A 115,343-nucleotide genomic window follows, 5' to 3' on the forward strand; every position below is an offset into this window, starting at 1 on the left:
ATTGTTCAGTTTTCAAAGATCAACTTCGCCTTTACAACACTGTGTTGTGGCGACTAGATTATAATAACAGATTCACACTATCATGTCAACAGTTATTTTTAATCTTTTTAATTTTCTTAGTTAATAACTTTCGAGAAAATTAAAAGTGCTTGTGTCTCAAGCACTGAATGTATTATATGATATTTTTAAACATTTTGCAACCCCTTTCCCAATATTTTTTAAACAAGCATAACCACCGTATAGCTTGAGAAGAAATATATTGCTCGTTTCTAATGACACCACCAAGGAATGCCATCTTTGCGTAGAACGTTTTGCTATATCCTTATTACCTAAATGCCGAAACGCAGAAACGAGCAACATGCTCCAGAGCAAACCTAACCACTGTATCAGTTCGGGAAGGAATATGTTACTTGTTTCCAATGACACCACCAAGGAATGCCATCTTTGCGTAGAACGTTATGCTATATCCTTATTACCTAAATGCCGAAACGCAGAAACGAGCAACATGTTCCTGAACAAGCATAACCACTGTATAGCTTGAGAAGGAATATGTTGCTCGTTTCCCTTTCACCAATCAAGCATTCTAGCAAAACAGAATAGCTTTATTAGAGACGATTTCGTGCATCTTTTTTATTATTGGATTTCCAAATTGCCCACAAAGATGTAGCTACGCAAATGGATGAGTACGCACCACTGACGAAACCTACAATCATACATAGAGCAAAGTTCTTTGTTGTATCCCCGCCAAAGAAGTACAAGGAACAACATGCGAACAATACTGTGGATAATGTATAGCAGGAACGATGGATACTTTGATGGATACTTGCATTTGCAAGATCTGCAAATGTATCTGTACGCTTATGGGTATGTGTATTTTCACGAATACGGTCAAAGATTACGACAGATTCGTTCATAGAGTAACCGATAACTGTCAAAATCGCCGCCAAAAAGGAGGAATCAATTTCTAAATGGAAGAAAGAGAATATCCCCAATACCATGATAAGGTCATGGAAGATAGCTGCCAAACATGACAAGGCCACACGATACTCAAAACGATATGTAATATACAAAGCTAACGCTACGAAAGCAATTAATAAATTCGTTAATGCATGTTCTGTTACTTCAGATCCAATAACAGCGCCTACTGATTCAATACGCTTTACTGTTCCTTCCGCTAGATTTTTATTCAATGCTGCTACCACAGCTTGACTTTCACTAGCCTCGAGGTTACGAGTACGAATCATTACCGTTTTACCTTCTGATTCAGTAGCATCTGCACCAGATAATTGGATCACTGCATTTTCTAATTCAAAGGCTTTCAAATTTTCCCGTACAGCAGACACCTGTACTGGTTTGCTAAATTCCACTTCTACAATTGTACCGCCTGTAAAATCGATACCAAAGTTAAATCCATACATAAACATGGAAATAATACTTAGAATAACCGCAATGGAGGAGATACTAAACCACCAACGATGACGTTTTATTACATCAAATGTCATTATTTCTTATCTCCTTTCTTAAATGCTTCAATTGTAACAGATGGAGATACGTTAGAACCATACCAGAATGGACGATTCGTAATTTGTGCTGCAATAAGCATATGCATTAAGGTACGGCTCATGGATACAGCTGTAAACATAGATACTATAACCCCTAATGCTAAGTTGATGGCGAAACCTTTTACAGGGCCACTACCAAGAACAATGAGGATCACTGCTGTAATCATAACGGATGTATTCGCATCAAAGATCGTATCAAAAGCACGACGGAAACCAGATTCCATGGACATGCGTAATGTTTTACCTTCCACCACTTCTTCTTTGAACCGTTCAAAGATTAGGATATTCGCATCCACGGCAACCCCCATACTGAGGATAATACCAGCTACACCCGGCAAGGTCATGGTCGCATTCAAAGCATGCGGCCCTAAGATTGCTACCAAAATTAACACAAACACCAATAAAGCGATCGTCGCTACGAATCCAGACAATCTGTATAAAACAAGCATAAATACAATGATTAAGGCAATACCAACACCAAAAGCTACGACAGATTTATCTTTAGAGTCTTGACCCAAGGTAGGACCAACGGTACGCACTTCCATAACTTCTACTTTTACAGGCAATGCACCAGAACGTAGTAAAATAGCTAAGCTTTTCGCTTCTTCCAAGTCACGGCTACCAGTAATACGAGCACTACCACCAGTAATTGGTTCGTTGACCACTGGATTTGTCAATTGCTCACCATCCAAATAAATGCCGATGTGACGACCAATATTAGCTGTTGTTAAGGCGCCGAATTTTTTCGCCCCTTCATCTGTTAATTGGATATTAACGGATGCTTGTTTACCTTCTAATTGTTCTTTTGCATCTTTTAAGTCATTACCATCTAAATGGACTTTTCCATTTTCATCACGGAACTCAAGAACCGCCGTTTTACCAACTGTTTCGATGGCTTTTTGTGGATCTTTTTCACCAGGTAATTCGATAATGATACGTTTTTTACCTTCTCGTTGAATGATAGGCTCAGTTAAACCCATTTCATTAATACGACGGCCTAAGATTTGAATAACCCGTTCTACTGCATCATCTGTAACCACGTTAGGGCCAGAATCTTGCGCTTCTAATACAATGTGAGTACCACCTTGTAAATCCAACCCTTGTTTAATGGAGTTAGCAAGTGGTCCAATGAGCCAAATAAATAGGCCTAAAATCACTGCTACTACGCCGAAAAAGCGTAAAGCTGCTTTTGTGTTCAATGGATTCCCTCCTATTCTTTATAACAATGGATACTCTCTGATGGGGTCACAATGGTATGCATCCACTCATCATGAGGTGCCATGGGTAACATTTCTTCTGAAATTTGATTATCCCAGGCTATACCGATTCGGTTCTCTACAGCAATCTGTTGTAAGTATCGGTCATAATATCCAGCTCCCATTCCCATGCGGCCCCCTCTACGATCAAAGGCTAGACCAGGAACGAGAATACAATCCAATATTTGAGGTTCTACAACTACATACGGTTCTTTAGGAATCCGTATTCCCAAAGTTCCCCTATCAAGGTCTTCTAAACTCTGTATGCGAACTCCTACCATATCTGTCTTCGTCACACACACAGGCACATATACATACTTACCCTGTTGCAATGCTTCTGTAATCAACATATCTACATTGGCTTCTTTAGGCATAGCCAAGTACGCCATAATATGCTCTGCATCAGATATTGTAGGAATAGACCAAAGTCGATCATCTAATTGTTGAGACCAAATTGCAACCTCTTGGACTTGTACATTGCGACGACGTTCTAAAAACTTCTTACGCAATGCCGTTTTATCCATTACTTCTGTTCCTTTCCAAGAACTTGAGCTATGGCTGTACGAGCAAATTTCATTTCCACTTTTTCAGATACTTGTAACACTAATGTATCTTCTGTTAAGGAAACAATTTCACCATAAATACCACCAACAGTCAATACTTTTTGACCTTTTTTAAGGCTGTTCAATAACACTTGACGTTGTTTTTGTTGTTTCTTTTGCGGACGATATAACAAGAAGTAAAAAATCACGACCATAATCAACAGTGGTAGAATCGCTTGCCCTGTTTGTCCTTGGAAAAATTCTAAGAAATCCATAAGTCCTCCTATTTAGTAAAATACTGCCAGAACTCTTCGCGGAATGCTACAAAGCGATCCTCTAGGATAGCTTTACGCATTTGACGCATAAATTCTAGTAAGAAATATAAATTATGATACGACACCAATCGGAAAGCTAAAATTTCTTCTGCCTTGTATAGATGTCGAATATAAGCTCTTGAATAGTTTTGGCACGCATAACAGCCACAACCTTCTTCAATCGGACCCCAGTCACGCATGAAAGAAGCATTGCGTAAATTCAATCGCCCTTTCCATGTCATGGCCATACCATTCCGCGCTACTCGTGTTGGATATACACAGTCAAACATATCTACTCCACGAGCTACCCCTTCCACTAAGCAGTCAGCAGTACCAACACCCATCAAATAACGAGCTTTATTGGTAGGCAACAATGGTGTTGTATATTCTAGTACTTCATACATCAAATCATGTGGTTCCCCTACCGAAAGGCCACCAATGCTATACCCTTCAAAGTCCATATCCACTAACTCTTTGGCACTTCTTTCACGAAGGTCTTTATACATACCACCTTGAACGATACCAAACATGCCTTGATTCTTAGAACGACGTGCTTCTTGGCAACGTTCTGCCCAACGTGTGGTCCGTGCTGTTGATGCATCTGCATATCGATGATCCGCAGGGTATGGAATACACTCATCGAATGCCATCATAATATCAGAACCTAATTGTTCTTGTACCTTAGTGGCCACCTCAGGAGAGAGAAATTTTTTCGACCCATCTAAATGGGATCTAAAATTAACCCCTTCTTCAGTAATCTTGCGCAATTTGCCCAAGCTAAACACTTGGAATCCTCCACTATCCGTTAAAATAGCTTGATCCCAGTTCATAAATTTATGCAAGCCTCCAGCCTCTTCTACTAGTTCTGGACCTGGGCGCAAGAATAAATGATAGGTATTACTCAAGATAACTTGAGAGCCCATCGCTTTCAGCTCCTCTGGGGCTAATGTTTTCACCGTCGCCTGTGTCCCAACGGGCATAAACATCGGTGTTTCATATGTCCCATGAGGAGTATGCAATAACCCTGCCCGTGCACCTGTGTGGGGACATTGTTTTTGCAATTCATATCTAATCGCCATATACACACTCCTTTATTACTTCTGTATTATAACACAACTTTCAACTTATCGAATGAACATTGCGTCACCAAAGCTAAAAAATCTATATTTTTCACGGACTGCCTCTTCATAGGCTGCCAAACAATGCTCCCTACCAGCTAAGGCACTAATAAGCATGAGTAAGGTAGACTGTGGCAGATGAAAGTTAGTGATCAACGCATCTACCATCTTGTACTCATAGCCAGGATAAATAAAGATTTGAGTCCAATCAGACCCACTCCTTACATGACCTACCTCGGTCGCTGCTGATTCTAATGTACGCACCGATGTAGTTCCTACGGCAATCACTCTTCGTCCTTCCGCTTTGGCACGATTCACCAGCTCTGCAGTTTCTTCTGACACGTGATAAAACTCTTTATGCATATCATGGTCTTCAATGGATTCTGCCGACACAGGGCGGAATGTACCTAACCCTACATGCAATGTAACAAATCCAACTTGTACCCCTTTGCGCTGAATTTCATCCAATAATTCCGGTGTAAAATGTAAGCCTGCTGTGGGGGCTGCTGCGGATCCTTTTTCTTTGGCATATACCGTTTGATATCTATCTTTGTCTTCTAGTTTTTCATGGATATACGGAGGTAATGGCATTTCCCCAATATCATTAATAATCTCATCAAAATTACCGTTCGGCTTAAATTGAATCAGTCGACCGCCAAAATCTGTATGGTCTATAACCTCAGCCTCTAGATTAGGACCAAAGGATAAGAGTTGCCCCTTTAGACATTTTTTCCCTGGCTTTACCAGACACTCCCAAAGATGTTCTCCTTTGGGCGTTAACAGTAGTACTTCTACCTTACCACCTGTCCCTTTACGTTCTCCATACAAACGAGCAGGGATAACCTTAGTGTTATTAAAGATTAACACATCCCCTTCAGATAGTTCATCTAGTATGGAGTGAAAGGATGCTTTATGGCATATCTCTCCACTTACCTTGTCCAAGGTCATCAATCGCGACGTATCCCGTGGTTCTACCGGATGTTGTGCAATGAGTTCCTCAGGTAAATCATAATTAAAATCAGATACTTTCATACTATTCCTCATTAATTGTACAGTTTCGTAAGTGCCGTACCTTGGTAATAATGTTGTAAAATCACTTTATAATAATCAGGCTGACTTGCCTCTTTTCGGCTAGCCATTTCCGCCGCTCCCCACTGTGAAAGTCCCAAACCATGTCCCCAACCATATCCATGAATTGTCACAGTCTGATTCGCTTTACTAAACGTATGGTTAGCTTTTACAGAAGACCCCTGAATCCGACTCGGCGGTGTTTGTCCTACATAAAAATCAAATAAGGTGGACTTTAAGCCAAATATCCCTTGCACCTGTTCTCCTGTAAGCGATATAGAGCCCTTTTCACCTACAAATTTCATTGTTTTTACACGTCCTGAAACCCCTCGATCTTGTACTTTCATAGGTCGATCTGCCAATGGAGATAATTCAATTTTCTGTAAGTACCCTACCGATTTGCTAGCTGCTGCTAATTTTTGTTCTATACTTTGACGGCTGGTAATGACATTCCATACGGTTGTACCCTCATGATTCGAGTAATCTTGCACCCCTTTTAAGTAGGGCAAATCATTACCCCATAGGTTCACGCTATCCTCTGTATAGCCACCTCCATCGGAATGAAAAAGAGCATTAATCGGTTGGCCCTGATACGTGAGAACCATGCCATGTGTACGCTTTACCGCTGTATTTGTGCTTACAAACTCACTACTTTTCCCTCCATATACTTGGTCAGCTGTAGTAGTTCCAATATCATACATACTATTTTGTTTGCTCTTCATGGAGTGCAAGGCATAGGTCCTAGCTGCCACTGCTTGTGCTTCTAAGGCCGGCGTAGGCCAACTAGGTACCACTTCTTCTGGTACTACACCTTGTACATATTGTTCTAACCCCAGTACATTAATAACACTCATGGATCCTGATGTATTAGCATGTACTGTCACCGCGCCTCGATAGGTTTTTCCTAATGTTTGCAATTCAGATCCATATCTACCTTGTGTATTTTGAATAGTAATTGACTTATCAATACTATGTCCATTTATATGTACTGAACCGCCTCCACTCGAAACTGTCACAGTCTGATTTTCTTTGATAGTTTGCACTTGATGTCCACGTCTATCTAGAACAACCATAGGCATAGCACTACTAATGGAAAAAGATTGTGATCTATGCCCAAGCAACACTCGTATCACAGGCCCTCCACTAGAACCTTTCTTGACCTCTTGTACAACATTAGATACTCTTGCTTGTTTGTCAGTATTTTCTTGCACTCTGATTGTCTCTTGAGGTGTTGTTTTCGTCGCTTTCGTCACTTTAATAGCAGGCTTAAAAACCACCCGTTTTGATGCTACCGAACCTTTTCTTTCATTCGGTTTCACAAAAGTAGCTTTCACTGTTGTACGTTTCGGCACTTCCTTTTGCGATGCTGCTGCGCCTACAAAAGGTGCACTTCCTAATACAGCTGTTATAACCGCTATCGCCACATAGCGATATCCTACCTTTCTCATGCATCCACCTTTCTAGGGATTCCCAAGTGGTCATAGGCAGCAGGAGTGACAATACGCCCACGATTTGTGCGCGCCAACAAACCAAGTTGCATCAAATATGGTTCATACACATCTTCAACACTTTCACGTTCCTCACTCACAGAGGCTGCAATCGTATCCACCCCTACAGGCCCACCATCGAATTTTTCAATGATAGTGCTTAAAATGCGTCTATCTATACGATCTAGACCTAGCTTATCAATATCTAATCGCTGTAAGGCCTGATCTGCAATTTCTTTTGTAATCACACCATCACCCAATACTTGTGCTACATCACGGACACGTTTCAACAAGCGATTCGCGATACGAGGGGTTCCTCTAGAACGACGAGCGATTTCACTAGCTCCTTCTGGATCCATATGAATATCTAAAATATCAGCAGAACGGCTCACAATAAACTCTAGCTCATTTTGCTTGTAATATTCTAAACGGCTAATCACACCAAAGCGATCACGTAGCGGTGCCGCCAAAGATCCTGCTCGTGTTGTGGCACCAATCAGCGTGAATTTAGGCAATTCAATGCGCACCGATCTAGCACTCGGACCTTTACCAATAATGATATCTAAAGCATAATCTTCCATAGCAGAATATAGCACTTCTTCTACAGAGCGAGATAAACGATGGATTTCATCGATAAACAGTACATCTCCCGGCTGCAAATTACTCAATAAAGCTGCCAAATCGCCAGCTCGTTCTATGGCTGGTCCAGAGGTAACTCGGAAGTTTACGCCCAATTCATTAGCAACAATTCCTGCCAAGGTGGTTTTCCCTAACCCTGGAGGTCCATAGAGTAAGACATGGTCCAAAGTATCTCCTCGCAGCTTGGCCGCTTCAATAAAAATATGAAGATTCTCCTTTGCCTGTGTTTGTCCAATATATTCTTTTAAATAGCGAGGACGAAGACTAAATTGCCAATTGTCTTCCTCCCGTTCTTGCATGGTTACAATTCGATTTTCTTGATCCATTCTTATCGCCCTTTACCCAATGCCGCTAATACTTGTTTTAATAAGACTGGTACTTCTTGTGTGCCATCGTAAACTTCTTGGATTACCGGCTGCACTTCTTGTGCGCTGTATCCTAATGCCATAAGTGCTTCTAGCACTTCTTCGGTAGTACCTACAGGCACTTGTTCTACTGGTGAAATTCTTCCCGTTGGTGTGAAAGTTCCTGCAATACCGAGGCTTTCAATTTTATCTTTTAACTCTAGCACCAATCGCTCTGCTGATTTTTTACCAATACCAGGCAATTTCTGAAGACCTTTTGTATCACCACTAATGATGAGTCCTACAAAATGTTCTGGACTTATGGCCGATAAAATGCCAAGCCCCAATTTAGGTCCCACTCCTGATACGGAGATGAGCAGTAAAAACAACTCATAATCTTCCATCGTCAAAAAGCCATATAACTGAATAGCATCTTCACGAACATTAGTATACGTGAATAAACAAGTTTCTTCACCTACTTGCAACTGACTTTGCACTGAACTAGGTACGTACACACGATAGCCCACATCATGGACATTCACGTACACCGAATCTAGCAATCGATGGGTGACAACCCCTTTTATATATGCAATCATAAACTCCTCACAATTGTAAAATTTGCTTCAATGTATCTGTATGGGAACTATGGGCTGTACATATAGCAATCGCTAAGGCATCAGCCGCATCATCAGGCTTAATTTTTTCACGAATCCCCAATAAGTTCATTGTCATATACGTGACCTGCTCTTTTGTAGCTTTTCCATAGCCCACCACAGATTGTTTCACCTGCAATGGTGTATATTCGTAAATTGGTAAGTCTTGTTGACTCGCCGCCAATAAGGTAACACCTCTTGCTTGTGCTACGCCGATACCCGTCGTTACATTGCGGGCAAAGTACAATTTTTCTATACCAAACTTTTGAGGGCGAAATTCTTCTAAAATATCGCTTAGTTCATTAAATATAATTTCTAACCGGCTTGCTTCTGGCGTTTTTGCCTCTGTGGTTATCACTCCATAGGTAACAGGTTTTAAAGAGCTTCCAATGACATCGATGATACCATATCCACAAATCGCATAGCCTGGATCTATTCCAATAATTCGCACGCTATAACCTCTGATTTCTTTTCATTGTTCCAATCATTTAATTATAGCAAATTTATAGAACATCTGCACCTATAGTATCCCTTTTTCTAATAAGCTTACATAGATACCATCACCAATAATGATATGATCTAACACAGGGATACCCATCACCTCACCAGCTCTAGCAAATATTTTTGTCACCCGTACATCATCACTACTCTCGGTAGGATCTCCTGATGGATGGTTATGCATCAAAATAATAGCCGCCGCATTGGCATCGATAGCTTGACGGAATACTGCTCTTTGCTCCGCCGTACTACTAGTCAATCCTCCTTTAGAAATCAGAACAGGCTTAATCAATTTATTTTTTACCGTCAGTAATAAGACATAAAAGTGTTCTTCTGTTTTATGACGAAGACGTTCCATCATGTAATTAGCCGCCGCCTCCGGAGTGCTAAAATCTTCCCAATCTCGTTTCACTTTCATCTGTCCTAGACGTCTGCCCAGTTCGATAGCCGCACAAATAGTCACCGCCTTGTCTTGCCCAATGCCATCAATTTCTCGCAAAGCATCTACGGTAACATTGTTCAAGCCTCCTACCAATCCTTCCATGCGTTTCACCACTTCATGAGCCACTTCTAAGACGGTGAAACCTTTGCATCCCGTACGCAATAAAATGGCTAATAATTCTTCTAATTCTAACGCTTCAGCTCCTAAGGCAATGAATTTTTCTCGTGGCATTTGATATGATTGTAAATCCAACATAATTCCTCCAACATTTGAAAGTACATCCTTTAGCCCTATAAACGACAACACGCCACACTCCAAAGAGTGTGACGCATCACTATGTACCCATCGTGGGCACTCATATATCTTTCTTTATACTATAAATTCTCTATAGATTAGAAAAATCCTTTTATTTTGTTCAAACTTTATCCAACTTCTCCCACAGATTCCACCTCAGTCGAGGTCTAATGATAACAATCTGCTTAGGGTAAACTCCCTTTCTAACCTATACTAAGAAAAGCTTATTCTTTCACATCCTCTGCACCCGCTTGACCTTGCCCATATACATTGGCTGCATAGATCGCAAAATCTTCTCCATGTTTGAAAGCATCTTCTCTTAGATACGCATGAAAGACAACTTGGTCTTCTTTCACCTGTATCAAATTCGGTACATGCTGCGCTAAAACATCAAACAACTCTTGTTCTGCTTTTAATAACACACGGCCATGTTTTAACTTTTTCCCTTCTACCACTGAGTAAGCTAAGGCCCATACAGGGCGATCATCAGTGGACGATAATTTACGATATTTATAGCGGAATTTCAATGGGGGCATCATGGATTGTTTAAATTGGTAGACCCCGTTGATCATTGCATACGGAATGACCATTCGTTTCTTTCCTAACAAGCCTACCTCATCAATGATGAGATCCGATTCGGTCAACCTAAATGTATAGGTCCCCACTGCCTGCGATACAAGGACAAATAAAATCATTCCTTCTATTAATATTTCCGCTAAGGCTATACTACCTAACTCCACATAGCGCCATACACTATATGCCAACGCTCCCAATGCTATCACAATAAATACAGTAACTAATGCAATGCCAGCTTTGGATCGTTTCGATTGTTCTTGATATTGTATAGACATGATCTCATCCTTTCATCAACAGTATCATCATCCTACTGTTAGAATAACAACCGATGAAAGCATTTGTCAACAAAAAAGAGCCCCCTCATAGAGGAGACTCTTTCACAAGTAATCAAAGATTACCAGTTTTTCATCACTAATGGAGCTGTAATACGTTTTGTATCACGAGCGATCATGATTTCTTCATTTGTAGGGATTGCAAAGATTTTAACTTTGGAACCTTCTGCACTGATTTCCGCTTCTTTACCACGAACATTGTTGCGTTCAGGGTCAATACGAGTACCTAAGTATTCTAAACCATTGCAGATTGCGTCACGGTTGCCAATACCATTTTCACCGATACCAGCTGTGAATACGATAGCATCAACGCCACCCATAACAGCCACGTAAGCACCGATTGTAGCACGTACTTTGTAATGGAACATATCCAATGCTAATTGAGCACGTTTATTGCCTTCTTCAGCAGCTTCTTCGATAACGCGGAAGTCATTGGAAACGCCAGAAATACCGAATACGCCAGATTTTTTATTCATGATAGCATCGATTTCATGGTATGTCATATCCCATTTTTCCATCAAGTAAGGTACGATAGCTGGGTCAATATCACCACAACGAGTACCCATGATTAAACCGGACAATGGAGTGAAACCCATGGAAGTATCGATGGAACGACCACCTTTGATTGCAGTAACAGAAGAACCATTACCTAAGTGACAGGATACGATACGAAGATCGGACATGTGTTTACCCATCAATTCAGCTACACGTTGTGCCACATATTTGTGGGAAGTACCATGGAAACCATAACGGCGAACACCTAAATCAGTGTATGCTTCGTATGGAAGACCATATAAGAATGCCTCAGCTGGCATTGTTTGATGGAATGCTGTATCAAATACACCAACTTGTGGTACATTTGGCATAATTTTTTGGCATGCTTCGATACCTTGGATATTTGGAGGATTGTGAAGTGGAGCGATTTTTGCGCATTCTTCCAAAGCTTCCATCACTGCTGGTGTAATTAATACGGAATCAGCAAATTTTTCAGCACCATGTACTACACGATGACCTACAGCGTCGATTTCATCCATGGAACCAATCACGCCATGTTCTGGATCAACTAAAATATCCAATAAGACTTGTAACGCCACTTTGTGGTCAGCTACTGGTTCGATGCGTTCTAATTTGTCAGCATCTGGACGGCGATGAGTGAAAATAGCATCATCGGAACCGATTTTTTCAAATTGACCTTTCGCCAATACAACTTCATGCTCCATATCAATTAATTGATACTTCAAGGAGGAGCTACCGCAGTTTACAACTAAAACGTTCATGTCTTATCCCTCTTTCTTAGTAACTTGAATGTGCCCATTCACACGTTGATTGATTTCTTCTCCTTGTGGGGAACTATCACTGTATGAATAGCGTATATTCCACAGTACACCTTTATTAATGAAAGTATACTGAGTAAACCTAATTTTTTGTCCATTAGCACCTGCTAGCATCGTAGATTTCACAGCCTGTACGCCGTCCACCTGCACTTGCTCTTGGTCCCATGGTATATTAGCACCCGTTTGGCCTAATTCTTTCACCAAAGCTTGTTGTCCTAATTTTGCGCCCTCTTCTAGCGTTGGCAATGGTGCTCCTGTAGAAGCCTGTGTAGCACTTACATAGACACCATAATTTTTATCTAGTCCTGCATAGATGGTCAAAGGTTGTCCCTTTTCATTAGCTGTAATTCTATCCAACTGACCGAAGTCAAAAGGAGAATCCACAATCACTTCAGATTGACCTACATTGATGACTTTCTGACCAAAACTATAGGTATCGATGGCTTGTTGACTACCACAGCCACCCAAGAACAACACCATCCCTAAACCAAGGGCTATGATATATTGTTTCATATAATTACCTCTAATAGACACATTTTCTACACCCAATTATAACATTAAATTCACGTTTTTTTCTACCCTTTTTTACGACTTCTTCCATGCATAGCACTTCTATCGCATATAACTATTGCGCATATCAATCAAATAGATAGTCTGTTATACTATACATAAGAGGAGGTACTAAACCATGAATACCATCGGAATTATTGCAGAATATAATCCCTTTCATAAAGGACATGCACACCAACTAGAAGGTTTACGACAAAAGTATCCAGAAGCAACTTTACTCGTTGTGATGAGTGGCGACTTTGTGCAACGGGGGACACCTGCCATATTTTCTAAATTTCACCGCGCCCAATGGGCTCTTATGGGCGGTGCTGATATCGTCTTTGAACTACCTTCTATGTTCGCCGTTAGTTCTGCAGAATATTTTGCATCCAGTGGTGTCAGATTATTACATGCCCTAGGGTGTGACGCTATCTCATTTGGTGCCAACCATACACAAGTAGAGGAACTTGTATCCATCGCCAAAGCTCTCGATCATCCTAGCACGCAAAAATCGTTGGGTACTCTTTTAGGGCAAGGGTACTCTTATGGCACAGCTCTTCGTAAAGCAGTGCAAGGACTTCACTTAGAAATCAATGGATTAGAAACCTCAAACCATATGTCTATATTGGACTCTGACCCTAATACTATCCTAGGTATTGAATACATACGCGCCTTACATCGCTATCATATCGGGTTAGACATCATTCCCGTGAAACGGACTAGTTCCCATCACAATCCAACCTTAGATAATTCGTTTCCATCTGGTACAGCCTTACGAAACGCTATTTATTCCTCTAAGCAAACCTCTTCTAGTCTATTTCGTTCTCAGGACAAGCAGCAAGTATTGGATACTGCTTACCCACCTTATGCATCATTAGGAATTGATTCATCCATCTCATTAGATAAATTAGATATCGATACCTCTTCTTTAGAAGAAGACACTTTCAAGTGGCATCACTACTTGCCCCCTATGGTAGCACCTCTCGCTATGGATATTGTAGAATCCAACTATTACGCTAGCTTAGAGCGCTATTATGACATGATTCATTTCGCTAGCCGTATATCAAGCAAAGAAGATTTGCAAACTCTGCAAGATATGAGCGACGGTTTAGAGGAGGCATGGCTCACTGCGAGCGCCCTCGCCTCTTGGGACCAAGTCCGTGAAAGTTTAAAATCAAAACGCTATACCTACGCTCGTCTCGATCGTATCGCTACCTACAGCCTATTCCGTCGCACCAAAGAGATATTCCAAAAGTGCCACCAACAAGGACCTACCTATGGGCGACTGCTCGCTTTCAACGACCGAGGTCGTCAATATCTAAAAGAAAAGCGCGCCTCTATCCCTATCGTCCAAAAATGGGCTCCTTTTTGCCAAAGTGCAACAGGTACTACTAAAGTACTGTGTGAGCAAGATCAACTAGCTAGTAAACTATGGCGAATGACTGTAGATAATCCTAATTATCGAGGTAGTCATTATGATTTCACCACCAGTCCTATATATGTATAAAACCACAAAAAGTCCCCTGTACTGAACGCATCATTGCACTCAGTACAAGGGACTTTTCTATTACAACCATTCTGGAGGATCTACGATCATCTTACCACCTTCAATATCAATGGTTAATACCACTGTTTTCAAAGCTGGTAATAATAAATCTGGCTCCCCCTCTTTAGCGACTACATACACATCGTTTGCACCAGGTTGTAGTACTTCTTTTACAATGCCTAAATCATTACCTTCTGTATCTTCTACGGCAAGGCCTTCGATTTCAAAGATATAATATCTATCTTCTGGCAATTCCACCAAATCTTTTCTTGGCACTTTAATTTCTTGCTTACCTAAACGCTCCACAGCTGTACGATCAGGTAACTCCTTAAAAGTAGCCAAGATAAACTGTTTATGAAATTTTGCAGATGTAATATGGTATAGTTGACCATTGATGTAGCATCCATCCATTTTCATAAACCGCTCAGGAAAATCTGTTCTCGGTAATATACGAACATCGCCCCGCACACCGTGCGGAGCGACGATCACACCGATGGTAATCAGTTCTTGTGTATCCATTATTGACGGAATGCCACAACTTTGCCATCTTCTAGCAAAATTTCAGATCCCATAAGAGCATCTAAATTATCACCGATTTTCACAGTAATAGTTTGCTCCATTTGACCTTGGGCAATTTCAGAACCAATTTCAAGCTTTTCTGCTTCTTTCAAACGCTCTGCTACTTGAGCTTTGAAAGCTACGCGTTGTTGCTTTTCTTCCTCGATTTGTTGACGCAATTGGATTAAACCTTGTGCATCAATTTTTGCTTGTTCACTTAACAAACGTTTAGCTTGGAATTCGATTTGTTGTAAATCTTGATCTACCATATCCATTTGTTGTTGTAAATCAGCAATAATTTTGTTTTTTAAAGTGTCCGTAACCTTAGACTTAATTGCCACGGGTACGCGTAATGTCATTTCTTCCATGTTACCACCCTTTTAGACAATATCAACGGATATCTTCTTGTTCTCTTTAATAGCCGCTGCTTTAGCCACAGCGCGAATCGCTTTCGCAATCTTACCTTGCTTTCCAATTACTTTACCCATATCATCAGGAGCGACACGGATTTCATAGACTTCCACTTGATCGCGAACCTCCATAGTAACAGAAACGGCTTCAGGTTGCTTAACTAATGATTGAACAATTAATGTAATTAATTCTTGCATCACAGTACGCCTCTCTATTAATTATTTTTTAGCGTCAGCAAATTTTTGCATAACACCATGTTTTTTGAACAAGGAGCGAACAGTATCAGTAGGTTGTGCACCTTTACCCAACCATTCTAATGCTTTCTCTTCGTCAATATTAACGATTGCTGGGTTTTTAGTAGCATCGTATTGACCTACTGTATCAACTGGACGACCTTCGCGTGGAGCGCGGGAGTCAGCAACAACGATACGATAGAAAGGAGCTTTTTTAGCACCTAAACGAGTTAAACGGATTTTTAACATTCTTCTTTCACCTCCTTAAATAGAATATTATCCCATGAACGGTAATTTAGGGAACATCCCCTTCTTACCTTTGCTCATAGACTGCATCTGCTTCATAAACTTACGAGCATCCTCGAACTGTTTAATCAGTTGATTTACTCGCTGCACTGTAGTGCCAGATCCTGCCGCAATACGTTTGCGCCGAGATCCATTCAATATATTAGGATTCGTACGTTCTGCCATCGTCATAGATTTGATGATAGCTTCAATTTGACGCACTTCTTTATTATCTAAATCAAAACCTGCTAATTGGTCCTTCAATTTCCCCATACCTGGTAACATGCCTAAGATATTTTGCAAGGGCCCCAATTTGCGTATTTGGTTCATTTGCGCTAAGAAATCATCTAAAGTAAAGCTATTTTTGGCCATTTTCTCTGCCATTTTTTTCGCTTCTTCTTCATCGATAGAACTTTGCACATTTTCAATCAACGTTTTGAAATCGCCTAAATCAAGAATACGAGATGCCATACGATCTGGATGGAATACTTCTAAACCATCCATTTTTTCGCTAGTACCGGTAAACTTAATTGGCGTACCTGTGACAGCTTTAATAGAAAGTGCTGCACCACCACGGGCATCGCCATCCATTTTTGTTAGAATGACACCATCAAGGCCTAAGTAATTATTAAATGCTTCGGCTGTGCCTACCGCATCTTGACCAATCATGGCATCCACCACTAGCAAGATTTCATGCGGTTTTACTTCACCCTTGATATTGGCTAGTTCATCCATCAAGGTTTCATCAATGGCTAAGCGACCTGCTGTATCGATGATAACAATGTCTTTGAATAAGCGTTTTGCCTCTTCAATACCCGCTTTAGCAATCTCCACAGGATTCGCACCTGGCGTTTCATTTGCAAATACAGGAACATCGATTTGAGCTCCCACTACTTGCAATTGCTTAATCGCTGCTGGACGATACACATCGGCTGCTACTAGCATTGGATTCTTACCTTGTTTACGAAGATGTACAGACAACTTACCAGCCGTAGTCGTTTTACCTGCCCCTTGTAAACCTACCAACATAATGATTGTGGGAGGTTTCGGAGAAATCATAATACGACTTTCAGTGCCACCTAATAACTCGGTTAATTCGTCATTCACAATTTTAATGACCGTTTGCGCTGGGTTCAAGGAACCAAACACTTCCTCACCCAAGGCTTTATCCTTGATACGGGCAATGAAATCTTTCGCTACTCCAAAGTTTACGTCAGCTTCTAACAAAGCAAACCGAACTTGTCGTAACGCTAGGTTAACATCTTCTTCAGAAATTTTACCTTTTCCTTTTAAGGATGCAAAGGCTTCTTGTAATTTATGTGTTAAATTTTCAAAAGCCATACTAGCCCTCCAATTGTGTTAATAATGATTGAATCGATTCAGATGTAATGGCAGCAGATACCAGCTCTTCTCTAATCTGTTTCACAATCTTTCGCCGTAGTAAATATTGTTCAATGAGGTGTAACTTTTGTTCATACCCCTCCATACTAGCTTTTGCTCGTTCAATATTATCATGAACAGCTTGCCTAGAGATATGCATTTCTTCTGCAATTTCACCTAATGACATATCATCTTCATGATGCAAAGTATAACACTCTCGTTGCCGCTCCGTCAGTAAGGCTCCATAAAAATCTAACAACAAACTAATTGTCATTCGTTCTTCCATGGTCCCTCCTTCTAAGCGTTTTGAAAGTATTATCTGTCAAGCAAAAAATATTTACACCCTATATTACCAATATTTACCTAACTTGTCAATAGTTGTAAAGTGAATTGCCTTTACACACAAAATAATCTATACCACAACATCTTATATTTTGTATTGCATCGCGTCTTATGGTAACTCATTTTTTATATTCTGTTTCCAATTTTCCAGCATACATGTTTCACCTATTCCTCAACAGGTACTGTAATTTTAGATAAATAGTCTTCACGTTTTGTCTCTGTCCAATAATTCCGTACTGGTTCTATATATACGGAACCTGCAATTTGTAATCCCTCATAAGATAAATAATTACTTACTTTATCGTACATCCACTGAGCCTGTTCTTCATAAAGACCCGTATAAAACATTTCCAGATACATCCCTCTAGGACGAGTAACAATCTCCATGTCTCCTTCATAATCAAATCCTACATCTGTACAATAATGGCTGTACTTGATGATATCTCCCTGTTCATAGTCTTCTCCATCGATAGCCATACCAATTTGAATAGCTTTAAAAGGCACTTCCTCTATAAGCCTAGCTTGATGTTCTAATAAAGTAAATAACTTTTTCTTTCCTTTTTCTGTTGCATCATAAGGAGTTAGTGCATAGAAAGATTCTTCTTTCATACCAAAGAACAATCGATTTTTAGGTATTTTTAAATATCGTTCTAAGTTAAATAAGGTTCTCTCTAAATTCATTTTATTTGTATATAAATCATTAATCTCCCGATCAAAGCCATAGCGTGCATCTTCTAATAAGGTTTTCAACATATGCGGACCTCGATGTTCCACATAGTCTTGGATATCTTTCAAGGATAGATTCAATTTTTTCAGTGTCAAAATGATTTCTAACCGATAGCACTCTTCTAATGTGTAATAACGGTATCCATTATCTTCAATCTTAGCGGGTGGAAACAAGCCTAATTTTTCATAATATAGAATTGTTTGTTTCGATATACCATAGATTTTCGACACATCCCCAATGGTCATGTAAATATCTCGCATAAATACTATCCTCTCTACTGTATTTCCAACAGGCATTTAGGTCTTCTAATAGATTTAATACATGTAACGCCTTTAATCCTCTTAATACTTGTATTGCTTATAATACATTTACAATATTTGCAATCTCTGTATTATCTGTAATCTTTATAATACTTCTTTTATTTCATTTCCTGTAATACATAAGTATTTTGCCAAAACTAAACTATAGGTATATAGTTTTAACTACACCTATACTATAGCATAACTATGGGCTTTTTAATATATTGAGTTTCATTCATATATTTTTATCTATTATTAAATTAATTCTCATAAAAAAGTCTAGTCCAGAACCTTTTAAGTTCTATAAACCTTATACTATCAATAGTTAATGACAGATATGAGAAATTTTAAAAATAATTCTTTTTATTTGTTGACTCCACCACAACCATATACTTTATTATAATAACAGAGGACAGGTACTAGATGTACAGGAGTTCTCAATGAGCAAGTTAATAAGTATAAACTATATTGTAAAAGGAGGCTATTCCTATGGCATGTGGACACAAAGGTCGCGAATTTTACGCGAACGATCCAGAAAAATTAGCACGCTACGATATGGCAATGCGTCATATTGAAGCAGCTCGTGAAGAAGGTCAATCTTCCGAGGAAATCCATGCTATGTTCAACCGCATTATGAGCGGCAACACAGCTGGTAAATGTAAGCACAAAAAAGGTTGATTCAAATACGTACGCCCATACTATTAGAATATACCCCAACCTTTGAGTGAAATAGATAGGACGATGTCCGAAACAAAACCCCAACTCTTCTTCCCTTGAGTTGGGGTTCTATTTTTGTGTTAAAACTATGACTGACCACTCGCGTATACATAGTCTCAACATTTGGTATCATATTTCTAAAAAAGACTATAACAAATCGTACCTAAATCGTATTTGTTATAGTCCTTTTTTATTGTAGATCATACGTTGAATATCCATGTATGTCCTATTCCATAGATATTACAATAAAGTTATGAACTTCTCCGGATCATCATATAGGCTGATGATTACACTTTTGCACGTTTTAACCGCAATGCATTACTTACCACAGTAACAGAGCTAAATGCCATGGCGGTTCCGGCAATGATAGGGCTCAAATACCCTATGGCTGCCAATGGAATACCAATGCAGTTAAAGATCAATGCCCAGAATAAATTTTGTTTAATATTTGTCATCGTTTTACGACTAATCGTCACGGCTTGTACTAAGGTACGCAAATCATTTCGCACTAATACGATATCCGCCGCCTCAATGGCTACGTCCGTACCATGACCGATACCAAATCCAATATCTGCTAGCGCTAAGGCTGGTGCATCATTAATACCATCTCCCACCATGCCAACGGATTTCCCTTGACTTTGTAATGTGGCGATGGTATTTGCTTTATCTTGTGGCAGTACTTCCGCTACTACGTGAGTAATTCCTGCTTGGGCAGCTATATAGTTCGCTGTGCGCGCATTGTCTCCTGTGACCATCCACACATCGATGCCTTGCTCTTGTAAAGCCTTTACAACCTCAGGAGTTTCTGGACGCAATGTATCTGCTACAGCCCAAATACCGTGTACTGTGCCGTCTACTAACAAGACGGATACAGAATTGCCTTGTTCTTCCAGACTGTGGATCTCCGCTTGCCATGGCGTGATATCAACACCTAGTTCTTGCATCCAGCGAGTATGACCAACCCGAATCAATTTATCCGCTATACGTCCTTCCAATCCTTTTCCTGGAATATCTTGGAAGTCTTTCACGATCATTTGTGGCACGCCTTTGCTAGCACCGTATTTAGCAATGGCTTGTGCAATAGGGTGAGTAGAACCTTTTTCAAGATTCACTGTGAAAGCTAAGTTATACATTTCATCACCTGCTGTATATATCACTTTCGTAACAGATAGCTTTCCTTCTGTTAAAGTCCCAGTTTTATCCATGATGATGGCATTGATATGACCTGCTTTTTCTAAAAATTCTGCGCTTTTAATAAGCACACCATGTTCTGCCCCAAGGCCTGAACCTACCATGATGGATGTGGGTGTCGCCAAGCCCAAGGCGCACGGGCAGGCAATTACAAGCACAGCTGTGCCATATAATAAAGCCTCTCCTACCGTAGATCCTAATACAAAATACCAAATAATCATGGTAAGAATGGCAATACCGATAACTACCGGCACAAAATAGGATGCTACCACATCCGCGATACGCTGAATGCTCGCTTTAGATGCTTGTGCTTGTTCCACTACTTTGATGATTTGGGATAACATAGTTTCCTCCCCAATAGCAGTGGCTTTCATAATAAATGTGCCCGACATGTTAACTGTGGCGCCTATGACTTGACTAGACTGACCTTTTTCTACAGGTACGCTTTCACCTGTCAACATAGCTTCATCCACTGTGGAATGACCTTCTAAAATAATTCCATCTACTGGCACTTTTTCGCCGGCCCGTACTTGGATTTTGTCACCTAGGACAATCTCCTTCGTAGGAATGTCCATCCACTCCCCATTGCGTTCCACATGGGCCACGCTAGGTTGTAATGCCACTAATTTTTGAATAGCCTCAGACGTACGACCCTTAGCGATATCCTCTAATAATTTACCTAGCAAAATAAATGTAATAAGCCACGCAGAGGTTTCAAAATAGAGATCATGATTCCCTACCGCCATTTGGTAAATACTAAATCCATATGCTACAGAAGTCCCCAATGCTACTAGTACATCCATAGTAAGTGTACCACTCCGAATCGCCGCAAAAGCACCCGTGTAAAAAATCCAACCTGTACCAAATTGAGCGATCGTAGCTAAGACTAATTCAATTTCATGAGATAACATCGGCCAATGCCATAGATAGTGTCCCACCATGGATACCATCATAGGGATAGACATGAGCGCTGCTACGCCTAGTCGTATATATTGTTTTTTATGGGATGGCGGTTCTACCATCACGCCTTCATCCGCAGCCACATGCGCACCAAAGCCTATTTTTTCAATGGCTGCGATGACTTCTGTAGCACCTATTGTGCTATCTTCTGTATACGTTACAGTTCCTTTATTGGTGAGCAAATTGACTTTCACATCTTCTACACCATCTAATTTGCTAACTGCTTTTTCTACACGCCCTACGCAAGCAGCGCAGTGCATGCCAATAATAGAAAATTCTTCTTTACGCATGATTCCTCCTAATGATATATGGTTCTATATGAAAGATATTTAAATTTCTCAATATAAATATATTAACATATATCCAACCTATTTCATAGTACATGGACTATACAAATCTCGCAGTATATGGCTTACACCGATTTAATAGCTATCGATTGTCTAACCCACCGTGTTTACACAAACTATTGTATCCTGTCCGTATTATGCTGTCCGATTATACAGATCTAACACTCTATATTTCGTATAGCAACAGTGTTCCACTAACTTATGTTATACTATAGGTATTCAACGATTGTAAGCTCATTTTTATTATTCTTATCCAGGAGTTCCTATGTCAGACATTCCACAATCTTATATCACCATAGCTAATGAATTTAGAACTGAATATATCATAGAAAAGTCACGTTTCATTTCTACTATCGCTCCTGTTACTACTGAAGCAGAAGCACAAACATTTATCCAACGTATATCCAAAGAATTTTGGGATGCTACTCACAACTGCACCGCCTATGCTATCGGCCCTCGCCAAGAACAACAGCGTTCCTCTGACAATGGAGAGCCCTCAGGGACGGCAGGAAAACCGATGCTAGAAGTATTAAAAAAAACAGGCATTACAAACGTAGCTGTCGTAGTTACTCGTTATTTCGGAGGTATTAAGTTAGGTGCAGGAGGACTCATTCGTGCGTACTCTCATAGTGCAGCCAAGGCTGTCCAAGAAGGACCTAAACTACTCATTGCACCTCGTCAAATTGTGACTATCTCCATAGATTATTCTAACTTTGGAGCCATAGAGCGCCAACTACAAACTCTAGGGCTTCACTATACAGCATCGTTTACAGATCTAGTATCTATTGAAATCTATGTAGAACCAGAAGCTGTGGCCTCCTTAGAAGCTGATTTGACGAATCTAACTGGTGGTAACTTAACTTGGCAATTGCAAGATGTTCGTATGGTAGAATTGCCCTATACCGCAAATATATCTGAAGAGTAAGGGTTACATCTCACATATACACGATTGCTAATCATCAAATAAGGCTTCTGACTTAAACCTTTTAACTAAAGGATACTCAGTTTCTAACATAAGCAACAAAAAACCACGGTGTCTTCCTTCACCGTGGTTTTTTGTGCTTCTTGTTGGAGTCCTCTATATAAAGGGAAAGTACGCTAAATTAATGGCTGCAGCATTCTGCTACAAACACTTCTACAACTTCTTCATCTTGTAATTCAGAAGTCCAAGGATGTGGCCAGCCTTTAATGCTATTATCTTTACATTGACTTGCTTCACATGCTTCTAAACGATGTTTTTTTAAATTTTCTATCCATGCTGTTACTAAACTCATATTAGTTACTTCCTTCCTTGTGATAACACTCTACTCTTCCTGTTAAGTGTACTCTTATTGCATGTCTGTAGTATACAAGAGTCCAGAACATTTGTGAAATGACAGATAGTTATTATCTCATAAACTATTTTTTATAACACTTTTTATAGTATTTTTATTAAATCAAATTTAATCATAACTAACAAGCATGTTAGATATAACTTTTTGACGTTTATTTGACGATTTTTGATAAAATAGAAAACAAAAAGCACACATGTATAACATATGTGCTCTTGTCCTGTGGCGGAGGATTAGGGATTCGAACCCTAGCGCCGGTAACCCGACCTAACGATTTAGCAAACCGTCCTCTTCAGCCTCTTGAGTAATCCTCCATGATACTTACTAAGAATACCATAGAAAGATTCAATTTGTCAATTCTTTTTTAAAGTTCATAGCCAACTTCTACAACTTCTACTTCTCCAGAATTTGGATGCATCATTAATCCATGAACTGCCACATCTTTGGGTATCAACGGATTCATTCGAAGCATGCTCACCGTTTCTTGTACATTATCTACTGGGTGAGAAAATCCATCGGCCCAATGCTCTAATTCGTGACGCACCATTTGAATCGCCTCAGGTGCTACACCACGCGATAACATGGCTGTAGTCAAACTTTCAGAAGTAGTTTTCGCCATACCGCACTCATAATGACCGATCACAAAAATTTCAGATACTCCTAGCTCATAGATGCAAACTAACAAACTACGTACCACGCTATCAAACATACCTGAAATGGAGTTACCCGCCGATTTAATCACCTTTGCATGACCCCGTTCAATGCCGAGAGCCTGCTCCATAAAGTTTACTAATCTCGTATCCATACACGTCAAAATCGCAATTTCACGAGTTGGCACCTTACTTACTGTTGGTGGCTCATCCCCATGTTCTTTGGTCGTACTGTCTAGAAATTCTCGATTATGTCGTAATATTTCATTTAATAAATTCATCAGTCACCTCACATAAAATTATCGAATTCGTTTTTTATAATGTTGTGAATTACCTTGCTGTTTCCAACCTACACGATCACCAATAGACATAACGCGACGAGTTAAACACTCTTTACATTGGTCTGCATTATCATCCACACATGGCTTATTATCATATAATAAATACTTCGCACGATGCTCTGGTACTGTAATGATAGGCATTAAGATATTCGCTCCAGCCGCCAATCCTTTTTCACGACCTAGTTTGTCTAAAGCTTGCAATGCTGTGGTAGCTGCAATATTAACATCTTTTAAGAATAGACGTGTTAAGGCAATCATTTTTAATCCTAACTGCACCCGCTCTAGTTTACCCTCTTGTGAGTCTATGCCTAACTCCAAAGCACGTTGCCCTAGAGGAGTATCATGGTGTACCACATACGGTCCCATACCAATCATATCGATATCCATGTCACGATAGAATAAAATGTCGTTGACAAGATCATCTAGTGTTTGTCCTGGTAAACCAATCATAACCCCTGTACCTACCTGAAATCCTACCTTGCGCAAAGACTTCAAGCAATTCACACGTGTCTCAAAGGAGTGTAAGGCATCCTTAGGATGGATCATCTCAAATAAGTCTTTATTCGTCGTTTCAATGCGAAGAAGATACCGGTCTGCACCTGCTTCACGCATACGTCGGTATGCGGCTTCCGATTGCTCCCCTACACACATGGTGATGCCTAGCTCATTGTTGCTTAACTTTTTAATATCACGAATTAAATCCACCACATAATCTACAAAGGCATCATCCGTGCGTTCTCCGGACTGTAATGTTAAAGAGCCATACTCATGGTCATAGGCCCATTGTGCCATTTTTAATACGTCATCACGAGACATATCAAAGCGCTCCGTTTTACTGTTTTCATGACGGATACCACAATATAAACAGTTTTTGATACAACGATTGGAAAACTCAATGAGTCCACGGTAATAGGCTACCTTATCTACATAAGCAGCTTTTACTTCATAGGCTTTTTTATATATTCTTTGTAATGTCTCCTCATCCGTAATGGTCATGAGAAATCGTAACTCCTCTTCCGTTAACCACTCGTCGCCGACAAGGTCTTTTTGTAAAATACTATCTACTGTCATAATTCCTCTATTAGAACACATGTAATACTTATAATTCCTTACGATAGGCAATGGTAATTGACCCATCTATAGCTGTAGGCAATGGATCCAATACAAATCCTTTTAATTCTTTTGGTAACTGTGAAAGTTCTGTCACTTGATGTTCACAGATATAATGTGCCAATGAACCACGCATCTGTTTTGACGATGTACTAAGCTGCTTCCACACACCATTACGATGCTCTAAAAATTCTATGGTTACCATCTTAGGATGGTTAATCCATTTAGAATATTCCTTAGATGCCAAATTGAGTATCCAATCTTCCTCACCTACAGCGGCATCCACTAAAGGTTGCCACCAGGCATAGAGATTTGTTTTTTCCTCTTTCAATACAGGATCAATTAAATCCAGCCGATATCCTTTGATACCACTGTTAGGGGCTACTAAGCCATACAAGGCAGACCCTATCCATACATGGGTATTGGCGAATGCTTTTCCTTCCTCTGAAAGTCCATCATAATCAAAATTTTTGAAAGATAGCCCGTCATAGCTAAGCGCTGCCATACCTTCTACTTCTTTGTCATAATTTTGATAAAAATCATATACTTCATCTAAAACTGTATCTTTTATTTTTAAAGCCTTCCCTAGACCTTCTTTTGATACACCTTGCATGTGTTTCACAATTTGCTCCGTCATATATGATGCAAACATAGGTCCACTAGGAGTGCCTTTTATATCTTTTGTTTTACTAGGGGATATAATTAGTTTCATAGTCTCCTCTATTCTAACAGTACTATTCTATCGTTTAATATATCTATTTATTTAATACCCAATAATCATGATATTATCTATTTTCAATCTTGTTAGTATTCATAGTATTGTTGTAGACTTATATAGTATATAGTATATCATACATCGAATAAAATGGATATGGACTCCATCATACATATGTAAGTATCTTTTTTAATACCCATGATGCATTCCACAATCTTATCCTATTCCTCTCATATATTATAGACAAAGACCGTATCATATCAAGAATATTAGAAGAATTATACGTAAAGAAAACCCCTCAAACACAAGTGTTTAAGGGGCTTTGTTATACGCTTATCGATTATTTCAATTCGATTGTAGCGCCAGCTTCTTCTAATTTAGCTTTTAAAGCTTCAGCGTCAGCAGCAGCTACGCCTTCTTTAACAGCAGCAGGAGCGCCGTCAACGATAGCTTTAGCTTCTTTTAAGCCTAAACCAGTAGCTTCACGTACAACTTTGATTACGTTGATTTTGGAAGCACCAGCGTCTTTAAGAATTACGTCGAATTCGGATTTAGCGTCAGCACCGCCAGCAGCAGCACCAGCAGCAGCTACAGCTACAGGAGCAGCAGCAGTTACGCCGAATTTGTCTTCGATTGCTTTTACAAGATCATTAAGTTCTAAAATAGTTGCAGTTTCTAATTCAGCAACGATGTTTTCGATGTTCAATGCCATGATTGATATCCTCCATTTTTGATATATGTTTTCTTAGTTAATTGTGTTGCTATTATGCAACAGTTTCGTCTTTTGCTTCCGCAACAGCTTTTACTGCGTAAGCTACATTGCGAACTGGAGCTTGAAGCACGGAAAGAAGCATGGAAAGCATACCTTCGCGGTTCGGCAAGTTTGCAATTTCTTGTACTTTTGCAGCGTCAAGAACTTCACCTTCCACAATACCAGCTTTAACAGTTAAAGCTTCAGTTTTTGTGTCTTTAATGAAGTTTTCAAGAATACGAGCTGGAGCTACAGCGTCTGTGCTAGAAGTTGCTAATGCAGTAGGACCTTCTAAATGCTCAGAGAAAGCTTCGTAACCTAATTCGTTAGCAGCGATGCGAGTCAAAGTATTTTTGATTACTTTGTATTCTACACCTTCAGCCAAGAATTTACGACGAAGATCTGTTACTTGAGCAACAGTCAAACCGCTATAACCAACTAATACAGCACCTTTCGCTTCAGAAAGAGTTTCTTTCATTTGAGCTACAACTGCTTGTTTTTGTTGAGTGACAGCCATTAGAATACCTCCTTGTAGATTTTTGGTGATTTTCTATGTACTATCTTAGCGTAAAAACGACCCCAACGAAGACGTTGAGGTCGAGAACCATTCCATAATAGATTGGATTCAGCCTCAGCGGGCGAGTTTCCTCATTAAATCAAATGATGCCAGCCGTCTACAGCTAAGAGAACATATATAATTATTGTTCCTTGCTAGTGCTTGTTAATTTAAACACGTTCATAGGAACGCCAGGACCCATAGTGGAGCTAAGTGTCACAGTTTTAATGTATTGACCTTTAGCTGCTGCAGGTTTAGCTTTAACAATAGTATCAACGATTGTACGGAAATTGTCAAGTAATTTCGCATCATCAAAAGATGCTTTACCGATAGGACAAGCAATGATACCAGCTTTGTCTGTACGGTATTCGATTTTACCTGCTTTAATTTCGCTAACAGCACGAGCTACGTCAGGTGTTACAGTACCAACTTTAGGGTTTGGCATTAAGCCTTTAGGGCCTAAAATTTTACCTAAACGACCAACTTGGCCCATCATGTCAGGAGTAGCTACAACAACGTCGAAGTCGCTGAAACCACCTTGTACTTTTGCTACTAATTCTTCGGAACCAACGATATCTGCGCCAGCATCCTCAGCTTCTTTAATTTTGTCGCCTTTCGCAAATACGAGTACGCGTTGAGTTTTACCTGTACCATGTGGTAATACAACGGCACCACGAACTTGTTGATCAGCGTATTTAGGATCGACGTTCAAATTGAAAGCGATTTCGATTGTTTCGTCGAATTTTGCAGTGGCAGTTTTCTTAACTAATTCAATACCTTCTACTGGTTCGTAGAATTTATCTGCTTCGATAAGTTTTACTGCTTCAGCATATTTCTTACCTACTTTTGCCATTTTTATTCCTCCTTATGTGGTGTAACGGGATGTCCCTCCCACCGATATGTGAGTCACATACCGTACGCTAATTAATCAACGATTTCAATGCCCATGCTGCGTGCAGTACCTTCTACCATACGCATAGCTTGCTCAACAGTGTTAGCATTTAAGTCAGGCATTTTAAGTTCAGCGATTTCACGAACTTTATCGCGACCAACTTTAGCTACTTTATCACGGTTAGGTACTCCAGATCCTTTTGGGATACCTGCTGCTTTTTTCAATAAAACTGCAGCTGGTGGAGTTTTTGTGATGAAAGTGAAGCTTCTATCTTCGTATACAGTAATAACAACTGGGATGATAAGACCAGCTTGTTGAGCTGTTCTTTCGTTAAATTCTTTAACGAAGCCCATGATGTTAACACCTGCTTGACCCAAAGCTGGACCAATCGGTGGCGCTGGACTCGCTTTACCAGCCTCGCACTGTAATTTCACAACTTTACTAACTTTTTTAGCCATGGTGATTACACCTCCTTGCGTCAAAATGTGGTGGTAACGGAGCGAAATTGCCCCTCCCACTGGCAACCTCCCGGCCGCCTAAAAAGGTTAGAGTTATATAATATATTAAAGAATTTTCTCAACTTGAGAATATTCTACCTCTACTGGGGTTTCACGATTAAACATCTCTACATTTAAACGTAGTTTTGCATGATCATGATTGATTTCAGTAATAACGCCTGTTCTATCTTCAAAGGCACCGGATGTAATTCGGACAGTTTCTCCTACTTCAACATCAAGAGTTTGTACTGGTTCTTGATCCAAACCTTGAGACTTCAAGATATAGGCTACTTCAGAATCAGATAGTGGCACTGGTTTTGTTACAGAACCAACAAATCCTGTAACACCTGGTGTATTACGCACCACATACCAAGATTCGTCATTTACTTCCATTTCTACCAGCACATAGCCTGGAAAGACTTTGCGTTTTACTACTTTTTTTACGCCATCTTTTTCGTCGATTTCATCTTCCATTGGAATTAAGATGCGTGAAATCACATCTTCCATTCCCATAGCTTGAACTTTCAACTCCAAAGTGGTTTTTACTTTATTTTCGTAGCCTGAGTAAGTATGTAAGACATACCACTTTTTATCTGTTCCCATTAAAAAAGCCTCCTACTTTACAGCACTCTTTAACAACTTAAAAAGTTCTGCAAATACTGTGTCAACGATACCAATAATAACAGAAATTAAAATTACTGCTATAAATACGGCAATCGTATAGTTCACAAGCTCTTTTTTTGTAGGCCAGACTACTTTCTTGAGCTCAGATCGCACTTCACGAACGAATTTACCGTTACCATTTTGTTGTGCTTGAGCTTTTGAATTAGTTCCTGCCATGATATCACATCCTCACGTCAACAAATAATTAACAATTATTTTGTTTCACGGTGTAACGTGTGTTTACCACAGAATTTACAGAATTTATTCATTTCAATACGATCTGGGTTATTTTTTTTGTTTTTGTTTGTCTGATAGTTACGTTGCTTGCATTCAGTACAAGCCATTGTTACTGCGTTACGCATCAGTTTACACCTCTCTTTAAAGTGCCTAGACGGCTATTACTTCATAAACATACTAATATAGACTACCACAAGTGGAAGCCTATGTCAAATGCAATCTAAAAAAGCCAGGTTTTTCCTGACCTCTATATTATTACATAGAACATCTTAAATAGCAAGTAGTTTCCTATGTTATTTATAAATTTTTCATTTACAAAATTGAATGATAGGACTATAATAAAACCATAATTTACCATCATGTATGGAACACTAGCTCAGTTGGCAGAGCATCTGACTCTTAATCAGAGGGTCCAGGGTTCGAACCCCTGGTGTTCCACCACAGTTAGAACCGCACAACAGTGCGGTTCTTTTGTTTTGCAATATTAAAATTGATTGTTGTAACTTTTTAAAGTTGACCCCATTTTGACCCCACTTTGACCCCAGCTTACTTGATTTCTTGAAAAATGCACGCAGTTCACGGAGTATCCCTTATGTTCAAATTTTTCTTATCTACACTTATCTCTTTCATCGATGCCGTATTTATGTTATTCGAATCTATCGGCATTTTTGTTTTTTCTTTAATTTTTTTCATTATTGTTCTCATTGTACTGGGATGTTTCTTTCTCGCTTTATTCAACTAATTATTATTTACATCACTCAATTCTTCACTCCGCTTAATGCGTAATAGAATCACAAATATTCATTATAATTTTATACGATAAAGGACTGTCACAAAATGTAGAAATACATTTTAGGACAGTCCTTTTACTTTTATAATACCAGCGCCCCTATGACACCACCCACAAGCAAGGTAATGTCATAGAATATAAATGTTGGCACGCAAGTATCCCATATATGATTGTGTTGTCCATCTGCATTGAGTCCTGATGTAGGCCCTAATGTAGAATCCGATGCTGGCGAACCTGCATCTCCTAAGGCTGCTGCGATACCGATTAATAAGATGATAGCCGGTACTGAAAAACCTAAATGCAAACCCATAGGAATATATATGGATGCAATCACTGGAATGGTACCAAAGGAAGTACCTATTCCCATAGTAATTAACAATCCCACAATAAGCATCACGATGGCACCTACTAATTTTGAATCAATAATAGTCACTGTGGCTGATACTAAATGTTCTACAGAGTTTGTTTCTCGCAATACATTCGCATAGCCTGCGGCAATTAACATGACAAATGCTATAGTCCCCATCATGCGAATACCACCATCCACATCTTCATCCATTTTAGACCATTTGATGAGGCCTGTAGCAAAGAATACGGCCAATCCTGCTAACGCTCCTATGGGCAAAGATTTAAAATACAGCTGTGCTACAAAAGCCACTGCTGCCCCTGCTAATCCTTTCCAACAATCTGCCGTCATACGAGTTGTATGCTCTGTAGATTCTTCTTGCACCACCGCAATATCTTCATACTCACGACTTCGACTATAGTACACAATGGCAAGCAATAATCCTACCACCATGGATATACCACCAATCCACATGACAGAAGCTATATCAGAAATCGATACATTCACACCGTTCGCTACCATTTGATCTTTTATAATAGTCATAAACAGCAATCCAAAGCCAACTGGCAAAGATACATACGGTGCTTTCAACCCAAATGTTAAGGCACATGCCACCGCTCTACGATCTAATTTCATTCGATTCATCACCACCAATAGGGGCGGAATCAAAATAGGAATGAAGGCAATATGCACAGGAATTAAGTTTTGTGAAAAACATGCTACGAAAGCGATGAGCAAGGTAAATGCTACTTTTTTCGTACCTACAATATTAGTAATCTTTTTGGTAACAACTGTAGCTAGCCCAGACCGTCCAATGACAATGGCTAAGGCTCCCAGTAAAATATAACTAAATGCAGTTTCCGAATTGCCACCCATACCACCGATTAATGACTCAATCGTAGTAGTTACCGTCATCCCTCCTGCTAGGCCTGCCACCAAGGAAGCTACGATAACCGATAACAACACGTTAAATCGTAGCAAACATAGGATCGACATGGCGATGACTGATAACACTATAGGGTTTAACACTATATCCATTTAGGATCTCCTTCTTTTGTACTTACTCAGCTTGGAGCAACTGTTCTAGGTACGTTCGTTCCCATACATCTCCATAGCCATCTAATTGTTGCAATGCTATTGTACCATAGGTAGCCAAACTTTTAGAAAAAGCTTGATCCACCTCTGCACTAGGATACTCAGTTTTGAGGAAACAAATAGCCCAATGCACACGACCAACTTCTTGTCCATGTTGCTCTACTACACCATGAGATTGGGCAGATTCCAAATAGGATACAGCTGTCTGCGTATCTCCTTTAATTCGGGCTAACAAACCAAGGTATGCCTCAATAGTCGGTCTTCGTCGACTTATGGTATATTGCAAGCATAATTCATAGGATTTTTGAAAATAGGTAAATGCTAATTCATATTGCTGCAATGCAAAAGCTGTCATACCTGCATTGGTGGCAAATACAATCCATGAACTATATAGTTCCGTTTGATCACAATAGTTCAGTGCTTTTTGGTACATCTCTAATGCCGACTCCAGACGAGACCGACTTTTTTCAATATCTCCTAAGTAGTTATAGGCCGCCCCGATATTAATAGCATATCTGCGAGCCACAGTTTGGGTTACCGAGAATAAGCGTATAGATTCCTCTAGGAGAGGAATGGCCTGTTCTGGCTGACCTTCCATCATGAAAGCCAACGCTTTCAGTCTTAATATAACCCCAATCTCCTTTTTGAAATGGTACTGCTCTGCCAACGCAAGAGCCTTTGTGGTATATTGATGTATCTCTAGAATATGACGCATTTGCAAGTGATAATAAATCATCTCTTTATAGGCTTTCAACTTATAATTCGATGCTTCTTGTTCCGTACTTTCCTCTAATAATTCTTGAAAGTATCCTAAACCTCGCTCCTTATCACCGATACTCATGTAATATTTACCTGCTCCGTATAGGTAAGGCAATTCTAGGGCCCGCACCTCTGGCACATCTCCATACAATGTGTACACATGAGCTAACTCATCTTCTATTTCCTGCAAGGCTTTACCCGTTACTTCTCCCATAAAATACCCTGCATAGACAGAGGATAATTCCCCTACCCCAAGTTCTGGAGAGGCATCTTTATTAAAGTTTAAATAATGCATAAAAGATTTTAATTTATACATTAAAGCTTTTTGGTATTGTCCTGCTTCACGGAAATGAAATTCTAGTTGCTTATAGCGAATCATATCTTCCTTGGAGTGTGTTAACCGTTTTTCCCAGGCTTCTCCCAAATAGGCATGCAAAATTTGACGGCGATCGATAGCCATTTGATCTCGTAAATACTCTTTGCACTTGAATTGCTTTAAACTATATTGCACTTCACCATGTTGTGTACGGTAATCAATGAATCCTTTTCTTTCCAACTCCACTAAAGTTTGCAACAGACGTAGTTTGTCCAAGCCCATATATTGTTCAATCATCCCTAATGGTGCTTCATTATAAAATAAACTGATAAACTCCGCCAATTTACGTTCTTCTTCAGATAAAGTATCGCATTTCTTGCTATAGAGCAGTTCCATATCTTTAGTCAAACCATAAATAGAACCATATTCTTTCCATAGTTGCATACTTTCTATCAGCACTAACAGATTGCCTCGACTGACTTCTACTAATTGATCCACTATATCTGTGTCCTGTAACGTAGGTTCTCGGTCTAAGATAAAAGCTCGCATCCGTTCATCTGGCAAAGGCAATAAGGAAATACTTTGCAATGCTTTCTGCTGTTCTAAACTTTGCAAGGTTCGTTGATGCATGCCTTTTACTTCCTCTACGTCAGTGACAATAATCATAAGACGTTCAGACCTATGATGTAACAGCAATAAACTCAATAAAGAAAAACTTAAGGAGTCCATCCATTGCACATCCTCAAAAATCAATGTAAAAGGAATTTCTTCCGACACCTGTTCTAGCAGATTTGATACTGCTTGGTACACTACATCAAAAGGCAATGCTTCCGTTACTTCTAAAAAGCCCAAGTCTCGAGCCATACGTCGATCTAACTGTGGAAAGATTTCATAAATACGCCGTAATTCGATGTTTTCCAGACCTTGTAATTCGATTTCTTCCAGTATCTTTCCCACAATAGGAATCCACGCATGCAATAGCAAGCCTTGTTCCTCTTCATAACATTGGCTATCTAACACACATCGGTAGGGCTCTACTTTATCTCGTATATATTCTACGAGGCTCGTTTTACCGCTTCCAGTGTCTCCTGTAATACGCAAAGCTAAGGGAGCATCTTCAAAGAAGTGCAAATACTTCTGCACCTCTCCTGCTTCTGCATCACGGCCCTTCAACATCGTATGTTCTACAAAGGACACTGCCTCTTGCTTTTGTACTTTTGATAAATGCATGGCTTCTCGAAGAAAGTTAGGTACACTTTCATCTAAATCATCTGCGTAAATACATTGTAGTTGATGGTATAACTGTTTCCCCATGGTCGTGAAACCTTGGCTCATAATCAGTTCCAAAATCGCACTAAACCGCTCTTCGTTATAGGGGTCATAGGACAATAGGACAGGAATATATCGCTCAATACAGGCGATATTTTTTTCCTCAATCCCTGCATCCACTAAATCATAGACCGCCTCCATGTACATAGATTTAAGACGACTTCGTTCCCCTAAATACCAATCTTCATAAGCCACTGCATCTTTTACATAAAATCCTTGTAAAAATTCCCCTTTGTAAATATCTATATATTGTTTAGGGTTCCTTTGAAATTGATGTACATCCACATAGATATGTGCCGTAGGATTCCATTGTAATACAGCATTCCTCGGTGATACAAATACATCTGCCCCCAATAGCTTTTTTGCCTCATAAATGGCATTTCTTAAGTTTTTTCTGGCATTGACCTCCGATTTTTCCGGCCACAATAAACCGCTAATTTCATCCCGGAGGGCTACTCCTTTTACCACCATATAATAAATGAGCGCTTGTACTTTTCCATAGGTAAAAAAGATATCTTTCCCATCTACTTGTATCCGTGGTGTCCCTAATAAATGAATTTCTATCCCCATATGATTTCCTTCATTCCATTATGATGGGTCTTATACCTTAGCAAGACCTAACAATCGTTGTTCCTCTGCATCTAACACAGCTTCTATCTCTTCCATGCTATCTGCCAATTGTTTCACAAACTCTGCATCTTGTATAGAACCTAAATTGATTTTCACATTTAAAAAGGCACTCTTTACAGCAGCTCTTACATTAATCACAGCAATCATCCCATCTGTAATGGCATTGGTATTTCCTTTTACAATGACTGTTTCCGTCAAGGGTAATAAAGTATATGCTAATTTACCAATTTCATAAGGCACTAAGGCTGCTTGTTTCGTGGTACGTTGTATTTCAGCTTTACGAAATACTTTTTCTTCATCTGTTTCTTTTGGTAATTTGAAAGCTCCCATTAACTCCATAAAAGCAGCACTATCTTTATTAATATAGTAAACAAAGTCTTCTTTGACTTGGCTTACTTCTTTTTGAATAGCCTTCATCTCCTCATGGACCGCTTCGTATTTTGCATTCCCAATTGTTAAATTCGCTACCATTTCAATTAAAGCGGCCGCCATAGCGCCATTCATCGCCGCCACACTGCCACCTCCTGGGGCTGGTGCGCTAGAACCAAGGTCACGAATAAACTCTAATACAGATGCGTTATGTAATTCCATCATTCCTCCTAAAACAATCCTTTAATATCCCCTTCTGCTGTTACATCCATACCAAGAGCTGCTGGTTGTTTCGGTAACCCTGGCATGACCATAATATTGCTTGTTTGACACACAATAAATCCAGCCCCATTGGCAATTCGTACATCTTGCACAGTAATCGTAAAGTCTGTAGGAGCTCCTAGTAACTCCGGATTATCACTTAAGGAATATTGTGTTTTTGCCACACATACCGGTAAGTCTGCCAATCCCCATGCTTCCAATTGAGCAATTTGCTTTTTCGCTGCACTGGTAAATTCTACACCATTGCCACCATAAATTTCTTTTACAATAGCTGTTAACTTATTAGGAATACTATCTTTCACGTCGTATAAAGAAGTTGGCTTGATATCTGTTCCTTCAAGCATACCCATCACTTGTTTCGCCATATCAATACCGCCGGCTCCACCTTTTTCCCAGCATTCATTAAGGCTTACATCTACACCGTAATGATCACATAATTGCAATAATGCATCGATTTCAGCTGGTGTATCCGTAGCAAATTTATTAATACTCACTAATACTGGTAACCCAAAGGCTCTCATATTGGCGATTTGTTTCCCTAAATTCACAAAGCCTCGTTCTAGTGCTTTTACATTTTCTTTGGTCAACTCTGATTTTGGCACTCCTCCATGCATTTTTAAGGCACGGATAGTGGCTACGATGACCACTGCATCAGGGAAGATATCTCCATAATGGCACTTAATATGTAAGAATTTCTCTGCTCCTAAATCGGCCCCAAATCCCGCTTCTGTAATGACTACATCACCTAATTTTAATCCTAGCTTGGTAGCAATGATAGAGTTACATCCATGAGCAATATTCGCAAATGGACCACCATGGATCAATACTGGTGTATGTTCTAAGGTTTGTACTAAGTTAGGTTTGATAGCATCTTTCATGAGTAACGCCATCGCTCCTTCACAACCTAATTGATGAACAAATACAGGGTCTCCAGATAGGTTTGTACCAATTACAATACGACCAAATCGTGCTTTTAAATCTTCTAAATCACGAGCCAAGCATAAAATAGCCATGATTTCAGAGGCTACTGTAATCATGAAATGATCTTCCCTTGGTACACCACTCATAGGGCCACCCATGCCAATGACCACATTACGTAAAGCACGATCATTCATATCTAATACGCGTTTCCAACTAATACGACGCACATCGATTTGTAGTGCATTACCTTGGAAAATATGATTATCAATCATTGCTGATAACAAGTTATTAGCCGCCGTTATGGCATGCATATCCCCTGTAAAATGAAGATTAATATCTTCCATTGGCACTACCTGAGCATAACCACCACCAGCAGCACCACCTTTGACACCAAATACTGGTCCTAAGGATGGTTCGCGCAATACAGCAATACTGTTCACACCAATTTGTTGTAAAGCTTGTGTCAATCCAATAGTAGTGGTAGACTTGCCTTCTCCTGCTGGTGTAGGTGTGATGGCTGTAACTAGTACCAGCTTACCATTCGGCGTATCCTGTAATCGTTCCATCGCATCAAAGGACACTTTTGCTTTATATTTTCCATATAATTCTAATTCATCTTCTGCTAAATTGCATCGTTTTGCAATTTCCACAATAGGTTCCATTTGTGCCTGTTGGGCAATTTCAATATCACTTAACATGAGTCTCCCTCCTTATACATCGCTATGCACTTGCATGACCATAACGCAGGTTACAGCAATTCTTTACTGTTCAAAAATTCCAACACTTTTCACTAGTACTATAGTAAAGAAATAGTCTATTACGAACATCATACAACGATTTACCATATTTCGTCTATCAATAATTACACTTAAAGCACTTTCCTTTTCTATAACAAGTTATAAAAAAACACCATATATCCATAACTGGTATATATGGTGTTTATTTACATTCTATTATGCATGCGCATCTGCCATAGCTTCCAAATGTTTTTGTTCTAGAGCCGATACTTCTTCATCTGTTAGTGGGTGATCTATATATCGTTTTAAATCTTCTGCAGATACTTCTTGTTCCCATCGCCCCACAATAGCTGCAGCGATGCAATTACCTAACAAGTTACATACGGTACGACCCATATCTAACACACGGTCTATCCCCAAAATTAAAGCTAAGCCTTCCACTGGCAGTCCAAAGGCTGCACTTGTAGCTGCCACCACAATTAAGGAGCCACCTGGTACCCCTGCAATTCCTTTAGTGGACAACATCAACGTAATCATCATTAAAATTTGTTGATCAATCGGAAATGGAACACCATAGACTTGTGCAATAAAGACAACCGCCAATGCAGAGTACAACGTAGAGCCATCTAAATTAAATGTATATCCCAAGGGAAGTACGAAGCTTACAATATGATTGGGAATCCCCATCTTTTTCAATTTCTCCATAGCAATTGGTAATGCTGCCTCTGATGCGGCTGTGGTAAACGCTAAGATAGTAGGCTCTTTCAATGCGATGAATAATTTAAATAAGTTCACTTTTGTTAAAGCCGATGCGATACCCAATACGATGGCAAGGAACACAATTAGCCCCGCATATAAAGTAAATACTAATTTTAATAATGGAATCAGCATTTCAATCCCAAAGGCACCAACTGTATACGCAATAGCACCAAAAATACCGATAGGAGAAATATACATGACATAATGGGTTACTCTAAACATGATGTGGGCTATACTTTTTGATAAGTCTACAATTTGTTTTCCCTCTTTACCCAAACTTGCTGCTGCAATAGCAAACATACAGCTAAAGAAGATAATTTGTAACATATCTCCACGAGCCATGGCGTCAATAATATTTGTTGGAATAATATTCACTAACATTTGCACATGGTCCATTTGACCTTTAGAGGCTGCTTTGTTAACGATATCCGTAGCGCCACCACTAGCTGTCAAATTCACACCCACTCCGGGTTCTACTACATTCACAGCAAACAATGCAATAAATAACGCCAACGTAGTAGCTAATTCAAACCATAGAATCGCTTTTCCCCCAAGACGACCTAATTTTTTAAAATCCCCTGTCCCAGCGATACCCATTACTAGGGAGCTAAAAATTAAAGGGACTACAATCATTTTAATCATGCGAATAAATACATCACCTAAAGGTTTTAATTGTTTCGCAAAATCTGGTGCCACTGCACCTACTAGCACACCAGCCAAAAGACCAATGCCTATCCACCCGGACAGTCCAATTTTCTTTAACATAGTATAGAATCTCCTTTTTATATACCAATACTTGCTTAGGTTATATAAAAAGAGGCGATGGTGTACAAGTACAGAATGTCTCTTTCAGAACCTATTCTAAAATTCTATAGAAAGCATTATAACAAATCCTTTACAGAGATACAATAGTACAATTAATGTATACAAAAAATATAAAAATCTTTTTTCAAAAAATTTTTAATAAAAAGTTTTATATTTTGACATTCTTTTGACGCTTCTAGTTTATACTACACATAAAGAGTAGCAACACTATGATACTCTCTTTCTTGTGAAGTGATGTACGTATATTATAAACTCCTCAACTCCTTTATAGGGCCTAATAATATATGTATGCGACATAACCAGCTACCTCTACCATGCTACCTCTACGGTATGTCGCACATAAATACACATCCTTCATTCACATCTTTAGGTCTTCTCCTCTACTCTTCCCTACAGATGGCCTAAAGAACTCTATCAACGAATACCATGAGCATCTATTAGATGTACATGGTATTTTTTCTTTTTTGCTGCACTTATACTATTATATAATCTAAGTATTTCGACAACATTAATACTCTCATCACCATATAGTTAAACACAAAAAAAGACTGCTTACATAATAAATGTAAACAGTCTCTTTTTTTGTATTGCAACGATTTCAGTGAAACTAATTATGCTTGTTGTCCGCCTACGTGTTCAAAGCTTGCTTGTTCTAAGGCTTCCACTTCTTCATCAGTCAAAGGATGTTCTATTAATTCTGACAAACGATCCGCAGATACTTCGTTTTCCCAACGCCCTACTACAGCAGCTGCTAAACAGTTACCAGATAAGTTACATACAGTACGAGCCATATCTAATATACGGTCTACACCAAGGATTAATGCTAAGCCTTCTACTGGCAATCCAAAGGCCGCTGCTGTACCAGCAATAACAATCAATGATGCTCCTGGCACTGCTGCAATCCCTTTCGTGGACAACATCAACGTTAATACCATTAATAATTGCTGCTCTAATGGAAATGGCACACCGTACACTTGAGAGATAAATACTACCGCTAAGGAAGAGTACAACGTGGAACCATCCAAGTTAAATGTATATCCCAAAGGTAGTACGAAACTTACGACTTGGTTAGGAATACCGACCTTTTTCAATTTTTCCATGGCAATTGGTAATGCTGCTTCAGACGCCGCTGTAGAGAAAGCCAACACGATTGGCTCTTTCAATACTTTACCTAATTTAAATAAGTTTACTTTTGTAAAGAAAGAAGCGATAGCAATGATAAGGATTAAGAATAACGCCAAACCACCGTACAAGGTGAATACTAACTTCATCAATGGCACTAGCATACCCAAGCCAAAGTTACCTACTGTATACGCAATGGCACCAAAGATACCGATAGGAGACACATACATAACATAGTGCGTCACTTTGAACATAATATGAGCCAAGTCTTTGGAAAGTTCAACAATTTGTTTCCCTTCTTTACCAATACTTGCTGCTGCAATAGCAAACATACAGCTAAAGAAGATAATTTGTAACATATCACCACGAGCCATAGCGTCTACAATGTTCGTTGGAATGATATTTACCAACATTTGTACGTGGTCCATCTCGCCTTTTGCTGCTGCTTTATTAGCAATGTCTACGGCATTACCTGTAGCTGTTAAGTTCACTCCTACGCCCGGTTCAAATACATTAACTACGAATAACCCTACAAATAATGCCAGTGTAGTAGCAACTTCAAACCATAGAATAGCTTTGCCCCCTAAACGGCCTAATTTTTTAAAGTCCCCCGTACCAGCGATGCCCATGACAAGGGAACTGAAAATCAATGGTACTACGATCATTTTAATCATACGAATAAATACATCGCCTAATGGTTTTAATTGTTTTGCAAAATCTGGTGCTACTGAACCTACTAATACCCCTGCTAGTAAGCCAATGACAATCCAGCCAGATAAGCCAAGTCTTTTTAATACTGCCATAGAATCTCCTTTTTCATAAATACTACCCTTTAAAGTCCATACAAAAAGAGGCACAGGGTACATGTACGATGTGTCTCTTTGTAGACCTTACTTATAAAATTCTATAGAATTATTATAGCAGATTTTTTCTAATTCTACAAGATGAACCCCCATAAAACAGGGTATTTATTCATATTTTTGTTTCTTTATTCTTTTTATCGAGTAAACGGTAACACTTTTACTAATGTTCCTCTCTCTAATCGATCGCTATTCCCTGGAATTTTAATTAAACCATTAGCTACCGATAAAGATTTTAAACCTCCCGATGTCATCCCTAAGTTAGGGTATGCCCAGCAGGACCCTGCTTCGTATCTAATATGCCCTTGATAATAACGGTCAAGAGGATGTTTTCTATCTGCCACTTCACCTAGGTAACATTCTATCCACCTAGTCATTACTGTCTGTCCAGATAACCGCTCTAACACAGGCAGCACCAATAAGTAAAACTGATTCATCGCGGCCGTAGGATTACCAGATAAGCCCATGCACCATATACTATGGTCCTCAATCGTAATAATACCACCGAAGGATGCAGCACCTGGGCGCATATGTAACCGTCGATATAATGTATTAGCCCCTAATCGCTCGTACAATTCAGGCATAGTATCATAGTCACCTACAGATACACCTCCGGTGCTGATAATCATATCTACCGGTCCCAATGTATCTAGCATATGTTGTACGGTAGCAATATTTTCGTCTACTGTACCTGGCGCATCCGATAGATGGGCTACTCCCACTACATCAACACCTAAAGCATGTAAGGTGCCTTCTAGTAAATACCGATTAGAGTTATAAATATGCCCCACTCGTAGTGGCTCTGATGGATCTTGTACTTCACGCCCTGTGGTGAGCACAATAACTCTTGGATTACGATACACTGAGACTTCACTATATCCTTGCCCCGCTAAAGTTCCAACTTGTTCCGCTTCCAATACAGTACCAGCAGGCAATAATTCTTGACCGATTTGTATATCTTCCCCTTCGAGGATAATATGTTGCCCCCGTTCTATGCGACTAGGTACAGTCACCTCCATATCATTACTCCAAGTAAGAGCTTCTTTTACCACCACCGTATCTGCAGTATCTGGTATCATGGCACCCGTCATAATGTGAATCCCTTCACCAGGCGCTAATTGACCTTGAAAGACTTCACCTGCGCCAATAGTCTCTAGTATACGATATGTCCTTGTATCTTCTGCATATCGAATGGCAATACCATCCATAGCCGAACGCCTAAAAGGAGGATAATTCATCTTAGCTAAAGCCGTCGTTCCTAGCACTCTACCATAGGAGTGTCCAATGGATACAGATTCTCTCTCTATTTTATATCTATTTTGGGTAAAAGGAGTTTCTAGCAACTGTAAGCCTTCTTCTACTGTTACTACTTGCATTATAACAACTCCTTCAATATCCAATCGGCTAATCGATCCATATCTTCATCGCTGAAACTAAATTGCTCGCAGATAGTATTCCCATCTAATGTATCATCTATATCTGTAACTACTGCCACAATATCTTCTAATTGCTGTAACCGTATATCATTATGATTGGCACGGACCACTTCAATAATAGGTGCCACCCCATGACTTCTACTTTCTAGGAGCACCAAATCTACTGGCATTTCATTGGCCAAACGAATGAGTTGCTGTTGTCGTTGCATACTTTCACCATGTACTACCATGGCATATCCATTGGGTCCAGCTATCGCCACCGCTTTAGCCCCTGCTTGACTAGCCTTCCATGTATCGGTACCTTCCTGATCCATGCTAAATCCATGACCGTCGCTTTTCACCATTCCCACCACGATACCTCGTTGTGAAAGGCGATTGATGAGAGACGTAGCCACCGTCGTTTTACCCGACTTAGATTGGCTCGCACTAATGGTCACAATAGGAACAGAGCGTTCACGATTGGCAGATTTAGCTTTTGCCAACTTATAGGATAATCTAGTATTCACATTGCTATATAGCTCTGCTTCTTCAATCATATCCATTTCCATATAAGGAATCTTATCTAATACTCCGTGCATAGACACATCTTCACCTTCTAGGGATTCTTGAATCGTATCTAGCACAGATCGTTTATAAATGGCCGCCAATGGCTCGTATTCCTGTAATCCTACATAGGGAACCATAGCTAATAATTCGCCTTGTAAAAATGCATCTATATGCACTTCCCAAGACGGCAACCAATGAAAGGAAAACCATGGCATATCTGCAGACACTACGATATAGGCTTCTCGAGTACCTACTGAAAGGGCTGATTGCAGTCCACTAAGAGGGCCTTTCATAGCAATTGTATCTGGCACTAATTGAATATGTCGACCAAAAGAACGTGCCTCTTCAATAATATGTGCCTCTGATTCTTCTAATTCTCGATTAATGGAGACTAAAATTTCTCCACATTCTGTGAGGACCGCCTTGCGGAGCATTTCCCCTAATAAAGTGGTGCTGCCCCATGGCAATCTCGTTTTATCCGTTCCCATACGGGTGCTAAGTCCACCCGCTAACACAATAATTCCTAATTCAGAAATCATAGATATCTCCTGTCTAGATCTTTTCTTATTTATGGCTTGGTGTCACACGACCTAGTCCACGCATCACTGGTACATACAACAATGCCAATACTACAAGATTAATCACCATATCTGGCAACATATACGTTGCATTATACGTTAAGGAGTAAATCCAAGGACTTATCCCTTCTGGCGCATAAGATCCAAACACAACCACACCACTAATGGCAGACATGGCAAAGCGTGTTAAGATTGCATAAATTGCCCCAAAGAAGGCTTTCACAGTACTAGAACCACCAAAGAATCCTGCCATACCGATGGCACCATACGCCAAAATATAATCTAAAATAATGCTCATGTAATGAATGGAGAATTTAAATCCCACTAAAAAATGGACAATCCCATAGGCAACTCCTGTTAGCATGCCAGCACGACCACCCCAACGATACGCATAAATTAAAAGGGGTACTAAATTAGCTGCTTTCACTGCACCACCTTGCGGCATTTGGTAAATCACATACATGCTCAGAATTTGTGCCATAGCGATGACTAGACCGCCTTCTACTAGCATTTTTGTTTTTCTTGAACTTGTATAACTCATATCTATCTCCTTTTCACACTATAATACATTGAAATATATTATCAAATTCTCTATTATGTTTCTTTTTATTGTATCACTTTTAATCTATTTTTATCTATATATTTTTTCACAAAATACAGGTTTCCTTTAGTACAAATTAGCATATCAAAAATGACTAAGTATATCCTTCCTATTGTTGCCAAGATAAGAGGTCTTATGTATAATAGATAAGGATTATGTCGTAATCCTAATTCTGTCTATTTAGGGGGCAATAAATAATGATCAATACTACAAACATTTTCGATTATGAAGACGTGCAATTGATACCGAATAAGTGTATCGTATCCAGCCGTAGCGAATGTGACACAACTGTGAAACTGGGAAATCATACATTCCGCTTACCAGTTGTGCCAGCTAATATGCAAACCATCATCGATGAAAAATTAGCAAAACAATTAGCGGCTGAAAACTATTTCTACATCATGCACCGCTTCCAACCAGAAAAACGTTTGGACTTTGTAAAAGACATGCATGAGGCAGGTTTATTTGCATCTATTTCCATCGGTGTAAAACCAGAGGAATTTGAATTCGTTAAGGAATTAAAAGAAGCAAATCTATGCCCAGAATATATTACTATCGATATCGCTCACGGTCATTCCAACAGCGTTATCGACATGATTCAACACATTAAACGTGAGCTTCCTGAAAGCTTTGTTATCGCTGGTAACGTAGGTACTCCAGAGGCCGTTCGTGAACTAGAAAATGCTGGTGCTGATGCTACCAAAGTAGGCATCGGACCTGGTAAAGTATGTATCACAAAACTAAAAACTGGTTTTGGTACTGGTGGTTGGCAATTATCTGCTGTTCGTTGGTGTGCAAAAGCAGCCACAAAACCTATCATCGCAGACGGCGGTATCCGTGATCACGGTGACATTGCCAAATCTATTCGTTTCGGAGCTTCCTTTGTTATGATTGGCTCTTTATTCGCTGGTCATATCGAATCCCCAGGTAAAGAAGTGACTATTGACGGCGTAGCTTATAAAGAATACTTTGGCAGTGCTTCTGAACACCAAAAAGGGGAACGGAAAAATGTAGAAGGCAAAAAAATCACAATCCAATCCAAAGGCAGTATCTTCGACACATTGACTGAAATGGAACAAGATTTGCAATCTTCTATCTCCTACGCTGGTGGTACTACACTACAAGCCATCAAAAAAGTTGATTATGTCATTGTTAAAAACTCTATCTTTAACGGCGACCGGTAATCACATATACACGAGGACTCTTCTCTAGGAGGGTCCTCTTTATATTGGAATACTTTTGAACCATGCATCTTATTTTATATACGAACAGAATATCCCTTACGAGATGTACCTTCTCCAATGCCAAAAGAGCTATTATCGACCTTATTTAGTCGTAATAGCTCTTTTTTCACATCCTCAGATGCACTATTTAAATTTAGGTCGTCTTCCTTCAGCAAAAGCACGCACACCTTCACGGAAGTCTTCTGTTTCTCCTAAGGAATTTTGGATTTTCACTTCTAATTCCGCATATTCCTCAAAATTTGTAAAGAAACTAGCCCACATCATTTGTTTCATCGCTCGGAAAGATTGAACTGGCCCTTTCGCCAAGCGTTGTACTAAACGATTTGTTGTGCGTTCCAAAATCTCTGGTTCACACACTTTATAGACAAAGCCATATTCCTTACCTTTTTCAGCTGTTACCGCTTCTCCTGTCATAGCCAGTTGCATAGCTCTGTTGATACCTACAGCACGACTCAACAAATACATACCACCTGCATCAGGTGCTAGTCCCACATTGACAAAGGCTTGAATGAAACGACTATTTGTTGAAGCTACGCACATATCTGCTGCCAACACCATATTGAAAGCCGCCCCTGCCACAGCACCATCAGTACACATGACTACAGGTTTTGGCAAATGTTTCATAGCCAAAGATATTTCCATCACCAAGTGGGTAATCTCAAACAAAGACTCCGTATCGTCTTCTTCTACAGCGCGCTTCATTTCTGTTAGGTCTCCACCTACAGAAAAGACCTTACCTTCAGCCTTGAATACTAATACACGGGCCTCATCCGTTTCTTTAACTACACGAATAGCATCTAAAATTTCTTGGCACATAGGCACATTAAAGCCATTTTGTACTTCTGGACGATTAAATGTTATAGTCGCCACATTACCTTCGATGCTAAATATAATATTTTGATACGTCATACTTCACCTATTTTAATGTTTTCGTAGGATCTGCATCTACATCTTCTGGTTCTTCTTGTAATGTAAATGGTTTACCTACCCCATCATTACGCAAGCGATCTGCTTTAATTTTTGCCCAGTCGATAGGTTCTCCTTTTTCTAAGGCTTGACCTGTCACAGCATCTACTTTTACACTATATTCTTTTTCATCTTTATCTTGTGTGCGCACCATATAATGCACTTCATTATTTTCCGCTTTAATTTCCCATCCTCTAGTGAAAGAACCTTCTCCTACCAAAGCACGAGCTGCTACTTCCGCTTCTTTTGGGGAAATTACTTTCAATGGATTAAAGACTTTAGACGCTACATCTTTTGCTTTGCTAGAACGGAATTCACGCACTACTTTACCAGTAATTACGTCTACATCAATGGTAATTTTTTGTTTCGGTGTATATCCTACCACCACATACTGATAATTACCTTTTGATGGATCCAGTGTAATAGAGCTAACGGCTGCTTTTACATAACGGCCCACAAAGATACCTGCTACTTCACGCATGGACAATACCATGGATTGACCAGGTTGGCGCACCACCACTGTTTTATCATTTAAGTTAGAATATTCATTGATTTCAGCATGTGCTTGTGGCGCTACTGCAAAGGTTGTGGCAAATGCCATAGCTCCTACTAAGGCTAATGTACTTTTTTTCATTGGACTCTCCTATATATACAATTCTATGAACAAAACTTACATGACTATACTACACGAAGTTTGCATTCTCAATCTTGAGATATCTCTTTCATTATACCGTATCTATGTAATTTCTTCAATATAGTACATAGTTACTCAAAGTAAAAACGCTCCTACCTAAGTAAGAACGTTTTTATATACATTATAGATATTTACTGATTACTGCTTGGAATGCTTCTGGTTGTTGATCTTTCCATGTGTCAAAATCTTGTCCTGCTACTTCCAGTGCTTTCACAAGGTCAATGAAGAATTGAGGAATATCTTCCACTGTGACTACACCCACTTCATCAGACATACGTGGGCCTTCTAATTCACCATTACCGTTAATGAACACTTTGAAAGCTGGTTGCGGTTTACTATCCACTAGTTTAGTAAAACCATGAAGCCCTAAGGAGCCTACTTGATGTGTACCACAAGAAGATAAGCATCCAGATACATGTAATTGTGGCAAACGATCGGTAGATAAACCGGCACCTTCCACTGCTTCTTTGATGACTTTCACAAGTCCAGAAGAATCTTGGAAACCGATTTGACAAATGGTTGCACCTACACAAGATACAGTGTGCTCAAATTTATTTTTTGCGTGAGTATCAGCGATAATAGCTGCCACTGCATCTGCTTCTTCGCCAGTTAAGTTCACAATATATACAGATTCATCACCACAGATGCGAATTTCAGTGTCTTCTAAGCCACCTACATAATCGAATAATTTCACAAATACATCCATAGGAGGTGTACCTACTAATGGTTTGTATTGAATATAGTATAAACCTTTTTGTTTTTGAGGATTTGCTAAGGATGTTGTTGGAGTAGTCGTACCCACTTTGTTCACTGTATATGGTTTAACAGATAATGTTAAATCATGCGCCGCTTTAGATTTTTCTAAGTACTCATGGTACGCTTTACGGAACTCCGCTTCCCCTAAGCGTTGTGCAATGAAACGAGAACGAGCGGCACCACGGTTATTAAACTCACCTAATTCATGATACAAATGCATCATACCTTCCACATGATGTAATGTTTCTTTTGGATCTACATTTTCTGCTACTAACACGCCGAATGCAGAACCACCACCCATGCCACCACCAGCATAGACATCAAAGGTACCATTTTCTTTTGCCAAGAATCCTAAATCTTTAAAGTTTGCATGGCCCTCATTGTCTACCACGGAGAAACCAATTTTATATTTACGTGGTAATGCTAATGTACCAATTAAGGATACCGCATATTCGCTCGCTGCTTGTAAATATGGAGTCACGGCGAATGGCTCTTCAGGATGCACTCCATGTAATGGGCTTGCCGTTACATTACGCAAATTATCTCCACCAGTACCACGATTATAGATGTCATGTTCAAAACAGTCTTTATATAATTCTAAGATTTGTTCACCTTGTAATTGATGGAATTGAATACATTGACCTGTTGTGAAATGTACATATTTCAAATCATATTTTTTTACAGAATCTACTAGAAATTTCATTTGGTAAGGAAGAATACGAGAACCCATGAAACGCAAACGCAACATTGCGCTTTCAAATCCGCGTTCCGCATAACTACCAAATCCTCCACCAATACCTTTAAAATCTTTAGGAGCAATCTCTTTCGCAAAGAAACCCTCAATTCCTTTTTGAAACTTTTCAAACTCTCCTGCAAATCGTTGTCGTACTTCTTCTGAAATAGCCATTATACTTTCTCCTCTCCTGAGCACTCGCTCAATAGAAAACTCTTCTTCCCAAGTATAACAGATATTAAGGCGGATTTCTATAGATTGAAATCCGCCTCTTTTCATAGGTTATATCACTTAGTTATACAGTGTAATAACCGCCTTCTATTCATTTTTCTATTCGATGAAAGCCACAACTCCATCAGTCAATTCATTCTGCAATTCATTAGAACGATCTTCAGAGTCAAACGTATCATCAAACGTCACCGCCATACGACGAGCTTTTGCTTTCATGCCTTGTACAAGACGCATAAACATCTTTTTAGCTCCTTCATCATCGCTATACACAATATCCTGAACATCATCCACTAACAATAAATGTAGCTTACAGTATTCTTCCATATAATCTGCCACTTCTCCATAGGTCACGCTGTCGTTGTATTCTTTAATGAATTGCGCTCCTGTCACATAACGAACACGGATAGCAGCATTCTGTTTCACTGCCTCTTCTTCCATCGCCTTCAATAGATGTGTTTTACCCACATCAGCTTGACCAAATAGAAATAGTACTGGCTCAAAGCACTTTGTAAAATCAGTCATCGCCAACGCAGAAGCCATAGCGAATTTATTTTTCTCTGTTACCTTGAAAGTTTCAAATGTTTGCATAATTACTCCTTATTTCCTAGCCACAATGGAAAAGAGTGGCACTGGATTGTATAATTCATCTTCTTCATCATAGATACGGCTACTCACTGCCATATCTAGATACACTCTGGAAAAACCTGCTTTCCGAATCATATGCACATCCCAATGGGGGCGATCCATACGACTGATAGATAGTCCTTCCGTAATAGCAATGCATTCTTGCATAGTCTCATTCGATACTGTCTCATGAATATGGTGCTGTGCCACCACAGGCACTTTGAGTTCTACTCCATAATCACCATCGATATTGATAAGCACCCCTTTCGGCGCAAGCACACGGTACCATTCCTTATAGGCTGCTTCCACATCTGGTAAGGTCCAGGTTAGATTTCTCGCTAAAATCACATCGAAAGACTCATCTGGAAAATCTAATTTCATCGCATCCATACAGTGAAAGTCAACTTGACCCATTAGAGAGTCATGTAACTCTATAGCTTGTGCTTTAGCTACATCAATCATTTCTTTCGTTACGTCTACGCCAGTTACCGAATAACCCTTCTGAGCCAACAAAAATGCCAAAAAGCCCGTCCCCGTACCTAAATCTAAAATACGTTGGTGAGTATCTTTAATATGTGGTGTTATTTCACGCAACCATCGTGGCGCTAGATTTGATTGTAATTCCTTCATGCGTAGCGCACCAAAATCATCGCTTCGCCCTTTCCAATAGGCCATAATTCTATCTCGTATCTGCATATACCCTCCTTGCATCGTATCGTATTATACCATGAGGAACATGGTTTTGTATGTATCTTGAGTCACGAACAGATGGATAAAGGCCTACTAAAATACCTTGAGATTCCACACTAAAGTACGTGCTCCGCAATGTGGACATACTTGCTCAGCTACTGGCATTTCAAGTGTGAAATGAACAGATCCGTCCTCATTTACTCTTGTATGTTTGATATATTCCTCTTTAATTTTAAAGATAATTTCTGTATAATTAACTGTAGACATATATGACTCATCCTTTCTTAATTGAGTGGTTGCTTTTAATGATACGGTTTGAGTTTGTATATGTCTATTTTATTGCAACAAAAAAATGTTGGTGGCTACTCTTATATGAGTAGCCCCAACATTTAGTATAGAGCCCTTATAATAACTACAAGATCTATAGAGCGTGTTTGTATACTTAACTACAAATTATAATTTATCAAAAAGATAAACTATTTTACTTCAGCCCAACCTAAAGCAGCGCGTTTTTCATCCATATCTGCCAAGATTTTCTCAGCTACTTTAGCAGGATCAGTATTTACATACATAACAGAGCCTAATGTGTGTTTAGTGTCTTCTTTCAACCATTTTGTTACAGCATCAGAGCCTTGTGTAGGTGGCTCAACGCAGTGGTAAGAGTTAATCCCCATTAGGCGGAAGCCAAGGGATGCATCGATACCTTTTTCGTTAGACCATTCAGGACTAGACATTGCAAATGGCATTTGTGGTAAGTTAAGACCTAATTCAGCCGCAATACCACCAAAGATACCAGAAGAACGAGCATTATCTACACATTCACCAACATGCCATACTGGTGGTTGATCATCACCCAAGAACTCTTGTAATGCAGGGCTACATTTTTTAATAGCATCTGTATTACAGTAACCAAGTTTCATCAATGGGAAGGATGCACAACCATTTGTTAAGATGATACAACCATTTTTAATAAGTGTATCAACGATATCTACAGTAGCTTTTTCGTAGATAACGCGAGGGTTAGAACAACCTACTACGTTAACGATACCACGAACTTTGCCAGATTTTAAAGCCTCTGCCAATGGTTTGAAGGAACCATAATGTTTAACAGTAGATTCTGGAGAGAAGCCAACTTCTGCAGTGATTTCGTATGGTGGAATGAATACAGGCATACCTTTACGCAATTCATGCGCTTCAAGAGCACGATCCAAAATTTTGCGCGCCAATTCTTTTGTCTCAGACAAGTTAGTATGGTGATGATCGTAACCGATATGCTCAGCACCTGGCAAACGAGCTGCATCAGATGTAGTAATAACTTTTGTGTTAAAGCAACGTGCTACGTCCATGATAGCAGGATATACGTCTTGAACGTCAGCTACCCAGCAATCAAGAGCGCCAGTACCAAGTACAAGTTCAGCACCGATAGCATTACACAATGGAATTACATTTTCATAACGGTACATACTGGATAAGCCAGAGCAGCAAATACCGTAGAATTGGATGCCTTTAGCACCGATAGCTTTTGCTTTTTCTAAATACTCTTCGGACGCACCAATTGTACAAATTTGAGAAACCAATGTTGGTAAGTGACCATGAACAGCTATATTAACATAACCTTTTTTCAAAGCACCAATATTAACTTTGGATGTACGGCGACCGCCTTGACCGAATAATGCATCAGTAGCGATATCTGCAGCTACTACACCAGTAAATGTGAAAGCAAGACCACAACGCAAGAATTGTTTCATATTACTTTCCCAATCGCCATCTGTACCTACGGTTGTACGATGATATGCATCAAAGGCTTCATTGTATGCGGAAACAGGCAAGATATCCAAGTTTTTCCAAACTTCGCGACGCTCTGCAGGAGCCAACGCTGTAATTGTTTTATATTCACCTGGCAATGCACGGCTCAAATCTTCGAGCAATACATCCGCTAAATCATTAGCTACTTCTTTTAAAGAACGACCTTCTTCAGGGATGTTGAAAGCCTTACATACAGTACGGATTTTTTCTTCCCCTAAAATCGGAATATCCAATTGGTCATTAGCAGCAGCTTTCAAAGAAATCAAAATTTCACGAGCATGCGCACCATGTTGAGTCAAACCACCTGCAGCAGCACGTGTCATATTACGAGCTACGATGAGGTCAGCATCCGCACCGCAGACACCGCGAGGACTCTTAGGTGTAATTTTACAAGGGCCCATGAAACAGATACGACAACATATACCAGCAATACCAAATGTACATTGTGGTTGTTGTTTATCAAAACGATCAAATACTGTATCGCAACCAATTTGCTCCATGCGGAGAATCATTTCGCGCACAGCAGGATCTGGTGTTTGTTCGATAACATCTTGTTTGGTAGGCCATGTTTTTCGATATTCAGCAACGGCTTTCATGTAGTCATTTACACCATGTTCATGAGGCACGCCTGGTTCATGAGTGTGTGGCACCCATTTATCCGTTGGTAGTGCTTTGTCATGACTGTGATCATGGTCGTGATGGTGACCGCCACAATGGCAATGGTCATGATGATTGTCATGATCATGATGGTGATGATGTTCGCCATGGCTATGGTCATGGGTATTTTTGTTTTCCACATCTTTACTCATAATGAACCTCCTAGGGGCCTACATAGGCCAACCGTCAATAACATGAAAACATATTCTACTTTTATTTCGATTTTTAAAACACTATACTTGTAGGTTTTAAACCCTACTCCTAAATAGGTTTTAAATTACCTTAAGTATATTCTCTGACTAGACATCTGTCAATTACTTTTTGAGATTTTTTTGACTCATTTTTATCAAGAAAGGCTGCATTTACTATATTTATCAAATCCGATATTTTCAGTTTTCCTTCACAAAGCAAAAGAGTTTAATTCCCGTAAATTTCAGGAATTAAACTCTTTAATCGATAGAATAATATATTTAGATATTGTTTTATATGAATTATTATCCGCAAGCAGTACTAAACACGCTAACATTCCATATGTATAATTTATAAGAGAGTTCGCAACGGCAATGGCTTTTTTATTTTCTATGCTAATGGCTAGCAAGATTTGCTCATCAAGTACGGGATAGCTTTCAAGAGCTTGAGTCACGAACAGATGGATAAAGGCCTACTAAAATACCTTAAGATTCCACACTAAAGTACGTAGATACAGGTAGTATTTTTTCTAAAAGTATGCTAAAATATATATATATAAAGAAGAGCCATCAACGTGTGAACGGCGTTAGGCTCATCTCAAACAACTTTAAAAGTGATGATGCCTAACGTGTTGAGGTGTGAGAGACCTCTTTTACGTTAGGCGTTTTCATTGCTTACTTATATAAGGTAATGATGTTAACTACCAATGTCAAAATAGAAATGATTAAACTAATCTCTTCATACTTCGTCATAGTACCACCTCCTCCCATCACAGGAAGAGATGAGCCCAACAACACGTTGATGACTCTTTAAGTTCATTATATCACAAAATTCTTCAAATCGTTTATATTTCGATGCGAATTTTCCCCAAAGAACGCAGTCTCGAGTAGACACACCGTAGCGTTCTTTTTTCCATTATTGAGCAAACACAAAACGAGCAACATATTCCTTCTCAAACTGATCCTACGGTAGGTTTGTTCAGGAATATGGTGCTCGTTTATTTTGCTATATCAGCCTACTAGAACGCTACGATATGTCATAGTGATACAAGAGATGTCCCACAGGCTACATAACGGGATAAGTGACTACCCGAAATACGTATCTACTAATTCTTGCATTTTTCCTTCTTTCGCATAAGGAATTGTATCCACCTGTACAAAGTGATCTCGACAAACACTTTCACCAATAGGACCAAAAATAAAATTCATAGCAATTTTATAAATAATAGTAGATGGCGCAAATCCATATACCTGATATTCAAGAATATGTGCTAATCGTTCTTCATCTTTTGGGAACTCAACTTTCATCGTAGTATTATTATATAAACGTTTCACGATCTCAGCAATGTACAATCCAGATTTCATATACAAATCAATAAATGTTTTCGAAGAATCTTCAAATATATGAGGATTCTCTTTTTCTAATGCATCTACCATTTGTTTCACTATTTTTTTCGGTGTAAAAATCTGATTCGTTTGTTGTGGTGGAATATAGTCAAAAATATCTTCTGAACTATCTTCAAAGTAATTCGCTAATTCCAGTTTTTTCCGCAAAAACTCTTGAATAGATTCATTAAATGTCGATGCATCAAATAGCTGTCCTGCAAACCCTTCACCACCATCTCGCAAGTACCTAAACTGTTCCAATGTAATTCCCGTTACCTCTAAGAATACATCTTCATCCACATAGGTATCAAAGTTGTCTAAGGTTAGATTCGCATCGCCATAAGCCATCAAGAAACTTGGTATAGTTCTGGCAAATCCACGCAAATGACCACGAATTTTTTCTTCGTCACCATTCACCCGTTTTTGTAACACTTCTTCCTCTTGTTGACGAATTAATTGTTTTGGCAAGTTTTCCAAAGTTTCTTTCAATTTATCAGCCAATTTCGCTTGATGTTCTTCTTCTACTACACGGATTGCTTCCTCACGCTTTACGATAAGCGTTTCTTTTTCCGCTTCACTAGTTGCCTCGTTCATCTTATCTGTAAATTCCCGATGTGTATGAGCAATAGCTATCGCTTGTTCAGCATCATTCTTACGAACCGTATCTTCTATGGCACTTTTTATGTCTCTTTCAAGCCGTTGTACACTTCTGTTTTTCAGACCATATGTATCTTGCATTTCTGTAGCAATAGGACCAATATAGGGGGTAGTAATCTCCCTAACAATTTCTTCTGCCGTTGGTTTCGTTTCCTGTTGACGTACAGTAGTCTCAATGTGTTCAATAGAGGCGCGCAATCTATCCCCAAACAGTTCACCTTGACGATTTACCACAATTTCCTCTGGTACCACTGGACGATTATCCTCATCCAATTCCACATCCTCAATATCAAGCACATCGCCCATCACAATTCTACCTTGGTCAGCCACTGGCAGTTCTTCCAAAATATCCAAGACAGCTTGCGTTGCTCGGAATACATTCGCCATGTTATCAAACAAGAAATTCGACATAAATCCACGTTTCACAACCTCTTGTGCCTTAATTTGTCGAGGTATAGTCAACACTTGAGTAGCATCGATTTCCACCATGCAACCATCTGTATCCTCTGCAATGACAGGGAAAAAGTTCAGTAACTCCCCTATGTTTTCTTTTCTATCTGAACTCGTTCCAGCACCATTTGCAGTAGTAGACCGCAAATCATTGGCAAATTGGTCATATACTATGAGGGTCCGTTCTGGCGCAAAATCAAATACGTAGGCACGCTCTTTACGATAATGTATACCTTTTTCTACCCAAGCATAGGGGTTTTGTGCTCGAAATGCCGCTTGCATATACAATGCAGGTGACTTCATATTGCACAGCATCATAACACCCGTCCACTCTGGCACCGTCACGCCTGTGGTGAGCTGACCTACTGAAAGTGTTATGGTCCGTTCCTTATCCTTAATCGCTGTTCGTACCGCTTCCAAGGAACGAAGATTTTCATTCCCCTCATCAGACGTATAAGCATTACCAAAACCAGCAGCCAATACGATACCATAGTTTTCAAAGGTAGGATGTTCCTCTAACAATCGTTTGAGCGCCTTCGCAGAATCTACTCGATCTAAGAGCCAGAATGTATGCTTTAACTCATTTCGCAACTCTTTCGTAGAAAATGGATATTTCTCATTCCTTGTCAATGTATCTAACCAAGCTTTCACCGCATCAATATGGATAAATTCACCGCTCTCTTTTGTTGCAAAAAATTCATTTAAATCAAAAGCAAAGTCATAGGTTTCCCCATCAATGTGAACTCCTTCTCGTACCACATCTGTAATCATGTGTGACATTTGATAGGTAAACATGTTGAGCTCTGGTAAGGATTCATAAGGATTTTCGCTTTCACTGCTAGAATCCCAATCACGTTTCGCCCGTTGTTCATCTGCATAGGACCAATGATAAATTTGTTCCTCTCCAAAACGACCTTTCGCAATGGATTTAAAAGGAGTGCCCGACAAATGAAGCGTCCATCTTCTTTGAATTTGCTTAAATGCAAAATCTGTTTTCCAAGTATCAACTCCCTCATGAGATTCATCGATGATAACTAGGTCCCACATTAAATCGGCCACCCATTCTAGCTTGTTATGTTGACCACCAAAAAAAGTAGCCCCCTTTAAATCTTGTAAACTAATAAATGCAATTTGACCTATGTCTTCACAATCTTTCGCACAGTTGGTAAATTCATCACGACTCATAGCGGTACGATGTTTTAGTGATTCTGCACTGCTTACGAACTTATACTTCGTATTCCCTGCCATAAATTTATGAAAATCATCATACCAAGAATTAGCTACCGCAGGGCGATTGGTGAGCACCAAAACATTTGTCACATTTAGGCGTTTCACTAAATCATAGGCCGCTAAGGTTTTACCAAACCGTGGTTTAGCATTCCACAAAAACTCTCCTTTTTCATGAGATTGAAAATAGGCTAGGGTTTTCACTACCGCTTCTTCTTGCTCCCTACGCAACACATATTCACACTGTTGCCCTGGCTGATAACCAGATGTATCATGACGCGCAAACTTATGAAACAGTCGCTCTGCATCTTCTGGATGGTTATTAAAATAAAACCATTCCGTTTTTGTTTTACGCTTCACATCATGATATTTTAAAAACTGGTGAAAGTCATGGTCTTTAAAGTTGATCCCTTTATCGGGATCTTCTGTATATTCTGCAGCATGATGCCACAAAATATCCGCATCAACCCCAGATGTATGTACCTGTTCATTCACACGAACCTGCACCTCTCGCTCCGTATAGCCAATCTTAATCCAACCCTCATGACTTGGCACAGCCGGCAACGTATAGGCGTAAATCTTTGGTTCTACTTGCTTTTTCGTTTGTATGGTCGTTCTCATCAGTCCATAGCCCTCACTTTCGATTCAATAAACTCTATCTCATCTTGTGAAAGTCCATATTTACGATACAACTGACGGTCGATATCTTCAATCGACTGTGACCAGTCGATATCAGAATCGACCGTAAAGTCTTGGAGGGGGACGAAACGCCACGTATTTTTAGGATTATGTTGTGTAACCTTTAATACGCCTAATAAAGTCCTAGCAAACTTAGATTTTATATATTTCATACATGACCTTGCAGTATCAACGGATTCAAAATTCCCAACGGATAAAAAAGTTTGAGCATGCCCGATTAGGGGTTCCCCGATTAGGGGTGTGGATAACACTTCCCCAATAGCACCCGTACCATTAGATTTAGGTAAAATGACTTTATATTTCCCTAAATTTTCTGGTCCATTAATATAGTCTCTTCTCACCCATTTATAAGCCCTAGCATTATTTTCACGACCTATAATCTGAATATAATCTTCTTGTATATCTTCATTTGATAGTCCAGATTTAAATACCTCAGGTAGCTTATCAAATATATTCGTTGTCACATCATATTTATGGCCTTTACTTAATTTCATTTCCGCTTCTGGATAATCGCTATGTAACTTGTCCGTTAGTTTATAACTTTCAGGAGCATATATTAAATCACTAAATGTTTCAAAGCCATCAGATTCATATACTTTATGATATATACTATTTAATTCAGGAAAAGCCGTAAATGTGCCGATTTCTCCAAACTCTTTCTCTTTATCCTTATAGGTAATTGCCACTCCACCTTTAATATCTGTATTAGGAAAGACCTTTGATGAGTCTTGTTCATAATACAACACTTTAAAGTGTGGATCGTTCAACTTTTTACGATTCCATTCCTTCGGAGTTTTTCCCGCATTAAATAGAAATCGAGCCGGAGTAATTAAACATACTCTATCCGATACCTCTTCAGCTCCATCCATCATATAATTATAGATAGGCTTGTCACTTGTACCTTCTGTTTGCTCCTGATATGGCGGATTACCTATGACAACATCAAACTTCATCTGTCCCTCTCCTTTACTGATACTCTCTATGGTCACTAATTCCTTCTGCTTCCAGTCTTTTACCACTGTCAACATATCACCTTGAGGCGCCGGTGTACTATCTGTTTCTGTATCAAATAAATTCATTTGCACTTCTTTTACAGACCTATCAGAATAGGGCGTCCGTTTCGTCAATCCATTCATTTGAAAGACATTATATACAATAATAGTGGCGATGGCTTTCACCGTTTTAATCGTTGGCAATATGCCAAATTTCTGTTCATAATGCTCACAGAAGGATAGCAATAAATTTTCTCGTGCTAATAGCAAGGAATCCCCTTGCAGTTCATACCCATAGGTACTTTCATAGGCAATCTTTGCTAGTTTGATAAATTCTTTTTCAGAAGTCACCTCTTGGCTAATTCGTTGTAGTTTTCTATCTAAAAATCCCACTCGTTTTGGCACTGGAATACTATCGCCCGTAACAGAGTCGTAGCGAGTCACGATATACGGCGCTTCACCGCAAGCAAGTTCTAACCAGCGAAGAGCCACCCACTCTTTCAGAGTCATACCTTTCCATTCCTCTAGCACAGCAGACACCTGTTTGTCCACTAGCCATGGTGGCGTAAACACCTCACCACTAGACCGTGTTCGTTGCTCTTGCTTACGAGCATGCTTTGCCACCCTTGGTTGTATAATGGATTGGTGTTTTCCTACTAATAAACTTCGTCGAATCGGTTGATCACTACAAAAGGACTTTCCCATCCCCTCATAGGATTGAGATGCCCAAACAATATTCCGTTGTGTGGTCTTATCTTTTAACAGCGTCTTTAAAAGACTATCTATATCTTGATCTGTTTGATCAATCTCAAGCTGTGTAGTTAATATCTGCATCGTATTCCCTTTACATACATTGCCACATACAAGTATCTTCTTATAACTACATTCATTATAACACACTAAATGAATTATAATGATTTCATACAGAGTATAGTTAATCGCATTCTAGCAAACACCTAAACAGTGTCCACTACCATATCAAGACTAGTATTTCTCTGCAAGTTGTGGTAGACTATGGGTAGGTCTATGAATGCTATGAAAAGTATACAAATTTATATCAATAAAGATGCAATTGCTAACTTTTTCATAGTATCAACAGGAAGAGCTACAAACGTGGAACGGTGTTAGGCTTTTTCATTGTTTATTTAAATAGATCAATGAGTTGAACTGCTAGAGAGAAGAGCACGATATGTTCCAGATCAAACTTACCGCAAGATAAATTCGGGTTGGAATATGTCGTGCTCTTCCCTTTTCTATATTCAGTTAAGAACGCCACAGGCTAACTAGCGAAACAAGTAGTATTTTTTCTAGAAATATGCTAGAATATAGACATAAATAAGAAGAGCCATCAACGTGTACAAGGCGTTAGGCTCATCTCAAACAACTAAAAAAGTGATAATGCCTAACGTGTATAAGTGCTGCGAACACTTATTTTGACGTTAGGCTTTTCACTTACATTTGCATATAAGTCAAAACTGCTACAACAAGCAATCCGAACTGAATTAATAACATTAAAACTTCGAATAGTGTCATAGTACCACCTCCTCCCATATTAGGAAGAGATGAGCCCAACTCACGTCGGTGACCCTTCTATACTTAGATTATACTACGAAATTTCGCAAATCGTTAATAAATTTTAAAACTCATTCTTATATATTGCTTGTATATAAAGAAACTTCCCCAAAGGAACGCAGTTAGGCGTAAAAAACTTGTGGCGCCCATCTTGATTGAATTACACAAATACAAAACGAGCGCGACATATTCCGGAGCAAACCTACCGTAGGATCAGTTTGTGGAGGAATGTGTCGCGCTCGTTCATGTAACCACTCAATGCGTGCCACAAGTTTTCATAGCATCGCAAGTGACGTTTTACTCTGGTTGAATCGTAAAGGACAAGCTAGAGAAGTATTTAGTTTGTTCTCCTTTTGTTTCAGTTGGGAATGCTACTTCTACGCCTACTACGTTCACGCCGTTAGCAGCTACTGTAACCATTGCTTTACCTTGCGCGTCAGCTTGGCTTTCATTAGTCAAGTCGTTAAGAACGTCTTTGATCAATGGAGCGTTAGCATAAGGCATGCCATCTTTGAACACTTGGATTTCATAAGTGTCGCCTTTACGCAATGTCAATGGGTTAACACTTGGAACGATTTCGATTGGCATATTCAAACGTTCAGGTTTTACTGCTGCATTCCAGTAGTTTACATTGTATTTTACTGCATGAGTAGATTTTACCGCATTTGGTACATCTTTCATCATAGCTTTATGCGTTTTACCGTCTTTATCTTTTGTAAAGTAACCATAGTCAAATGTAGTTGCTGTTGTGCCTAACATTTCATTTTTTTCGATAGTTACATTGTGCTCATGAGGAATTACTTTCACGTTTAGCGGATTATACGCTACATCATATGCTTCAAAACTTTTTACCATAGATGGCATATATCCGTTATCTACAGGACCTTCCCCTAATACTAATGTTGGTTGATCAATACGTTCTGCAAACCATACGCCATGTGCAGACGCATTTGCTCCTACAGAGACTGCACCTACTAAAGCTAATGCAAGAATTGCTAACTTACTTTTTTTCATGATGGATACCCTCCTATGAAATATAAAATTTATAATACTTTTATTCTACACCTTCTGAGAATGACTAGCAAGATTTATTTTTAATTATGAATTATTTCTATAACCAAATACAATAACTATCTATATATACAAAAAACGCATACTATTCTGTTATAGAATCAACTGAACTATACTTTCAAAAACACCTAAAATCACTGCAAATACTGGACGGATGATGGCTCCTAAGAATCCAAATTGTCCCAATACCAAAATACCGATAAAGAACCATAACTGAGCGCCCAATAATTTTTCTTGCCATTCATAAGGCACATATTGCAATAGCACATAAAATCCTATAAAGCCAGGCACTGGTAACATGTTAAAGACACCAAATCCGATGCACAGTGTCACAATATAGGACATAACCATTTGTAAACCTGTGCTCACTGTGCTGACTTGCATAGCCACAGACATACCAGCATAGGCTAAGAATGCCACTAAAATATTAGCGCCTAGACCTGCTAAAGCAATTTGTATCATCCCTGTCCGTGGATTTTTAAAGTGATACGGTGAAAATGGAATTGGTTTACTCCACCCTACGCTAGCAATGAGCATCACCAAAATACCAAGTAAATCAATATGAGCAAAGGGATTGATTGTATCTCTCCCCCATTGTCTCGGTGTCGTATCCCCTAGGTGGATGGCCATCTTCGCCTGAGCATAGTTAAATATAGATATAGCAATAGCGATAGCTGGCAGCATCGCAATATAATGAATCATATCTTTCATAGTATCTCCTTCTATCATTAAAACTGTTCCTTTTATTATACACGATAGTCGTCTCCTTCCTCCATAGGTGATAGAAAATTTCCTACCAGTCATACACTCTCCTACCAGTGAGTAGACAACATGCTTCATTCTATGCATACTGAAAGTAATCTATCTTTCACAAGGAGGCATCTTATGAGGCAGCAAAAAAAGTTCATCATTCCCATTCCTTATGAATTACTATACCACCTATATGTGACGAAACACATGAGCACAAGCACTATTGCCAAGCAATTACACTGCAGTCAAAGCACTATTTGTCAACGCCTACGAGACTATGAGATTCCTTTTCACAATAGAACTCCCTGCATCCCCAAAGAGGAACTAATTGCACTCTATACAAGTGGTACATCCATCAACGCCATCGCCCAGCACTTTCATGTGTCCTCTCGAACCATCTATAGCCGTTTACATGAATGGCACCTAAAAGAACCTCGCCCTAGTTCTTCCCTAACAGCATTACCTATCTCCTATATCCTAGAATCCTACGATAAAGGATCTAGTGCCGCCATGATTGGTCGAGAATTACAGGTGGCACCTTCTACGATTATTCATATCTTACAACGTCATGGTATTCCTCTTCGAAATAGTATGAAACGCATTGACTTACCTATCGATGATATTTGTCATCTCTATACACAACACAAACTCTCTACCATTCATATTGGTAAACTATATGACGTCAAAGCCTCTACCATTGCCTCGAGATTACGAGAACAAGGGATTATATTACGTGGGAATAAAGATCAACTTCCTACATACTCCATTATTTCTGACTATGTACAAGGTACCTCCTTACAACAATTAGCGAGCACCTATCAGACTAAGTATCATACTATTCGTAATCTATTAATCCGTCATGGGGTCTATCAAAAAGCACGACGTATCCGCGACTTCGCCCATGCTATACAGATCTTCCACCAACGAGAAGGACTTTCCATAGCTGAAATTGCCACCCATTACGGATGCCATCCAGAAACGATTCGTCGCATTGTAAAAGATATATTACCTAAAGAAAAATCTATCCATTGATATCCTTGCTATGCGTTCTAAAGTAACGTATACTAAAAGTAAGTCTATCATTATTTGAAAAGGAGTTCATCATGGAGTATATCTTTGCCCTACTACCTTACTTTACGATAGGTATCGTAGCAGCGTTTATCTCCCGGTTTACGGGGATTACCATCTCATTCTTACTGGTACCGACCCTATTATATTGGGGTGCTACACCAGTAGAAGTTGTGTCATTTATGTTGACATTCACTTTGTATAATACATTCACCTTAGAAACACAGGATGTACGATTAGATTTTAAAGAGTTGACCTTCTTTCCAGGTTGGAAGTTAGCGATCCCTCTTGTTATCTCTTTTGGATTAAGTCTCGTATCTCCGCACTTATCTATCGGTTTATTTATTTTCTTCTTTATCTTGGAATTAGGTGCAGCCTTATACAAACGCATTCCACAAGCAGAGCGTCCTACCCTGCAACAAATTGGAGTTTCCTCCTTACTTGCGGCTGGTTGGACTATTGTTGGTGTCTTAGCATACCGTCATATTCCTGATACTTGGTACTTCCTATTGGTGGGGATTGCTATGTTGGGCTTAACTTGGTTTGCTTACTATGCAGGGGCTAATCGCTATGCTATGCGTCAATCTTGGACTGCTATTTGGCCATCCTTATCCTTACTATTAGGTCTATTCGGATTGGAAATCTCCTCCTATATTCATGGGGTAAAACGAAATTTCCCCTCTCCATTTGATCGCATTGTGCCTATGGTCACAGTAATCGGTGCTTTTGCTGGTACCATGGTTCTGTTTGTACTAGAAAACCAATTCTCCTTGGCTTCCTTAATTGCTGCCGTTGGTTGTGCCTTCGGTATCCGCATGTTTGGATACTACGGATTCAGTAAGTCTGGTAAATTCTCTTGGTTAATCATCGGTTTAACCATCCTCATCGTGCTTTGCTTATATTTGGTAAGTCCTGCTCCAGTTGGCATGGATACAGGCAATCAATTATTACAAGCACCGATTGCAGAATAATCTATAACTAAACTATGCAAAAATATAACAAACTAGTTCCTAACAAAATAGGACTGTAACAAAATAGCCCGTAAATAAAATAGAGGAAAGTTGATTAAAAATTATCAACTTTCCTCTTTTTGTATATGTAAAAGTCTATCCTTGTGGAAATGCTCCAATGAACTCCCAATCGGTTACATCTGGTATACGACTCTCTCTATCCATGGATTGTAAAGTCTCTATACACCACTTTGTAGTGACATATCGTTTTACATACATGTGATTATATCCCTCTATATCCAAAGCAATTTCCAAATTTAATTGATCTGGATGATCTTCATCCATAATAGCTTGGACAAAGTGGCAGTTTTCTTTTGGTGTGTCCCAAAACAAACTAAAGAACACGCGTTCATCTGCTACAATTTGATGTAATACCTTCTCTACATCGTGCCAAGTTCCCTGTTCATAGGTTTCTTCATCCGTCACTAACCGAAACATTAGGCTTCTCCTTGTTCAATGCGGATTACATGTCCAATACGATGGCATAATTCATCCAATTGTTCTTGCTCCGGACCTTCCGCCATAACGCGAATCAATGGCTCAGTACCAGATGGACGCACTAAGATACGACCATTAGCACCCAGTTCTTCTTCTGCTTCACGAATAACATCTTGGATGGCTGTATTCGTTTCCCAACCTGCTTTAGTTAAGACGCGTACATTCACCAACAATTGTGGGTATTTCGTCATCAAACCAGCTAGTTCAGATAGGGATTTTCCTTTTTCTTTCATAATGGATAAGGTTTGTACTGCCGTCAATAAACCATCGCCAGTGCTATTGTAATCCAAGAAGATGACATGTCCAGACTGTTCACCACCAATCGAATACCCTTCAGCTAGCATTTTTTCCAACACATAACGGTCTCCCACAGCAGTGCTACATGTTTGCATGCCCAATTCTTTAGCTGCCTTATGGAATCCGATATTGCTCATCACTGTGCCTACAATCATGTTCTCTTTCAATTTACCTTGCTCTTTCAAGTGTAAACCGCAAAGCAACATAATTTGGTCACCGTCTAAGACTTGGCCTTTTTCATCAACCATTAAACAACGATCTGCATCACCATCATTGGCAATACCAACCTGAGCGCCTTCTCTTAGCACTGCCTCTTGCAAGCCCTCTAAATGAGTAGACCCTGCATTATCGTTAATATTTGTACCCGTTGGTGTTACATTGATAGCAACTACCTCTGCTCCTAATTGGCGAAGGATCTTAGGCCCCACATAAGAAGCTGCCCCATGGGCTCCGTCATAGACTACTTTCAAACCAGTTAGCATATCACTAGTGGATACTACGAAGTTTACATATTCTTCCACCCAGTCTTGATGGTAGAAGATTTGACCAATATCACCTTTTGTTGGTCGTGGCAAGCAATCGTCTGCACTAGCTGTACATAATTTTTCAATTTCATCTTCTACAGCATCTGGCAATTTAAATCCATTACCGTCGAAAAATTTAATACCATTATCTGGATACGGATTATGGGATGCAGAAATGACAACCCCTGCAGTACATCCTTTCTGACGCACTAAATAAGCAATCGCAGGTGTCGGTGCTTCCCCTAAAATAATCACATCTCCACCTACAGCGCAGATACCAGAGGCTAAGGCATTTTCTAGCATACCTCCCGATATACGTGTATCACGTCCAATTAAGAACGTTGGACGATCTACAGATTGACCAAAGTAAGACGCCGCTGCGCGACCTAAATGATAGGCCAACTCTGGCGTTAAAAATTCATTCACTAAGCCTCGTACCCCATCTGTACCGAATAATCTACTCATGATGATCTCCTTTCAAAGGGCCATATGTATTCATAATTAGTATGGCAGTTTCTGCCCCATCTAAAGCGGCACTCATGATGCCTCCTGCATATCCTGCACCTTCCCCGATGGGATATAATCCCTTCGTGGACTGTGAAAGTCTATTTTCGTCTCGTACGATGCGAAGCGGTGCTGATGTTCGTGTTTCCACCCCAGTCATACACACATGGTCCGCATCAAAGCCTTGTATCCGTCGCCCAAAATATGGCAACGCCTCCGCTAATGTATTCGTCACATACTCCGGCAAGCATTGACAAATATCTGCTGGTGTCACACCAGGTTCATAGCTATATGCCTCACGTTGTACGTCATTTGTCTCTGTACGACCTAAGAAATGCCCTACCGTCTGAATTGGCGCATGGTAATTGCGACCTCCCACGATAAAAGCCTGTTCTTCCCATTTTCGTTGAAAGTCCACCCCAGCTAATGGATGATCTCCAAAGTCTCGAGGTCCTACCGTGACCACCAACGCACTATTCGCAATCCCACTGTCACGAGCGTATAAACTCATACCATTCGTGACTACACCACCCTCTTCAGAGGCACTGGCAACAACTTGTCCCCCTGGGCACATACAAAAACTATAGCAAGAACGATCTTGCTCTTTATCGTGATACACCAAGGAATATTCTGCAGCTCCTAAGCCAATATCTGCTGGATGTACTCCGTATTGTGACGTGTCGATCACATCTTGATCATGCTCGATACGAACACCAATAGCAAAAGACTTCCCCTCTAAATGAACACCTCTGTCATAGAGCATACGATAGGTATCGCGCGCACTGTGACCAACCCCTAACATCACAATATCTGCAGAGATTCGTTCTGTTCCATTAATAACAACACCGGTTACAACTTGATCTTGTACTTCAATATCTGTAACCTGTGCACCAAAACGAACTTCTCCACCCCATGCAATAATCTGCTGTCGCATAGCTTTTACCATGTGGCGCAAAATATCTGTTCCTACATGAGGTTTATGTTTATATAAAATTTCTTCAGGAGCTCCAAATTCTACAAAGTACGTAGCAATCTCATGAAGTCTTGGATGGGTTACACGAGTGGTTAATTTACCGTCTGAAAAGGTACCTGCTCCACCTTCACCAAACTGTACATTCGATTCGGGTTTAAAAATACCTTCTTTCCAAAACTGTTCTACATCTAAGGTACGCTGGTCTACATCTTGACCTCGTTCTAACACAATAGGACGATACCCTTCTCGCGCTAAGTAAAAAGCCGCTAGCATGCCCGCCGGTCCAAAACCTACCACCACTGGTCGATGTTGCATAGACATAGTACCACGCACAATAGGTTCCGGCATTTCAGGTTCCATCAAAGTAATATCTTTATACCGACTTAATTTTTTTATCAATTGTTGTTCTTGGTCTACTTCTAAGAACATAGTGTACACAAAAGTAATATGCGGTTTCTTTCTCGCATCCACAGCCCGTCGTACCACATGAATCGCTGTAATACGTCCTTGTAAAGGGCTATATTTTTTAATCAATAATTCTTCTAACCGTTCAGCATCTTGTACGGGTATCCGAAAATTTATGATACGTAACATGACTATCTCCTACATATGAGGTTCTATTTCTACTTTTACTACAACTCGGTCTGTCGACGTAGCCACACCTTCTGGTAATACAAAGCTATAGTTCCCCGTAAAACTACCTGTAGCGCCATTGACTGGAATATCAATGGTTTTCACTCCATCAATACCATTTAAAATGGATTCTTTTCCTACAATCGTCAATTCTTTTGGTTCCACTACCACTCGTTTCACTGTATATCCAACTGGCACATTACCTACTACATTGGCTTGAACAGGTACTTTTTTCTCCATACGAATACGCTCTAAATCATATTGAATTTGAGCTCCCTTTGGTGTAACCGTAAGACCTTCTACCACATTTCCAGATGTATCTACTGGCAGAATTTCTCCTACTTCAGTAAAGCTTTCACGATGTTTATCTAAATTAATCCGAATCACCGCATAAGTAGCCTTGCTCACAAGGTGAGCTGGCCCCGCAATAGTTACCGTCGTAGGCATAATTTTAGACTCTTTAATGGCAATGTCATTAGGCACTGTCCCCAATGGTTGTGCCTGCACTTGCAATTCTTTTACCATATATTCATCCACCGTAACGGTCACATTTTCAGGGGTCATACTGTCAATGAAAGTCCCTGTAGGTGCCGTAAAGTTAATGGCTATATTTTCCTGTCCTACATGAGCATTCTTTAAATTTACATAGGCTTTCAGTACAGACGGATTAATATCAAAGATAGCATTGCGAGGTCCTCGTAAATGGACACGCACTTCCGTAGGTACACCTTCTACTAAATAGTTGGAATCCAAGTTTTGCACTTGTACTGGTACGGTATAGGTCATTTCAATGATAGGGTTTTGATCCTTCATGACATACACCCACATGCCTATAGCGCAAAATAAGCAAAATAATTTCATTCCCCAATTATGTTTTAATCCTACTATCCAATGCATCATTTCGATTCACCTCGTTTTATCTTAAGTAAAGAGCTGACTGCACTTGGTGTTGGCTCCAATAAGGACAACATAACTGTGCGCAACGTATCTTCTGTGACACCACGGTGAATCTGCCCTCCTAAGGCATAAGAAATTTGTCCCGTCTCTTCGCTAACCACTACCACTAAGGCATCACTTTCTTCACTTTGCCCCAAGGCTGAACGGTGTCGTGTACCCAATTCTTTACTCACATCACGATTTTGACTTACTGGAAGTAAGCTTGCGGCAGTCTCAATACGACCATTACGAATAATCACTGCTCCATCATGGAGAGGAGATTTAGGATAAAATAAATTCATCAACAATTCACTAGTCACGAGCCCGTCAATACGAGTCCCTTGCATAGATAATACGTCTAATTTCATATTTCTTTCAAAGACCATGAGAGCCCCTATCTTGCGACGAGACATACTACGGCAAGCAATGACTACTTCTTTCACAATGGATGTGAGTTCTTCTTTAGAAATTTTAGTACGGGATGAGAAAAATCCAGTACCACTACCCAATTGTTCCAAGAGGCGTCGTAATTCTGGCTGAAACACAATGGGTAACGCAATCATAAGGACTGCCACACTTTGTTGCATAATCCAACTTATGGTATGCAAACCCATGAAGTGTGCCACAATATTAAGAACAACTAACACGCCCAAACCTTTTAATAAGCCTAAGGCTCTTGTATTTTTAACTAGACGATATAACCAATAAAATAGCGTCGCTACAAATATAATATCTACGATATCTAAGAACCGTAATGTGGCTAATGTAGTTTGTAATTGAAACAGCATAGAATATCTCCTATCCTTTCTAATACAAATAAGGGTACATGCTCATGCATGTACCCTTTTATTGTATCCTATATTAGTATTTTTTTCTAGTAAACCTATTGGTTATACATGGTAAGTTTCGATGAGTACGTCCATGTTACCGCCACAGACCATACCTTCTTTAATCGCCACATCATCGTTCAAATCCACATAAATACGACGAAAACGTTCTTTCTTTTTTAATGCATCTACCGCACTCAAACGAATTTCATTTTCCGCACGGCCACCACCAATGGTGCCAAAAATAGATCCATCAGGATGCACAATCATAGTAGTACCCGCTTTACGTGGTGTAGAGCCATGAGTTTGTAAAATCGTTGTCACTGCCAATGTATCTTGCTTATGTTGTTGTAGATATTCTATAAACTCATACTTCATGTGCATACCTCTTTTTCGATAAAAAACCACCTTGTTTACGATAGGACACCGCCATGTATTCTGCTACGATAGAAAGTGCTATCTCTTCTGGTGTTTGGGCTCCTAAATCTAATCCAATAGGACCATATAACATATCTAGCTCTTGCTGTGTCCAACCTTCTTCTTTCAACACTTCAAAAGCATGGAAAATACGTTTTTGACTGCCCATCACACCCACATAGGTTGGCAACACATGACGCACTTGGTGCAAGCATATACTATCGAACTCATGAGCTCTAGTGACTACCACTATGCCTGTATAGGCATGAAGATTCAAATTATCCTTTAATGATTTAAAATCTAAATGCACTCGTTTTACACGAGAATCAAAAAAGTGTTCTTGTAAGTATTCCGCTCGGTCATCAACTACGGTAACGCCACAACCAATGAATAAAAATTGGTCAGCCACACAACGGCTTACGTGACCAGCCCCTAGTATGAGAACTTCTGGATCTTTTTCTACTGGTTGTAGGAAACATTCCATATCTTCAACAGAAAATAATTGTGGTTCTATTCTTTGAGGTACTGTAAAGCCTTCAATAGCATTGCCATACACCACGTCACCAGTATGGCTATACATCACTTTATCGCCTTGTCGCTCTCCAGATAAAATCGTTACAATCAACGATGATTCATCCTTTGCCATACGTTCTTGCGCAATATCAATCAGATTCATGGTACTACTCCTTTATCTGCTCATATTCCCAAGCAGTGATGGCCTCCATCACACCACCGCCGACAGCTAATGCTTTATCTGATATAGTAAAGCAATGGCTCTCTTCACATCGTGCGTCCACATCCGCTAATTTAAAGCCTTTCGTTACTAATATATTAGAGGCTAAGATACCTCGTAAAGTACCTTTAATTTTTGCATGCACTGGTACATCCTCTACATAGCCTATGATAGAACCCGCCTCTACTTGATCTCCAATATGACTTTTCGCTACAAATAGACCTTCCGTTGGGGACTTTATCACTCGTTCATGAGTATAGCCTCCCACATTGCCAGGAATCCCCGTATTGGCTAAAGCTGGACCTTCATAAATACATCGTCCTAAGGTATGACCACGCATAGTTTCAACTACAACATGCACATCCTTGCCAGCATTGAATCCGGGACCGCATCCAATGACTAAAGGAGCATCACTTTTTTGAGTTCCCACATTTCGCTTCGCCAAAATGGCATCTACTACAATAGTTGGCTTCATCGTGGTTAGTACTGTTTCATAAGGCTCAGTGACCACAGGAATTGCTTCCCGACTAGCTAATAATTTCGCTACATCTTGTAAGGGTACATGACGTGAGCGCAATCGCTCTAAGATCATTTCCCCTCGATGCACTGCATTCCCATAGGACACTTCTCTACGAATCATGGTAGGAATCGCAATTTCATTAATCACCACAGGATACCCTGCTCGCCACAATCGATAAATAGCGCCAGATGCCACATCTCCACCACTACGGATGAGAATCATTGGTTTCATAACGTCCTCCTTCGCTCACAATACGGTCATAGTCTTCTTTCGTATCAACATCTATACCACTATGCATAGTGCATTGCCTTTCAAGCCATACATATGTAACATGAGGAGCTCCTTCACCTCTCAAAATGACACGCCCTCCCATATCTCCAGGAATTAAGCGTAATGCATCCGCCCAATATCTCCCAAATACTACGGGATTACCTCGTTCTTGGTTCGGTCCATGCTGTGGCTGTACAATAGCTTTCTCGTCGCCAATGTCTCTGAAAGTGTTACACAAGTCGTCAATGACTTGCACATTCAGTAGAGGTTGGTCAATCACACCACATACGATTGCCTCTAAACGTTCTTTCTGTGTATGTTCCCATTGCAATAAGGCCTCTACTCCTAATCGGATAGATGTACCCTGCCCCCATTGTGGATGCTCATTAGGCACAGGAATCCCCTGCACCTTATACACCATATCCTCCACACCCATACATGGATCAATAACCACCGCTAGAGGTTGTATCCTGCTATACTTCGAGAGGGCACTCTCTAGTAAGGTATGTCCTTGATAGGTCAACAATTGCTTAGCACATCCCATACGTTTCGATTGTCCAGCCCCTAATAATACACATCCTATTGCCATGTTAGTATCCTTTGTATACAACAATTTTCACGATATCCATTAGCCAACACCACTTTGTGCAATGAAAGGGATTGCAAAGCTTGTAAAAATGCATCCACCACTGTTGAATCCACCGTATCACAACCTGTACAGAATACGATTCGTTTCCCCCGAGCATATTGAAAGACACCTTGCTCGTGTCGTAGCAGTCTCACAACTCCTTCTGGAGTTATCCTATCCCCTAATGGAATCTCCATGATAGCCTGTACTTCTTCTATGCGATGTACATAGTCCTCTGTGAGCGGTTTGCCTAACACCTGCATATTCACTACTGCAATGGTAGTCGCCGTTTTAGTCGGTATCACTGGTTCATGAGGTTTAGGGGCTTTTAACCACTTAGTTTTCGCTCCATCTGCCTCTATGATAATCGACCAATCTGGATGACGCTCTTGTACTCTATCTAGCAACTCTGGATCTAATCCTAGTACCTTATGGCCTGCTACGGATTGAAACCAAGAACCCATCCGTCCTTGTGCCAATTGTTGTTCTATATGAGTTTCACCAAGTGTTAGGTCATCCCCATAGTAGGGGTTCCAAGGAGCCACTTGTTCAGATCCCATCTTTGTTGTAGTCGTTACCACTACTGGTCGCTCTAGACTGACTGCCACAGCACCTAGTTTAGATACAACAGTTGTTTTGCCACCAGCCCCTACGACAGCAAGTATGCCAGGTTCTAGTAAGGACTCCCAGTACTTCCTATCACTCATCTTGACTCTCCTATTGCTTACTCTACTTATTTTTTTGTAATGCCATATACACACGTTCTGGAATCATTGGCAATGTAGTGACCTCTGCTCCAGTAGCGTTCAAGATAGCCCCTTGAATAGCTGGACAAGATGTATTGATAACAACTTCCCCAATGGATTTGATACCGTAAGCACCAGTTGGTTCATAGGATTCCACAAAGTCTACATGAACATTACCAGTATCTAGCCGTGTTGGTAATTTATAATGCATGAAATTGTTTGTTTCTAACACACCACGAGAAGAATAGCGAATTTCTTCATATAATGCCATACCGATACCTTGCACAACACCACCTTCTGTTTGTACAGTAGCTAGGTTTCTATTGACAACAGTACCACAGTCAACCACTGCATAGTAGTTTTCAGGCGTTACTTTACCAGTTTCAAGGTCTACTTTCACCTCTGCAATGCCCACCATGAAAGGAGGCGGAGATGTTTGACTGCCCCAAGTAGCCATACCGCTCAAGTAATGTCCTTTCGGGCCTGATACAAGTTTAGGTGCTAACTCTTTAGTAGTCATCGTTTTAGAACCATCTTCAGTCCACACTTTTTCCCCATCAAAGGAAAGTGTACTTGGATCCACTTCTAAGATACGACCAAATTCTTGTAGGATTTTTTCTTTCAACTCATCACAAGCCAGTTTCGTAGCAGTCCCTGTCACATAAGTCGTACTCGATGCATAAGAGCCTGGATCGAATGGTACAACGTCAGTATCTGCTTCATAGACAACCATCATATCCATGGGACAGCCCAAAGTTTCACAAGCAATTTGTGCCAATACCGTATTGGATCCTTGGCCCATATCTGTAGAACCAGTAAATAACATATACGTGCCATCATCAAGCATTCGCACTTCTACAGAGGCAGAGTCAATATTGGCAATCCCCGATCCTTGGAAGGCAAGAGCTACTCCTAAACCGCCCCTATGGCGATCATCGATTTTCCAAGATTTTGGACGATTATCCCAATTAGACATTTCTTTCGCTTTTTGAATAGCTTCTTTCAATAGACCAGATGCCAACACTTCTCCTGGATGGAAGGATTGTGCAGTTTCTCCTACATCAATTAAATTTTTCAAGCGCAAATCAATTTCGTCCACACCCATAGCATGTGCCAACTTCGTAATGGCACACTCCAACGGCCACAAGGCTTCTGTAGCGCCATACCCACGGAACGCGCCGCCTGGCATATGGTTTGTGTACACTACATTAGATTCATAACGAATCGCTTTCGTTTTGTTATATAGAGGCAAGGATTTATGTTCTCCTGCTGTGAAAGTTGTCAACGCATGACTACCATGTGCTCCTGCATCGGATACAGCTACCATGTCAATAACTTGGATAATACCATCTTTTGTGGCACCTACACGAACTTTCCAATCCCTTGCATGTCGGCTAGTGGAACAGTTATTCGCTTCGTGACGATCGTACACGATATAGGATGGTTTTTTCAATTTCCATGTTACAAAAGCTGGGAACATTTCTGTACAACCCGTTTGTTTAGATCCGAAACCACCGCCAATACGAGGCTTGATAACGCGAATTTGGGCCGCAGAAAGCCCCAAAGCATGCGCCACATGTCTACGAATATGGAATGGTACCTGTGTCGAACTTGTAATCACAAGACGATTAAATTGGTCTATGGTAGCAAAGGTCCTAAAAGTTTCCATCGCCGATTGTAAGGTAGCTTGGTCAAAGTAAGACTCTTCTACAACATAATCACACTTTGCCAATTCTGCTTCTAAGTCACCTACTACATGACTATAGGAACAAGCAATGTTTCGCTTAGGATCTCCCCCTACTGGAAAGTTATAGTGAAAGTCATCTTCAGCGTGAATGATGCTAGGATGATCGATAGCTGTATGCATATCCAAGACTGGTTCATAGACCTCATATTTTACTTTGATAAGAGGCATAGCTTTCAATGCTGTCCGTTCATCCACAGCCACGACTAAAGCTACTTCATCCCCCACATAGCGAACCACTTGATCTAAAATCAACATATCATACGCAGATGGCTCTGGATAACTTTGACCAGCTAAGGTAAATCGAGTTTGTGGCACGTCTTTATAGGTATATATTGCTTCCACACCAGGTATTTTTAAAGCGGCATCAATATTAATATCCACAATTTTAGCAAAGGCATGAGGACTGCGAAGTATCTTAATACATAACGCATTGGATGGAATAAAATCTTCTGTATAGGCGGCTTTACCACTTAAAATCGTTGTGGAGTCTGTTTTTTTATAACTTTGTCCTAAATGTTTCATAGTGTTTTGCCTCCTAAAAATTTACGAATCCCTCGCATATGCGATTCATAACCAGTACAACGGCATAAATTGTTGTTTAGGTAAGCTTTAATTTCCTCATCAGTAGCATTTGGGTATTTACGGCTTAATGCAATGGCACTCATCATCATACCGGTTGTACAGTAGCCACATTGATCAGCCCCTTCTTCAGCCAAACAATCCGCTAATTCTGCAGCTTCCTCTGCTACACCTTCTAAGGTAGTGATTTCATGACCCACAGCTCTGAATGTAGGGTATGCACAAGATAATATAGGATCACCATCTACCCATACAGTGCATAAACCGCAGTTTGTTGTATCACAGCCGCAACGCACACTGTAAAAGCCTAAGTTACGCAATGTTTCTAATAACATTTCATCCGTTTCGATGAGAATATTTCGTTTCACTCCGTTCACTTGTAACATTATTTCCATTGTGCCACCTCTTTTACCAATCGTTTAAACATGTTTTTTGCCATCTCTAAGCGATACTCTGCACTTGCATGTGAGTTACTTTGAAAGGATAAATCCTCTTGAATCAAGGTTACCGCTTCATCCAAAGCGTCCAATCCTTTTTCGTTAATAATCTGGCAAGATTTCGCAGCTAATGCTGGTTTACCTGGTCGACAACCAATATATACCGAGTAGCCTTGATCATCTAATCGTGCAGATCCCGTTAAATAAGGAAAATCTGAAGTAGATTTCCGTAATGCTTCAATCCCTACGGGTACTTCTTGTTTTGGCACAATAATTTCAAGTAATAAATCTCTTGTTCCATACGTTAAATATTGTTCTATCGGCATACGGCCCGCTTCAAACAAACGTACTTCTGCTCGTAATGCTAATAAGGCAGGAATAATATCAGAGAAACCGAATTTTGCTGCTACCGATCCCCCCATGGTAGCCATACTGCGGAATTGAACACCTAAAATATCTTTCACAGCTTTTGGGAGCACTCCTCTACAGAATGTTTTAAATGGTTCGTACACCTCTACATCTCGCTGTGTAGCCATGGCACCAATGCGGTATTCCGTTTCGTCCTCCTCAATATAGCGGAGACCTAATTCAGACAAGTCAATTACCATAGGCCATTTACGATTTCCCAATCGTGTCCAGCAACCACCTGCTAAAATAGGTGCCATCTTTTGCTTCACCATGAGTGCATGTGCCTCTTCTACTGTTTTAGGCTGTTGCACTTGCATAAACATAAGCATACTTATACCTCCTGACTCCAACATCTCTATATCCTTATTGTACCATGTATATGAAGATTTTGGCATATGAATTATCTCAGATACTAAGCATCCATATATGCATAATCCATATACATCATATGTTACTCGCAATCATTACTATAAAAATAGGCATACACAAACTACTTCGAACTACAATGAATCTATCATTATTCGAGACTAAGTTTATGTATGCCTAATATCAACTTTATATGAGATATAGTTTGCAAGCTCTTCAATTACTTTTATAGATCTCTCTATATCCTTCTGTTTGTTTCTCTACAACCTGCTCTATATCTTCTAAAATATCTTCAGGAATGTCTTCAACAATGCATCGATCCACTTGGAAAATTGCACATGTACCACATGATGAGCTAAGCCAACGTGGAACAGGCTGTAAGTGTACCGCAATCGATACTTGCTTACAAAATTGTTCAAATTGGATAGCCCCAAAGTGAGAATAAAACGTTGCTACATATTCCATATTATTGTTTTGTAATAGTGAGGATATACTCACCATTCTCTTCTTTAGACACGATTGTATAACCTTGAGCCAATACAAATCGAGTAATGTTTTCTACAGCTGTTTTAGAGTCAGATTGCACAGTATATTCACTGTCACCTGATGCCATTGCTTTTTGTACCATAATGACTGGTTCTGGACAAGATAGTCCTCTTACATCAATCATGCTTACCTCCTATGTTTCCTATTTACGCATATTTTTAACAGCAATAACTAAGGCAATCACAAAGCCTACACCTACTGCAATTTGGCCCGCCACTGGAACTCCAGTACCAGATGCAGCTAAACCAAAGTTATGTGCGAATGCTGCGCCTGCTGCTAGGCCCACTACTGTAATTGTGGAATCGGAGTTACCTTCACCAGATAAGATTAATTGACGCAATGGACAACCACCCATTAATGTACAGCATAAACCTGCCAAGGCCATACCTAAGAAGTTCCACAATCCATCTGTGTGCGCAATTGGTTGTTTCACAAAACCAGGATGGAAGTTACCTACAGAAATGTTCACTAGGAACGCTGCTACAAGAATCGCAATAAAACCAAGAATTAATTTTGTTTCTTTAAATAGAATGATATCCCGGATACCACCTACCATACAAAGGCGGCTATATTGTGCCAAGCCACCTACTACTAAACCAGCTGCTAAAGAAATCCATAACGGAGCATGAATGGCACCTGGTCCTTTTTCAGTAAAGAAAATGAACGCTGGCGCTGCCACTACAAGACCTAATAAAATCACCTGTGCTGCTGGCATTATATAGGAATCCATTTTAGATACAATGTATGTTCTACCCAAGGAATATCCACGTTTTAAGAATACTGTACCCACTGCAATACCACCTGTGAATCCTAATAGACCCATGATTGCATTCCAGTCACCACCTGCTAAGCGCAAAATCATACGGAATGGACATCCTAAGAAAATAAGACAGCCAATCATAGTAAAGAACCCTAAGGTAAATCGTGTTGCTGGAGCGGAACCACCTTTAGCAGATCGCTCTCCACGGAACCAAGATAATAAAAAGGCTCCTAACACTAATCCAATAATCTCTGGACGAATGTATTGTACTGGTGCTGCTCTATGCAGACCCAAGCCTCCTACAGAATCACGAATGAAACAAGCAATACAAAAACCCATATTTTGTGGGTTTCCCGCTAGCACTAACAAACTAGCAATCGCACCAATAATTAATCCAGCAATAATAATTCTTTGCTTTTCACTTATTACACTCATAGTACCTCTCCTACTAAACATTACCTCTTCGACTAGTTTACTTCAGTCCCTACAAATTGATATTTTGCACGCATTACTTTATACTAAATATAATATACATATTAAAAGGAGTTATAATTATGAAGTCTATCTATGCAGATAATAGCAGTACCTCTTTCCCGAAAGCGCCCACTGTAGCGCAAGCTATGTATGATTACATTTCCTATAATGGAGCTTCTGTTCATCGCTCCTCTAACGAAGATGCGTACCAAGTGGAACGTTTGATCCTAGAAACACGCCAACAGTTACAGCAACTATTAGGTGGACCTAGTCCAAAATACATCATCTTTACTCCCAATGTGACAACTAGTCTAAATATGGTCTTACAAGGTCTTTTTTCCGCTGGTGATCACCTCCTAATCTCCAGTTTAGAGCATAACGCAGTCATGCGTCCACTCCATCAATTATCTATGAAAGGTGTTTCTTACTCCACCATTCCAAGCACACCTCAAGGTGAAATGATTACCTCCACCTTAGAATCACTTCTCTTACCTACTACAAAGGCTATTCTAGTGACTCATGTCTCTAATGTATGCGGTACCATACAACCTATCGCTGAACTTGGGGCTTTTTGCAAAGAACACAATCTATTATGTATCGTAGATGCTGCCCAATCAGCTGGTATCTTACCTATACATATGAAAGATATGAATATCGACATTCTATGCTTTACTGGTCATAAAGGGTTACTTGGACCTCAAGGCATCGGTGGCTTTCTCCTTACTAAAGATGTAGCTCATCAAATACAGCCCATACTAAGTGGTGGCACAGGCAGTTTTTCTCATACCTTAGAGATTCCCACTACCTTTCCCGATCGCTTTGAACCAGGTACGCCCAATATTCCTGGAATCCTCGGCCTCCATGCTAGTCTATCCTATCTCAATACAATAGGTATCGAGAGTATTTACCAACATGAATTGTCTTTGACCAAGCAATTCATATGTGGTTTGCAAGAATTATCGAAATATACTATTCACGGAATTCCCGACATTCAAAATCGGACAGCCGTGATTTCTATTTCTCCTACTCATTGTGATCCAGCAGAACTGGCTCACAAACTGGAACAAGATTATCATATTATCACTAGAGTTGGGTTGCACTGCGCTCCTACTGCTCATCAAGTACTAGGTACCTATCCTAGAGGAACAGTTCGCTTTTCCTTTGGCTACCACAACACAGCTGATGAAGTAGACACTATATTAAATAGCTTGGATCTATTACAAACCAAATAACTCTTATAGCTAGAATATTACATATTAAAAATAAAGTAAGCACCAATTATACATATAATTGGTGCTTACCTATTTTCGTGCTACTTTCTGTATAAAGAAAGCACTTATATATGTAACCTAAGTCTAACCATATACAGTATTTTGATTAAATAGATTGATTTCTACGAACTTTACGTTCTGCTTTCCATTTATCTAAACGAGCAATCGCTTTTTCACGACGAGTTTTTTGGACCACATGTGTTTCATTGCCATAGCCATTTAACAATACATTAAGAATGACTGCCATTAAGCTACCGAATGTAATACCACTATGAAGAACAATTTTCAACCATTCAGGGAAATGATTATAGAAACTTGGTACTGCTAACGGAATCATACTCACACCAATACTGATAGCTACAATCATAAGATTGTAAGTACCATCAAATTGTACTTTAGATAAAGAGCGAATACCACTCGCAATAATCATACCAAACATAGCAATACCAGCACCACCTAATACAGGGTTAGGAATACTTGCTACAACCGCTGCCATTTTAGGGAATAATCCTAATGCTACTAAAATAACACCAGAAGCAGCTACTACGAAACGGCTTTTTACGTTTGTTACAGCTACTAAACCTACATTTTGCGCAAATGCTGTATGTGGGAAACTATTTAAAAATCCACCAATCATAGTTGCAAAACCATCTGCACGTAAGCAATCAGCTAATTCTTTTTTACCAATTGGTTTCTCAACGATTTCACCAATTGCGATACAGTCACCAGTCGTTTCTGTCATAACAACAAGCATAACAATGACCATAGAAATAATAGAGGAAAATTCAAATGTTGGCCAACCGAACGCTAATGGTGTTACGACTGCAAACCATTCTGCTTGACCAACGGCCCCTAAGTTAGCTACACCCAGTGCCATTGACGCTAATGTTCCAACTACTAAACCTACTAAAACTGCTACATTACTCCAGAATCCTTTACCAAATCGATACACTGCTACTACGATTGCCAATGTTAAGGTAGCCAGTAGCAAGTTAATTGGACTCGCAAATTCAGGTGAACTAGGGTTACCTCCCCCTACCCAACGAACGGATACAGGCATTAATGTAATACCGATAATTGTAATAATAGTACCTGTAACTACAGGTGGAAAAAAGCGGATTAAACGACTAAATAGATGAGAAATCAAGAATGTGACTATCCCGGCTACGATAACGGCCCCGTAAATACTTGTCATACCATGCTCTTGACCAATTAAAATCATTGGAGATACCGCAGCAAATGTAATCCCTTGAATCAAAGGAATTTTTGCGCCGATTTTCCAAAATCCTAACGTTTGGATCAAAGTGGCAATACCACAAGTAAATAAATCTGCGTTAATTAATTGAATCAACTGCGCCTCTGATAACCCCATAGCTTGTGCTATGATAATGGGAACCGCTACTGCTCCTGCATACATTGCCAATACGTGTTGTAAACCGTAAGCAAACAATTTAGGAATTGGTAACATTCCGTCTACATGATTAACTCCCTGAATTTGATGTGCCATATGAATCACCTCATATTACTTAATAGAATATACTAGTCTTATGCTTATATCATGTTTTGAATTTTAGACATCATCTGATGAAGTAGCAAGCACTCCCATACTTGCTACAACATCGAACTTCATAGACTGAGCACACTCTCTCCCTTACTGATTATTTTCGATATCCAGTTTTCTCAAGTGGTAAAGAACGACGTTCCATACCGTCCAAACGATTATATGCATTGGCAATAGCTGGAGCAATTGGGATACTACTGATTTCCCCAATACCTTTAGCACCATATGCATATTGGTCTGGTGTACCTTTTTCTATGAATGTACATTTAATTTCTGGACGTTGTGTAGCTCTTAACAAGCCTAATGTGCCATATTTTGTAACTACCTTACCTTCATTGTACTTGAAGTCTTCTGTTACACCATAGCCCATACCCATGATAGCTCCACCCTCTACTTGCCCTTCACAAGATTGTGGGTTTACAACTCGTCCTACATCATAGGCCACATGAAGTTCACTTACTTTGTTATCATCTCCAATCGTAGCTACGCAAGCTCCATATCCATAAGCCACATGGCTCTTAGGATGATCTTTGTCCGAATCAAATGGATCCGTAACGCCAAGGAACTCTTCATAAACTTCTATTCCTTCAAGTTCAGCTAACGTTTTAGTGGCTAACAATTCTGCTAATTTTATAGCCGCTCTACGTGTTGCTTCCCCTGTAAATACCGTTTGTCGTGATGCTGTTGTAGTTCCAGAGTTTGGTGTACGTTCTGTATCTGGTGCTTCTACTATAATTTGATCTGGAGACAATTTTGTGGCTTCACATACAATCTGAGATGCCACTGTGCCTACACCTTGACCAATACATGCAGCAGATGTACGGATGCGTACTTTACCATCACGGACTTCTAAAATAACTCGACCAGTATCTGGCAATCCTACACCAACCCCACTATTTTTCAAGCAAATCGCAAGACCTGTTCGATCACTCGCATAGTATGCATCTTTTACTGCTTCTAAGCATTCAGCTATACCAGTATCCGGTGTACATAATTGTCCATTCGGCAAGTAATCACCAGGGCGAACCGCATTTTTATAACGGAATTCCCAAGGGTCCATGCCTACCTCTTTAGCTAGTAAGTCAATATTTATCTCTTGTCCAAATATAGTTTGTGTTACACCAAAACCACGGAATGCACCACCTGGTACAGTATTCGTATACACACAAATACCATCCATAGAGAAATGTTCAAAGTTATATGGTCCACTAGAGTGTGTACCTGCCCGTTGTAATACTGGGCCACCTAAAGATGCATAAGCACCACAGTCGGATACAATTTTAACTTTTGTAGCTAACAATTTACCGTTTTCATCACATGCAGTAGTAATATCCATTTCCATTGCATGACGTTTTGGATGTACATCTAAACTTTCTTGACGAGTTAATTGTACTTTTGTAGGGAATCCAGTTTTCCAAGCTACAAGCGCTGCATGATGTTGCACACTCATATCTTCTTTACCACCGAATCCGCCACCTACTAGCATACTATGAACCTTAACTTGAGATTCTTCTAAACCTAACATACGAGCTACTTCATGTTGCTCATCATAGATACTTTGGCCACCTGTGTATAATTGTATGCCCTCTTCTGTTTTCACAGCAATTGCACACTCAGGTTCCATAAATGCATGATCTGTTTGCGGTGTAGAGTAATGTCTTGTTACCACATGAGCCGCATTGGCAATGACTTCATCAGCATTCCCACGATTTAACGCTTGATGAGATAGGATATTTCCATTTGGATGTAATAATGGTGCATCTTCTGCCAAAGCTTCTTCTGGAGTTAATACAGGTTTTAATTCTGTATAATCTACCGTTACCAAATTACATACTTCTTGCAAATATTTTTTCTCTTTTACTGCTACTACAGCAATAGCATCACCTACATAGCGAGTAATATCCCCTTCTGCAATCATAACATCCCAGTCAGGAACAATATGACCTGTTTTATTGAAAGGTACATCTTTCGCCGTTAATACAGTCACACATTGAGGATGTGCCAAAGCTTCTTCAATATGGATTGCATCAACACGAGCACGTGGATATTTAGAACGGATCGCTTTGGCATAAATCATGCCATCTACCACCATGTCATCTGCATATAATCCTGTACCCAATGCTTTTTCAGCTGCATCTATACGATGTAAGCGAGATCCTACAGTACCATCTGCATCATTTTTAGGAACTGGTGCGTTCTCTTTAAATAAACGAGCCGCTAATAAAATAGCATCTTCAATTTTTACATATCCTGTACAACGACAAATATTTCCCAATAAAGCTTTTTGAACATCTGCCCTTGTAGGTTCTAATGTAGTATCCAATAATGCTTTAGCACTGATAATCATGCCCGGAATACAGAAACCACATTGTACAGCTCCACATTCCGCAAAAGCATATACATACACTTCTTTTTCACGTTCTGTAAGGCCTTCAATGGTAATAATTGATTTGCCTTCCATTTGCGAAACTTTACCTATACAAGCTTTTACCTTTTTCCCATCAATGAGAATTGTACAAGCTCCACAAGCACCTGCACTACAACCGTCCTTTGTTCCGGTTAAGCGTAGGTCATCACGAAGATAATCCATTAGTCGTTTATCTTCTTCTACCTCACGCCAAATACCGTTAACTTGAAATCGGTACATACAGAGACCTCCCTCCAATTATTGTTGGAATTCCCCTTTATAGGCTTCCACTAATTTTCTATCTTGCACCACATGGTGCCCACGTAAAAATACATCATCTATTCGACCATGTACAGTCATTCCCTCATAAGGTGTATAATCTGACCGACTATGAGTTTTATCCGAAGTCATACATTCTGTTACATCTGGTGAAAGTATCACAATATCGGCATCACTTCCTACCTGTAACGTTCCTTTTTTTGGATATAATCCATATAACTTAGCTGGTGTTTCACTAGTTAATTTCATATATTCTACAGGGTCGATTCGTCCACTATGAACAAACATATCCCACATTAGAATCATCCGCTCTTCTACACCTGGCAAACCACCTGGTGTTTTCGTAAAGTCACCAAGACCCTGCGCTTTTTGCGCTAATGTATAATTGCAGTGATCCGTACATAAAGTTTGGAAAACTCCACGTTCTACCGCTGCTTGCAAAATCTCCACATCTCTTTGTTTTCTAAGAGGTGGACTTAAGATATATCTCAATCCTTTTCCATCCGGCTGATTATACAATTCATCTGTCAGTAATAAGTATTGAGGACAGGTTTCACAGGTCACTTTTGCCCCATTCTTTCTGCGTTCCTCAATCACATCTAATCCTGCTGCAGAGCTCACATGTACAATATGTACTGGATAATCTGCTAATTCCCCTAGTCGAATGAAACGATGCATTGCTTCTGCTTCTATAGTATCTGGCTTTGAAAGTGGATGATACTTTGCTTCTGTATCTCCTTCCGCTCTCATTTCCTGTACCTTAGCTGCAATCATCGCTCCATTCTCACAGTGGGCTGCCACCAACGCACCGGTTGGGGCGATTGCTTTAATTGCTTCATAAATTGACCGATCGTCAATACTAAAGCTGTAGGCCATATATACTTTGAAGGATGCGACGCCTTCTTCAACAACCTTAGGAATTTCCGCTGCTACTTGCTCATTCATATTCAAAATTTCCATATGAAATTTATAATCGCAAGAGCAACGTCCTTCCGCCCGTTTCTTATCGCGTCGCAAACCTTCTAACAAAGATTCTTCAAAAGGCGATGCAAAATTAATAATCGTCGTGGTCCCCCCCATAATGGCTGCTTTTGTACCACTTTCAAAATCGTCTGCCGTGGTGGCAAAAGCGTTGGTCATTTCGAAATGGGTATGTGTATCGATTCCTCCAGGCAACACATAGCGCCCTTTTGCATCGATTCGTACATCTCCTGGTTTTGCCTCAATATGAGGAGCTACCTCTACAATTGTATCGTTTTCAATTGCTATCGTCCCTTGCATGACTCCCGTTGGGAGTACAAGATATCCTTGTTCAATGAGTATCATAGATATAATATGGAAGTTCTTTAATGAACGCTTCCACAACTCCTTTCAACACCTCTGGTAAGGCATCAATCGCTGTGCGACCTGTAGCGCCTTGGAAACGATATCCGCATTCCTTACCTTGAATATAAAAGCCGTCATTATCGCTTGCTAATAAGCGTTCTTCATCAATAAAATATGTTAATTTATCTTTATATGGGAAACATGGTTGTACGCAATGACAAGCACAGTTACCACATTCATTACAAGACTCATCAATATGAATAATTAATTTTTTACCATCTACAGTAATACATTCATTCGTTCTATTTGGACATACACGTACGCAAGTACCACATACAACACGGCATTCATGATTTTTGTCATGAGCTGTTGGGAAACCTGGTTGCTCTTCGCGTTTTTTCTTAGCAGCTGCAGATTTTTTGTATGTTGGAGCTGTTCCCATTGCCTCCGCAAAAGATTTGATTTCTGTTGGTTTAATTACCTTAGCAGTATCGTAATCTTCTGCTTCTACTAATTTAGCCAAGTTATCCAATTGGTTATAACCTAAACCTTGTAATAAGGTTGTACATACTGTGATTGGCCAAATACCTGTGCGGAATAAAGCTGCAATATTTTTCGCATCTGCACCACCGCTATAAGACATTGGTAAGCGTTCGCCAAATGTTTCACTCAATAATTGAGCTACACCGATGGATAATGGTAATAAGGATTTACCAGACATATACATTTGCTCACCTGGTAATTCTTTTTCGTGAATCGAAACAGGGAATGTATTTGTCAGTTTCACACCGAACACTAAACCTTCTTCTTCTGCAATCGTCAACAATCGTTCAATCATTGGCACTGCTTCTTTAAAAGATAAGTCTACTTCAAATTGATGTGCATCAAAATCAATATATCCAAATTCTGCTTGATCTAATAATTCTCTTACACGATCATAGCCTAATAATGTTGGATTACATTTTAGATATAAATTTAGATGTTTTTCTTTCATTAGGTATGTACAAATCGATTCAATTTCGCCTGCAGGACAGCCGTGCATTGTGGATAATGTAATACCTTGGCAAATGTTGTCATCAATATTGCGAATGTACTCTTCTGTTACATTTTTAAATTGATGTACATTAGCTAATGCCCATTCTTCGCATTCTTTCCAAACTGGTTTAGTACGTGCTGCACGTAAACATTCCATATAGGAATCTACATCTTCACTTTTAATGCCCGCTAAGTTGTAGCCAACACTCATAATAAAGATGAATCCATCTGGATCGCCGATGCCCCATTCTTTACTAATTAATTTAATAGCAAACCATGCTTTAATGTATTCATCAGCAGCTGCATGGCAATGGTACTCAGAGGACCATTCCACATTGTATGCTTCATCTTTTGAATAAATACATGGTCTTGGGATACCCAATTCTTCACCGAACATAATTTGTACTGTTTTTAATTCTAAGAATCGGGAACCCCCAACATAGGCTGCTACTAAGTTTTGAGCTAATTGAGTATGTGGACCTGCTGCAGGGCCTAATGGATTTTCCAGGTTACGACCAAATAAGGATAACCGTTGATCCGTACCTGTTGTGTGCATGCGCTCCACATTATATACTCGATTGTGGGTAGCATATTCTGTTAGAATATGGTTCATTAAATGTCCGAAACTTACCGGATACATGATATCGCTCATAGTATTCACTCCTTACTGAAAGTGTATTATGGGACTAATCGTTTCCATAAACGATGGGAAATTTGTCGTACTTCTCGTAGCAATTCTTCTTTATTCATGCCACATAATTGACGATCTAGCATACGTACCTTACCACCAGAAATAGTTGTAATTACATTAAGACCATTTAGGCCAAATAGTAAATGACCATTAATATTATCAGCATGTAAATCTGTTCTAGGAATATAATCTAAAACAATTACATCTGCTTCTGCCCCCGGTGTCAAGGTACCAACTTTTACAGGGAAGAATTTTTCAATCATTGCTGGATTAGTATTGAATAACATATGTGGAATTTCAGTCCAACCAACATTTGGATGTTGCATGTTATGTTTCACTAAACAATTTGCTACTTTGTAGGATTCTAACATATCGCTAGTATATCCATCTGTACCAAGACCCACTGGAATACCTGCTTCCATAAGTTTTAATACATTTGGTGCTCCTAACGCATTACCCATATTACTTTCTGGATTATGAGCCACCATGGTGCCAGTTTCAGCTAATACTTTCACTTCACTATCATCTACATGGATACAATGTCCAGCAATCGTTTTTGGTCCTAGGATACCATCTTCATGCAAGCGATGAACTGCGCGCATACCATATTTTTCTTGGCTATCTTCCTGATCTGTAGTACCTTCTGCTACATGGATGTGATATCCCAAATTGTCTACATTTTGTTCGCGAACATAAGCCAATGTGTCTTTGCTCAATGTGAAAGATGCATGTAAACCCATCATAGCTGCAATTGTTTCAGGGTTTTCTTTTGCTTCTTTACCAAATCGTACGTTTTCTGCTACCGCTTTTTCCATTTCCTCTTGACCATTACGATCACTTACTTCATAACACAAGCAAGAACGAACGCCAAAATCTTGAGCAACTTCGCTAATAACAGATAAGCTACCTTCCGTTTCCCCATAACTTGCATGATGGTCGAATATAGAAGTCACACCATTTTCGATACATGCCATATAGGTCACAATAGCACTTGCCCACACATCTTCTTTAGCAAGATGTTTATCTAGGTAGAACCACAATCCCTCTAAAATTTCTTTAAAATTCGTTGGGTTGTTACCAGGAATATATAATCCGCGGGCTAAGGCAGAATAAATATGATGATGAGCATTCACAAAACCAGGCATAATCAAACGCCCATGAGCGTTTACTCGATATGCTTTTGGATATTGTTTGCGCAATGTTTCGTATGAGTCTACTGCCACAATTTTAGTGCCATCCATTAATACGCCACCGTCTTCAATAATCGGTTGTAATGGATTCCGTGTAACGACAGTTCCTTTTCCTAATAAAATCATAGATAGGCTCCTTTCTATGAAAAACAGTATTCAATGAAATACTACTATTATAATTCGATGTGAGTGCCTGTTTTTCCTTCAATACCTTCTCTAGATTTTTCTAGTTGTGTGATAATTGCTTTTCTACCTGCTTTAGATTTAGCAAACGCTACAGCTGCTTCCATTTTTGGTTTCATCGATCCTGCTGCAAATTCACCATTGTCGATATGTTTTTGTGCTTCTTCTACTGTAATATGCTCTAGCCATTGTTGATTTTCTTTACCGTAGTTAATCGCTGCTTTTTCAATCGCTGTTAAGATAATCAATACATCTGCGTCAACTTCTTGTGCTAGTAAGCTACTAGTCCAGTCTTTATCAATAACTGCAGATGCACCTGTTAAGTGATTGCCTTCACGAACGACAGGGATACCACCACCACCGCAAGCGATTACTAATTCATGACCAATTAAGCCTTTGATAGCTTGTAATTCAATGATTTCTTTTGGAGCTGGAGATGCTACTACACGGCGATAGCCACGACCTGCATCTTCTTTTACCACATAATCATATTGGTTCACTGCATGTACAGCTTCTTCTTTTGTCATAAAGTGACCAATTGGTTTTGTTGGATCTAAGAACGCTGGATCATCTGCGTCTACACGAACTTGTGTAACCATTGTTGTCACAGGTAGATCTGTAATACCTCTGTTCAACAACTCTTCACGCAATGCATTTTGTAAATCATATCCGATATATGCTTGGCTCATGGCTACGCATACAGACAACGGAGTATTAGGTTGACCTTCTACTTCTCTAGTTAATGCAGCCATAGCATTATTGATCATACCGATTTGAGGGCCATTACCATGAGTAACGATAACATCACAATCTGCTTCAATTAAATCTACGATTGCTTTCGATGTTTCTTTCACCGCAATCATTTGTTCTGGTAATGTATTGCCTAGGGCATTGCCCCCTAAAGCGATAACAACACGTTTTTTCATAGGGTACCTCTCTATGGTGTATATATTCCTAACTACTTTGTAGGGATTAAAATAAGGGACTGTCTGAACAGACAGCCCCTTTGCTCTTAGCGGAGAACTCTTTCTGTTCCCTTTTCTTCTAGCTCTTTTAATAATTCTACTGGATTTTCAAATTTGCTTAATAAAATCATAGCAGCAATTACATATGGTTTATAGCTTGCTTCTTTGTAAAGAGGTACACGATAACGATCAAATACGGATGCGTCAACTTCACCTTCTTCACAGCTTAAGCCAGTGATATCAGCTGGTAAGCAATGTAAGTATAATGCTTTACCGTCTTTTGTAAGACTCATCATATCTTCTGTGCAAGCCCAATCTTTATGTTGTGCATTTTGTTCTAATAAACGACCTTCTAATTCTTTAATGCCTGCTGTATCGCCTTTGCCATATAAGTCAGTTCTTTCTTCCATTGCTGCGAAAGGTGCCCAGGATTTAGGATATACGATATCAGCATCTTTGAAAGCTTCTTTCATGTCGTTTGTACGCTTGAAAGATCCGCCACTAGCTTGTGCTTGTTTTTTAGCAACTTCTTCAACTTCTGGCATTACTTCGTATCCTTCTGGATGCGCTAATACAACTTCCATACCTAAACGAGTGAATAAACCGATAGCACCTTGTGGTACGGAAAGCGGTTTACCATAGGATGGGGAGTATGCCCAAGTCATAGCCACTTTTTTACCTTTTAAGTTTTCAAGTCCACCAAATTCATTGATAAGGTGAGCTGTATCAGCCATCAATTGTGTTGGATGGTCAATATCACATTGTAAGTTTACCAATGTAGGACGTTGTTCTAATACACCGTCTTTATGGCCTTCTTCTACTGCATCAGCTACTGCATGCATGTATGCATTACCTTTACCGATATACATATCATCACGGATACCGATGATGTCAGCCATGAAGGAGATCATGTTAGCTGTTTCGCGTACAGTTTCGCCATGAGCGATTTGAGATTTTCCTTCATCTAAGTCTTGTACTTCTAAACCTAATAAGTTACAAGCAGATGCGAAGGAGAAACGAGTACGAGTGGAGTTATCACGGAATAAGGAGATACCTAAACCACTGTCGAATACTTTTGTAGAGATATTGCGCTCACGCAATGCACGTAATGCATCAGCTACAGCCCAAACAGCTTGTAATTCGTCGTCTGTTTTTTCCCAAGTCAAGAAGAAGTCATTGTTGTACATGTTTTTTGTGTCTAACTTAGCTAATGCGTCTACACATTTTTTGAAATCTGCCATTTTTTGCACCTCATTAATAATTTATAGCTTTATAAAATGTAAACTATTATTTGCAATAGTTTGTAGGTAAGATTGCATATACTGCTGCACATGTTACAAGGTCTTGTTTCCATGTGATTTCGTTAGGAGCATGTGCTTGTGCTTCTGCGCCAGGACCGAAACCGATACAAGGAATACCATTACGTCCCATGATGGATACGCCATTTGTAGAGAATGTCCATTTATCAGTTAATGGGCGAGCTTTACGTTCTGCCAATGTAACTTCTGCACCAATACGTTCTGTACCGTATAAGGAGATGTAAGATTCTTCCAATGCTTTTGTTACTTTATGATCTTTAGGAATTACCCATGTTGGGAAGTAGCATTCGATTGGATATGTTAAACCAGTCCAGGATGGACGAGCATATTCGTACATGGATACTTTTGCACCGTATTTTTGTACAGCTGGTAAATCTTCGATTTCTTTTAAGCAACTTTGCCATGTTTCACCTGCTGTCATACGACGGTCAAGAGATACTGCGCAAGAGTCTGCTACTGCACAACGGCTTGGGGATGTGTAGAAAATTTGGGAAGTTGTTACTGTGCCACGGCCCAAGAAACGAGCTTCTTCATAATGGTCAGGGTTGAATTTTGGATCCAACATTTTTTCTAAGCCACGAACACGAGTAGTCTCTGTAGAATTGTTTGCATTTAATGCACGAACATCTTGTAAAATGTCAGCCATTTTATAGATTGCATTATCACCGCGATCTGGTGCAGAACCATGGCAAGATACGCCTTCTACATCGATACGGATTTCCATACGACCACGTTGACCGCGATAGATACCGCCATCAGTCGGTTCTGTGGATACTACGAATTCTGGACGAATGCCACGTTCTTTAATAATGTATTCCCAGCACAATCCGTCGCAATCTTCTTCTTGTACTGTACCAACTACTAATACACGGTATTTATCATTCAATAAACCTAAGTCTTTCATGATTTTTGCACCGTATACTGCGGATACGATACCACCTAATTGGTCAGATACACCACGGCCACCGATTTCAGTGTCGCTTTCAAACCCCTCATATGGATCAAAGTTCCAGTTGTCACGGTTACCAATACCTACAGTATCAATATGTCCGTCAAAAGCAATCAATGTTTTACCAGTTCCCATATATCCAAGAATGTTACCCATAGGATCCACTTCTACTTCATCGAATCCTAAGTCTTTCATTTCCTTTTCAATGCGGCGAACGTGTTGTTCTTCTTCCGCACTTTCACCAGGGAATGCGACGATTTCTCTTAAAAACTTCGTCATCGCTGGTCCATAAGCTTCTGCTGCTTTTTTTACTGCTTGTAAATCCATTACCATTTCCTCCTTAAACACACATATACGTATACGTTAAAGTTAAAATTAACTGTATATGACTTAAATAGTTAGATTAAAATTTTCCTTGCCACACAATTTCTTGATAACGTGTTGGATCAGTGTCTCCTTCTGTGGAGAAGCAAAGTACTTTAGAATCTTTAGTAAGTCCTAATTCTTCTTTCAAATCTTTATATTCTTCCATAGTCATAGCGGCTGCTACTAAACCAAATGGAACAGCTCCAGATTCTCCAGAGATAATGCTTGCATCGCCTTTAATTGGTGCTGCAGACATTCTCATACCTAAGGATGCTACCCAATCTGGTGCAGATACAAATACATCCACATGGTTTTTCAAAATATCCCAAGAAATCGTATTTGGTTCGCCACAAGCGAGTCCTGCCATGATTGTTTGTAAGTCGCCGCCTACGATACGTAAATCGCCATCGCCTGCTTTAGCACCTTTGTATAAGCAATCCGCTGCAGATGCTTCTACTACTACAATTTTAGGTTTCACAGGTGCATCTTTATAACGATTTACCACATAACCAGTAACAGCACCGGCTAAGGAACCAACCCCTGCTTGTACAATTACGTGTGTAGGTACATCTACGCCAGCTTTTTCTAATTGTTCAGTAGCTTCTAGAGCCATTGTACCGTAGCCTTGCATGATCCATGTAGGAATTTCTTCATAACCATCCCAAGCTGTATCTTGGATAACAACACCATGATCTACTTTTTTGGATTCTGCTGTAGCTAAGCGTACACAGTCATCATAGTTCATTTCTTCGATAGTTACTGTAGCACCTTCTGCTGCAATATTTTGTTTACGAGTTTCTGTGGAACCTTTTGGCATAAATACCACTGATTTTTGACCTAGTTTATTTGCTGCCCAAGCAACACCACGACCATGGTTTCCATCAGTAGCTGTGAAGAATGTAGCTTGTCCAAATTCATCACGTAATTCTTTTGATGTCAAGATGTCATATGGCAAATCAGATACTTGTTTACCTGTTTCTTTAGCAATGAATTTCGCAATTGCATAAGAACCGCCTAACACTTTGAATGCATTTAAACCGAAACGATAGGATTCATCTTTAATGAATAAACGGCCTAATCCTAAGTGTTCTGCCATGCGTGGTAATTCAGTAAGTGGTGTTTCTTGATATTGCGGGAAACTCTTATGAAACTCGCGCACACCTTCACTTTCTTTTACATTCATTGCACAGGTGTTCAAATCCTCTGAAGCGGGCATAGTGTTCTTAACCCATTGAATTCGTTCCATGTAACTCTTCCTCCTCTTTTACTTGGTTCAAATCATTATATAAAGTAAATTTAGAAACGTTGAAATATTCCGATATTTTATCAGATGCCTTTGAAATCAAAAAAGCGCCCTGGCAATATAAATATCGTATTGCTTCCAAGCGCTCATTCTTATTCATTAAATGTGCTGGTCGCCCTACTACCTTTTCAGCTTGAGATAACATATCGCTCAACAAATCGCTAACAGATGTAACAATTCGTTCACCTTTTGTTTCCCACGCATGATTACTGGATGTAATAATCCGATCTAAAGAGTTTTGCAATGTAATAAAATCAGTAATATCATAATTGATACACAATAAATACTGTAATTTATCATTATCATCACGTATATACATCGTCGTCGATCGAAGAACTCTTCCATCTTTGGTCCGTGTGAGATAAGCTTGTTTACCCTGACACTGACCATCGTCATTTCGTATCGCATCTAGTACTGCATGCGAGGCGCCATCACCTACATCTCGGTTAGAAATATCTCCATGCTCAATATACACAATAGAACTCTCTAATGTCTCTATTTGCACGTCGTGAATCAACACTTCACATGAAGCTCCAAATTGTGTCGCAATACCATGCGCAATTACCTTTAATTGTTCTAATTTCATAATTGTCTCCTAACTATTTTTTAGGCTATCTAACAATTTATTAGGTATGCCCTTATTATAGCACCGTCATATTCATAATTCAATACTTTTTCTAAATATTTTTTAGGTTTTCTAATTTTTTGTTAGATACCATCTATAAACAAAATAAAAAAATAGAGGTAGATTGAGTCTACACTCAACCTACCTCTATACTATATATCAATTCCTATTCTTAGTAAGGAACTTCTGTTTTACGAGCTACACCCGTTTTGATTGCTGTTTCAGCTACTGCTTTTGCTACTGCTAATGGAACACGTTTGTCGAATGCATTCGCTACTACGTAGTCTTCTGCTAATTCTTCATCTGTTACAAGAGCTGCTAGCGCCTCAGCGGCTGCCAATTTCATTTCATCATTAATTTCACGTGCTTGTACATCGATGGCTCCACGGAAGATACCAGGGAATACATTCACATTATTGATTTGGTTAGGCGCATCGCTACGACCTGTACCCATAACACGTACGCCAGCTGCTTTCGCTTCTTCGTACATAACTTCTGGAGCTGGGTTAGCCATAGCAAATACAATAGCATCATCCGCTAAGCTTTCCAAAATTTCTTTTGTGAAAGCACCAGCAGCAGATACACCTAACAATACGTCAGCGCCTTTTGCAATCTCTGCTAAGTTGCCAGTTTTTGTTTCTTGACCCAATGTTTTGATCAACTCAGCTTGTAAAGAATCAAGACGTTTGTAGTCTTTGTTCAATACACCGGAGCTTACCATTAATGTAATGTTACGAGCGCCTGCTAAGTATAATAGACGAGCAATATTAGCACCCGCTGCACCAGCACCGTTTACAACGATTTTAACATTGGATAAATCTTTTTTCACAAAGCGAAGGGCTGCTTTTACACCTGCTAAGCAAGCGATAGCTGTACCATGTTGATCATCATGGAATACAGGGATTTCTAACTCTTTTTTCAAGCGATTTTCGATTTCGTAGCATTTAGGAGAAGAAATATCTTCTAAGTTAATGCCAGCAAAGTTTTTTTGCACTAATTTTACAGTATTAATTAACACGTCTGGATCTTTTGTATCAATCACCAAAGGAATGCAATCTACATTACCAAAGCGCTTGAACAATAGGGATTTACCTTCCATAACTGGAATCGCAGCAGCTGCTCCGATATCACCTAAACCCAATACACGAGTACCGTCAGATACAACGGCTACCATATTAGAACGACATGTTAAGTCGAAGGATTTGTCTTCATCTTCTTTGATATGAAGGCATGGCTCTGCTACACCTGGAGTGTATGCTACCGTTAAGTCATGAGCATCTTTTAATTCGTATTTTGTTCCAGTTTGCAAGAAACCTTTTAGTTCCAAGCGTTTTTCAATTGCCTCTTGTTTTACGTCCATGGGAAAACCTCCTAGATTTTCAATGATGGTAAGTTTCTACCGTAGAATATTTCCGCCATCTCTTGTTTGAGTTGTTGGTTAATTTGTTTGCGCTCTTTTAGCGTCAAATCTTCTTCGGTAATACCAAACAAATAATTATTAATGTCGTACTCTTTCAGCATCATTTTGGTATGGAAAATATTTTCTTGATACACATTCACATCGATCATATTGTAGAGATTACGTGTTTTAGAGTTAATGTAATTTTGAATGGAGTTCATGCGATGATCCATGAATAATTTTTTACCATGAATATCACGAGTGAATCCACGCACTCTATAATCTAAGCTGATGATATCAGAATCAAAACTATCGATAAGATAGTTTAATGCGTTGAGCGGAGAGATTTGACCACATGTGGACACGTCGATATCTGCACGGAATGTACTGACTCCATTGTCTGGATGACTTTCAGGGTAGGTATGAACCGTCAAGTGAGATTTATCGAGATGCATTACCACATCATCTTTATCTACTTTATCAACAGGTTCTTCCGAAATCAGGATAGTTACACTTGCTCCTTGTGGATCATAGTCTTGCTTTGCCACATTCAACACATTGGCTCCGATAATATGTGAAACCTCTGTTAAAATATCAGTCAGGCGCTGTGCATTGTAAACTTCGTCAATGTATTCAATATATTGGCGTTTTTCTTCTTCTGTACGCGTATAACAAATATCATAAATATTAAAACTCAAGGTTTTCGTTAAATTGTTAAACCCATAGAGTTTCATTTTATTTGATTTTACAGATGTATCCATAACTTAATATCTGCCTTCCTTATAATACCTACCATTATTATATCGAATTAAATAAATATATTCAAGACTTTCGATATAAAATTTTCATTTTTTTATTAATTACTTAATTATAGTGTGTCGCAATTGCTCCACCAATGCCCGTAGCGCCTTACCTCGATGGCTAATAGCTTGCTTTTGTTCCATAGAAATATTGGCCATCGTCGTTTTTAATTTTGGAATGTAAAAGTATGGATCGTAACCGAATCCACCTTTTCCCATTGGGCTTAACTGAATAAGTCCTTCACAAGTGCCTGTAGCTCGAACACATTGTCCATCCGGTGTAGCCCATACAAGAGCACATTGATAACGTGCTGTTCTATCACTTGGAGTAACATCCACCAATTCCGCTACTAATCGTCGATTATTATCTTCATCACTGCGATGCAGTCCTGCATAGCGCGCAGAATATACACCTGGTGCACCGCCTAAGGCATCTACTTCTAAGCCAGAATCATCTGCCACACAAGGCAAACCACAAGCCTCTGCATAGTATAAAGCCTTCAGTTCTGCATTTTCCATAAAGGTAGTGCCAATTTCTTCTGGTTCGTCAATATCTACAACGTCATCTATCGTACGCACTTCAAAGCCTAATTCTTCAAAGGCTGCGGTAAACTCTCGAATTTTTCCTTTATTCCGTGTGGCTAATACCACTGCTTTCGGTGCATTTTCGTGACCCACCATGTTACCAATTTCACCTAATGCTTCACGTTGTACCGCCATTAGTTGTTGTGTACCAGCTTCACCTAAATCTAATAGGCTATTCAACTCATCTCTTGTGAAAGTCCCATGTTCACCTGTTCCTTGCACTTCTACTAATTGGCCTTTACCGGTACAAACCACATTCATATCCACAATGGCTGCACTATCTTCTTCATAGCACAAGTCTAGCATAGGACCATCTTCACCGATTCCCATAGAAATAGCTGCTAAATAGTCCGTTACAGGAAACTTACCATATCCATCGTACATAGAATAGATAGCATCTACTAAAGCCACAAAAGCCCCTGTAATAGAAGCTGTGCGAGTGCCACCATCAGCTTGTAGTACATCACAGTCTACCGTAATCGATACTTCGCCTAAAGCTTCTAAGTCTACAACAGCTCGCAAGGCACGACCAATCAAACGTTGGATTTCCACGGTGCGACCTGTCTGTTTACCTTTTGCTGCCTCTCTAGGTACACGAGTATGTGTAGCTCGTGGTAACAAGGAATATTCTGCTGTCACCCAGCCTGTGCCAGTTCCTTTCAAAAAGCGGGGAACGCGATCCTCAACGCTAGCCGTACAAAGGACTTTTGTATTGCCACATTCAATTAGTACAGATCCCTCTGCATAGGCAGTGTAATGCCTAGTAATTTTCACAGGGCGTATTTCTTTTAAACTACGACCATCAATTCGCATCGTCATTCCTCATTTCCCATTACAATCGGATTATACATACCTCTTATTATACACAATCTCATGGCGGATTGGCAATTTATGTTCGCCTTTGACGAGGGCACTTTATCCTGAGTAAGTAGGCTATGTTTTCCTCTACTTCTCAGTCAGAATGCGGCATGCTTCCTCACAAACGGCACTTCGTAATGTTTGCTGCGGAGCATACCGCATTCTTTTCAACCTTTATCTTATATAGCAAAAACTAGCCTACTTACTTATCTCTCCAGACCTCATACCTCCATTAGTCAAAGGCAATCATCTCCTTTGGGTCTGCCTATAAAATTGTGTATGATCATCAGTATGTGAGGGAGATCCTCAAGGAAACAGATTGTGCTTATCTCCGAAGAAATACGTATAGGATATAAAGTATAGTTGTACGCAAAAATACGGCGCACCTGGCTACAACTATTATAGAGTATTGTTTGCAGCCGGTGCCCCGTATGCTAATTCAAGTTCGATATATTGTTTTTATACTCGCAGCATGGAGTTTAGGAACGCTTGTGTTCTTGGGTTTTGTGGGTTCCCGAAGACCTGTTCTGGGGTTCCTTCTTCTTGGATTTTGCCGTCTGCCATGAAGATGACTCTGTCTGCTACTTCACGGGCGAATGCCATTTCATGGGTGACGATGATCATGGTCATATCTTCTTCGGCTAGTTCCTTGATGGTCCGTAATACTTCACTGGTAAACTCTGGGTCCAAGGCTGATGTAGGTTCATCGAAGAGCATGATTTCTGGTTTCATCGCTAATGCTCTAGCAATAGCAACCCGTTGTTTTTGCCCCCCTGACAAGGTGCTAGGGTATACATCTCGTTTATCCCAAAGACCTACTTTTTCTAGCAAGGACTGAGCTATAGGTAATATATCTGCCTCTTTCATTCCTTTCACCATGCGAGGTGCGACCATGATATTTTCTAGCACTGTCATGTGTGGAAATAGGTTGAAGGATTGAAATACCATCCCCATTTTCAGCAAGATTTGTTGCTGTTCTTCTTTCTCAGCATAGACCGCCACGTCCGTGTTCGCCGGCGTGTCCACTAAGGTTGCCCCATCAACGAGGATGGTTCCTTTTTGTATGGTTTCTAGTTGTCCCAAGCAACGAAGAAAGGTGGATTTGCCCGATCCAGAGGGACCGATGATGGACACCACTTCGCCACGTTCCATGGATAGTGACACGTCTTGCAAGACCGCCACCGAGCCAAAGCTCTTTTCAATATGTAACATGTCTATGAAAGCCATGGTTTCCTCCTAATCTTCATAAATCGCCATGCGGCGTTCTAAATATTGGTATAGTTTCGTCAACACAAATGTCATAGCCAAGTAGAATACACCAGCTACGATGAAAGCTGTAATATCGAAGTCTCGTTGTACAATGCTACGAGTGATTCGCAAGATATCATTCATAGCTAAGACATACACCAAGGATGTATCTTTCAACAATGTAATCGTTTCATTCGCCAATGGTGGCAATACACGTTTGATGACCTGCGGCAAAATAATTTTGTACATCGTCTGCACATAAGTAAAGCCTAATACCTTCGCCCCTTCATACTGCCCTTTTGGAATAGATTGAATGCCACTGCGGAAAATTTCACATAAGTAGGCAATATAGTTCAACACGAAGGACAGCACTGCCGCCGTCATATCTGTGAGTTCAAAGCCATCAATCATAAATGGCAAACCATAATAGATGAGCAAAATTTGTAACATTAACGGTGTGCCACGCATTACGTACACGTAAGCATCCACGATGGTCGTTACCACTCGATTTGTGCTCAATCGGAGCAGTGCCAAGAGCAATCCACCTGGCACTGACAAGATGATGACGATGAAGAACAAGGACAAGGTCACTTGGAATCCGCCAGCAATGGCCGGAACTATCTGTAAAATATATTCCAATACGTCCATGTTTATTTATACTCCTCTTTCGTCAAGATAGATGTACTGCCAAACCATTTTTGTGCCAATTTGTCAGCCGTACCATCATTCATCACTTCTTGTAACGCAGCATCAACTTTTGCTTTCAACGCTTCCTCTTCCTTGCGCATACCTACACCTACTTTTTCACTGGCGAAGGAGCCTGTGGCTACAGTAAATACATTATTACCTTTTTTACCGATTAAATAACGGCCTACCATTTCATCCACCACTACCGCATCGATGCGTCCTAATTCTAGATCCATGAAAGCATTCACATAATCGCCATATTCTTTGACTTCTTTAAAATTCTTAGATTGGGGATCATTCTTTACTGCTTCTAATCCAGTAGAACCTGATTGAACGCCTACACGTTTGCCATCAAGTTGGGATTTGTCAGCAATCCCAGAATCAGATTTTACGGCAATAATTTGGTCCCCACGAAGATATGGTTTAGAGAACAAGATGTTGCGCTCCCGTTCCTTCGTAATGGTTAAACCATTCCACAACACATCAATACGTTTAGATTTTAGTTCTGCTTCTTTACTATCCCAATCGATAGATTTAAATTCCACTTCAGAACCAATACGCTTTGCCACTTCTTTCGCAAGATCGATATCAAAACCTACGAGTTCACCTTTTTCATCTTTAAATCCCATAGGAGGGAAGTTATCATCTAAGCCGATAACAATTTTTTTCGGCACCTCTGTGTTCGCCTGCTTCGTAGACGCCCCACAACCTGCCACTAACCCCACAATTACCAGTGCACTAGCTGCTGCTAATACTGTTTTAGAACATTTTTGTAGCCAATTCATAATACTTTCTCCTCTCTACAGTTATGTAATCTCTATTTCATAATTACATTATACTTTAGTTAATTAAAGTTGTAAAGAGATAAATCGCAAAAATTTTATCATGTATTATGAAAGTAATTTATACTGACAACGCCCCTCCAATAACTAACTATCAAAACAAAAAGCGATATAGTAAGTTATGTACTCACTATATCGCTGATTTGCTCTTTACCTATATGTTTTATATCAATGCATGCTCTTTCGCAATAGCCTTTACTTCTTCTACAGTAAAGTTAGTGACTTCTGCAATCATTTCTAAGGACAAATGCTTACGCAACATCTGAATGACAACCTCAGCTTTACCTTCTGCCCGACCTTCAGCCACGCCTTCTTTCCAATATGTATAATGATCCATTGATAGCATTGAATATTCCTCCCTCCAAGCCTCACAATGTTTTGCTTCATCTACGGCACTTTCAATATCTCTTAGTAACTCATCCGATGCAGCATGACCATCTACGTAATCCAAGAACCGTTGCAGCGGTTTTGAAATATCATCCATTTTACCCTTGGTACTTAAAAACAATTTTGTAGCCCCATCGTTCAACAGAATATCATGTTCTTCCATACAAACATTTTTGAATGTGTACTTATGACGATTTCCAGTAAACACAGGAAATGTACAAATAAAAATAATATACGAATCATTCAATGTCATGTACTTCTGCCCTTTTTGTAAATGATACATATCCAAAATACTTTGGTAAAAGCGTGTGCGCTTTACCAATTCTTCCATATCCTTGCTGGTTTGCATCTCGATATTGAATACAGTTCCTCTGTCGTCATTCACATAGACATCTAAACGAATACTTTTCGTTTCCAAGCTTACATCCAGAGTTTTCTCCTCTTGAATGTAAACGATATCCTCGATAGAAATATCCAGCAACCGTTCCAATACTGCCTTACAAATGGGTTTCTTTAGCATGACCTTTTGAAAGATAAAATTGTCCTGAATGGTCAGTTCATCGAATGATTTAATACGCATACAACGCCTCGCTTTCATTCTTACCAAAATTATACCACAATTACGTGCTAGGTCGGTAGATATACCTCCACCATATAGTTGCACTTCTCTTTGAATCTTATCCTTCCTCTAAAGTTTCCTAACAGTGAATATTTTCAAAAAATAAATAAAAAGAACCACCCAGCACCTTGCCAAGTGGTTTTTTCTAGTCCTATTCAAGTATTTTTATATCGATTCAGTGCCTCTAAGACTTTCATTTTATCTTGATGACTCAAAAACTGTAAGCTAATAGGCACGATATATATACCGCCCGTTTCTGTTTGCACATACAAGGTTTTCCAGTCCTCTCCGAATCCCATGACACCTTGATAATGAACAAAGGTCAAATATAAGTCTGGTGCAAAAAAGCGTTCAATTCTTTCTTTTACCAATATAGGTGTCCGTTTTAGAATGAGCCCTTCTGTAGCAATATAAATCTCCACATCGTCTTGCTGGTACATGCGCAATAATGCGTAGACAGATACCACCATAAGAAGAAGCATCCACATATTGAAGCTATGACCCAGTTCTCGATATAGAAGCACTCCACGATACAGTCCCCAAGCGGCGATAGCTGCATACACTAGTTGAAACCCCCATATCATAACAGAGGAATTATGTAATTCTTCTTGAATCGCTCCACAAGGAAACAGTTCTTCTACTTCTTCACGTTTCATAGTTCCTCTCCCAAACAGCATTCCAACCTCCATGTATTTCCACTCAACACCTCTATAGACAGCATCTACTTGTCTGCTTCATACATATCCCACTATACTTCCTCACAACGTCTTAGTATAGATGATTAAAAAGATGTAATGAAATGCTATATACACATCTCATTACATCTTACTATTACTTACGTCGTAGGCCCATAGCTTCTTCTACACGAGCCAATGTTACATTCGCCACAGAGGCAGCTTTTTCAGCGCCTTCTGTCAAAATCGTATCTAGCTCAGGGCTGTCGATTAATTCTGCATACCGTTCATGAATTGGTGTTAATGCTCCTACTAATAGGTCTGCAATGTCACCTTTAAAAGTTCCATAATTTTTGCCAGCATACATGCTTTCAATAGCCTCAAAGGAATCTCCTGTTAAAGCATTGTAAATGCCCATCAAATTGGAGATACCTGGCTGTTTTTCTTTATCGTAGCGCACAACGCCCTCAGAGTCAGTAGCCGCCTTTTTAATCTTCTTCACCACTACATCTGGTGTATCCAATAAGCGGATAGTAGCCCAATTATTATCATCGGACTTGCTCATTTTTTTCGTTGGATCTTGTAAGGACATCACACGAGCGCCACCTACGGTAGTTTTAATTTCTGGCATAGCGAATACTTCGCCATATTTGAAATTGAAACGTTGCGCCAAGTCACGAGTTAACTCGATGTGTTGACGTTGGTCATCCCCTACAGGCACATAGTTGGTTTGGTATAACAAAATGTCCGCTGCCATCAATGGTGGATATGTCAACAAACCAGCCGGGATGGTTTCTCCTTGTTTCGCCGATTTATCTTTGTACTGTGTCATACGCTCTAATTCACCGATGGAGCTCAAAGTTGTTAAAATCCAACCCAACTGCGCATGAGCAGGTACTTCGGATTGCACAAACAAAGTCACTTTATTAGGGTCCAAGCCTACTGCTAAATATAAGGCAGCAAGGCTTCGCGTATTGTGGATTAAATCCTTTGGATCTTGTGGTACTGTGATGGCATGTTGGTTCACGATACAGTAAAAACAATCATGGTCATCTTGGAATGTCAAAAAGTTGCGAAGAGCTCCAAGGTAATTACCAATGGTCAACTCACCGCTAGGTTGTATTCCGGAAAATATAACAGACATAGTATCTCCTATTCTACGGTTACTGATTTCGCCAAGTTTCTTGGTTTATCTACATCAGCACCGCGAGTGATAGCTGCATAATAGGATAACAATTGCAATGGTACAACGGCTAAGATAGGCACTGTGAAAGCGTCAGTTTTTGGCACGAAGATAGTATGGTCAACATATTTCGCCAATTCTTCATCACCTTTCATACCCACACCGATTACGATAGCATCACGAGCTTTTACTTCTTTGATGTTGCTCATCATTTTTTCGCGTACAGATTCTTGTGTCGCCAAAGCGATAACAGGAATGCCTTCTTCAATCAATGCCAAAGTACCATGTTTCAACTCACCACCTGCATAAGCCTCTGCATGGATGTAGGAAATTTCTTTCAATTTCAAAGACCCTTCCATAGCCACTGCATAGTCGATTAAACGGCCTAAGAAGAACGCATCTTCTTTGTAACCGTAATGGTTCGCAAAGGCTTTGATTTCGTCCACGTTTTCAAAAATTTCATGAGTCAATGTAGGCAATTCTTGTAAGTTTGTCAAAATTTCATGTTTTACCGCTTCATCGATGCGACCATTTAATTGACCTAAGTACACCGCTAATAACAATAAAGCTACTAATTGTGTGGTGTACGCTTTTGTGGAAGCTACGGCGATTTCAGGACCTGCCCAAGTGTAGATTACTTGATCCGCTTCACGAGATACGGCGGAGCCTACTACGTTGGTAATACCCAAGGATTTAGCGCCTAAACGTTTTGCCTCTTTTAAAGCAGATAATGTATCGCTTGTTTCACCAGATTGGCTGATGACGATGCATAAGGTATCTTCATCCGTTAATGGTGTACGGTAACGGTATTCAGAAGCGATATCTACTTCTACTGGAATACGAGCTAATTGCTCAATGTAGTATTTCGCTACTAACCCTGCATGGTACGCCGTACCACAAGCTGTAATCAAGATGCGCTTGATGCCTTTCACTGTATCTGGTGTCCAGTTTAATTCATCATACACTACTTCTGTAGCATCTTTATTAATACGGCCGCTCAACGTATCACGAATCGCTTTTGGTTGTTCGTAAATTTCTTTTAACATGAAGTGCTCATAGCCACCTTTTTCAGCTGCTTCTGCATTCCATGTGACATGATAAATGTCTTTTTGTACTGGTTGACCAGATCGGTCAGTGATTGTCACGCTATCTGGTGTCACAATAACAACTTCGTTGTCGTTGATAATATATGTTTCACGAGTGCGTTGAATAATAGCTGGGATATCGGAAGCAATGAAGTTTTCACCTTTTCCTAAGCCCACTACCAATGGATTATCTTTTTTTGTAGCAATGATTTTATTTGGTTCATCGGCACAGATCATTACCAAAGAGTAGGACCCTTCGATGCGTTCTAACATGCGACGAACGGTACTTTCAAAGTTGCCATCGTACATATCGCTCAATAAGTGAGCTACTACTTCTGTATCTGTTTCAGACGTAAATTCAACACCTTTAGCCAATAATTCTTCTTTCAATGGCATGTAATTTTCAATGATACCATTGTGCACTACGGCAAATTTTCCATCTGTACTTGTATGTGGGTGCGCATTCATATCGCTTGGACGACCATGAGTAGCCCAACGAGTATGACCGATACCAATATGACCTTGGTTAGGATCTGCTTTTACCACAGCTTCCAAATTCGCCAAACGGCCCATTTTCTTTTGCACTTTAATCACATTGTTTTCGCCCACTACGGCAATCCCTGCAGAATCATATCCGCGGTATTCTAATTTCTCCAAACCTTCCAGCATAAAATCTGCTGCATTTTCAAATCCAATATATCCTACGATACCACACATGGTATGTACCTCCTTGATTAATTCATTACTATTGCTTCTGAAAGTAGCCTTTGTGCACCTAGTTACCTTGGTGTTTTGCTCTACTTCTACGACTGAAGCTAGCCGAGAGGCATCCGCTGAATTTCGATACTCCTCTACCTCGTCCACTGTGAAAGCTGTCTCTTTCCAGCGCTTGCGCTATTCGCCTTTACGAATTTGGTCCCTCCTTTGCATGTGTTTCGACAGTTCTGTTGACTATGCCTAAGTCTTTAGAAATAGTCATAATCAGTAGTATTATACTTCATATGAGCCGTTACTGTAAAGAAATAAACAAATTTGTTATTAGGCATATATAATGTTGTCATAGTATATAGATAAATAAATATGCCCAAAAGGTGGTAAAAATATAATAGAGGAACGCTGACCTAAGTGTATCAACATTCCTCTATTATGCTATCATGCTATTATTCTAGTTGTGCATGTGTTCATCGCTACAGTTTTATAGCATGTGTTGTACTATGGGTTCATCTATGGCAGTCGTATTGCTTAAAAGCTGAACTTGCCAATGCATCTTATGAACTAGCGTTCCCCTTACACCTCTTCTGCAATCATCCCATCACGACATAATAGTCGATGATTCCCTACTGCCGCAGCCTCTTCTTCACTGTGAGTAACCCACAAGCAGGGGATAGCCCATTCAGAAATAATAGCTACTAAATCTTGTTGCAACTGAGCACGTAAGTTCACATCTAACGCCGTAAGCGGTTCATCTAAGATAAGTAACACTGGTTTGGAGTACAGTGCTCGTCCTAAGGCCACCCGTTGTTGCTCCCCACCAGATAAGCCTTTGGCTTTCTTCTTAAGATGTGGTGTCAATCGCAAACGCTCCACAATATGATCGAATAACTCTGGAGAACCTTGTTTACTATACCGAATATTCTCCTCTACAGTCATATGAGGAAACACAATATTGCCTTGCGGCATATAGCCAATGTGTCGTTCTTGGGTAGGTACGCCCCTTCCCTTTTCGAACCATATCACATCATTGGCTATTATTTTACCTTCTTTCGGTACCAGCAATCCACATAGAGCTTTCAAAAATGTAGATTTTCCACTTCCAGAAGGGCCCATCAATGTAGTAATACCTTCTTGTAATGTACCTTGGGCTTTCACAACAAAAGTACCTCGTTCTATGACGATATCAAAGGAAATCATAGTACCTCCTTACCGATTTGAGAAGAGGGAACCTTTGGTTAGACCTTGAATGGCCCACACAAGCCCCAATGTTAAAATACAAATATAAATCACTAATTCAAATGCACCGTTATAATCGCCAAATTCTACGAGCGAATAAATGGCCAGTGGCATCGTCCTCGTCACGCCTGGAATATTGCCGGCAATCAATATTGTGGCACCAAATTCACCTAAGCCACGAGCAAAACATAGGATGGACCCGCTGAGTATCCCTTTCCATGCTAAAGGCAATGAAATTGTCCAGAACACGCGAAACTCGGAGGCCCCCAAGGTGCGAGCTACGTCTTCCATATCTCGATCGATAGCAGCCAGCGCTGTTCGTACGGACTGATAGAAGAGAGGAAAGCTGACCACGGCGGATGCAATAATGGCGCCTAGCTTAGAGAACACCACTCGAATACCGTGAGCCTCTAACCACGCACCAAAGGCATTGCCTGGAGAAAATATGATGAGTAACACAAAGCCTAATACCACTGGCGGTAATACCAAGGGCAATGTAAAGAAGGAATCGATCAAGGATTTCCCCGGAAAGGCATAGTGTTTCATCACATAATTTAGGCTAAGACCGATGACCATATTAATCAATAAGGCGATGAACGCCACTTCTACGGATAACTGTAAAGCTATCATTGTTTCACTGGTTCAGCAAAGCCCCATTTAGCCAATACTTCGCTAGCCTCTTTACTTGTTAAGAACGCATAGAAATCTTCTGTTAATTTATTTTGATTCTTTTTCACTACGCCGATAGGGTACTCGATCGGTGCATGTAATTTAGCATCTACTGTAGCAGAAATGTCTACTTTATCCTTCAATGCCAATGCATCAGTTTTGTACACAAATCCTACATCAGCTGCCCCTTCCGCAATATACGCACCAACTGCTTTTACGTCTTTCGCAAATACAATGTTAGGTTCTACTGCATCCCACAAATTCGCTTTTGTTAAGGATTCTTTCGCATATTTGCCTGCTGGTACTGTTTCTACAGTGCCGATAGCTACTCGTTTTGCATTCGTAATATTGTCCAATGTAACAGCCTCTTTACCTTTTGGTACGATCATTACCAATGTGTTTGCTACGAATGGGCGAATATTATCCATTAAACCTTTTTCATTTAATTGATCCATATTCTTTTTGTTCGCAGAAATAAAGATACTAGATGGCGCGCCTTCTTCAATCTGTTGACGTAATGTGCCAGATCCTGCATACACAACATTGATTTGTTCCGGTTTTAAATTATGTTTTTTCACATAGTCTGCTTTCAGCTCTTCCAATGCCCCTTGCATACTAGCTGCTGCAGATACGGTGATTGTTTCATTTGTAGATGGTGCTGTAGACGATGTAGTACCTTGTCCACCGCAGCCAGCTAATGCCAACACTCCTATCATAAGTAAACCCATAAACCAATTACGCTTCATAATGATATCCTCCCTAATTAAAATATATACACTTAGAAGCTTACTACATATTCTCATTATACTAGAAAAGCAACAGTAAGCAAAATGAATTTAGTTACATGTGGTACAATAAAGATGACAACTATACAACCTAAGGAGGTTATCTATTATGGATTTATTTTTTCACATCATTCTCACCAGTATCGTCCCCATTTTATTACTTACCCTCATGGGGGTCTTATTAGATCGATGGTTTCACCTCGATTTACGAACACTAAGCAAACTGAACTTTTATTTATTTTTGCCCGCTTATATTTTGAAATCCTTTTATGTCACCGATTTAACCCATGAAAGCTTTGAAATTTTTGGCTGTGCCCTCATTATTTTATTTGCTAACTCAGCCTTAGCAGGCATCGTCGCTAAGTGGCAAGGTTATAATTTAGGAAAAACAGAAATCGTCCGCAACGCAGTAATGTTTTCCAACATTGGTAACCTAGGAGTAGCCTTAGGGACTTTCGTCTTTGCCAATGATCCATACATCATCGATGGATCTACCCCCTATTTACATGATGGGGTTATCGCCATTATCGCTACTTTCATTATCCAAACTGTGTTCTGTAATTCTTTAGGATTCTATCAAGCTGGCAAAGGAAAATTAACCACCGCAGAATCTTTGCGTACCATCTTACATATTCCTATTATGTATTGTGTGCCTATCTCAATTATCGCCCATTATTATATCCCTATCGACTTCACTCAGACCATTATATGGGGGCCCTTAGATATTTTCGGTCGTTGCTTTGTAGGCGCTGCTATGCTCACCCTAGGGGTACAACTAAATCGGACACCTTGGAACTTTATAAAAAAAGATGTGATGATTACTTCCTTCATGCGGTTAATTGCAGGTCCTCTATTGGCCCTCGTTGTAGTACTTCCTGTAACTATGTACTACACACCATTAAGCGCGATTGCAGCACAAAGTATTATCATCGCTTACGCAGTCCCATCTGCAGTAAACACCGCCCTCATGGCTGTGGAGATGAACAATAATCCAGAACTAGCTACGCAAATTGTACTCGCCACCACAGTTCTTTCCTCTTTTACTATGCCCCTAGCTATATTATTGGCATACTATGTATTCCCCTTATAGCTAACACTTTCGTGCGTCAATTCGCTTGATGCTTGATATAGTAAACAGATTAATGTATACAGGTACATTCTATGTCTGCTATGTAACTATATAACAGACAATAGTCTAAATCAGTACCACTACACAAAACTATGCGATACCCTGCTCTGCCATAAAAGCATAAAACTCTAAAAAACTATCTAACAATGTAACAATACATTGCTAGATAGTTTTTTACATGCAAAAAGGGCTGCTTTCGCAACCCTCCTACATGCTCTGCACTTATTGATGTCCTACGTGCTCTAACCCTTGACGGATTAACACGATAACATGGTCATCATTCAATCGATACCAAGCTGTTTTTCCTTCTTTTCTAAATGTTACAAGTCTTGCTTGACGCAACACACGTAACTGATGAGATATAGCTGACTGGCCCATATCCATAGAATCTGCAATTTCAGTTACACACATTTCTTTCTGAAGCAGATGTCTAACAATACGCAACCGCGTTGGATCCCCTAGGACCTTGAATAGTTCAGCTAACAATTGTGTTTCCAACTCTTGTTGATTTGTTTCCATCTTAACCTCGCTATCATATAGTAATCCATTCTCTCTAATTAGAGTTTGGTATTACTATTATATCATTTTTTTCCTGTTCTGTATCACCAATTTTTTCCAAAAGAACACGAGAATCTTTTTCTTGATCCACTACGCTCTCTGGTGTGGCTAATTCTAAGGGTACACCTTTGGCATAGACACCAGTAACTACCCCATATCCATCACGTAATTTCATAGTACCAATCAATGTCCCACGATAATTCGTATAGAATTTTTTATCCACTTTACTAAGGTCTACTTTGACACGATTGAAAGGAATGGAAAACTCCACCACTCCATGGTCAAACCGCTTTACATTAGCCCGAATATATTCTTGATCTTTCGGTGTTTCATCTGTGGCTGATACCACTTGTAATACACCAGACTGTTTAGGTGTGACAATGACATATACCTCATGACCTACTTCTGGGGTCTCTTTACCTTCCCAATTGGCATAAGATCCTAAAAATTCCACTTCTAAATAATCCGAAGGTACCCAACCGATGTGACGACTTACTTTCACAGGCCATTGATATTCTGTACCACCTTGTAGCAAAGTTGTATAACGTTGTTGAATGTAGAACTGGCTCAGCAAGGCAACGATAGCAGCCAGAGCAAAGACAATCCATTTTTGATATCTCATCGTTCTTCCTCCTTCACTACACCCTCAGAGTCTACTACTTTCACGTCCTTTGATACAGCTTGCTCTCCCAACGGGAATTCCTCCACTGTTGAATCTGGTGACTGGCGACGAGCTTGTCGAACACGCTGATTTACCTTAACCCTTTGTAGTCGTTTACGCCATAAATATAAGGCATTGATACCTAATACAATGACCCCTAGCACTAAGAACGATACACCTCGCTCCACAAAAGTAAAGCTAGGATCAAAGAATCGAGCTCCAAACATAGCAATTAGCGTCAAAATACTACTATTCAATAAGCTCACCTTTTTCACCAAGGTGCCACGAATAAAAGTCCCTAAAGCTGCTACTAAAATATATGCATTAAATAGGATGGACGTCAAAATAGGTGTCGCGCCAGAGACAGTGACTACATAGCATCCAAAGATTACAAAAGGAATCAATCCGATAGTGCTTTCAATACGCTTAGCTAATACTAAACGACGCAATACAAGAACTGCTATGCCTAAGCTCAATACCATGCAAAACCATAGCCACCATGCCATGGTGCTTTCACCAATGCGCATCCATGTACTAATGTAAGTACCTTCCACAATGGTGTACAACAGAGCAATGGCACCTACGCCTTTACAAGGAAGTGCTAAGAGGGCAATTTTCTTTTCTAATGTGCCTAAGCCGTAGGTAACGGCGCCCAATACACTAATAAAAAATAAATTCATTTGTGGCTCATAGGTGGATAAGATGAAGAATACTTCACCAAAAATGGCACCAATAAAGGCCCAAGATACAGATACTAACAAGGAATCTTTCGACCCTTGATACTTACCAAATCTACGGATATAGTATGGTACTGCTACTAATAAAAGTCCTCCCACTGCTACAGGCCCTACCCAAGTATTTAAAGGATGGCTAGAAAAACTCCACCCCAATACACCAATAAGATATAAAATCATACCTAGAGCCGAATCCAAGACATAAATAATCGGCAAGGCACAGCAAAGAATGATAAGCACATATAGCCCCATATGCTCGCCTGTATAGAAAGTATCTGCTACCAACAAAGTGGTGGCTGTCAACAGTCCCATATAAATAACAGTAATGCTTTCTGCTACCATACTAGCTGGCTTTGCTTTCCATACACCACCACCGACCACAGCAATAGCTAATAACAAGATTGCCAAGGACCAATCAAATCGTCCATTAGGTGAAAACCCATACCAATATCCCGCAAAAAGCAAAATAATTCCCAACAAAATAAGTATAGCTCCACCTAACACTGTAATTAATCGTGTCCAAGATGGGCCCTCTTTAGGGATAAACCCGTACTTTGCTTGCAGCTGATGGCTCTGTTCTTCTGAAATAATTCCCTCTTCTTTCCATTGGTCAAGCTCTTTGTGCAACCAATGTATATGTTTTACATTCATATGCCTCTCCATAAAAAAAGGCTTTGCTCAGAGAACAAAGCCTTATATCCTATTATTTAACAATCAATACTGGACATGTGGAATGACTAGTTACATAACTACTTACACTACCCATAAATAAACCTTTTAAAGGTCCCAATCCACGGCTCCCCATAACAATTAAATCTGCATCATATTTTTTAGCTACCGCTAATACAGCAGGTCCAGGAGACCCTACTTCAAAAACGCATTTGACTTTCATATCAGCTGGTACTTCTTCTGCTACTTCGCTCAAGATTTTTTTACCTGTTTCTTCCATATCTTCAGCAATTTGTTCAGATACATAACCACCACTGATTGGAGTTTGGTCAAAATTAGAAATTGCGGATACAATGTTTGCTACGTGCACTAAAATCAATTCCGCATCATTACGTTTAACAATTGCCAATGCATGTTCTAACGCTCTTTTACCATTTTCCGATCCATCTGCAGGAACAATTATTTTTTTATATTCCACCATAGTAAGACCTCCTCCATATTGTCACTGTGCTACTATGTAACTTGCCTATATCACTATAATTCGACATAGACTTGAAAATTCCTTTTCTTTACTCTTATTGTCTCACAAAATCTGAATCTTCGCAAATGAAACTTGCGTCACGATAATATCTTTATGGTGTTCTTTGGCAATCACGAATTAAGAAAAAAGCACAGCATACGTTCTAAATCAAAGAGCACCGTACAAAGTTCTTCCTTCCATTTCTGAGTTACTCGATAAAAGGAAGACCGTGGCACACCTCTCCACAAACTGATACTCCGTTAGGTTTGCTCCGAGGTATGCCACGCTCTTCTAGGATTAGCATAATTCGGGTAAATGCAAACGCCACTGTATGTGGGATATACCGTAGTCTTTCAGCTCAGCGTAATTTTGGTAAATACAATCGCCTATACACCTATGCTTCTTTCGATATGAGCCGCGCTTTTTTTACTACGCACTAAAGTAGAAAAAGAACACCTGCAAGAGTATATCCTGCCACTGCATTTCTACGGAGAGATATGCTATGTTTACTTTGGATATGCCACGTTCTTTTTGTAATAAATAATTATAGAGCTCAAGAGCCGTAATTAGCATTATCTCAAAATCTTTTTAAATACATTTTCTTTCATGTACATAAGATACGTAAAATTTTTATTCTATACTCAGTTTTATATATGCTATTTTTGTTAGTCCCCTTGAAGTTATACTGAAAAGAGGGTAAAGCGATATATTCTTATTTTAGTCGAATTAATGACAATAAAATAGCTCCAATAATTGGGGAGATGGACAATGCCATTAAGGCTGTTTGGTAATTGCCTGTAGCTGTTAATACTGTGGATAAAATGATAGGTGCTGTGAGTGCGCCAATTTGGTTAAATAGATTTACGAATCCCGCTGTGGTTCCTCTTAGTTCTGGTGGTGCTGCCTGGATAATGATAGCATTGGTTAACGGGCTATACATAAAAGCTCCCATACCTAATAGGGGTGCTGTAATGTATAACATATCTGGATTGGTTGTGTTCGCAAAGATTAGCAAAGCTGGAGAGAACAAAAACATGACGATGGCTGCTAAATAGTTTCGTGGTAAAGAAATTCTATCTGAAATAAATCCGATAGTCGGTTTGGCAATCACTGCTGCAATACCGTAAATACTCATAATAGCGCCTGCAAAGATAGGTGTCACATGCAATTGTTTCACTAAATACAAGTTAGCCCAAGTGGTAACACCCCAAGTAGTGCCTGTTGCGAAAAATCCCATCACTGCTAACAATAAAATGTTGCGGTTTGTTCCTACAAAACGTAAGCTTTGTGCTAATGACATGCACCGTGGCTCTGTTCCTTGTACTTCTACTGTATGGTTCTTTCTGAAAGCTTGTACTTCTTTCACCGTAAACAAAGCTAAAAAGAATACTAGTAATGGTAATAAAGCGGTAATTAAAAATGCCATTTGCCATCCGTAATGGACAGCCACAAATGGCGCATATCCGTTAACCACGGTAATCCCAAATGATGTACAACTCATGAAAATACCTACAGCGGTACCACTTTGTTCTGCACTGAAATGCTCTCCAATAGCTTTCAAACAAGCAGATTGCACAGGACCTGATACAATACCTAATAAGAAGCGCAACACTAAGCCATATTCATAACTTTGTACAGTACTCATAAGCCCCGTTACAATAGCCATAGCCACTAAACTACCTAAGATAGATTTACGATAGCCAAATCGATCCGCTAACAGCCCTCCTGGTAATACAGTCAATGCATAACCAAAATAAAAAGCCGTCAAATACGACGTTCCTTGTTGCGCTGTAAAATGTAAGGCCTCATTTACAATTGGCATCAACGATGACCATGATAAGCGCATCACAAAACTTAACAAAAAAGTTAACCACAAAGTCAGCAGTATACCTGTTTGTGTAAGAGTAAACCCTTTTTTCATGTAATACCTCCTATGGAATACCACAAACCTATTTATACAGATCTAATCTGCATAAAATTATAACATATGCACCTTAAATTCACATCTTTATTCTTTAATTATACTTTGACTGATTCTATGGTGTAAAGCTAGCATGACAGCATACTACAATAATTCATGCGTATCTCATAACACCTATTCTTCAGAGTATTTGAATAAACACTCCTCTAAAATAAGTATTGCAAATATACATCACATTCTAATTGACAAAAGGTCTAGTTCAATGATAGACTATATCTAGTTTTTATATATGGAGAGGTGTCCGAGTGGTTTAAGGAGCTGGTCTTGAAAACCAGTGACTCCGCAAGGGGCCGTGGGTTCGAATCCCACCCTCTCCGCCACAATAAGCTGTTATCAACATGATAACAGCTTTTTTTCGTAGAATCGCAGTTATGCGTAGTAGCCATGTGGCGTTCCGTACTCTCTACATTACACAACCACAAGAAGAGCACGGTGTGCTCTCCCCTTTTAGCACCCACCCGAAAGAGCGCTACAGGCTATAGGCCCCACGGTATACATCGAAAGTATGTGGCAGTCCATTATTATATCAAAATAACACATATGCAAAAGAACACGATATATTCCGGAGCAAACCTAACCACTGTATCAGTTTGTGGAGGAATATATCGTGTTCTTTCATTGTCTTATATCAGGTATAACTGCCACATACTTCCAGAAAAATATCACTTCTCCGTAGCCTGTGCCGTTCTTTCTTAGTGCTAGTCTTTTAGTTCCGCATTTCCAATTCCTGTTTTACGGAAGATGGCAAAGATAATGCTCAATAAGATGGCTGTTACTGTTGCCAATCCCATACCTTGCAGTACCACTGGGCCGATTGCTAATTTAGCACCGCTCAAGCCGATAACTAGTACTACAGAGGTTAAAATTAGATTAGAAGATTTTGTATAATCCACTTTACGTTCTACCAACATACGTAAACCAGAGGCAGCGATGATACCGAATAATAAAATACTTACACCACCCATTACTGGAACTGGAATAGCATGAATTAAAGCTGCTACTTTGCCAATGAAAGAGAACAAGATAGCAAGCACTGCTGCACCAGCGATAACGAAGGTACTGAATACACGTGTAATCGCCATAACACCGATATTTTCTCCATATGTTGTATTCGGTGTAGCACCAAATAAACCGGATAACACATTGGATAAACCATCTGCAAATAAAGAACGGCTCAATCCTGGATCTTTCATTAAATCACGACCAATGATATTACTTGTTACTACAATATGACCCACATGTTCCGCAAATACTACGAATAAAGCTGGCATAATCATTAGGATAGCATTGATATTAAATTCTGGCTCATAGAATTGAGGGAATGCAAACCAAGGAGCATTGGCTACGCTTGCGAAGTCTACTACTCCCATGATTGCAGCAGCCACATAGCCAGATACCACACCAATTAATACTGGAATCACTGCAAAGAATCCACGGAATAATACGGTACCCAAGATTGTCACAGATAAGGAAAATAAGGATAAAAATAACGCTTGCTCATGAGTCATGCCAAAGCTTTGCCATTGATCTCCAATGATACCTGCCATACCCATAGCTATAGGGGCAACTTCTAAACCGATAACCGCAACAATCGCGCCCATTGCGGCAGGAGGGAATAATACATCAATCCATTTAATACCAATGAATTTAACTAACAAAGCCAATAGCATAAAAGACACACCAAAGGCAATAAAACCACCTTGTGCTGCTCCATAGGTCATGCCAGAGGCTACCACAGCACCTACTGGTCCAATGAAAGCAAAGCTAGAACCTAAATAGGAAGGAATCTTTCCTTGACAAATTAATACGTATAAAATAGTTCCAATACCGTTCATGAACAGGGACGTCGCTGGGTCAACTTTCAATAAGAATGGTACTAATACAGTAGCCCCAAACATAGCAAATAAATGCTGAAAACTAAGTGGCAATAACTTAGCGAAAGACGGGCGTTCGTGAACATCAATAAAATCTTTCATGGTGCATCTCTTTCTGTGTGAATCACACTTAAAACATTAAGACTTAGGTTGAAAACGATGGCGCGTTTCTTCGCCAATGGACGGCAAATGACGTGTCGTTCCTATTTGTTTGCGTGCATATTCATTACGGCGCGCAATATTTAATAATATACCTATGACAGCAAAATTTGTCACCAAAGAGGATCCCCCATAACTAATAAAGGGTAAGGGTACCCCCGTTACTGGTAGCATTCCCACCACCATAGCAATATTAAAAAATGCTTGAATAGTAATAAAAAATGTAAGACCTACCGCTAACACTTGACCTAATAAATCTCTAGATTGACGAGCAATGGAAAGTCCATATTTTGTAAACCAAAGAAATAAAAAGATAACCAAGCACACACCTAATAAGCCAAACTCTTGTGAGAAAATAGAAAAAGCAAAGTCTGTATGAGCCTCTGGCAAATAATTATATTTGGAAATTCCCTTTGTAAAGCCTTCGCCCCAAAAACCACCAATCGATACACTCAGTATACTCTGCGTCACTTGA

General features: G+C 39.8%; 108 protein-coding genes, 3 tRNA genes and 1 pseudogene (1 of these 112 running past the window's edge). 10 read left to right on the forward strand and 102 right to left on the reverse strand.

The features are described from left to right. Positions 1–605: 605 nt before the first annotated feature. From secF to EO113_RS04955, 14 genes are all read right to left on the reverse strand, one after another. Positions 606–1,502 (reverse strand): protein translocase subunit SecF, encoded by an 897-nt coding sequence (secF, locus tag EO113_RS04890; RefSeq protein WP_009353410.1) that lies wholly within the window; start codon positions 1,500–1,502, stop codon positions 606–608. Continuing rightward, positions 1,502–2,761 (reverse strand): protein translocase subunit SecD, encoded by a 1,260-nt coding sequence (gene secD / locus EO113_RS04895; RefSeq protein WP_126940369.1) that lies wholly within the window; start codon positions 2,759–2,761, stop codon positions 1,502–1,504. The genes secF and secD overlap by 1 nt, the downstream gene beginning before the upstream one ends. A gap of 11 nt (positions 2,762–2,772) precedes the next feature. After that, the gene (locus EO113_RS04900) at positions 2,773–3,342 is read right to left on the reverse strand and encodes a 5-formyltetrahydrofolate cyclo-ligase (protein ID WP_127135693.1); all 570 of its coding nucleotides are present in this window, start codon (positions 3,340–3,342) and stop codon (positions 2,773–2,775) included. Continuing rightward, the gene (gene yajC, locus EO113_RS04905) at positions 3,342–3,635 is read right to left on the reverse strand and encodes a preprotein translocase subunit YajC (protein WP_009353379.1); all 294 of its coding nucleotides are present in this window, start codon (positions 3,633–3,635) and stop codon (positions 3,342–3,344) included. The genes EO113_RS04900 and yajC overlap by 1 nt, the downstream gene beginning before the upstream one ends. A gap of 8 nt (positions 3,636–3,643) precedes the next feature. Next, positions 3,644–4,753 carry a tRNA guanosine(34) transglycosylase Tgt gene (gene tgt / locus EO113_RS04910; protein WP_062401731.1) on the reverse strand — a complete coding sequence of 370 codons (1,110 nt, stop codon included), beginning with the start codon at positions 4,751–4,753 and terminating at the stop codon, positions 3,644–3,646. Between the two features lie 45 nt (positions 4,754–4,798). Beyond that, positions 4,799–5,824 carry a tRNA preQ1(34) S-adenosylmethionine ribosyltransferase-isomerase QueA gene (queA, locus tag EO113_RS04915; RefSeq protein WP_127135694.1) on the reverse strand — a complete coding sequence of 342 codons (1,026 nt, stop codon included), beginning with the start codon at positions 5,822–5,824 and terminating at the stop codon, positions 4,799–4,801. A gap of 11 nt (positions 5,825–5,835) precedes the next feature. Continuing rightward, on the reverse strand, positions 5,836–7,308 hold the full coding sequence (locus EO113_RS04920; protein WP_240633669.1) for a SpoIID/LytB domain-containing protein: 1,473 nt from the start codon (positions 7,306–7,308) through the stop codon (positions 5,836–5,838). Next, positions 7,305–8,312 carry a Holliday junction branch migration DNA helicase RuvB gene (ruvB, locus tag EO113_RS04925; RefSeq protein WP_009353399.1) on the reverse strand — a complete coding sequence of 336 codons (1,008 nt, stop codon included), beginning with the start codon at positions 8,310–8,312 and terminating at the stop codon, positions 7,305–7,307. The genes EO113_RS04920 and ruvB overlap by 4 nt, the downstream gene beginning before the upstream one ends. A gap of 2 nt (positions 8,313–8,314) precedes the next feature. Next, positions 8,315–8,926: a Holliday junction branch migration protein RuvA gene (ruvA, locus tag EO113_RS04930; protein ID WP_062401725.1), complete on the reverse strand. Its 612-nt coding sequence runs from the start codon at positions 8,924–8,926 to the stop codon at positions 8,315–8,317. Positions 8,927–8,933: 7 nt separating this feature from the next. Further along, complete coding sequence (gene ruvC, locus EO113_RS04935; protein WP_009353415.1) at positions 8,934–9,434, reverse strand: crossover junction endodeoxyribonuclease RuvC; 501 nt, start codon at positions 9,432–9,434, stop codon at positions 8,934–8,936. Between the two features lie 69 nt (positions 9,435–9,503). Next, entirely contained in the window at positions 9,504–10,178 is a 675-nt protein-coding gene (radC, locus tag EO113_RS04940) for a DNA repair protein RadC (RefSeq protein WP_127135695.1), read from the reverse strand. Positions 10,179–10,441: 263 nt separating this feature from the next. Beyond that, positions 10,442–11,068 (reverse strand): hypothetical protein, encoded by a 627-nt coding sequence (locus EO113_RS04945; RefSeq protein WP_062401719.1) that lies wholly within the window; start codon positions 11,066–11,068, stop codon positions 10,442–10,444. Between the two features lie 119 nt (positions 11,069–11,187). Further along, a complete protein-coding gene (locus EO113_RS04950; RefSeq protein ID WP_062401717.1) occupies positions 11,188–12,402 on the reverse strand; it encodes an acetate/propionate family kinase in 1,215 nt (404 codons plus the stop codon). A 3-nt stretch (positions 12,403–12,405) separates the two neighbouring features. Then, positions 12,406–12,972 carry a hypothetical protein gene (locus EO113_RS04955; RefSeq protein ID WP_009353283.1) on the reverse strand — a complete coding sequence of 189 codons (567 nt, stop codon included), beginning with the start codon at positions 12,970–12,972 and terminating at the stop codon, positions 12,406–12,408. Positions 12,973–13,147: 175 nt separating this feature from the next. Between EO113_RS04955 and EO113_RS04960 the strand changes: the two genes are divergently transcribed. Beyond that, complete coding sequence (locus EO113_RS04960) at positions 13,148–14,515, forward strand: nucleotidyltransferase family protein (protein WP_127135696.1); 1,368 nt, start codon at positions 13,148–13,150, stop codon at positions 14,513–14,515. A 60-nt stretch (positions 14,516–14,575) separates the two neighbouring features. Here EO113_RS04960 and rimM read toward each other — a convergent pair whose 3' ends face one another. The 7 genes from rimM to EO113_RS04995 all read right to left on the reverse strand — a co-directional run bounded on the left by rimM (position 14,576) and on the right by EO113_RS04995 (position 18,750). After that, positions 14,576–15,073, reverse strand: coding sequence for a ribosome maturation factor RimM (gene rimM / locus EO113_RS04965; RefSeq protein ID WP_127135697.1), 498 nt, complete (start codon positions 15,071–15,073; stop codon positions 14,576–14,578). Then, positions 15,073–15,480, reverse strand: a complete 408-nt coding sequence (locus tag EO113_RS04970; protein WP_009353329.1) for a YlqD family protein — start codon at positions 15,478–15,480, stop codon at positions 15,073–15,075. Before EO113_RS04970 ends, rimM begins: the two co-directional genes overlap by 1 nt. A 12-nt stretch (positions 15,481–15,492) precedes the next feature. Then, entirely contained in the window at positions 15,493–15,720 is a 228-nt protein-coding gene (locus tag EO113_RS04975; RefSeq protein WP_009353402.1) for a KH domain-containing protein, read from the reverse strand. A gap of 21 nt (positions 15,721–15,741) precedes the next feature. After that, positions 15,742–16,005: a 30S ribosomal protein S16 gene (gene rpsP, locus EO113_RS04980; RefSeq protein WP_009353289.1), complete on the reverse strand. Its 264-nt coding sequence runs from the start codon at positions 16,003–16,005 to the stop codon at positions 15,742–15,744. A 27-nt stretch (positions 16,006–16,032) separates the two neighbouring features. After that, complete coding sequence (ffh, locus tag EO113_RS04985) at positions 16,033–17,382, reverse strand: signal recognition particle protein (RefSeq protein ID WP_009353265.1); 1,350 nt, start codon at positions 17,380–17,382, stop codon at positions 16,033–16,035. 1 nt (position 17,383) lies between these two features. Further along, positions 17,384–17,707, reverse strand: a complete 324-nt coding sequence (gene ylxM, locus EO113_RS04990; RefSeq protein WP_127135698.1) for a YlxM family DNA-binding protein — start codon at positions 17,705–17,707, stop codon at positions 17,384–17,386. A gap of 221 nt (positions 17,708–17,928) precedes the next feature. Beyond that, a complete protein-coding gene (locus tag EO113_RS04995; protein ID WP_164726332.1) occupies positions 17,929–18,750 on the reverse strand; it encodes a MerR family transcriptional regulator in 822 nt (273 codons plus the stop codon). A gap of 528 nt (positions 18,751–19,278) precedes the next feature. On the opposite strand from EO113_RS04995, the gene EO113_RS05000 reads away from it, so the two are divergent. Continuing rightward, the gene (locus tag EO113_RS05000) at positions 19,279–19,467 is read left to right on the forward strand and encodes a hypothetical protein (protein WP_009353434.1); all 189 of its coding nucleotides are present in this window, start codon (positions 19,279–19,281) and stop codon (positions 19,465–19,467) included. A 326-nt stretch (positions 19,468–19,793) separates the two neighbouring features. On the opposite strand, the gene EO113_RS05005 is transcribed toward EO113_RS05000, so the two are convergent. Further along, positions 19,794–21,947 (reverse strand): cation-translocating P-type ATPase, encoded by a 2,154-nt coding sequence (locus tag EO113_RS05005; RefSeq protein WP_127135700.1) that lies wholly within the window; start codon positions 21,945–21,947, stop codon positions 19,794–19,796. 322 nt (positions 21,948–22,269) lie between these two features. Here EO113_RS05005 and EO113_RS05010 point away from each other — a divergent pair, with 322 nt between their 5' ends. Next, on the forward strand, positions 22,270–22,929 hold the full coding sequence (locus EO113_RS05010; RefSeq protein WP_127135701.1) for a YigZ family protein: 660 nt from the start codon (positions 22,270–22,272) through the stop codon (positions 22,927–22,929). A gap of 178 nt (positions 22,930–23,107) precedes the next feature. On the opposite strand, the gene EO113_RS08160 is transcribed toward EO113_RS05010, so the two are convergent. From EO113_RS08160 to rpmG, 12 genes are all read right to left on the reverse strand, one after another. Next, on the reverse strand, positions 23,108–23,278 hold the full coding sequence (locus EO113_RS08160; RefSeq protein ID WP_156439335.1) for a hypothetical protein: 171 nt from the start codon (positions 23,276–23,278) through the stop codon (positions 23,108–23,110). A gap of 280 nt (positions 23,279–23,558) precedes the next feature. Continuing rightward, positions 23,559–23,649 (reverse strand) — tRNA-Ser (locus EO113_RS05015). Positions 23,650–23,699: 50 nt separating this feature from the next. Further along, positions 23,700–24,266: a carbonic anhydrase gene (locus tag EO113_RS05020; protein WP_009353427.1), complete on the reverse strand. Its 567-nt coding sequence runs from the start codon at positions 24,264–24,266 to the stop codon at positions 23,700–23,702. An 18-nt stretch (positions 24,267–24,284) separates the two neighbouring features. Continuing rightward, on the reverse strand, positions 24,285–25,397 hold the full coding sequence (gene hydE, locus EO113_RS05025; protein WP_127135702.1) for a [FeFe] hydrogenase H-cluster radical SAM maturase HydE: 1,113 nt from the start codon (positions 25,395–25,397) through the stop codon (positions 24,285–24,287). Between the two features lie 28 nt (positions 25,398–25,425). Further along, positions 25,426–26,148: a YaaA family protein gene (locus EO113_RS05030; RefSeq protein ID WP_127135703.1), complete on the reverse strand. Its 723-nt coding sequence runs from the start codon at positions 26,146–26,148 to the stop codon at positions 25,426–25,428. A 343-nt stretch (positions 26,149–26,491) separates the two neighbouring features. Further along, positions 26,492–26,863 carry a 50S ribosomal protein L7/L12 gene (gene rplL / locus EO113_RS05035; RefSeq protein WP_009353354.1) on the reverse strand — a complete coding sequence of 124 codons (372 nt, stop codon included), beginning with the start codon at positions 26,861–26,863 and terminating at the stop codon, positions 26,492–26,494. 52 nt (positions 26,864–26,915) lie between these two features. After that, a complete protein-coding gene (gene rplJ / locus EO113_RS05040) occupies positions 26,916–27,419 on the reverse strand; it encodes a 50S ribosomal protein L10 (protein WP_009353339.1) in 504 nt (167 codons plus the stop codon). A 181-nt stretch (positions 27,420–27,600) separates the two neighbouring features. Continuing rightward, positions 27,601–28,311: a 50S ribosomal protein L1 gene (gene rplA, locus EO113_RS05045; protein ID WP_009353433.1), complete on the reverse strand. Its 711-nt coding sequence runs from the start codon at positions 28,309–28,311 to the stop codon at positions 27,601–27,603. Between the two features lie 71 nt (positions 28,312–28,382). Next, on the reverse strand, positions 28,383–28,808 hold the full coding sequence (rplK, locus tag EO113_RS05050; RefSeq protein WP_062401677.1) for a 50S ribosomal protein L11: 426 nt from the start codon (positions 28,806–28,808) through the stop codon (positions 28,383–28,385). Between the two features lie 105 nt (positions 28,809–28,913). Continuing rightward, positions 28,914–29,450 (reverse strand): transcription termination/antitermination protein NusG, encoded by a 537-nt coding sequence (gene nusG, locus EO113_RS05055; RefSeq protein ID WP_009353394.1) that lies wholly within the window; start codon positions 29,448–29,450, stop codon positions 28,914–28,916. A 12-nt stretch (positions 29,451–29,462) separates the two neighbouring features. Then, the gene (gene secE, locus EO113_RS05060) at positions 29,463–29,687 is read right to left on the reverse strand and encodes a preprotein translocase subunit SecE (RefSeq protein WP_009353261.1); all 225 of its coding nucleotides are present in this window, start codon (positions 29,685–29,687) and stop codon (positions 29,463–29,465) included. A gap of 35 nt (positions 29,688–29,722) precedes the next feature. Beyond that, a complete protein-coding gene (gene rpmG / locus EO113_RS05065; RefSeq protein WP_062401675.1) occupies positions 29,723–29,872 on the reverse strand; it encodes a 50S ribosomal protein L33 in 150 nt (49 codons plus the stop codon). Positions 29,873–30,112: 240 nt separating this feature from the next. On the opposite strand from rpmG, the gene EO113_RS05070 reads away from it, so the two are divergent. Beyond that, positions 30,113–30,188: transfer RNA gene (locus EO113_RS05070), tRNA-Lys, on the forward strand. Between the two features lie 431 nt (positions 30,189–30,619). Here the strand turns inward: EO113_RS05070 and EO113_RS05075 are convergent. The 9 genes from EO113_RS05075 to thiT form a co-directional block, all read right to left on the reverse strand. Further along, complete coding sequence (locus EO113_RS05075; RefSeq protein WP_127135704.1) at positions 30,620–31,921, reverse strand: Na+/H+ antiporter family protein; 1,302 nt, start codon at positions 31,919–31,921, stop codon at positions 30,620–30,622. A 22-nt stretch (positions 31,922–31,943) separates the two neighbouring features. Continuing rightward, on the reverse strand, positions 31,944–34,952 hold the full coding sequence (locus tag EO113_RS05080) for an AAA family ATPase (protein WP_127135705.1): 3,009 nt from the start codon (positions 34,950–34,952) through the stop codon (positions 31,944–31,946). Between the two features lie 30 nt (positions 34,953–34,982). After that, entirely contained in the window at positions 34,983–35,603 is a 621-nt protein-coding gene (locus tag EO113_RS05085) for a cyclodeaminase/cyclohydrolase family protein (RefSeq protein WP_127135706.1), read from the reverse strand. Positions 35,604–35,611: 8 nt separating this feature from the next. Then, on the reverse strand, positions 35,612–37,282 hold the full coding sequence (locus EO113_RS05090; protein ID WP_127135707.1) for a formate--tetrahydrofolate ligase: 1,671 nt from the start codon (positions 37,280–37,282) through the stop codon (positions 35,612–35,614). Positions 37,283–37,537: 255 nt separating this feature from the next. Continuing rightward, a complete protein-coding gene (locus EO113_RS05095; protein WP_009353362.1) occupies positions 37,538–38,845 on the reverse strand; it encodes a dicarboxylate/amino acid:cation symporter in 1,308 nt (435 codons plus the stop codon). Positions 38,846–39,516: 671 nt separating this feature from the next. Then, complete coding sequence (locus tag EO113_RS05100; RefSeq protein WP_127135708.1) at positions 39,517–40,830, reverse strand: dicarboxylate/amino acid:cation symporter; 1,314 nt, start codon at positions 40,828–40,830, stop codon at positions 39,517–39,519. 194 nt (positions 40,831–41,024) lie between these two features. Beyond that, positions 41,025–42,263 carry a molybdopterin molybdotransferase MoeA gene (locus EO113_RS05105; RefSeq protein WP_127135709.1) on the reverse strand — a complete coding sequence of 413 codons (1,239 nt, stop codon included), beginning with the start codon at positions 42,261–42,263 and terminating at the stop codon, positions 41,025–41,027. Then, positions 42,263–43,408, reverse strand: a complete 1,146-nt coding sequence (locus tag EO113_RS05110; protein ID WP_126940384.1) for a molybdopterin-guanine dinucleotide biosynthesis protein MobB — start codon at positions 43,406–43,408, stop codon at positions 42,263–42,265. Before EO113_RS05110 ends, EO113_RS05105 begins: the two co-directional genes overlap by 1 nt. Before the next feature lie 25 nt (positions 43,409–43,433). After that, positions 43,434–43,988: an energy-coupled thiamine transporter ThiT gene (gene thiT, locus EO113_RS05115; RefSeq protein ID WP_009353306.1), complete on the reverse strand. Its 555-nt coding sequence runs from the start codon at positions 43,986–43,988 to the stop codon at positions 43,434–43,436. Between the two features lie 257 nt (positions 43,989–44,245). Here thiT and guaC point away from each other — a divergent pair, with 257 nt between their 5' ends. After that, a complete protein-coding gene (guaC, locus tag EO113_RS05120; RefSeq protein WP_062401653.1) occupies positions 44,246–45,232 on the forward strand; it encodes a GMP reductase in 987 nt (328 codons plus the stop codon). Positions 45,233–45,415: 183 nt separating this feature from the next. On the opposite strand, the gene EO113_RS05125 is transcribed toward guaC, so the two are convergent. The 12 genes from EO113_RS05125 to EO113_RS05175 form a co-directional block, all read right to left on the reverse strand. Beyond that, a complete protein-coding gene (locus tag EO113_RS05125) occupies positions 45,416–46,201 on the reverse strand; it encodes an enoyl-CoA hydratase (RefSeq protein WP_009353363.1) in 786 nt (261 codons plus the stop codon). Between the two features lie 7 nt (positions 46,202–46,208). After that, complete coding sequence (locus EO113_RS05130; RefSeq protein ID WP_009353293.1) at positions 46,209–46,892, reverse strand: PepSY domain-containing protein; 684 nt, start codon at positions 46,890–46,892, stop codon at positions 46,209–46,211. Between the two features lie 181 nt (positions 46,893–47,073). After that, positions 47,074–48,615 carry a nitrite/sulfite reductase gene (locus tag EO113_RS05135; RefSeq protein WP_164726333.1) on the reverse strand — a complete coding sequence of 514 codons (1,542 nt, stop codon included), beginning with the start codon at positions 48,613–48,615 and terminating at the stop codon, positions 47,074–47,076. A 156-nt stretch (positions 48,616–48,771) separates the two neighbouring features. Then, the gene (locus tag EO113_RS05140; RefSeq protein WP_127062376.1) at positions 48,772–49,260 is read right to left on the reverse strand and encodes a DnaA ATPase domain-containing protein; all 489 of its coding nucleotides are present in this window, start codon (positions 49,258–49,260) and stop codon (positions 48,772–48,774) included. A gap of 9 nt (positions 49,261–49,269) precedes the next feature. Then, entirely contained in the window at positions 49,270–49,992 is a 723-nt protein-coding gene (locus EO113_RS05145; RefSeq protein ID WP_164726334.1) for a class I SAM-dependent methyltransferase, read from the reverse strand. An 87-nt stretch (positions 49,993–50,079) separates the two neighbouring features. Further along, positions 50,080–50,253 carry a hypothetical protein gene (locus EO113_RS08165; RefSeq protein ID WP_156439334.1) on the reverse strand — a complete coding sequence of 58 codons (174 nt, stop codon included), beginning with the start codon at positions 50,251–50,253 and terminating at the stop codon, positions 50,080–50,082. A 209-nt stretch (positions 50,254–50,462) separates the two neighbouring features. Further along, the gene (gene cooS, locus EO113_RS05150; protein ID WP_062401644.1) at positions 50,463–52,601 is read right to left on the reverse strand and encodes an anaerobic carbon-monoxide dehydrogenase catalytic subunit; all 2,139 of its coding nucleotides are present in this window, start codon (positions 52,599–52,601) and stop codon (positions 50,463–50,465) included. Positions 52,602–53,723: 1,122 nt separating this feature from the next. Further along, positions 53,724–56,978: a DEAD/DEAH box helicase family protein gene (locus tag EO113_RS05160; protein ID WP_127135712.1), complete on the reverse strand. Its 3,255-nt coding sequence runs from the start codon at positions 56,976–56,978 to the stop codon at positions 53,724–53,726. Next, positions 56,978–58,882: an Eco57I restriction-modification methylase domain-containing protein gene (locus tag EO113_RS05165; RefSeq protein ID WP_127135713.1), complete on the reverse strand. Its 1,905-nt coding sequence runs from the start codon at positions 58,880–58,882 to the stop codon at positions 56,978–56,980. The genes EO113_RS05160 and EO113_RS05165 overlap by 1 nt, the downstream gene beginning before the upstream one ends. A gap of 618 nt (positions 58,883–59,500) precedes the next feature. Continuing rightward, entirely contained in the window at positions 59,501–59,599 is a 99-nt protein-coding gene (locus tag EO113_RS08320; RefSeq protein WP_370466870.1) for a putative holin-like toxin, read from the reverse strand. A 318-nt stretch (positions 59,600–59,917) separates the two neighbouring features. After that, positions 59,918–60,634, reverse strand: a complete 717-nt coding sequence (locus EO113_RS05170; protein ID WP_127135714.1) for a DUF4198 domain-containing protein — start codon at positions 60,632–60,634, stop codon at positions 59,918–59,920. Positions 60,635–60,784: 150 nt separating this feature from the next. Continuing rightward, a complete protein-coding gene (locus tag EO113_RS05175; RefSeq protein ID WP_127061440.1) occupies positions 60,785–61,402 on the reverse strand; it encodes a site-2 protease family protein in 618 nt (205 codons plus the stop codon). Between the two features lie 174 nt (positions 61,403–61,576). On the opposite strand from EO113_RS05175, the gene EO113_RS05180 reads away from it, so the two are divergent. Together EO113_RS05180 and EO113_RS05185 are read left to right on the forward strand one after the other, a co-directional pair. Next, complete coding sequence (locus tag EO113_RS05180) at positions 61,577–62,473, forward strand: helix-turn-helix domain-containing protein (protein ID WP_164726335.1); 897 nt, start codon at positions 61,577–61,579, stop codon at positions 62,471–62,473. Between the two features lie 71 nt (positions 62,474–62,544). Then, entirely contained in the window at positions 62,545–63,480 is a 936-nt protein-coding gene (locus EO113_RS05185; protein WP_127135716.1) for a hypothetical protein, read from the forward strand. Positions 63,481–63,615: 135 nt separating this feature from the next. Here the strand turns inward: EO113_RS05185 and EO113_RS05190 are convergent, their stop codons facing one another. From EO113_RS05190 to yedE, 16 genes are all read right to left on the reverse strand, one after another. Beyond that, positions 63,616–63,957, reverse strand: coding sequence for a hypothetical protein (locus tag EO113_RS05190; protein ID WP_127135717.1), 342 nt, complete (start codon positions 63,955–63,957; stop codon positions 63,616–63,618). Further along, complete coding sequence (glmM, locus tag EO113_RS05195) at positions 63,957–65,303, reverse strand: phosphoglucosamine mutase (RefSeq protein ID WP_062401625.1); 1,347 nt, start codon at positions 65,301–65,303, stop codon at positions 63,957–63,959. The genes EO113_RS05190 and glmM overlap by 1 nt, the downstream gene beginning before the upstream one ends. Continuing rightward, positions 65,296–66,909 (reverse strand): NAD(P)/FAD-dependent oxidoreductase, encoded by a 1,614-nt coding sequence (locus EO113_RS05200; protein ID WP_127135718.1) that lies wholly within the window; start codon positions 66,907–66,909, stop codon positions 65,296–65,298. The genes glmM and EO113_RS05200 overlap by 8 nt, the downstream gene beginning before the upstream one ends. A 9-nt stretch (positions 66,910–66,918) precedes the next feature. Further along, positions 66,919–67,761, reverse strand: coding sequence for a YbbR-like domain-containing protein (locus EO113_RS05205; protein WP_164726336.1), 843 nt, complete (start codon positions 67,759–67,761; stop codon positions 66,919–66,921). Positions 67,762–67,844: 83 nt separating this feature from the next. Then, positions 67,845–68,672 (reverse strand): diadenylate cyclase CdaA, encoded by an 828-nt coding sequence (gene cdaA, locus EO113_RS05210; protein WP_009353264.1) that lies wholly within the window; start codon positions 68,670–68,672, stop codon positions 67,845–67,847. Positions 68,673–68,774: 102 nt separating this feature from the next. Next, positions 68,775–69,089, reverse strand: a complete 315-nt coding sequence (locus EO113_RS05215; RefSeq protein WP_009353318.1) for an XdhC family protein — start codon at positions 69,087–69,089, stop codon at positions 68,775–68,777. After that, positions 69,079–69,804 (reverse strand): XdhC family protein, encoded by a 726-nt coding sequence (locus tag EO113_RS05220; RefSeq protein ID WP_009353437.1) that lies wholly within the window; start codon positions 69,802–69,804, stop codon positions 69,079–69,081. Before EO113_RS05220 ends, EO113_RS05215 begins: the two co-directional genes overlap by 11 nt. Before the next feature lie 4 nt (positions 69,805–69,808). Further along, positions 69,809–70,612, reverse strand: a complete 804-nt coding sequence (gene yqeB / locus EO113_RS05225; protein ID WP_127135720.1) for a selenium-dependent molybdenum cofactor biosynthesis protein YqeB — start codon at positions 70,610–70,612, stop codon at positions 69,809–69,811. Next, positions 70,587–71,240 (reverse strand): NTP transferase domain-containing protein, encoded by a 654-nt coding sequence (locus tag EO113_RS05230; RefSeq protein WP_127135721.1) that lies wholly within the window; start codon positions 71,238–71,240, stop codon positions 70,587–70,589. The genes yqeB and EO113_RS05230 overlap by 26 nt, the downstream gene beginning before the upstream one ends. Beyond that, on the reverse strand, positions 71,231–71,986 hold the full coding sequence (gene yqeC, locus EO113_RS05235) for a selenium cofactor biosynthesis protein YqeC (RefSeq protein ID WP_062401606.1): 756 nt from the start codon (positions 71,984–71,986) through the stop codon (positions 71,231–71,233). The genes EO113_RS05230 and yqeC overlap by 10 nt, the downstream gene beginning before the upstream one ends. Before the next feature lie 22 nt (positions 71,987–72,008). Continuing rightward, positions 72,009–74,294, reverse strand: coding sequence for a xanthine dehydrogenase family protein molybdopterin-binding subunit (locus EO113_RS05240; protein WP_127135722.1), 2,286 nt, complete (start codon positions 74,292–74,294; stop codon positions 72,009–72,011). Further along, positions 74,291–74,746 (reverse strand): (2Fe-2S)-binding protein, encoded by a 456-nt coding sequence (locus tag EO113_RS05245; protein WP_009353384.1) that lies wholly within the window; start codon positions 74,744–74,746, stop codon positions 74,291–74,293. The genes EO113_RS05240 and EO113_RS05245 overlap by 4 nt, the downstream gene beginning before the upstream one ends. Then, complete coding sequence (locus EO113_RS05250) at positions 74,737–75,525, reverse strand: xanthine dehydrogenase family protein subunit M (protein WP_127135723.1); 789 nt, start codon at positions 75,523–75,525, stop codon at positions 74,737–74,739. The genes EO113_RS05245 and EO113_RS05250 overlap by 10 nt, the downstream gene beginning before the upstream one ends. Before the next feature lie 253 nt (positions 75,526–75,778). After that, positions 75,779–76,027 carry a DUF3343 domain-containing protein gene (locus tag EO113_RS05255; protein WP_009353401.1) on the reverse strand — a complete coding sequence of 83 codons (249 nt, stop codon included), beginning with the start codon at positions 76,025–76,027 and terminating at the stop codon, positions 75,779–75,781. A gap of 1 nt (position 76,028) precedes the next feature. After that, entirely contained in the window at positions 76,029–76,232 is a 204-nt protein-coding gene (locus EO113_RS05260; RefSeq protein ID WP_127135724.1) for a sulfurtransferase TusA family protein, read from the reverse strand. An 18-nt stretch (positions 76,233–76,250) separates the two neighbouring features. Next, positions 76,251–77,303 carry a YedE family putative selenium transporter gene (gene yedE / locus EO113_RS05265; protein ID WP_062401591.1) on the reverse strand — a complete coding sequence of 351 codons (1,053 nt, stop codon included), beginning with the start codon at positions 77,301–77,303 and terminating at the stop codon, positions 76,251–76,253. Positions 77,304–77,422: 119 nt separating this feature from the next. On the opposite strand from yedE, the gene EO113_RS05270 reads away from it, so the two are divergent. Next, entirely contained in the window at positions 77,423–78,574 is a 1,152-nt protein-coding gene (locus EO113_RS05270) for an aminotransferase class V-fold PLP-dependent enzyme (protein WP_127135725.1), read from the forward strand. 145 nt (positions 78,575–78,719) lie between these two features. Here the strand turns inward: EO113_RS05270 and EO113_RS05275 are convergent, their stop codons facing one another. The 24 genes and pseudogenes from EO113_RS05275 to modA form a co-directional block, all read right to left on the reverse strand. After that, on the reverse strand, positions 78,720–80,120 hold the full coding sequence (locus tag EO113_RS05275) for a nucleobase:cation symporter-2 family protein (protein WP_009353298.1): 1,401 nt from the start codon (positions 80,118–80,120) through the stop codon (positions 78,720–78,722). 151 nt (positions 80,121–80,271) lie between these two features. Next, entirely contained in the window at positions 80,272–82,821 is a 2,550-nt protein-coding gene (gene xdh / locus EO113_RS05280; RefSeq protein WP_009353380.1) for a selenium-dependent xanthine dehydrogenase, read from the reverse strand. 18 nt (positions 82,822–82,839) lie between these two features. Next, positions 82,840–84,186: a dihydropyrimidinase gene (hydA, locus tag EO113_RS05285; protein ID WP_127135771.1), complete on the reverse strand. Its 1,347-nt coding sequence runs from the start codon at positions 84,184–84,186 to the stop codon at positions 82,840–82,842. Beyond that, positions 84,173–85,873 carry a hypothetical protein gene (locus EO113_RS05290; RefSeq protein WP_062401580.1) on the reverse strand — a complete coding sequence of 567 codons (1,701 nt, stop codon included), beginning with the start codon at positions 85,871–85,873 and terminating at the stop codon, positions 84,173–84,175. The genes hydA and EO113_RS05290 overlap by 14 nt, the downstream gene beginning before the upstream one ends. Before the next feature lie 26 nt (positions 85,874–85,899). Then, positions 85,900–87,228, reverse strand: a complete 1,329-nt coding sequence (gene ssnA / locus EO113_RS05295; RefSeq protein ID WP_127135727.1) for a putative aminohydrolase SsnA — start codon at positions 87,226–87,228, stop codon at positions 85,900–85,902. Positions 87,229–87,275: 47 nt separating this feature from the next. After that, the gene (gene arcC, locus EO113_RS05300) at positions 87,276–88,211 is read right to left on the reverse strand and encodes a carbamate kinase (protein ID WP_009353343.1); all 936 of its coding nucleotides are present in this window, start codon (positions 88,209–88,211) and stop codon (positions 87,276–87,278) included. Between the two features lie 86 nt (positions 88,212–88,297). Beyond that, the gene (ygeW, locus tag EO113_RS05305; RefSeq protein ID WP_062401575.1) at positions 88,298–89,491 is read right to left on the reverse strand and encodes a knotted carbamoyltransferase YgeW; all 1,194 of its coding nucleotides are present in this window, start codon (positions 89,489–89,491) and stop codon (positions 88,298–88,300) included. 46 nt (positions 89,492–89,537) lie between these two features. Next, positions 89,538–90,845: a YgeY family selenium metabolism-linked hydrolase gene (locus tag EO113_RS05310; RefSeq protein WP_062401573.1), complete on the reverse strand. Its 1,308-nt coding sequence runs from the start codon at positions 90,843–90,845 to the stop codon at positions 89,538–89,540. A 76-nt stretch (positions 90,846–90,921) separates the two neighbouring features. Next, positions 90,922–92,130 (reverse strand): diaminopropionate ammonia-lyase, encoded by a 1,209-nt coding sequence (gene dpaL, locus EO113_RS05315; protein WP_126940410.1) that lies wholly within the window; start codon positions 92,128–92,130, stop codon positions 90,922–90,924. Then, complete coding sequence (locus tag EO113_RS05320; protein WP_126940411.1) at positions 92,108–92,776, reverse strand: helix-turn-helix transcriptional regulator; 669 nt, start codon at positions 92,774–92,776, stop codon at positions 92,108–92,110. The genes dpaL and EO113_RS05320 overlap by 23 nt, the downstream gene beginning before the upstream one ends. Before the next feature lie 208 nt (positions 92,777–92,984). Then, entirely contained in the window at positions 92,985–94,172 is a 1,188-nt protein-coding gene (locus tag EO113_RS05325) for an NADP-dependent malic enzyme (RefSeq protein WP_127135728.1), read from the reverse strand. Positions 94,173–94,183: 11 nt separating this feature from the next. Continuing rightward, a complete protein-coding gene (gene speD / locus EO113_RS05330) occupies positions 94,184–94,972 on the reverse strand; it encodes an adenosylmethionine decarboxylase (protein WP_009353328.1) in 789 nt (262 codons plus the stop codon). A gap of 99 nt (positions 94,973–95,071) precedes the next feature. Continuing rightward, positions 95,072–95,692, reverse strand: coding sequence for an XTP/dITP diphosphatase (locus EO113_RS08260; RefSeq protein WP_231723404.1), 621 nt, complete (start codon positions 95,690–95,692; stop codon positions 95,072–95,074). After that, positions 95,684–96,409 (reverse strand): annotated as a pseudogene (gene rph / locus EO113_RS08265) (ribonuclease PH); the annotation flags it as partial. The pseudogene rph and the gene EO113_RS08260, both read right to left, overlap by 9 nt. 504 nt (positions 96,410–96,913) lie before the next feature. Then, complete coding sequence (locus tag EO113_RS05340) at positions 96,914–97,681, reverse strand: amino acid ABC transporter ATP-binding protein (protein WP_127135729.1); 768 nt, start codon at positions 97,679–97,681, stop codon at positions 96,914–96,916. 9 nt (positions 97,682–97,690) lie between these two features. Further along, the gene (locus EO113_RS05345; RefSeq protein WP_206168650.1) at positions 97,691–98,350 is read right to left on the reverse strand and encodes an amino acid ABC transporter permease; all 660 of its coding nucleotides are present in this window, start codon (positions 98,348–98,350) and stop codon (positions 97,691–97,693) included. 2 nt (positions 98,351–98,352) lie between these two features. Beyond that, complete coding sequence (locus tag EO113_RS05350; protein ID WP_127135730.1) at positions 98,353–99,174, reverse strand: amino acid ABC transporter substrate-binding protein; 822 nt, start codon at positions 99,172–99,174, stop codon at positions 98,353–98,355. Positions 99,175–99,394: 220 nt separating this feature from the next. Beyond that, on the reverse strand, positions 99,395–100,198 hold the full coding sequence (locus EO113_RS05355) for an Rpn family recombination-promoting nuclease/putative transposase (RefSeq protein ID WP_164726337.1): 804 nt from the start codon (positions 100,196–100,198) through the stop codon (positions 99,395–99,397). A 194-nt stretch (positions 100,199–100,392) separates the two neighbouring features. Next, positions 100,393–100,893, reverse strand: a complete 501-nt coding sequence (locus EO113_RS05360) for a hypothetical protein (RefSeq protein WP_127135732.1) — start codon at positions 100,891–100,893, stop codon at positions 100,393–100,395. A gap of 175 nt (positions 100,894–101,068) precedes the next feature. Further along, positions 101,069–102,055, reverse strand: coding sequence for a tryptophan--tRNA ligase (gene trpS, locus EO113_RS05365; protein WP_127135733.1), 987 nt, complete (start codon positions 102,053–102,055; stop codon positions 101,069–101,071). An 8-nt stretch (positions 102,056–102,063) separates the two neighbouring features. Further along, positions 102,064–103,896, reverse strand: a complete 1,833-nt coding sequence (gene glmS, locus EO113_RS05370; protein ID WP_127135734.1) for a glutamine--fructose-6-phosphate transaminase (isomerizing) — start codon at positions 103,894–103,896, stop codon at positions 102,064–102,066. 570 nt (positions 103,897–104,466) lie between these two features. Next, entirely contained in the window at positions 104,467–105,090 is a 624-nt protein-coding gene (locus tag EO113_RS05375) for an ATP-binding cassette domain-containing protein (protein ID WP_127135735.1), read from the reverse strand. A 9-nt stretch (positions 105,091–105,099) separates the two neighbouring features. Next, complete coding sequence (gene modB / locus EO113_RS05380) at positions 105,100–105,759, reverse strand: molybdate ABC transporter permease subunit (RefSeq protein ID WP_127135736.1); 660 nt, start codon at positions 105,757–105,759, stop codon at positions 105,100–105,102. Continuing rightward, entirely contained in the window at positions 105,756–106,544 is a 789-nt protein-coding gene (gene modA, locus EO113_RS05385; protein ID WP_127135737.1) for a molybdate ABC transporter substrate-binding protein, read from the reverse strand. Before modA ends, modB begins: the two co-directional genes overlap by 4 nt. A gap of 148 nt (positions 106,545–106,692) precedes the next feature. Between modA and EO113_RS05390 the strand changes: the two genes are divergently transcribed. Continuing rightward, positions 106,693–107,673, forward strand: a complete 981-nt coding sequence (locus EO113_RS05390) for an AEC family transporter (protein WP_127135738.1) — start codon at positions 106,693–106,695, stop codon at positions 107,671–107,673. Between the two features lie 261 nt (positions 107,674–107,934). Here the strand turns inward: EO113_RS05390 and EO113_RS05395 are convergent, their stop codons facing one another. From EO113_RS05395 to EO113_RS05415, 5 genes are all read right to left on the reverse strand, one after another. Further along, complete coding sequence (locus tag EO113_RS05395) at positions 107,935–108,231, reverse strand: metalloregulator ArsR/SmtB family transcription factor (RefSeq protein WP_009353411.1); 297 nt, start codon at positions 108,229–108,231, stop codon at positions 107,935–107,937. A 34-nt stretch (positions 108,232–108,265) separates the two neighbouring features. Beyond that, a complete protein-coding gene (locus EO113_RS05400; RefSeq protein ID WP_127061491.1) occupies positions 108,266–108,892 on the reverse strand; it encodes a hypothetical protein in 627 nt (208 codons plus the stop codon). Further along, positions 108,889–110,316, reverse strand: a complete 1,428-nt coding sequence (locus EO113_RS05405) for a DUF2157 domain-containing protein (protein WP_164726338.1) — start codon at positions 110,314–110,316, stop codon at positions 108,889–108,891. The genes EO113_RS05400 and EO113_RS05405 overlap by 4 nt, the downstream gene beginning before the upstream one ends. A 52-nt stretch (positions 110,317–110,368) precedes the next feature. Next, positions 110,369–110,815, reverse strand: coding sequence for a universal stress protein (locus EO113_RS05410; protein WP_009353425.1), 447 nt, complete (start codon positions 110,813–110,815; stop codon positions 110,369–110,371). 751 nt (positions 110,816–111,566) lie between these two features. Continuing rightward, the gene (locus tag EO113_RS05415; RefSeq protein ID WP_127135740.1) at positions 111,567–112,775 is read right to left on the reverse strand and encodes an MFS transporter; all 1,209 of its coding nucleotides are present in this window, start codon (positions 112,773–112,775) and stop codon (positions 111,567–111,569) included. A gap of 291 nt (positions 112,776–113,066) precedes the next feature. Here EO113_RS05415 and EO113_RS05420 point away from each other — a divergent pair. Beyond that, positions 113,067–113,155: transfer RNA gene (locus EO113_RS05420), tRNA-Ser, on the forward strand. A gap of 378 nt (positions 113,156–113,533) precedes the next feature. Here the strand turns inward: EO113_RS05420 and uraA are convergent. Together uraA and EO113_RS05430 are read right to left on the reverse strand one after the other, a co-directional pair. Beyond that, positions 113,534–114,811 (reverse strand): uracil permease, encoded by a 1,278-nt coding sequence (uraA, locus tag EO113_RS05425; RefSeq protein ID WP_127135741.1) that lies wholly within the window; start codon positions 114,809–114,811, stop codon positions 113,534–113,536. A 36-nt stretch (positions 114,812–114,847) separates the two neighbouring features. Beyond that, on the reverse strand, positions 114,848–115,343 hold the end of the coding sequence (locus tag EO113_RS05430) for an FtsW/RodA/SpoVE family cell cycle protein (protein WP_127135742.1). It continues 908 nt past the right edge of the window; 496 of the gene's 1,404 nt are visible here — the last part of the coding sequence; its start codon lies off the right edge, out of view — the gene reads right to left on this strand; its stop codon occupies positions 114,848–114,850.

Source organism: Veillonella sp. 3913 (assembly GCF_003992235.1).
Lineage (GTDB): Bacteria > Bacillota > Negativicutes > Veillonellales > Veillonellaceae > F0422.

What these genes read in the sequence shown, in the direction of transcription:
- secF (WP_009353410.1), bottom strand. Translation starts at nt 1,502, where the DNA reads ATGACATTTGATGTAATAAAACGTCATCGTTGGTGGTTTAGTATCTCC.
- EO113_RS04900 (WP_127135693.1), bottom strand. Translation starts at nt 3,342, where the DNA reads ATGGATAAAACGGCATTGCGTAAGAAGTTTTTAGAACGTCGTCGCAAT.
- yajC (WP_009353379.1), bottom strand. Translation starts at nt 3,635, where the DNA reads ATGGATTTCTTAGAATTTTTCCAAGGACAAACAGGGCAAGCGATTCTA.
- tgt (WP_062401731.1), bottom strand. Translation starts at nt 4,753, where the DNA reads ATGGCGATTAGATATGAATTGCAAAAACAATGTCCCCACACAGGTGCA.
- queA (WP_127135694.1), bottom strand. Translation starts at nt 5,824, where the DNA reads ATGAAAGTATCTGATTTTAATTATGATTTACCTGAGGAACTCATTGCA.
- EO113_RS04920 (WP_240633669.1), bottom strand. Translation starts at nt 7,308, where the DNA reads ATGAGAAAGGTAGGATATCGCTATGTGGCGATAGCGGTTATAACAGCT.
- ruvB (WP_009353399.1), bottom strand. Translation starts at nt 8,312, where the DNA reads ATGGATCAAGAAAATCGAATTGTAACCATGCAAGAACGGGAGGAAGAC.
- ruvA (WP_062401725.1), bottom strand. Translation starts at nt 8,926, where the DNA reads ATGATTGCATATATAAAAGGGGTTGTCACCCATCGATTGCTAGATTCG.
- radC (WP_127135695.1), bottom strand. Translation starts at nt 10,178, where the DNA reads ATGTTGGATTTACAATCATATCAAATGCCACGAGAAAAATTCATTGCC.
- EO113_RS04945 (WP_062401719.1), bottom strand. Translation starts at nt 11,068, where the DNA reads ATGTCTATACAATATCAAGAACAATCGAAACGATCCAAAGCTGGCATT.
- EO113_RS04950 (WP_062401717.1), bottom strand. Translation starts at nt 12,402, where the DNA reads ATGAACGTTTTAGTTGTAAACTGCGGTAGCTCCTCCTTGAAGTATCAA.
- EO113_RS04955 (WP_009353283.1), bottom strand. Translation starts at nt 12,972, where the DNA reads ATGAAACAATATATCATAGCCCTTGGTTTAGGGATGGTGTTGTTCTTG.
- EO113_RS04960 (WP_127135696.1), top strand. Translation starts at nt 13,148, where the DNA reads ATGAATACCATCGGAATTATTGCAGAATATAATCCCTTTCATAAAGGA.
- rimM (WP_127135697.1), bottom strand. Translation starts at nt 15,073, where the DNA reads ATGGATACACAAGAACTGATTACCATCGGTGTGATCGTCGCTCCGCAC.
- EO113_RS04970 (WP_009353329.1), bottom strand. Translation starts at nt 15,480, where the DNA reads ATGGAAGAAATGACATTACGCGTACCCGTGGCAATTAAGTCTAAGGTT.
- EO113_RS04975 (WP_009353402.1), bottom strand. Translation starts at nt 15,720, where the DNA reads ATGCAAGAATTAATTACATTAATTGTTCAATCATTAGTTAAGCAACCT.
- rpsP (WP_009353289.1), bottom strand. Translation starts at nt 16,005, where the DNA reads ATGTTAAAAATCCGTTTAACTCGTTTAGGTGCTAAAAAAGCTCCTTTC.
- ffh (WP_009353265.1), bottom strand. Translation starts at nt 17,382, where the DNA reads ATGGCTTTTGAAAATTTAACACATAAATTACAAGAAGCCTTTGCATCC.
- ylxM (WP_127135698.1), bottom strand. Translation starts at nt 17,707, where the DNA reads ATGGAAGAACGAATGACAATTAGTTTGTTGTTAGATTTTTATGGAGCC.
- EO113_RS04995 (WP_164726332.1), bottom strand. Translation starts at nt 18,750, where the DNA reads ATGCGAGATATTTACATGACCATTGGGGATGTGTCGAAAATCTATGGT.
- EO113_RS05000 (WP_009353434.1), top strand. Translation starts at nt 19,279, where the DNA reads ATGGCATGTGGACACAAAGGTCGCGAATTTTACGCGAACGATCCAGAA.
- EO113_RS05005 (WP_127135700.1), bottom strand. Translation starts at nt 21,947, where the DNA reads ATGCGTAAAGAAGAATTTTCTATTATTGGCATGCACTGCGCTGCTTGC.
- EO113_RS05010 (WP_127135701.1), top strand. Translation starts at nt 22,270, where the DNA reads ATGTCAGACATTCCACAATCTTATATCACCATAGCTAATGAATTTAGA.
- EO113_RS08160 (WP_156439335.1), bottom strand. Translation starts at nt 23,278, where the DNA reads ATGAGTTTAGTAACAGCATGGATAGAAAATTTAAAAAAACATCGTTTA.
- EO113_RS05020 (WP_009353427.1), bottom strand. Translation starts at nt 24,266, where the DNA reads ATGAATTTATTAAATGAAATATTACGACATAATCGAGAATTTCTAGAC.
- hydE (WP_127135702.1), bottom strand. Translation starts at nt 25,397, where the DNA reads ATGACAGTAGATAGTATTTTACAAAAAGACCTTGTCGGCGACGAGTGG.
- EO113_RS05030 (WP_127135703.1), bottom strand. Translation starts at nt 26,148, where the DNA reads ATGAAACTAATTATATCCCCTAGTAAAACAAAAGATATAAAAGGCACT.
- rplL (WP_009353354.1), bottom strand. Translation starts at nt 26,863, where the DNA reads ATGGCATTGAACATCGAAAACATCGTTGCTGAATTAGAAACTGCAACT.
- rplJ (WP_009353339.1), bottom strand. Translation starts at nt 27,419, where the DNA reads ATGGCTGTCACTCAACAAAAACAAGCAGTTGTAGCTCAAATGAAAGAA.
- rplA (WP_009353433.1), bottom strand. Translation starts at nt 28,311, where the DNA reads ATGGCAAAAGTAGGTAAGAAATATGCTGAAGCAGTAAAACTTATCGAA.
- rplK (WP_062401677.1), bottom strand. Translation starts at nt 28,808, where the DNA reads ATGGCTAAAAAAGTTAGTAAAGTTGTGAAATTACAGTGCGAGGCTGGT.
- nusG (WP_009353394.1), bottom strand. Translation starts at nt 29,450, where the DNA reads ATGGGAACAGATAAAAAGTGGTATGTCTTACATACTTACTCAGGCTAC.
- secE (WP_009353261.1), bottom strand. Translation starts at nt 29,687, where the DNA reads ATGGCAGGAACTAATTCAAAAGCTCAAGCACAACAAAATGGTAACGGT.
- rpmG (WP_062401675.1), bottom strand. Translation starts at nt 29,872, where the DNA reads ATGCGTAACGCAGTAACAATGGCTTGTACTGAATGCAAGCAACGTAAC.
- EO113_RS05075 (WP_127135704.1), bottom strand. Translation starts at nt 31,921, where the DNA reads ATGGATATAGTGTTAAACCCTATAGTGTTATCAGTCATCGCCATGTCG.
- EO113_RS05080 (WP_127135705.1), bottom strand. Translation starts at nt 34,952, where the DNA reads ATGGGGATAGAAATTCATTTATTAGGGACACCACGGATACAAGTAGAT.
- EO113_RS05085 (WP_127135706.1), bottom strand. Translation starts at nt 35,603, where the DNA reads ATGGAATTACATAACGCATCTGTATTAGAGTTTATTCGTGACCTTGGT.
- EO113_RS05090 (WP_127135707.1), bottom strand. Translation starts at nt 37,282, where the DNA reads ATGTTAAGTGATATTGAAATTGCCCAACAGGCACAAATGGAACCTATT.
- EO113_RS05095 (WP_009353362.1), bottom strand. Translation starts at nt 38,845, where the DNA reads ATGTTAAAGAAAATTGGACTGTCCGGGTGGATAGGCATTGGTCTTTTG.
- EO113_RS05100 (WP_127135708.1), bottom strand. Translation starts at nt 40,830, where the DNA reads ATGGCAGTATTAAAAAGACTTGGCTTATCTGGCTGGATTGTCATTGGC.
- EO113_RS05105 (WP_127135709.1), bottom strand. Translation starts at nt 42,263, where the DNA reads ATGCAAGTAGTAACAGTAGAAGAAGGCTTACAGTTGCTAGAAACTCCT.
- EO113_RS05110 (WP_126940384.1), bottom strand. Translation starts at nt 43,408, where the DNA reads ATGATTTCTGAATTAGGAATTATTGTGTTAGCGGGTGGACTTAGCACC.
- thiT (WP_009353306.1), bottom strand. Translation starts at nt 43,988, where the DNA reads ATGAGTTATACAAGTTCAAGAAAAACAAAAATGCTAGTAGAAGGCGGT.
- guaC (WP_062401653.1), top strand. Translation starts at nt 44,246, where the DNA reads ATGATCAATACTACAAACATTTTCGATTATGAAGACGTGCAATTGATA.
- EO113_RS05125 (WP_009353363.1), bottom strand. Translation starts at nt 46,201, where the DNA reads ATGACGTATCAAAATATTATATTTAGCATCGAAGGTAATGTGGCGACT.
- EO113_RS05130 (WP_009353293.1), bottom strand. Translation starts at nt 46,892, where the DNA reads ATGAAAAAAAGTACATTAGCCTTAGTAGGAGCTATGGCATTTGCCACA.
- EO113_RS05135 (WP_164726333.1), bottom strand. Translation starts at nt 48,615, where the DNA reads ATGGCTATTTCAGAAGAAGTACGACAACGATTTGCAGGAGAGTTTGAA.
- EO113_RS05140 (WP_127062376.1), bottom strand. Translation starts at nt 49,260, where the DNA reads ATGCAAACATTTGAAACTTTCAAGGTAACAGAGAAAAATAAATTCGCT.
- EO113_RS05145 (WP_164726334.1), bottom strand. Translation starts at nt 49,992, where the DNA reads ATGCAGATACGAGATAGAATTATGGCCTATTGGAAAGGGCGAAGCGAT.
- EO113_RS08165 (WP_156439334.1), bottom strand. Translation starts at nt 50,253, where the DNA reads ATGTCTACAGTTAATTATACAGAAATTATCTTTAAAATTAAAGAGGAA.
- cooS (WP_062401644.1), bottom strand. Translation starts at nt 52,601, where the DNA reads ATGAGTAAAGATGTGGAAAACAAAAATACCCATGACCATAGCCATGGC.
- EO113_RS05160 (WP_127135712.1), bottom strand. Translation starts at nt 56,978, where the DNA reads ATGAGAACGACCATACAAACGAAAAAGCAAGTAGAACCAAAGATTTAC.
- EO113_RS05165 (WP_127135713.1), bottom strand. Translation starts at nt 58,882, where the DNA reads ATGCAGATATTAACTACACAGCTTGAGATTGATCAAACAGATCAAGAT.
- EO113_RS08320 (WP_370466870.1), bottom strand. Translation starts at nt 59,599, where the DNA reads ATGGGAGGAGGTGGTACTATGACACTATTCGAAGTTTTAATGTTATTA.
- EO113_RS05170 (WP_127135714.1), bottom strand. Translation starts at nt 60,634, where the DNA reads ATGAAAAAAAGTAAGTTAGCAATTCTTGCATTAGCTTTAGTAGGTGCA.
- EO113_RS05175 (WP_127061440.1), bottom strand. Translation starts at nt 61,402, where the DNA reads ATGAAAGATATGATTCATTATATTGCGATGCTGCCAGCTATCGCTATT.
- EO113_RS05180 (WP_164726335.1), top strand. Translation starts at nt 61,577, where the DNA reads ATGAGGCAGCAAAAAAAGTTCATCATTCCCATTCCTTATGAATTACTA.
- EO113_RS05185 (WP_127135716.1), top strand. Translation starts at nt 62,545, where the DNA reads ATGGAGTATATCTTTGCCCTACTACCTTACTTTACGATAGGTATCGTA.
- EO113_RS05190 (WP_127135717.1), bottom strand. Translation starts at nt 63,957, where the DNA reads ATGTTTCGGTTAGTGACGGATGAAGAAACCTATGAACAGGGAACTTGG.
- glmM (WP_062401625.1), bottom strand. Translation starts at nt 65,303, where the DNA reads ATGAGTAGATTATTCGGTACAGATGGGGTACGAGGCTTAGTGAATGAA.
- EO113_RS05200 (WP_127135718.1), bottom strand. Translation starts at nt 66,909, where the DNA reads ATGTTACGTATCATAAATTTTCGGATACCCGTACAAGATGCTGAACGG.
- EO113_RS05205 (WP_164726336.1), bottom strand. Translation starts at nt 67,761, where the DNA reads ATGAAGGATCAAAACCCTATCATTGAAATGACCTATACCGTACCAGTA.
- cdaA (WP_009353264.1), bottom strand. Translation starts at nt 68,672, where the DNA reads ATGCTGTTTCAATTACAAACTACATTAGCCACATTACGGTTCTTAGAT.
- EO113_RS05215 (WP_009353318.1), bottom strand. Translation starts at nt 69,089, where the DNA reads ATGAAGTATGAGTTTATAGAATATCTACAACAACATAAGCAAGATACA.
- EO113_RS05220 (WP_009353437.1), bottom strand. Translation starts at nt 69,804, where the DNA reads ATGAATCTGATTGATATTGCGCAAGAACGTATGGCAAAGGATGAATCA.
- yqeB (WP_127135720.1), bottom strand. Translation starts at nt 70,612, where the DNA reads ATGAAACCAATGATTCTCATCCGTAGTGGTGGAGATGTGGCATCTGGC.
- EO113_RS05230 (WP_127135721.1), bottom strand. Translation starts at nt 71,240, where the DNA reads ATGGCAATAGGATGTGTATTATTAGGGGCTGGACAATCGAAACGTATG.
- yqeC (WP_062401606.1), bottom strand. Translation starts at nt 71,986, where the DNA reads ATGAGTGATAGGAAGTACTGGGAGTCCTTACTAGAACCTGGCATACTT.
- EO113_RS05240 (WP_127135722.1), bottom strand. Translation starts at nt 74,294, where the DNA reads ATGAAACATTTAGGACAAAGTTATAAAAAAACAGACTCCACAACGATT.
- EO113_RS05245 (WP_009353384.1), bottom strand. Translation starts at nt 74,746, where the DNA reads ATGGAAATAATGTTACAAGTGAACGGAGTGAAACGAAATATTCTCATC.
- EO113_RS05250 (WP_127135723.1), bottom strand. Translation starts at nt 75,525, where the DNA reads ATGCTTATGTTTATGCAAGTGCAACAGCCTAAAACAGTAGAAGAGGCA.
- EO113_RS05255 (WP_009353401.1), bottom strand. Translation starts at nt 76,027, where the DNA reads ATGGAATATGTAGCAACGTTTTATTCTCACTTTGGGGCTATCCAATTT.
- EO113_RS05260 (WP_127135724.1), bottom strand. Translation starts at nt 76,232, where the DNA reads ATGATTGATGTAAGAGGACTATCTTGTCCAGAACCAGTCATTATGGTA.
- yedE (WP_062401591.1), bottom strand. Translation starts at nt 77,303, where the DNA reads ATGAGTGTAATAAGTGAAAAGCAAAGAATTATTATTGCTGGATTAATT.
- EO113_RS05270 (WP_127135725.1), top strand. Translation starts at nt 77,423, where the DNA reads ATGAAGTCTATCTATGCAGATAATAGCAGTACCTCTTTCCCGAAAGCG.
- EO113_RS05275 (WP_009353298.1), bottom strand. Translation starts at nt 80,120, where the DNA reads ATGGCACATCAAATTCAGGGAGTTAATCATGTAGACGGAATGTTACCA.
- xdh (WP_009353380.1), bottom strand. Translation starts at nt 82,821, where the DNA reads ATGTACCGATTTCAAGTTAACGGTATTTGGCGTGAGGTAGAAGAAGAT.
- hydA (WP_127135771.1), bottom strand. Translation starts at nt 84,186, where the DNA reads ATGATACTCATTGAACAAGGATATCTTGTACTCCCAACGGGAGTCATG.
- EO113_RS05290 (WP_062401580.1), bottom strand. Translation starts at nt 85,873, where the DNA reads ATGAGCGATATCATGTATCCGGTAAGTTTCGGACATTTAATGAACCAT.
- ssnA (WP_127135727.1), bottom strand. Translation starts at nt 87,228, where the DNA reads ATGATTTTATTAGGAAAAGGAACTGTCGTTACACGGAATCCATTACAA.
- arcC (WP_009353343.1), bottom strand. Translation starts at nt 88,211, where the DNA reads ATGAAAAAACGTGTTGTTATCGCTTTAGGGGGCAATGCCCTAGGCAAT.
- ygeW (WP_062401575.1), bottom strand. Translation starts at nt 89,491, where the DNA reads ATGGCAGATTTCAAAAAATGTGTAGACGCATTAGCTAAGTTAGACACA.
- EO113_RS05310 (WP_062401573.1), bottom strand. Translation starts at nt 90,845, where the DNA reads ATGGATTTACAAGCAGTAAAAAAAGCAGCAGAAGCTTATGGACCAGCG.
- dpaL (WP_126940410.1), bottom strand. Translation starts at nt 92,130, where the DNA reads ATGGAACGAATTCAATGGGTTAAGAACACTATGCCCGCTTCAGAGGAT.
- EO113_RS05325 (WP_127135728.1), bottom strand. Translation starts at nt 94,172, where the DNA reads ATGGACGTAAAACAAGAGGCAATTGAAAAACGCTTGGAACTAAAAGGT.
- speD (WP_009353328.1), bottom strand. Translation starts at nt 94,972, where the DNA reads ATGGATACATCTGTAAAATCAAATAAAATGAAACTCTATGGGTTTAAC.
- EO113_RS08260 (WP_231723404.1), bottom strand. Translation starts at nt 95,692, where the DNA reads ATGGTGGGTCACGAAAATGCACCGAAAGCAGTGGTATTAGCCACACGG.
- EO113_RS05340 (WP_127135729.1), bottom strand. Translation starts at nt 97,681, where the DNA reads ATGGCTTTCATAGACATGTTACATATTGAAAAGAGCTTTGGCTCGGTG.
- EO113_RS05345 (WP_206168650.1), bottom strand. Translation starts at nt 98,350, where the DNA reads ATGGACGTATTGGAATATATTTTACAGATAGTTCCGGCCATTGCTGGC.
- EO113_RS05350 (WP_127135730.1), bottom strand. Translation starts at nt 99,174, where the DNA reads ATGAATTGGCTACAAAAATGTTCTAAAACAGTATTAGCAGCAGCTAGT.
- EO113_RS05355 (WP_164726337.1), bottom strand. Translation starts at nt 100,198, where the DNA reads ATGCGTATTAAATCATTCGATGAACTGACCATTCAGGACAATTTTATC.
- EO113_RS05360 (WP_127135732.1), bottom strand. Translation starts at nt 100,893, where the DNA reads ATGAAACGTGAAGAAGTAGAAGAACTGTTTCCTTGTGGAGCGATTCAA.
- trpS (WP_127135733.1), bottom strand. Translation starts at nt 102,055, where the DNA reads ATGTCTGTTATATTTTCCGGAATACAACCTAGCGGTGAGTTGACCATT.
- glmS (WP_127135734.1), bottom strand. Translation starts at nt 103,896, where the DNA reads ATGTGTGGTATCGTAGGATATATTGGATTTGAAAATGCAGCAGATTTT.
- EO113_RS05375 (WP_127135735.1), bottom strand. Translation starts at nt 105,090, where the DNA reads ATGATTTCCTTTGATATCGTCATAGAACGAGGTACTTTTGTTGTGAAA.
- modB (WP_127135736.1), bottom strand. Translation starts at nt 105,759, where the DNA reads ATGATAGCTTTACAGTTATCCGTAGAAGTGGCGTTCATCGCCTTATTG.
- modA (WP_127135737.1), bottom strand. Translation starts at nt 106,544, where the DNA reads ATGAAGCGTAATTGGTTTATGGGTTTACTTATGATAGGAGTGTTGGCA.
- EO113_RS05390 (WP_127135738.1), top strand. Translation starts at nt 106,693, where the DNA reads ATGGATTTATTTTTTCACATCATTCTCACCAGTATCGTCCCCATTTTA.
- EO113_RS05395 (WP_009353411.1), bottom strand. Translation starts at nt 108,231, where the DNA reads ATGGAAACAAATCAACAAGAGTTGGAAACACAATTGTTAGCTGAACTA.
- EO113_RS05400 (WP_127061491.1), bottom strand. Translation starts at nt 108,892, where the DNA reads ATGAGATATCAAAAATGGATTGTCTTTGCTCTGGCTGCTATCGTTGCC.
- EO113_RS05405 (WP_164726338.1), bottom strand. Translation starts at nt 110,316, where the DNA reads ATGAATGTAAAACATATACATTGGTTGCACAAAGAGCTTGACCAATGG.
- EO113_RS05410 (WP_009353425.1), bottom strand. Translation starts at nt 110,815, where the DNA reads ATGGTGGAATATAAAAAAATAATTGTTCCTGCAGATGGATCGGAAAAT.
- EO113_RS05415 (WP_127135740.1), bottom strand. Translation starts at nt 112,775, where the DNA reads ATGAAAAAAGGGTTTACTCTTACACAAACAGGTATACTGCTGACTTTG.
- uraA (WP_127135741.1), bottom strand. Translation starts at nt 114,811, where the DNA reads ATGAAAGATTTTATTGATGTTCACGAACGCCCGTCTTTCGCTAAGTTA.